Source organism: Maricaulis sp. CAU 1757, from assembly GCF_054482675.1.
Genome location: NZ_JBTLRI010000003.1, coordinates 168,521 through 279,117 on the forward strand (window position 1 = coordinate 168,521; position 110,597 = coordinate 279,117).

Consider the following 110,597-nt stretch of genomic DNA (forward strand, 5'->3'; position numbering starts at 1 on the left):
CGGTCATTGTCGGTAATGCCGCTGGAGCCGCGTCCCCGGCCGGGCGGATCGGCGTAACTGCCGGTGTCACTGTCGGTGTGGCCTCCACCGCGACCGCGCCCCACAGGGTCCGCATAGGCGCCGCTATCGGCATCGGTAACGCCTCCGCCGCGGCCATTCCCGGCGGGGTCGCTGTAGCGGCCACTGTCAGTGTCGGTATAGCCGGTGGTGCCACGTCCGGCACCGGCGGGATCGTAAGGGTCCGCATCGGAATAGCCGGTGGTCGCACAACCGGAGACGACGCCAGCCGCCCCGGTGGCCAGTGTGGCCCCGGCGACCCGGGTCAGGAATGAGCGCCGACTCAGTTTTCCACGTTTGGCCATCCGGCCCTCCCTGAATGATCCGGCTTCTAGCAGCGACGACCGCGGCCGCCGGGGTCTGCATAGCTGCCGGTATCGCTGTCACTGCAACTCCGCCCGCCGCGGCCATTGCCCACGGCGTCCGCATTGCCTCCCGTGTCGCTGTCGGTAATGCCGCTGGAGCCCCGGCCATTGCCGGCCTGATCGGCATAGGATCCGCTGTCGCTATCGGTAATGCCGCTGGTTCCGCGGCCATTACCCGCCTGGTCCGCATAGCTGCCGCTATCACTGTCGGTGAGGCCGGTTGCCCCGCGGCCATAACCGGCACGGTCGGCATTGGAGCCGCTGTCGCTGTCGGTTCTGCCGGTGCGGCCATAGCCGGCACTGTCGGCATAGGAGCCCGTGTCGCTGTCGGTTTGCCCGGTGTAATTCTGCGCCTGACTGGCTCCGGTCACGACGGAAGCGGCACCGGTTGCAACGGCGGCTCCGGCAACCCGGGTCAGGAATGAGCGACGGCTCAACTTGCCTTTTTTAGCCATGATATTGGTCTCTCCCCTTTATACGTGCCCGGCTCGTACGAGGGACAAGCACGCTATTTCAGAAGTTTAATCGTCGCGAGCGTCACTGGTCAAACAAATGCCGAAATAATAATTTCCCTTCTTTCCAGGACTTTGTAAGCGCAGTTGAGATCGTTTCTCATCAGTATTGAGACTGATTATCGTTCGTGGCCGCTATGCCGTGGCGCTGCAGTCCAGGCCGGGCGCCGCGTTCCCGTCTTGTTCCGGTGGGCCAACCAGTGCTAAGGCTTGTTCAAGGACAAGGGGGCGGCATGAGTGCAGCGGTCAGAATTCTCGGGATTGATCCCGGCCTGCGCAGAATGGGCTGGGGCGTGATCGAGGTTGAGGGAAGTCGGCTCAAGGCCGTGGCGCATGGCGTCGTATGTCCGCCGGTCCAGGCTCCCCTTTCGGACCGTTTGTCGCATATTTTCAGCGCAGTCAGCGAGTTGGTCGTCAGCCATCGCCCGCACGAGGCGGCAATCGAGGAGGCGTTCATGGCCGCCAATGCCTCTTCGGCCCTGAAGCTCGGTCATGCCCGCGCTGCCGCGTTGCTGGCCCCGGCCCAGATGGGCCTGCCGGTGGCAGAGTACGCGGCCCGGCTGGTCAAGAAGGCCGTGGTCGGGACCGGCGCTGCCGGCAAGGACCAGGTCGCCGCGATGATTGGTGTGTTGTTGCCAGGCACGGATGCCAGGGCGGACGCTGCCGACGCGCTCGCCATTGCCATTTGCCACGCTCACCATCGTACCCAGCGCCGACTCGGGAGCGCAGCATGATCGGACTGCTTTCCGGTGTGGTCGCGGCGCTCGGTGCTGATGAGCTGGTGCTTGACGTGAACGGGGTTGGCTATCTCGTGGGAGCCGGCTCGCGCACCCTGGCGCGACTTGAGGTCGGCCAGGGCGTGACACTGCACATCGAGACCCATGTCCGCGAGGATGCCTTCAAGCTGTACGGCTTCCTGGAGGATACCGAACGCGCCTGGTTCGTGCATCTGCAGGACGTCCAGGGCGTTGGCGCCAAGGCAGCTTTCGCCCTTCTGGATGCCGTGCCGGTGTCGGAAATTGCCAATGCGGCGGCATTGGGCGACAAGTCGACCTTTGCCCGCGCCAAGGGCGTTGGTCCGAAACTGGCAACGCGGATCGCCACCGAGCTGAAGGACAAAGCGCCGCCGACCGGCCGCAGCTTCTCCATCGGGCTGCCAGTGCACGACGCGCCAGAAACCGGTGCCGGCCCGCCGCCAGCAGCTTCGGCGGGCGAACCGCAAGTGCGGTCGCGCGAGGATGCCGTCTCGGCGCTGCTCAACCTCGGCTATCACGAGAGCCTTGCACGTCAGGCCGTGGCCGGCGTAATGCGGGCCCGGGGCGACGATGCCCCCCTCAATGAAGTGATCCGCCTGTCGCTCAAGGAGCTGGCACCATGAGTGCGACGCCACCGGAAGACGATGGCCGGCTGGTCGACCGCGATGCCCAGGCCGGAGACGGACGGGACCGGGCCCTTCGTCCGCTCAGCTTCTCCGATTTTGTCGGCCAGAAGGCGGCGATCGCCAACCTCAAGGTTTTCGTGGAGGCGGCGCGGCGGCGCGAGGAAGCGCTGGACCATGTGCTGCTCTCCGGTCCGCCCGGTCTTGGCAAGACCACGCTGGCGCAGATCGTCGCGCGCGAGATGGGTGTCGGCTTTCGCGCCACCTCCGGCCCGGTGATCGCCAAGGCCGGCGACCTCGCAGCCATCCTGACCAATCTGGAACCGCGTGACGTCCTGTTCATCGACGAGATCCACCGGCTGGCGCCGGCGGTTGAGGAGATCCTCTATCCGGCGATGGAGGATTTCTGTCTCGACCTGGTGATCGGCGAGGGGCCTTCGGCACGCACCGTGCGCATTGAGCTGCCGCCTTTCACCCTGGTCGGGGCGACCACAAGGGCCGGGCTGCTGGCGACGCCGCTCCGAGATCGTTTCGGAGTGCCGGTGCGGCTGGAATTCTATGACGAGGAGGAATTGGCCTTCATCGTCGGCCGGGCGGCGGCCAAGTTCGGAATCGAAGCCAGCCCGGACGGGGCGCACGAGATTGCCCGACGGGCCCGGGGCACGCCGCGTGTCGCCGGGCGGCTGCTTCGCCGGGTGCGGGATTTCGCAGAGGCGGAAGGCGCTGCGGCCATATCCCAGCCCGTAGCCGACAGGGCTCTCAAGCGACTCGAAGTCGACGCACTGGGGTTGGACAGTCTGGACCGTCGTTACCTGCGCGCATTGCTTGAGAGCTTTGCCGGCGGACCGGTGGGGGTCGAGACGCTGGCGGCAGCCCTGGCCGAGGCCCGCGATGCGCTGGAGGACGTGGTCGAACCTTTCCTCATCCAGCAGGGCTTCCTGCAGCGCACGCCGCGCGGGCGCCTCGCGACGGCCCGGGCCTGGGACCATCTTGGCCTGCCGGCGCCGCAATCCGGGACCACTCCGGCGACAGGCCAGACCCAGTTGTTCGGCAAATAGCTGTACCTAGGGCCTGACCAACCCGCTCCTGCCCACTCGACCCGGTTGGCCAAACTCGGATAGAGGGTAGGCATGACAGATGATCTCTTCCCAAATCCCGGTCGCTTCGGTGATGACAATGTGCACCGACTGCCGATCAGGATTTACTACGAGGACACGGACTTTTCGGGCATCGTCTATCACGCGCGATACCTGCATTTCTTCGAGCGCGGCCGGACGGAGAGCCTCAGAGCGCTGGATATCCACCACTCGGAGTTGGCGGAAGACGCGGCGCCACTGGCATTCGCCGTGCGTCGCATGAGCCTCGAATTCGATCGCGCGGCGCGCATTGATGATGTGCTTATTGTCGAGACCCGATATCGGCCGTCTCGCGGCGCCCGGTTGATGATCGACCAGCGCCTGATGCGGGAAGGCGAGTGCATCACGCGGGCCGATGTGGAGGCAGTTTGCATTGATGCGGTCGGAAGGGCCAAGCGTCCGCCGCGCTGGATGGTACAGCGCTGGGCCAGCCGGGTTATCGATCAGGCGATGTAAGGCGGTTGCGTAAGCAAACAAAGGTTGAGCATTGACCTGCAGTCGCTACCCTCTATTTCGGAACAAGCGATTCCGGCAGTGGGGCAGAAACCTTGGATGATCCAGTAGGCCGGAGCGCTCCGGTAACCGCAAATGGACCGGTTCCGGCCCCGCCACCCAATTTCGAGTTCGACGTGGTTCGGGTCCTCACGGATGGCTCGGCGACCTTCATTCACGCTATCCATGAACCGGAAAGTGAGGGCGATGTCTGGCTGACCATGAGTTTGGTGCGGGTCGGCAAGGGGGGGCGGATGCGCGTCCGCCGGCAGGTCACGTCGAGGTTTCGCACCGGTGATTGCCTGTGCCTGGCCCTGGCCGCGGCCAAACACCCGATGGGGGATCCGGCGGACAGCGAAGCCAACCGCGAAGTCATCCGAAATTTCGCCAGGGAAGTCGGCGTCGAGGGACGACTTGACCTGACCGACAAGTATGTGGACCTCGACGTATTCGTCTCGCACACCCCCGGCTCATGCTGTCGGCCGGAACGGCTCGACGACCTGATCGCCCGCCGCCGGCCGCGCGAGGGGCTTGTATATCATGGCATTGAGGACCTTGTCGCTCAGGGCAACTTCGTCGCGCTGTTCACCTGCTTCGACGAAAATGGCCAGACTTTCCGGGCCTGCGACTTGTTCCGCATGTATGGGGGGCGGGTGGTCGAGCACTGGGATGTCGTCGAGCAAGTCGAGTCCCACACGGTGGCGCACAATGATGACGACTGACCGACTTGCTGGGTTTTCACTTCCTGAAATTCGCCGCATTCGCTAGGCATGAGGCACGAGCCGTGGCAGTGAGGTGCCGGGGTGCGGCGGTCATGTCGCCGGACGGGGAAGATGTAATTCGGTGCCGGAGCCCGCATCCGGCCTGATGGCAAGGAATGTGTGTCATGGAATCAGGTGTGGTCGAAATCGCGCAGGCGGTCGAAGGGTTCAGTTTTTTTGCCCTGTTCATGCGTGCCGACTGGGTGGTCAAGGCGGTCATGGCGGTCCTCGCCTTCATGTCTGTCTGGTCCTGGGCCATTGCCATCGACAAGTCGCTGCAACTGCGCGGCCTGCACGCGAAGGGGCATGCCTTCGAGCGCGATTTCTGGGCCGGGCGCTCGCTTGATGCGTTGACCGAACAGTATGCGCGCAATCCGCGCGACCCGTTCAGCCGGGTATTCGCGGCCGGCTTGCGCGAATGGCAGGGTGAGCGCGCCGGCGGACGCGTGGCCAAGGCGGCCGGAGCCGAAGCCGGTCGGCAGATGACCAAGAGCGAAGGCGGTCTGGGTATCCTGGCCACCATCGCCTCGGCGGCGCCATTCGTGGGCCTGTTCGGAACGGTATGGGGGATCATGAACTCATTCCGGGCCATCGCCGCTTCCCAGGACACCAACCTGGCCGTGGTTGCGCCCGGGATCGCGGAGGCTCTGTTCGCCACCGCACTGGGCCTGCTTGCTGCCATCCCGGCGGTGATCTTCTTCAACGCCTTGTCGGCCAATCTGGCAAAGTACGGTTCGCGGCTTGACGGTTTCGTCGATGACCTGTCGGCCTTGGCGGAGCGGGAGTCGCGCTGACCATGGCTGTTTCACTCGATACGGGCGGCTCCGGTCGCGGACGGGCGCGCTGGAAGCCGAAGGCCGAGATCAACGTGACGCCATTCGTGGATGTCATGCTGGTGCTGCTGATCGTGTTCATGATCACCGCGCCCCTGCTGACCGTCGGCGTGCCCGTTGACCTGCCTGATACCGAGGCACGTAGTCTGCCGGCCGATGAGGAACCGCTGACCATAACCGTGACGTCGGACGGGCTGATCTATCTGCAGGAAACCGAGGTCGAGCTGCGCGAGCTGGCGCCCCGCCTTCGTGCGATTGCCGGAACCGGCTATGATTCCCGCATCTTCATTCGGGCCGATGGTGGCACCGCCTATGGCGACGTGGCGCAGGTCATGGCCAGCGTCAATGCTGCCGGTTTCAGGAATCTGGGCCTGGTGACGGACCCGATCGAGCCATAGCGGGATCACCGTGCGCGGCCTAGTTCTCTCCCTTCTGGTACATGTCGGCCTGCTGGCCGGCGGGCTGGTCTATCTGCCGCGGGCGGCGCGCATGGTGGAGCAGTCGCCGATTGTTCCGATCGAGCTGGTGACGCTTGCCGACACCACCAATATCCGTGCCGCGGCGCCCGAACCCGAGCCGGAACCTGAAGAAACGGTCGAGGATGAGATCATCGAGCCGGATCCGGCTCCTGAGCCCGAGCCCGAGCCAGAACCGGAGCCGGAGATCATCCCGGAGGCACCCGAACCGGAACCGGAGGTCGAGGAGACCCCGGCCGAGCCGGAGCCCGAACCTGAACCGGAGCCCGAAACGCCGCCGCAACGCCGGCCCGAAGCGCCACGCGAGCCGTCTCTCAACGACCTGCTCGGCAATCTGGAGCGCGAGGTCGCCGCGGCCCGTACCGAGACCGCGAGCGATGAGGGCCAGCGCGCCTCGGCAGGTGACGGGGCCCGGATGACGGCGACCATCCAGGACATCGTGCGCAGTCATCTGCGACGCTGCTGGCGCAATTCGCTTGACGCTCCCGATCCGGATGAGCTGGCCGTCGAAGTGACGCTGAGGCTCAACCGCGACGGTTCGCTCTCCGCACCGCCGCAACTGGCCGACCAATCGCGCATCCTCAACTCGTCCAATCGCTACTTGCGGGTAGCCGGCGAGCGGGCCTTGCGGGCGACCACGCAATGTGCGCCCTATCCCCTGCCGCCGGAACACTATTCCCAATGGCGTCAAATTACGGTCAATTTCGACCCGTCTCTTTATGATCGCTGATCCAGCAGTTCCGGAGTAGCCTCGCATGACCCGACTTCTCGCCGCACTCCAAGTCCTCGTTCTGGCCGTTCTCACGACCGGTCTGGCCCTCGCCCAGCAACCGCTGCGGGTCGATGTGACCCAGGGTAATCTCGATCCCCTGCCGATCGCCTTGCCAGACTTCATCGGCAACTCCGATGATGCCGCCGCGCGCGGGGCTGACATCACCCGGGTGGTGACGAATGACCTGGCCAGCTCCGGCCTGTTCGCGCCCATCGACCAGGGCGCCTACATCGAGGATATCGAGAACATCAATCTTCGCCCGCGCTTCGCCGACTGGCGGGTCATTGACGCCACGGCCCTGCTGGTGGGCAGTGTCGATGTCCAGGAAGATGGCCGCCTGGTGGTCGCCTTCCGGCTCTGGGACACGCGGCTGGAGGAACAGCTGCTTGGCCTGCAATACCGCACCGCCCCGGAAAATTGGCGCCGCGTGGCCCACAAGGTGGCCGATGCGGTGTATGAGCGCCTGACTGGCGAGACCGGCTATTTCAACACGCGCATCGTCTATGTCGCCGAGGGTCGGACCAGCGATGGCGAGCCGTTGCGTCAGCTGGCGCAAATGGACCAGGACGGTGCCAATCCGTCCTTCCTGACCGATCGCTCCTACATGGCCCTGTTGCCCAACTACTCGCCGACGACGCAGGAGATCACCTATGTCTCCTTCATTAACGGGCAGGCGACGAGCTATGTCTACAACCTCGAAACCGGGCGCCAGGAAGCCCTGTTCGGCGGCAGCCGGACGAGTCCCGAGGGCCAGAGCCTGTCGGCCCGGTTTTCGCCTGACGGGCGGGAATTGGCGGTGTCCGTTCTGGTCGAGGGCGGCCATGACATTCACATCTACAACCTGCAGACCCGCGCCCTGAGCCGGGTCACCACGCATCCGGCCGACGATGTGGAGCCGTCCTTCTCCCCTGACGGCGACCGTATCGCGTTTTCCTCGTCGCGGGGCGGTGGCTCGCAGATCTACACCATGAACCGCGACGGCACGGATGTGCAGCGCGTCACCTTTGGCGGGGGCCGTTACACCACGCCGGTCTGGTCGCCTCGCGGAGATTTGATCGCCTTCACCCGGCAGCAGGGCGGCATGTTCGCCCTTGGCGTGGTGCAGGCCGACGGGTCGGGTCGCGAGCGCATCCTTTACGAGGGCTATTTCGTGGATTCACCAGCCTGGTCGCCCAACGGACGCGTCCTTCTCTTCACGCGCGGGGAACCCCGGTCGGATGGCACGCGTTATGAGATTTGGAGTATAGATTTGGCTGGTTTCAACTTGAGACGACTGGCAACTGGAGGAATGGCCTCCGATCCTGCGTGGTCGCCCTTGATTGAGTAGAAAATATCTGCGTAACGTTTAAATCGGTGCTCCGCCGTCTAGGGGAGCACCCGGTCTCGCGTCACGGTCGACGCAGGGTTTTGCCAAGTGTGCCAAGGGCCTTGGCTGGGATGAGGTGTAAGAAGTCATGAACATCAAATTGCTTGCCATCGCCGGTATCGGCGCTTTCGCTACGGCCTGTGCATCGACGCCGGTAGAAGAAGAGCGCCCGGCTGAGCCGCCGCGTCCGATCGAGCGGCCCGAGCCCCGTCCGGCCGAGCCTGCGGGCCCGGTGGCAGGTTCGCCGGAGCACTTCGTCCAGACCGCGGGAGACCGCGTGTTCTACGCGCTGGACCGCAGTGACCTGAGCGACGAGGCCCGCGACACGCTGCGGCGCCAGGCCGCCTGGCTCGCCAGCTATCCGGACGCCCGCGTCCTGATCGCCGGCAATGCCGACGAGCGTGGTACCCGCGAGTACAACCTCGCCCTCGGTGCCCGCCGGGCCAATTCGGCGCGCGCCTATCTGGTCAGCCAGGGGGTCGATCCGTCGCGGATCTCCACCACCTCCTACGGCAAGGAGCGTCCGACCTGCATGGAATCGACCGAGCGGTGCTGGGCGATCAACCGGAATGCAACGACGTCGCTGGTCGGTGGTTACACGAACTAACCGGCTGCACTCCGTATCGGAAACGCCCGCGGCATTGTTGTCGCGGGCGTTTTCATGTTGTTCACCGGGCGATCCGGCCCGGCTTGGCCACGCCGCCGCGCTGCCGTAATTTCGCCGTCCTGCTTGCCGACATTGAGATCCATGATGCTGAAACACGTTCTGCCCACCCTGATCCTCACCTGTCTCGTTGCCTTTCCGGCCGAGGCCCAGTCGCGCCGGGAACTGGCGGAACGGATCGACGCCACGGAAGTGCGGATCGGCGAGCTGGAAGACCAGTTCCTCGCCGGTGACCCGGTGGCGGACACGTTGCTGCGGCGGTTGGACGACCTGGAGTATCAGGTCCGTGAACTGACCGGTCGCACCGAGCAGCTGGACTTCGAGAACCGCCAGTTGCGCGATCAAATCGAGCGTTTGGAGCGCGAGGCCCGGCAGCGCAATACGCCGCGTTTGCAGCCGGCGGACGGCAGTGTGGTCATCGATCCGCAGGTGCGCGAGGGCGTGACCATCCAGTCCGGTGACGACGAGGCTGTGGCGTGGATGCGCGAAGGACTGGACGAGTCGACCTCTGCGCCGGCCGGTAATCCCGACGACCGCTTCGCCGCCGACCGTGCCGCCGCGACCGGAGTGCTCGGCGCACCGGAATCCATCGGTCCCGCCCCGACTGCCACCAGCCGGCCCTCGCCGGACGCCCTCTACGACACCGCCCGGGCGCAATTGCTCGATGGCGATTTCAACGGTGCGCAGGATGGATTCGAGCAGTTTGTCGGCACCTATCCCGAGCATGAGCGGGCCGGAGAAGCGTGGTACTGGCTCGGCGAGACCTTCTTCGTACGCTCCGACCTGGCGGAAGCTGCGGACGCCTACATCGCGTCGCTGCGGGCCGACTCGGCCGGGGCCAAGGCGCCGGATGCGCTCGTGCGCCTCGCCGCTTCTCTAAACGGTCTGGGGCGCCGCGACGATGCCTGCGCGACGCTGGGCCGGTTCTCCAGCCAATTCCCCAATGCCGACCTGCCCTCCCGGCAGCGGGCCGAGCGAGAGGCCGCCCGGATCGGCTGCCGCTGATCATGCGGGGGGGGCTGGCCCGCCACGTCGCGGCCTGGCTGGACACCCATGTACCGGCCGACGAGCCGGTCGCCCTGGCCTATTCCGGCGGAGGGGACTCGCACGCCCTGCTGGGCCTGGCTGTGGACTGGGCCGACCGCACCGGCCGGCCGCTGCATGCCTTTATCGTCGACCACCAATTGCGTGCCGGCAGTCATCGGGATGCCGAACGTGCAGCCCTGATGGCCGCACGCCTGGGCGTTCGGGTCCACTGCCTGGAGTGGGCCGGTGCCAAGCCCTCGACCGGGATCCAGAGCGCGGCCCGGACAGCGCGGTACCGCATGATTGCGGCTGGCTGCCGGGCCATCGGTGCCTCGCTCCTGCTGACCGCCCACACCGCCGACGATCAGGCTGAAACCGTGTTGATGCGGCTGGCCAGCGGCTCGGGCTGGCGAGGTTTGGCCGGTATGCGCGAACGGGCGGCCTATCCGGTCTGGCCGGACGGCTATGGGCTGGAGCTCGGGCGCCCGCTCCTGGAGGTGACGCGTCGCCAGCTTCGCGAGGGGCTGGAAGCCTCCGGCGAAAGCTGGATCGAGGATCCGGCCAATGCCGACCGGCGGTTCCAGCGCGTGCGTCTGCGCCAACGCCTGACCGCGCTGCGACAACACGGCTGGCAGTCGGGTCGATTGATCCATCTGGCTGCAGAGCTCCGCAAGCTGGATGCGGCCGAGGCGCGAGCTGCGGGCCGCTTGGCGCGGCAAAGCCTCGTGATCCATGCGTGGGGCGGGATCGAACTTGATCCGGACCAACTGGGGGCGGCTGTCTCCGTGTTACGACGTCGTGTCCTGGGCGAGGCCATGCGCGCCGTGTCTGGCGCCGAAGCGCGCCCGACCGGACAGGCGCTCGAGTGTCTCGAGACGGCACTGCTGGCACGACGGGCCTCGGTGGCAGCCGGTGTGCGTCTCGTAACATGGCGAGGGGCATGGTGGTTGGTGCGCGATCCGGGAGCGGTCCTGGGACGGGTCGACCGCACGGCACAGCCGGTGGTCACCGATCTCGGAACTGGCAGCATCTGGGACGGCCGCTTCATTATGTCCCAGTTGCCCACCGGCATGTCGGTCTCGGCACTGGGCCGGGATTATGCCGGGCTAGATGACCGGGCGCGGCTCGATGCCGTGCCCGGGGCGGCGCGCTCAACGCTGCCAGCCTTGCGCCATATGGAGAAAGTCGTGGCCATTGGCGGGCTTGGCGCGAACGTCGAAGCTGCTCACCTGGCTCCGCGCAGCCTCGCCGAGCACAGGATTTGCAGGGAATTGCTCACCGAGAATTGAAACAGGGGGTGCCGTGAGGCATTCCGCGAACTAGGTTGAAACTGCGCCCTTGACTGGCAGAACACGCTGGCAATGCCCATATCAGGACCCGACGGCCCTGCGACAGGAACCGGCCACAGGAACGGAACACACACATGCAAATGAGAAATCTCGCTATTTGGGCCCTTGTCTTCGTACTGCTGCTGGCCCTGTTCCAGTTGATCGGCCGGTCGTCCAATGTGGCGGCGCCCGAGCGAGGACCGTCCTACTCGGAGTTTCTCGACCAAGTGGAGCGTGACGAGATTCGCTCGGCCACCATTCGCGGTGATGTGCTCAGTTTCGAGACCGAGACCGGCCGTAGCGCCGAAGTAACGCTGCCACCTCAGGACAATCAGACGGTGACCATCCTGCGCGAAGCGGGCGTTGACATCCGCGTCGAGGAGGAAGCGGCCGAAGGCAATTTCCTGGTGTCCATGCTGATCAACTGGTTCCCCTTCCTGCTGCTGATCGGAGTGTGGATCTTCTTCATGCGCCAGATGCAGGGCGGCGGACGAGGTGGCGCCATGGGCTTCGGCAAGTCCAAGGCCCGCCTGCTGACCGAGCATCACGGTCGAAAGACGTTTGACGATGTTGCCGGTGTCGACGAAGCCAAGGACGAGCTCCAGGAGGTCGTCGAGTACCTGAAAGACCCGTCCAAGTTCCAGCGCCTGGGTGGCAAGATCCCCAAGGGCGCGCTGCTCGTCGGCCCTCCGGGTACCGGTAAGACCCTGCTCGCGCGCGCCGTGGCAGGAGAGGCCAATGTGCCCTTCTTCACGATCTCCGGTTCCGATTTCGTTGAAATGTTCGTCGGCGTCGGTGCCAGCCGGGTGCGCGACATGTTCGAGCAGGCCAAGAAGAACGCGCCCTGCATCATCTTCATCGACGAGATCGATGCTGTCGGCCGTTCGCGCGGCGCCGGCCTGGGCGGTGGCAATGACGAGCGCGAGCAGACGCTCAACCAGCTGCTGGTCGAGATGGACGGGTTTGAGTCCAATGAAGGCATCATCCTGATCGCGGCCACCAACCGTCCCGACGTGCTCGACCCGGCGCTGCTGCGCCCGGGCCGCTTCGACCGCCAGGTCGTGGTGCCGAATCCGGACATCACCGGCCGCGAGAAGATCATCAAGGTCCACATGCGCGACGTGCCGCTGGGTCCCGATGTGGATCCCAAGGTCATCGCGCGCGGTACCCCCGGCTTTTCCGGCGCCGACCTGGCCAACCTGGTCAACGAGGCGGCCCTGCTGGCGGCGCGGCGCAACAAGCGCACCGTGTCGATGGCCGAGTTCGAGGACGCCAAGGACAAGGTCATGATGGGTCCGGAACGGCGCTCCATGGTGATGTCGGAGAAGGAAAAGCAGCTCACCGCCTATCACGAGGCGGGCCATGCCCTGGTGGCGCTGAACATGCCGGCCACCGATCCGGTCCACAAGGCGACGATCATTCCGCGCGGCCGTGCGCTGGGCATGGTCATGCAGCTGCCGGAAGGCGACAAGATGTCGATGACGCGCGAGGAAATGACCTCCCGTCTCGCTGTCATGATGGGTGGCCGCATCGCCGAGGAATTGAAGTTCGGTCGTGAGAAGGTGACCTCCGGTGCCTCGTCGGACATCCAGCAGGCGACCCGCCTGGCCCGCGCCATGGTGACCAGCTGGGGCCTCAGCGACGAGCTCGGCACGATCGACTATTCCGACGATCAGGGCGAGGTCTTCCTGGGCCAGCAACTGATGCAGTCGCGCTCGATCTCGCCGGAAACCGCGCGCAAGATCGAGAGTGAAGTCAAGAAGCTGGTCGATACCGGCCTGGCCGATGCACGCCGCATCCTGACCGACAAGCGCAAGGACTGGGAGACCCTGGCCGAGGGTCTGCTGGAATACGAAACGCTAACCGGACAGGAAATCACCGACCTCCTGAACGGCAAGCCGCCGGTCCGGCCTGAAGACACGCCAACCCCGCCGACCGACACGCCGTCCAGCGCCGTGCCAATCACGGACGAGGGCCCGGAAGGCGATCCTGAACCGCAGGGGGCCTAGCCTCCAAAGCGGAGAGTATGAGAAGGCCCGGCGCACTCCGCCGGGCCTTTTTTGTCAGGCTCTGCACCTGGCGCGCGGCGATGGCACTTGCCAGCTCTCCAGTGGCCATCTAGCAGGGAGTCATGAGCAAGTTTCGCCCTCGTCGCCAGTCCGACCTGCCCTTCGTGATGGGCGTTCTCAACGTCACGCCAGACAGCTTCTCCGACGGCGGCAGCTGGATCGACCAGGAAGCAGCGGTCAAGCGCGCGCTGGAAATGCTTCGCAACGGCGCGGACGTCATCGATATCGGTGGCGAGTCGACACGCCCGGGGGCCGAGCCGGTCGAGGAGGCGGAGGAGCTGCGCCGGGTTATCCCGGTCATCCGCACCCTGCGCGAGGAGACCGCGGCGCGCATTTCCATCGACACCTTCAAGCCCGGCGTGGCCCGCGCCGCGATCGAGGCGGGTGCCGATATCTGGAATGACGTCAACGCCCTGCGCTCGGATGGCGCGATCGAGACCGCGGCCGAGCTGGGCGTGCCGGTCATCCTCATGCACATGTCGGGCACGCCGGCGACGATGCAGGACAATCCGCAGTATGACGACGTGGTCGGCGAAGTCTGCGACTTCCTCACCGAGCGTGCCGACCTGGCCATGGCAGCCGGCGTGTCGGCCGATTGCATCTGGCTCGATCCGGGTATCGGTTTCGGCAAGTCGCTGGATCACAACCTGGCCCTGATGCATGACCTGCCCGAGATCATCGGTCTCGGCTATCCGGTGTTGTTCGGCGCTTCGCGCAAGCGCTTCATTGCCGCCATCGACGAGGGCGCGGCGGAAATGGAGAGGCTTGGCGGATCGCTGGCCGCGGCCCTGGCGGCGGCCAAGGCGGGGGCGGCCATGGTGCGGGTGCATGATGTGCGCATGACCGTGCAGGCACTCAAGGTCCAAGCCGCGATCGGTCGGGGCCGGCGATGAGCCGCTTCACGCTGTACGGCCAGGTCGGGTTTGGTTCGACCTGTGTCGAGGCGGCGCTGGAACTGCTGGGGCTGGACTATGACCGCGTCGACGCGGATCCGTTCGGGGACGATGCCAGCAGCGAGGCGCTGTCGGCGCTCAATCCGCTCGGCCAGGTGCCGACGCTGGTCCTGCCGGACGATGACGTGATGACAGAAAGCGCGGCGATCCTGATCTGGCTGGGCGACCGCGATGGCACTTACCGCTTTGCCCCGCCACCGGATAGCGATGAGCGCGCCGAATACCTGCGCTGGATGCTGTTTCTGGGAACCAACATCTATCCGACCTACACGATTTCCGACGCACCGGGCCGGTTCCATCCGGACCGCTCCACGCATGACATCCTGAAAACGCGCGCGAGGCAGCGCCGCAAAATGCTCTGGGAGGTCATGGAGGAGCATTTCGACGGTTTGCCGGGGCCGTACCTGCTGGGGCCCAATATGAGCCTGCTGGACGTTTACGTGGCGATGATGAGTTTCTGGTCGCCGCGCCGGGAATGGTTCTTCGACAATTGCCCGTCGCTGGCTAGCGCCGTGCGCGCCACCGAAAGCCATGGTGTGGTCGCGCGTGTCTGGAAGCGCAATTTCGAGCTCGAGGTGGATGCATGACGGTACTGTTCGGACCGTGGAGTTTGCTTGTCATCGGGGGGCTGCTGGAAATGGCCTGGGCGCTCGGGTTCAAATATGTCCGGGCCGAGCATCCCTGGTGGCTGCACGGTGCGGTCTACGGAGCACTGGCCGGATCGATGGCGGCGCTGTTCTTCGCCATGAAGCACCTGCCCGCCGGCACCGCCTATGCGGTGTGGACGGGCATTGGCGCGCTCGGCGTGGCGACTCTGGGCATCCTCGTGTTCAAGGAGCCGGCGACGCTGGCTCGCATCGGCTTCCTCACCCTGATCCTCATCGGCCTTGTGGGGCTCAAGGCGACCAGTGGCGAGAGCTAGCGGGCGCCGGTGGCGGCGTCGTCAAAGAAGTGGCTGATCAGATTGTAGCGGGTGCCGCGAGTTGTTTCCTCAACCTCGTGAAGCAGGCTGGAGGAAAACACGAAGGCCGTCCCGACGGCGCCCCGATAGCCCTTTCCGGCATATTCGCGGAACACCAGCTCGCCGCCCTCATAATCATCATTGAGACTGACGGAGAGCGCGAAGCGGCGGTACCGCGTCGAGGCGTGGGTGTTGTCGCGATGACCAATGGCGATGCCTTCGCGCGCGCCCTGGTAGCGGGCCACGTGGAAGGCCTCGCGGCGCGTGACCTGGAAGGCGAAGGCCTTGGCGATCTGGGGCAGGACGCGGGTATTGATGCGCTCGTCGATCAACTGGTTGAGCGTGGTGTCGCGGATGATCTGGTCAATCCGGTCCTGGCGGTTGTAGTCGGAGGCAGCGAACTTGTATTCGGCCGGGTCCCCGGCGCCCGGGCGGGCGACCCGAAAATCATCGCTCTTGCCATAATGGTCGATCAGCTTCACGCAGTCGTCCGGGTCGAGTGCGTTGGGGATGGCGAGGATCGGCGCATGGCCCGGTATCCACTTATCGGCCAGGCTGCGGCCCGCCGAGTTCAGGCCGTCCAGTTGCGCCGTGATGTGCTCGAAACGGCCGTCTTCGTAATCGGTCATGGTGAGGATCTGTCCATTGGCGGAGATCAGCAGGAGGCGGGTATTGGCGGTTTGGCCGGACGTGTCACCCCGCAGCAGGCCATAGCGGGCAAGGAGGGCGCCGGTGCCGTCGCCAAGCACTGGTGTTGCCAGTCCCGCCTCGCGGGCCAGGCGGGCGGTCAGCGCATTGTCCGTGCAGGCTGACACGACGACGAGCCGGGTCGCGTGGACGGCCAGCTGGCGCTCGAGCCCGGCCAGGCGGGGCAGGGCGATCGGTAGGGTGCTGGCATCGACCTCGTTGAGCAGGGCCAGCACGATGGGGCGGCCGGCGAAGGCATCGTCGAACAGGCGGATGGTCCGGCCGGTCGGATCGAGGCATTCGAAATCGGATGCGAAATCGCCAACCGTCGGCTGGTTGACGTAGGGACCGAGCAAGGCTGCGCAGCGGGCGCTGAGGTGCGAATACTCGGGAAACATCTGGATCAGCCTGTGGGATTTACGGGGCGAAGCTTAGGTCCTGCACTACCCGGATACCAGTAGTTTGTCTTTTGCGCAGTCCTGTCTGCGTTCAGCCGAACGGGTCTTCAATCGAAGGTGAGGGTTCGGTGAACCAGCGCGGGCCGGCTGAAGTCATGTAGAAATGGTCTTCGAGGCGGATCCCGAACTCGCCTGGTACACAGATCATCGGCTCGTTGGAAAAGCACATGCCGGGGGCCAGATGCGTTTCGTCGCCACCAACCAGATAGGGCGCTTCGTGGATCTCGAGGCCGATACCGTGACCGGTGCGGTGCGGGATGCCGGGCAGCCGGTAGTCCGGACCGAGGCCCCGGTTCACTGCTTCCCGACGCGCGGCCGCATCGACGCTGGCACATGTTGCGCCCACTTGAGCGGCCTCGAAGGCAGCGACCTGGCAGGCCTTTTCCGCCTCCCAGATCTCGCGCTGGCGCGCGCTCGGCGTGCCGAACACATAGGAGCGGGTGATGTCGGACTGGTAGCCGTGCCGGGCGCAGCCGGTGTCGATCAGCACCATGTCGCCCTCTTCAAGGGCTTTCGGCTCGGCCACACCGTGCGGGAAGGCGGTGTCCGGTCCGAACAGGACGATGCAGAAGGTCGAACCGCCCGGCGCTCCGATCGCCTTGTGGGCCGAGTGGATGAACTCGGTGACTTCGGCGGTGGTGATGCCGGGGCGCAGGATGCGGGCGGCAGCGCGGTGTACCTCCAGCGTCGCGGTCTTGGTGGCCTGCATGAGGGCGATCTCGGCCGGTGACTTGATCTGTCGGCCCGACAGGATGTCGTCTGCGGCGTCCTGGACCGGTCCCAGCCATGCGCGCTCGATCGAACGCGCAACACCCAGTGGGGTGGAAGGATCGATTCCCAGCGTGGCGCCGTTGTCCGCCAGTCCGGACAGAAGGGCGTAGGGATCCTCGTGTTCTTCCCAGCCGTACAGCACCGCCTGTACGCGCATATACCCCTCCAGCGTGCCATGTTCGAAGGCCGGGCCGACATAGCGCGGCTCGCCGGCGGCCGGGATGAGGGCACCCACCAGCCGTTCCGATGCAGACCAGCGCAGGCCGGTGTAATAGCCCAGGTTGACCCCGGCATTGAGCCAGACGAAGTCCAGCCCGGAAGCTTGCATCCGCGCCTGGAGGGCGCTCAGCCGGTTGCGGATCTCGGTCACTGCGATCGGCTGGCAGGCGTCCAGCATCGGTGTCAGGCGGGCCAGTTCGGTGGCCGCGTCCGACCCTCCTATGATGCGTGTCGTGTCCTGCGGCATGTGAAGTCCTTGCATGGCGGCGGTATGGCCTGAGCTAGAGGCGCTCGAGGAATTTTTCCAGTCTCTGCATGTCCTTGGGCAGATCGCTCTCGAAGCGCAAATGGTCGCCGCTGACCGGGTGCTGGAAGCCGAGGATGGCAGCGTGCAGCGCCTGGCGGCGGAACTCGCGCAGCTCGCGGCCCTCATCACCGGTCCCGAGTAGGCGGCCGCGCTTGCTGCCATAGACCGGGTCACCGAGCAGGCCGCAGCCGATATGGGCCATGTGGACGCGGATCTGGTGCGTGCGGCCAGTCTCCAGTCGGCACTCCACCTTGGCGGCAAGCCCGGTGCCGACCGCGGCATCGGGTTTCTGGCCATAGCGCTTCAGGGTCACGTAATTGGTGATCGCGTGCTTGCCGGCCTCGCTGTAGGGATTGTGCGGCACTTCGAACTTCTTGCGATCCCGCGAAGAGCGGGCGATCTGGGTCTCGATGCGGCCGGACTTGGGCGAGGGGGCGTTGCGGGTGAAGGCGATGTAGGCACGCTGGACCGAATGGGCGGCGAACTGTGCCGACAGCCCCTGATGGGCGCGGTCGGACTTGGCCACGACCATGACGCCCGACGTGTCCTTGTCGAGGCGGTGCACGATGCCAGGCCGCTCGACGCCACCAATGCCCGACAGCGAGCCGGCACAATGGTGCAGCAGACCATGCACCAGGGTCCCCGACCAGTTGCCGGCGGCCGGATGCACGGCGAGCCCGCTCGGCTTGTTGATGACAATGAGGTCGTCGTCCTCGTGCAGGATATCGAGGTCCATGGGTTCGGGCTCGGGATCGGCGGCACGCGGAGCCGGGACAGCCAGCCGGTAGGTGGCGCCGTCGGTGATCTTGGCCGATGGGTCAGTCAGGACCTGCCCGTCGACGGTCAGCTGGCCGGCTTCGATGAGGGCCTTGATGCGTGAACGTGAGAGAACGGCGATATTGTCGGCGAGCCAGCGGTCGAGGCGCGTCCCGGCGCTGTCGGCATCGGCCGTGAAAGCGGAAGTCGAGGCGGTGTCGGTCATGCGCCATACCTCCACCACGCGCCAACGGAATGCAATGCCGGAGGGGCGTACTGCAGTCCGGCGATGGAAGTGCATTGCCGGGTCAGGAGTGATTCACCTTTGGCCGCTAGGCAGCGCCTCCGAAAGCAGCGGCGAGCGCGCGCTGCAGACCGATTTCCAGGATTCATACCATGTATAATTCAGCCTGCCTCAGCACGGCTTCCGCCCTTGTTCTCGCCGTTGCCACAGCCACAGCCGGTGCTGCTGCCCAATCGGTCGAGGCGGAGGGGGGCGTCGAAGTCATCACCGTGACCACCCAGTTCCGCAGCCAGTCGGTCGCCGACGTGCCGATCAACCTGTCGGCGTTTGACGCCGGCCTGATCGAGAAGCTGGACATTGAGAGCTTCGAGGATCTGGCCGCCTTCACGCCAGGCCTCCTGGTTCACGAGCAGAGCGCCAGCAACACCTCCTACGCCATTCGCGGCATCACCACGGACAGTGGCGAGGCGACGTCGGAAACCCGGGTGGCGATCTTCCAGGACGGCGTCTCGATCAATCGCGCGCGCGGGTCCTCGGTGGCGCTGTTCGATATCGAGCGGTTCGAAGTGGCCAAGGGGCCACAGCCGACCCTGTTCGGGCGGGGCGCACTTATCGGCGGCATCAACATTATCCAGCGCAAGGCAGAGGACACGCTGTCGGCGTCGCTGGAGGCCGGTTTCGGCAATTTCGACCAACGCGAGGCAAGCGGCCACGTCAATCTGCCGCTGGCCGACAATTATGCCCTGCGCGTCGCCGGCGTGATCCGCCAACGCGCCGGCTATGTGAGCAATGCCGCAGGGGGCGAGGCACTGCAGAGCGAGGGCATGTCCGCCTACCGACTGGTGCTGTCCGGCGCGCCGACAGACCGCGTCGATATCGACCTGATTCTCAACTACCAGCACGACACGCCGTCGGGCACGGCCACCAAGTCCGGGGTGATCCCCGTTCCGGGTGGTGATGCAAGCCCGTTCACGTCTGCAGCCCTGCAGACGTTCGGGGATTTCATGGAGGGACGACCGCTGGGGTTGGACCGCCGGCTGCGCGGCGTAACGCTGCGCGCCGACGCCGCCCTCGACGATCAGTGGACCCTGACCGCGATCTCGGGGTGGCGCGACTTCGATGCGCTGGAAGTCCTCGATCCGGATGGCAGCATTCTGCCGTTCCTTGCCTTCGCCGAAGACGCTTCGGGCGAGCAGTCGAGCCAGGAATTGCGGCTAAGCTACGACGCCGGCCAGCGCTGGACGGGTTCGCTTGGGGCGCAGGTCTTCCACGAAACCACGGTCCAGCGGGTTCCCGTGGCTGTCGACGAGCGGGTCGCGCAGGCGGTTCTGCTGACGCCGATCGCGGCCGGTCTGGGCTTGAGTATCGGCCAGGTCGAAGCGTTGCTGGCCATGTCCGGCTTCCCCGGTGTCGATGCCGACAATCCGTTCAATCCCTTTGCCTACAGTATTCCGGCGCTTCTCGGGCAGGGCCAGTTGGTGCCGCTGCGGGGCTTCTACGAGGAGGTTGGCGAGAACGCGTCGGACGTGACGTCACTCGACCTGTTCGCGGATGCCACGGTCGAACTGACCTCGCGCCTGAGCCTGACGGGAGGTCTGCGCTGGACGCGGGAGGACAAGACGTCCTCGGGGTATGGACGCAATGTTTCCGGGCCCAATTTCATCACTTTCTCGCCGACCTTGGTCGTACCCTACACGCCCGGCGGGCAGCCGGTCTCCCAGTCCGGCGACTTCGATGACCTGACCTGGCGCGCGGCGCTGTCCTACCGGGTCAGTGACGACCTCAATGCCTGGGCCAGCTTGGGGCGCGGCCGTCGCCCGGACGTGATCTCGGTCGACACCCGCTCGCCGAGCTTCTTTTCCGAAGCCCCGGCCGAGATCGTCGATTCGCTGGAAGTCGGGGCGTTCTGGAACTGGCGTCACGGCCAGTTCTCGGGCTCGGTGTATTATTCCGAGTACGAGAATTTCCAGACCAGCCGCTTCGATCCCAACCAGGTCAGCTTCATCACCGACAATGCCGGCAATGCCACGCAGTACGGGGCCGAGCTGCAGGGCCGGGCCTACCTGGGTGAGCGCGCCGACCTGTACGTCAGCTATGCCTACAACTCGGCTACGCTGGATGATACGGACGGGCAGGGCCGGGTCATGGCGATGGCCGGCCAGACCTTCCGCTATGCACCGCGCCACGCGGCTTCGCTCGGACTGGACGTATTGCTGATTGACGCGGCCTGGGGCGAGCTGTCTTTCCGGCCGACCTGGAACTGGCAGTCCCGGGTCTATTTCGACAATGACAACAGCCTGTTTGGCGGTGCGCTCAGTCAGGGCGAGTACGGCGTGGTGGATGCCCGCCTGCGGTACGAGGACGCGCGCCGTCCGGTACATGTCGAACTGCATGGCAGCAATCTTCTGGACGAGGAATACCTGATCGACGCCGGCAATACCGGCGGCACGTTCGGACTGCCGACCTTCGTGCGCGGGGCGCCAAGGCTGTACGGCATCCGCATCGGTTACACCTACTAGCCTGTTGGCCCCGGCGCGCCAGGGGCGGCTTGCCGCGCCGGGTCAAAGCTTGGCATGCTGAGGCCGGGTGGACCGGGGAATTGCCATGACCGACATCAAACTGACGCGGCGCGCCGCCCTGCTGGGGGCAGCCGGAGCCGGCCTCACCGCCGGCGCCTGCACCCGTCGCCAGCCGGACGTGTTCGAGGCGCGCGGCGAAGGCGTTTTCCAGCATGGTGTCGCTTCGGGCGATCCCGACCAGACCAGCATCATGCTGTGGACCGCATTGAGCGGAGATGGCGGGGGCTATCGCGGTGTCGAGGTTGCACGTGATGCCGGGTTTTCCGACATCGTTTTCCAGCAGGGTGAAAGCCTGAGTTACGTGACGGTGCAGCCGCTGGGGACGCTGAAAGTCTTGGCCACCGGCCTGCAGCCCGGCCAGCGCTATTTCTACCGCTTCCGGCATAATGACACCTATTCGCCGGTCGGCGAGACCCGCACCCTGCCGGTGACGGGCACCGAGGCCTACCGGATCGGCGTGTTTTCCTGTTCCAATTTCCCGGCTGGCCATTTCAACGTCTATGGCGAAGCGGCCCGCAATGGCGAGCTCGACCTGGTTATCCATCTGGGTGATTACATCTACGAATACGGCATGGGCGGATATGCGACCGGCGATGCGGAGGCGCTCAACCGGGTGCCCGAACCGCGCCACGAGATCGTCAGTCATGCCGATTACGTGACCCGCCACGCCCAGTACAAGACCGATCCGGACTTGCAGGCGCTACACGCGGCAGCGCCGTGGATCATGAGCTGGGATGATCACGAGACCGCCAATGACAGCTGGCGCGACGGGGCGGAAAACCATGGCGAGGACGAGGGCGCCTGGGTGGCGCGCCGCGATGCGGCGCTGCGCGCCTGGTATGACTGGACGCCGAGCCGCGAGCCCGAAGACGGCGACTTGATCAACCGCCGCGGCGTGTACGAAATCGGTGACCTGGCGACGCTGTGTCTGCTGGAAAGTCGGCTTGCCGTGCGTGGCGAGCCGGTGAGCGAGGACAGTTTCCCGGTCGCGGCGGATGCGGACTATGACGATCCGGATGTGCAGGCGGCGGTAGCGTCCTGGAAGAGCGATGTGCTGGGCGACGAAAGCCGCGAGCTGCTCGGTGCGCAGCAGATCGCTGACATCGCAGCCGCGTGCGAAGCCTCTGTAGCCGCCGGCAAGCCGTGGCAGATCCTGGCCAACCAGGTGATTCTCGCGCGGGTCGATCTGCCGGATTTCTCGACGACGTTGCCGGGCTGGTTGCGCTGGTATGCCTCGCGCGACAATGATTATGCCCGGGACTTCATCCAGCGCACCCGGTTCGGGCTGCCGCTCAATACCGACATGTGGGACGGCTATGCGGCCGAGCGCGAGCGGCTTTACGCGGCGCTCAAGGGCTCGGGCGCGGATATCGTAACCCTGACGGGTGACGTGCATTCATTCTGGGTCAATGATCTGGTCGATGCTGACGGTGAGCGGCGCGGGACCGAATTGGTGGGCGCCTCGGTGACCAGCCCGGCCCCGTTCGCCAGCTATGCCGCACCCGGTGTCGATTACGGCCAGCTCATGGTCGAGGCCAATCGCGACGTGCGCTACTGCAACATGGAAGAGTTCGGCTACATCCGCCTGACGCTTGAAGCGGAGGAGGCGCGCGCCGATTACGTGTCGGTGTCGTCGATCCTGCAGCGCGATTATCGCGCCGGAGTGGCCGCCAGCTGGCGGCTCGAGCCCGGCCGTGATGGCCAGCCGGGATCCATTGAACGGCTTGCTTGAGGGACCGGTCTAGCGGGTCGCGGCCACCGGGCTCGTGCCCTGTGCAGTGGCGGCAGCGCGCTGTTCTGCGGCCTGCCCGTGTACGGAGGCGGCGATCAGTGCGGTCAGGGTCGACGCCAACAGGGCGGCGCGGGCAACTACTCGGGTATTCATGAACTCTCCGTCGGGCGGGGGCGGGCCTTGGCTATGAAAATACCCCCAAACCGTCGGGTTCGGGGGTATAAATCATGACCGGATCAGCCCGTGCGGCCGATCTTTGGATCAGGCGCGTTCAACCATCCGCATGAAGCGGTCCTTGAGGCCAGCATCGGTCTTGAACTCACCGGTGAAGGTGGTGGTGATCGTGGACACGTTCGGGTGATGCACACCGCGCGTGGTCATGCACTGGTGCTTCGCGTCGACGAGGACGGCGACACCGCGCGGCTGCATGGCATCCATCAGCGCATCGGCGATCTGGGCCGTCATGGTTTCCTGCGTTTGCATGCGCTTGGAGAAGATCTCGACCACGCGGGCAATCTTGGAAATGCCGACCACGGCCTTGGACGGAAGGTAGGCCACGTGGGCGACGCCGAGGATCGGGGCGAGATGGTGTTCGCAATGGCTCTCGACGTCGATATTGGTCAGCATGACCATGTCGTCATAGCCCTGCACGTCCTCGAAGGTTCGCCCCAGGGCCTTGGCCGGGTCTGCCTCATAACCGGAGAACCACTCTTCCCAGGCCTTGACCACGCGCTTGGGCGTGTCGATCAGGCCTTCACGGGCAGGGTCGTCGCCGGCCCAGGAAATCAGGGTGCGAACGGCCGCTTCGGCTTCTTCGCGGGAAGGGCGAGCAGATTTGCTGACCGCCTTGATTGCGGCTTCTGGTGTCATGGCGTCCATCCTCATGGATCCTTTCGTTGTCGGGTCGGCTCCGCTCGTATACGTCGCAACCGTAGTTCCGGTTTCCGGATCGAGGACGCAGCGCGCGACAATTTGCTGTCGAGGCCTGAAATCCTCTGTTTTCGCGCCGGGGCGCTAGGGGCTATGTAAGGTCTCGAGCCGCGCTTTCCAACTTCCACCGCGCAGACGGCGTAAATTATTATCAGTCCACTTTGGGCCAAATACTGGATAATATCATGCAATCGCTCACCCTTTACGACACGATGGCGCGCGCCAAGCGGGTCTTCGAACCGATCGATCCCGACCGGGTGACGATGTATGTGTGTGGTCCGACAGTGTATAATTACGCCCATATCGGCAATGCGCGGCCGCCGGTCGTGTTCGACGTGCTGCGCCGGGTTCTGACCCGCCTGTATGGCGCGGACGCGGTCGTACTCGCCGCCAATATCACCGATATCGACGACAAGATCATGGCGGCGGCCCGCGAGAACGGCGAGGGTATCGCCGACGTCGCTGAGCGCTTTGCCCGCATCTACCGCCAGGACCTTGACGGCCTGGGCGTGCAGGCGCCGACGCTGGAGCCGAGGGCCACCGAACACATCGACGAGATGATCGCGATGATGGCGACCCTGATCGAGCAGGGCCATGCCTATGCCGCGCAGGACCACGTCCTGTTCTCGGTCACCTCCTTCGACCAGTACGGCCGGCTGTCAAAGCGCTCGCTGGACGACATGCGCGCCGGCGCCCGCGTCGAGGTCGCGCCGTACAAGAAGGACCCGGGCGATTTCGTGTTGTGGAAGCCGTCGAGCGAAGACGAGCCGGGCTGGGACAGCCCCTGGGGGCGCGGCCGGCCAGGCTGGCATCTGGAATGCTCGGCCATGTGCGAGGCGCATTTGGGCGAAACCATCGACATCCACGGTGGCGGTGTCGACCTCGTCTTCCCGCACCACGAAAACGAGATCGCCCAGTCGGTGTGCGCCCATGGCGGCAAGGCCATGGCCAATTACTGGCTGCACAACGGCTTCCTGAACATGGGCTCGGACAAGATGTCCAAGTCGCTGGGCAATGTGGCGCTGATCCATGAGCTGTTGCAGGCGTGGCCGGGCGAGGTTCTGCGCAGCGCCCTGCTGACGGCGCACTATCGCGCGCCGCTGACCTGGAATGCCGACCTGCTCAGCAAGACGCGGCGTTCGCTCGACCGGATCTATGGCGTGCTGCGGCGCCTGAAGGACGTCGATGCTGCTGCCGCGGAGGTGCCGGATGCCTTCCTCGGGGCGCTGCTGGACGATCTCAACACCCCCAATGCGCTGGCCGAGCTGTTTGTGCTGACCGGCAATGCCAATCGGGCGGAAACCCCGACCGAGCAGCAGAAGGCCAAGGGCGAGCTCCTGGCGGCTGCCGATCTTCTGGGTCTGGGGCAGGGCGATCCGGACGAATGGTTCGGCCTGACCGGCCTGTCAGAGGACGAGCTGACGCATGTCGACACGCTGATCGAGCGTCGCCAGGCCGCCCGCGAGGCCAAGGACTGGGCCACCGCAGACCAGGTCCGGGACGAGCTCAACGCGCTCAAGGTGCAGGTCGATGACGGGCCGGAAGGCTCGACCTGGCGGAAGCTGGGCTAGGCCGATGGTACTCAAGGGTTTCAACGTGATGCTTCAGGTCGAGGACGCCGTCGGTGCGTGTTTCGTGACCTATGGCGTGGTCGCGGCCGACGAGGGCGCCGCGATCAAGCTGGCCGAAGGTGCGGCGCAGTCGGAAGGCTTCTGGTCGGTCGAGCTCGACGAGGCCTGGGAGCCGGAGCCGGACGGCGACGAGGATTTCGGCGACATCCCGGAAGTGCTCGGCCGCACCGAGCCCGTCTATCTCGACGAGGACGAGCTGGAGGATTGAGGCCCCGCTCGGAACATCTTACATAGACAGGTGATGACACAGGACCTCTATTCCAACGCCGTGTTGCGGCTGGCGGCGGACATTCCGCGCATCGGGCGGCTCGCCGAGCCGGATGCCAGCGTGCGCAAGGTGTCGCGCCTGTGCGGGTCCGAACTCGAGCTGGATCTCGACATGGTGGATGGCCGGGTCAGCGATCTGGCCCTGCGCGTCAAGGCCTGTGCCTTGGGCCAGGCCGCCGCAGCGGTCCTGGCACGCCATGGCGTGGGAGCGAGTATCGCGGATATTGTCGGCGCGCGGGACGCACTGAACGCGATGCTCAAGCAGGGCGAGGCGGCGCCGACCGGTCGCTTCGCGGATTTGGCCGCGCTGGAGGCCGCCCGCGACTACCCGGCCCGTCACCAGTCGATCCTGCTGGCGTTCGAGGCTGCCGCCGAGGCGGTCCGGATCGCCTCCGGAGATGGCACCACCACCACCCGGGCCACTGGATAGGGCCGCGCGGCCCCGCCATGCCGGCGGGGGAAACGCCCGGTCCGCAAGCGACGCTCCAACCCATCAACATTTACTGCGGTCCTCCCCGCCTGTCGCACGCAAGTGGTGGACAGCGCGCGGGGCGGCGTTAAAAGGCTTCTGATCTGCATGCGTTCAACCGAAGGCATGAAACCGAGTGAGGGCCCCATGGCCTGGCTGTCGATCGGCCTGCTGCGTGTCTACCAGTACACGCTGTCGCCGGTCTTTTATGCGCTGGGTGTGCGCTGTCGGCATGAGCCGACCTGCTCGCACTACGGCATCTGCGTCATCCGGGCGCAGGGCTTCTGGCGCGGGGGCTGGCTGACCCTGGGACGTTTGCTGCGTTGTCGTCCCGGCGGCACGTGGGGGTACGACCCAGCTCCGGTTGAACCGTCTTCGGCGCCTTGGTGGGCGGTCTGGAAGTTCAGGCCGCAACCCGGGGGCGCAGTAGCGCAGACAGTGTATCCGCCGGCTGACCGCGCCGACGACAAGGAATGAGACCGATGATCAATGTAACGCTTCCCGATGGCTCCGAACGCGAACTGCCTGAAGGTGCGACGCCGCTCGACCTGGCCGAAAGCATCTCGAAATCCCTCGCCAAGGCCGCCATCATCGCCGAGGTGGACGGCGAGGACTGGGACCTGACACGGCCGCTGGACGGTGATGCGCGCGTGGCCATCGTGACGCGCAAGGACGAGAAGGCCCAGGAAGTCATCCGTCACGATGCGGCGCACGTGCTGGCCCAGGCGGTCCAGGACCTGTTCCCCGGCACGCAGGTGACGATCGGCCCCGCCATCGAGGATGGGTTCTACTACGACTTTGCCCGCGACGAGCCGTTCTCGACCGAGGATTTCGAGGCCATCGAGAAGCGCATGGCCGAGATCGTCGATGCCGACCTTCCCTTCACGCGCGAGGTCTGGGACCGCAATGACGCCATCGCCAAGTTCGAGGAGATGGGCGAGACCTACAAGGCCGAGCTGATCCGCGACCTGCCGGAAAGCGAGACCATCACGATCTATCGCCAGGGCGACTGGTTCGACCTGTGCCGTGGGCCGCACCTGCCCTCGACGGGGCGGATCGGCAAGGCGTTCAAGCTGATGAAGGTGGCCGGCGCCTACTGGCGCGGTGATCACCGCAACGCCATGCTGCAGCGCATCTACGGCACAGCCTGGGCCGACGAGAAACAGCTCAAGGCGCACCTGCACCGCATCGAGGAAGCGGAGAAACGCGACCATCGCCGCCTCGGCAAGCAGATGGAGCTCTTCCATTTCCAGGAAGAGGCCCAGGGCCAGGTCTTCTGGCACCCCAATGGCTGGCGCCTCTATCGCACGGTGCAGAACTACATGCGTCGCCGCCTCGAAGCTTCCGGCTATGTCGAGATCCGGACGCCGCAGCTGATGGACCGCAAGTTCTGGGAAGCTTCCGGCCACTGGGACAAGTATCGCGAGAACATGTTCATCTCGACCATCGACCAGGAAGAAAAGACCCTGGCGGTCAAGCCGATGAACTGCCCGTGCCACGTCCAGGTCTTCAACCAGGGCCAGAAATCCTACCGCGACCTGCCGCTGCGCATGGCCGAGTTCGGTTCCTGTCATCGCTATGAGCCGTCCGGCTCGCTGCACGGGCTGATGCGGGTGCGCGGCTTCGTCCAGGACGACGCGCACATCTTCTGCACGGTCGAGCAGATCACCCAGGAGGTGAAGGATTTCTGCGAGCTTCTGAAGTCGGTCTATGCCGATTTCGGCTTCGACGATCTGCGCATCAAGTTCGCCGACCGGCCGGAGCAGCGCGTCGGTTCCGACGAGGTCTGGGACCAGGCCGAGGCGGCGCTGCGCGAAGCGGCCGAAGCCTCCGGGCTCGATTACGAGCACAATCCCGGGGACGGCGCCTTCTATGGCCCGAAGCTGGACTTCGTGCTCAAGGACGCGATCGGCCGCGAGTGGCAGACGGGGACCATCCAGTGTGACTTCAACCTGCCGGAACGCCTTGATGCGACCTTTGTCGGCGATGACAGCGAGAAGCACCGTCCGGTGATGTTGCACCGGGCCATCCTGGGCTCGCTGGAGCGCTTCCTGGGCGTGCTGATCGAAAGCTATGCCGGCAAGCTGCCGTTCTGGCTGGCACCGCGCCAGGTGGTCATCGCGACGATTACTTCAGATGCCGATTCCTATGCTCAGGAAGTGCTGTCAAAGATGAAGGCGGCGGGCCTGCATGCCGAGACCGACACGCGCAACGAGAAGATCAACTACAAGGTCCGCGAACACTCGGTCGGCAAGGTCCCGGTCATCGCCGTGGTTGGCCGCAAGGAAGCCGAGGAGGGCACGGTCGCCCTGCGCTTCCTTGGCGAGGACGGCAAGAAACAGGAAGTGCTGCCGCTTGATGCAGCCATCGAGCGTCTTGCCGGCGAAGCCCGCGCCCCCGATCTGAAACGGACCTGAAGGATACCGGTCCGATGAGCGTTCGTGGCGATACCCGGGCCGGCATTTGCGGGATCCTGGCGTTCTCGCTCGGAGCTGCCTTCGCGTCTATCGGCAGCTTGCTCATACCGCCCCTGGTGTCGCTTCTGGCACTGGTTTCGTTCACACCGGACCGGGCGTTCTGGCGCTTGCGTCCGGTGCCGTGGGCGCTCGTCGGGGCTGTGGGCTTCCTCGCCTGGATGGCCCTCAGCTTCACCTGGTCGCCGTATGAGAAGCCGGCTGTTCTGTATAAGGTCGGCCTCGGCGTCCCGCTCTACATCCTGTTCGTCATGCGCATGAACGCCTTGTCGCCGCGATGGCGGCACCGGGTCGAGGCGGTGATGATGTTCTTCGTCGTCGGCCTCGGTCTGTTTCTCCTCGCAGAAAGCCTACTGGATGGTCAGTTGACGCGCTCGGCCAAGCTTCTCGACAGTTATTTCGACGGGCGTCCGGAGCGTGTCCTGACCGAATTCACCAACCGCAATCTGGGCCATGCGGCCGTGCCGCTGATCCTGATGAGCCTGCCCTGTGCCTTGCTGGCCTGGCGCCAGGGCAGCAATGTGTTGCCCGTCATCATCATGGCGCTGGCCGGTCTGGCCGCCTTCAGTTTCAGCACCGAGACCAATGCCGTCGCATTCCTCGCCGCGACCGTGGCAGCCGGCCTGGTCTATGTGTGGCCTCGGGCAGTGATCGCCATTCTGTTCGGACTGCTCGCTGGCCTGGTCCTGGCCGTTCCGGTGATCATGGACGACCTGATTGCCATGTTTCCCGAAAGCTGGCGCGAGATGATCCCGGCGTCGTGGAAATACCGGCTGGAAATCTGGGAATTCGTGAGCACGCTGATCGAGCAGAGGCCGATAATCGGTTACGGCGTGGAAGCGTCGCGAGTGCTCAACTCGGAGTTGGCCTTGGTCATTGGCGACACGACCTTCAATGTCGAGGCCTTGCCGTTGCATCCGCATAATGCCACTCTGCAGGTGTGGCTGGAGACCGGAGCAATCGGGGCGATGCTTCTGGCGTTCACGCTGGTCACCCTGGGGGGGCGCATCGCATCCTCGCGGCGATTGTCGCGGTTACAGGCTGTTGGCGCCATCTGGGTGTTTGTGGTTTATGCGTCCCAGATCGTGTTCTCGTACGGGCTGTGGCAGGAATGGCACCAAGGGACATTGGCGTTGGCAGTGATACCGGTGCTCTTTCTCGGCGCGAGCAAGGGCAGCGCCTGACCATGCCTCGCCTCAGCGTTGTCACCGTTTCCTGGAAGACCGGGCCGCGCCTGCTTGAGGCCGTGGCATCAATCCTCAATGCGCCCGGCGTCGACGAGTTCGTGCTGGTCAATCACGGCAATCCGCCGGAGATGAACCAGGCGCTGCAGGAATATGCCGACGGCCACGACTGTTTCACGCTGATCAATACCGGACGCAATCTCGGCTTCGCCAAGGGCTGCAATCTCGGCGCCGAGGCCGCGACCGGCGATCTCGTCCTATTCCTCAATCCCGATGCCGTCCTGTCGCCGGGGGTCACCCGGCGCCTCAAGCAGTCCGCCGTGGACCTCGGTCCCGAGCCATGGGCGATTGGCGCCCGGATCCTCAATGCGGACGGTACGGAGCAGCGCGGCGGCCGGCGCGGAGAACTGACACCGAACTCGGCTCTCGTGGCTTTTCTCGGCCTTGATCGCCTCATCCCGGGCACTCAGAGTTTGCACCTCGAGCGCCAGCCGCTGGAACCGGACATCATGCCGGTCCCCGTGGTGTCCGGCGCTGCCTTGATGATGAGGCGGTCCTCATTTCTCGATCTCGGTGGTTTCGACGAACGCTATTTCCTGCACGTCGAGGATATCGACCTGTGCCGGCGCGTGCGCGAAGCTGGCGGCTCGGTCTGGTTCGAGCCACGAGCCAACATCCTGCACTACGGCGGCACCAGCCAGTCATCGCCCTTCTTCGTGGAAACCCAGAAGGCCAAAGGCTTCGTCAAGTACTTCTGGCGCTTCTACCCGGGCCTGTTGGAGCGGCTGACGACGCTGTGCCTGGTCGTACCGATCTTTGGTGCGATCTGGGGGCGCGTCCTCCTGCTGCGGCTGAAGGGGCAATGGAAGGGCTTGCGGCGGCGCCAGCGAGCGATGGGCCGGCTCAAGCGCATCCGCAATCTGCGTCTGGATCATCCACGCAATGATGTTGCGGAGTACGAAGCCCCGACGCCGGGTATCGAAGCCTAGGGCCTGACGGCCGCGGCGGACGGAAAACTGCCGGCCCTGGACAGTGCCGAGGCCACCGGGTGCTTGAGCCCCTCGGCTTCCAGCCAGTGCGCTGTTTCAATCATTCTCTCGAGGTCGATGCCGGTTTCGATACCGGCCCGGTCAAGCATGTAGACAACGTCTTCGGTGGCAACATTTCCGGTCGCGCGCGGGGCAAACGGACAGCCGCCAATGCCGCCGCATGAAGCGTCGATGACATCGACACCGGCCTCGACGGCAGCGAAAATGTTCGCCATCGCAGTATTGCGCGTGTTGTGGAAGTGCAGGCGCAGCCTCATGTCGCCGCTCTGCTGGCGCACCGCATCGATGACGCGTCGCACGGTCCACGGGTCGGCAACGCCGATGGTGTCGCCCAGGGCGAACTCGACGGCGCCGGCCTGACGGGCCCGCGCCGCCAGCATCGGCAGAATGGCAGGATCAACTTCGCCGTCGAAAGGATCGCCGAACGCCACCGAAACGGTGACCGAGACCGGCACGCCCTCATCATGTGCGAGCACGGCAATGCGGTCGAACAGGTCGGCGGTCTGTTCCGGCGTGGCGTTCTGGTTCTTGAGGCCGAAGCCGGGAGAGGCAACCATGACGTAATTGACCTCGTCGCAGCCGGCCTCGAGGGCGCGACGCATGCCGCGCTCATTGAGCGCGAGGCCAATGTACTTGACCCCGTCCCGGCGCGGCACGCGCCGCATGACATCGTCGCTGTCGGCCATGGCCGGGACCAGTTTCGGATGCACGAAGCTGGCCGCTTCCATGCGCCGTACGCCCGCACCGATCAGGCGTTCCACGAATTCGATCTTGGTGTCCGTCGACATCATGGCCGGGTCGTTCTGCAGCCCGTCACGCGGTCCAACTTCGACGATTTCGATTTTTCGGGTCATCGGTAATCCAGTTCTTCGATCGAAACATCTGTGCCGCAGCGCGTCAGGAAGGTGACCAGAAGTACCTCGTCTCCGCGAGAGTAATTGGTGCCGCTGGTGTAGGCGCGCCGGCATGCGCCGAGGGCCTCGAGGCGGGCGAAGAAGTCATACTCGGTCCAGTCCGTTTCGTCGGTTTCGGCTGTGCCAAGCCAGGCCGCGCGCAAGTCGTCGTCGCGCGATAGGTCGAGCACGACAAATGTAGGGACTTGCCGGCTTTCCGCAAAGGCCAGCACGTCTTGGGCACTGCCCAGGACGGTGTCGGTACCAAGTGAGAAGACGAGGCTTGGCTCGGTGAAGCTGGATGCCGAGACCAGGCGTTGCCCGTCCAGGTCGACCTGGTCAGAGGCTCGGTCATGTAGGCCCCTGACCTGGTCGGCGAGGCGCACTGCGCTGGCCGCCGGGGCGGCCACGCCGCGACCGAGAACCTGCCAGCCCAGTCCGCTCAGCACCGCCAGGACCAGCAGCGCGACGGTCGAGCGCCTGAGGCCTGCCACCGCGAGCGTGGCCCCGGCCAGGCCTGCGAAAACGGTGGCGGCCAGGAGAACGCGGGCGATGGCGGACGGATCCGGGCTCAAAGCGATGCTCGGCACCGCCATGGACCCGGCCAGTTGCACCGCATCCCAGCTCGCCCCGGTGGCATAGGCGAAGAAAATCGCGGGCAGGGCGACGGCGAAAAGCAGGGCGCCTACGGCGTAGAAGACCCAGCTTGTCCAGCGCTGCCAGGCGGCGGTTCTGGCCAGTTCAACGCCCCCCCATCCAGCTATCAGGGCCAGCGCCGGATAGGCCGGCAGGACATAATGCGGCAGCTTGGTCGGCAGGAGCTCGAAGACCAGCCAGGTCGGCACGGCCCAGGCCAGAAGGAAGCGTGCCGCGCGGGCTGTATCGCTGGCCCTGTCATCACGCAGGTGGGAGAGCAATCGGGCGCCGCCGGGTACCAGAAAAAGACTGGCCGGGAAGAACAGGAGCGGCAGCAGCAACAGGTGATACCCCGGCAAGCCCCCATGGCGTTCATGACCGGACACCAGCTTGGGCCCGAGGTCATCACCGAGTGCGTCGCGCAGGAACGCCCCGTCGGTGGCGATCTGGATGCCGATCAGCCAGGGCAGAACCAGGACGATGGCGAGTAAGGGGCCCGGCCAGAACAGCAGGGGTTTGAGCCAGGCGGCCTTGCGCTCCCAGACCACCAGGACGATTGCGGCGAGACCGGCCACCATGGGCGTGACCGGCCCCTTGATCAGCACACCCAGGCCGACCGCCAGCCAGAACAGCATGGCACTGCGCCGTGCGCCACCCGAGCGCAGATTGGCCAGTGCCGCCATGGCTAGGGTGGTGCAGCCGGCCAGCATGGCATCGGTCTTGGCAATACCGCCCTCGATGCCAAGCAGCACACAGCTGGCAAACAGCAGCGAGCCGGCAAATGCGGCCTCGCGACCGACGAGGCGGACGCCACCCCAGAAACAGGCCAGGGCTGCGAGGACGACGCCAAGCAGGGAGGGCAGGCGGTAAGCCCAGATTTCGCGGGCAGCGGCATCGGAGAAAACCGATACGCTTGCGGCCTGCAGCCAGTGGATGCCGACGGGCTTCTTGTTGCGGGATTCATCAAGGAAGTTGATTGAGACGAAATCGCCGGTTTCGATCATCTGTGCCGTGGCCTGGGCGAAGCGGCTCTCATCGCGGTCGAGCGGCGGCATGGTAAATATGCCGGCCAGCGCCGAGACTGCGGCCACGAGGCCGATGATCCAGTAGGCCCTGAGACCGGTGGCGAGTGAGGCCATGAACAGCTCCTGCTGACGCGATCATGAGAAATCCCTCGCGTCATGACGAGAACCCGGTATGTAACGGGCCACCCGTTCTTCGCAAGCTCAAGCAGACACATATGAGCCAGTCTTCTCCCGTTTCCCCCGATATTTCTGTCGTTGTTCCCGCTTATAACGAGGCCGGCAATGTCGTGCCCCTCGCGCGCGAGATCGCGACGGCACTCGCCGGCCGCAATTTCGAAATCGTCTTTGTGGACGACCGCTCAACCGACGAGACCCGCCACGAACTGGTGGCTGCCAAGGGCGAATTGCCCATGCTGCGAGTGGTCACTCATCGTCAGAATGCCGGCCAGTCGCGCTCGGTGCGGACCGGGGTGCAGCATGCCCGTGGGCGCATCATTGCGACGCTCGATGGTGACGGCCAGAATCCGCCAGCCGATCTGCCCGTTGTCATCGATGCCCTGACCCGCGATGACGCCCCTGAGGATCTCGCCCTGGTCGGGGGTGATCGCTCGCAAAACCGCCAGGATTCAGGCTGGAAGAAGTTTGCTTCGCGCTTCGGCAACGGCATTCGCAAGCGCATGCTGGGCGACAATTGCGACGATACCGGCTGTGGCCTGAAGGCCTTTCGCCGCGACGCCTACTTGCAGCTTCCCTTCTTCGACCATCAGCACCGCTTTCTTCCGGCCCTGATGAATCGCGAGGGGTATCGTTGCGAGTTTCGTCCGGTGAGCCATCGTCACCGCACAATCGGCTCGTCGAAATATACGAATTTCGGTCGTCTTTTCGCCTCTTTGACAGACATACTCGGCGTCATGTGGTTAAATTCACGCGCGCGGAACCCGAAAGGGTCGGACGAGTTGTAGTCTGTATACAGTAAGCGGCCCCGCGCACCGCCAAAGGGGGAGTGCGATATGCCTACTGCCAGTGATGACGGTGTATTGTTGGGGATGACGGCGGCCAATCAGGCCAAGCGTCGCAATGCGTCGAACGGGGGACTTAGCATGTTCAATATCATTCCGCTGATGATCATTCCGGTGATCGCCTATGCGGCCATGTCATTCTTCGGTGGCGGCGACCCGACGGCCGCGGCCAGCGTCATGGACAACACGGTGTTTGTCATTCCGCTGGTCTCTGGGCCATGGGCCATGACGGCCGGCGACATCATTGTCATTCTCGGCTTGCTGATGTTGTTCGTCGAGCTGGTGAAGTCGGCCGGCTCCGGCACGGCCACGATCATCAATCACGGCCTGTCCATGCTGGTTTTTGTCGCCGCCATGGCGCTGTTTCTGCTGGTCGGACGGTTCGGCACCTCGACCTTCTTTCTCATCATGATGATGACGCTGATGGATGTGGTGGCCGGATTCGTGGTGACCATCGTCGCAGCCCGCCGCGATCTGGCGGTTGGCGGCGAATAGCGGATCAGACCAGGAGAAAGGTCAGGCCGGCGCCAAGGGCGACTTCTAGCCAGTAGCCGACCGGCCGGGTCCTGAGCACAGCCAGGCTCATGCGCGCCGCTCCCACTGAGGGGGCGGCGCTTTCTGTTCCGACGCCTGCTCATAGGTGCGCCGATACCGTGCCTGCTCGCTGGCATCGGCCTTGAGGCCGCGGCGTTGCGGGCCGGCAATGATCTGGACGATGACTTCCGCCGTCGCAGGACGGGCCCGCGCATAGCCCTGCTCACGGGAGCGATCGGCGGGCTTGCGGGTCGGGACGGACGGACGGGCCCGGTCCTGCTGCGGTTCGCGGTCGTTTGATCCATGCGCGCCGACGGTCGGCGCAATGCGCCGGCTGGTCGGGGTCGGGACGATGTATGCGCGCTGGATCACGGTCATGTCCGGGTCTTCGCAAGGCCGATGCCAAGTCTTAAGACCTAGTTAACCCCGATTCGACCGGGATCGTTCCTGAATTAACTGTGATTCTGACCGGGATGGCCTTGTCTGGCACGCAAAGCCGGATCAAACCGGCACAAAAGTCTTAACGGGACAGTCAGGCCTTTTTGTCCAGAAGCTTGTCGAGCGTGTCGCGCATTGCGTTGAGTTCGGCCCGCATGGCGGCAAGGTCTTCCTCGTCGCCTCCGGTCGCGGAGTCGCCCGGCTTGCCAGCGCTTTCGGCAGGGGGGCGAGGCGCGGCGAACGGCGCGAACATGCGCATGGCCTCACCGAACATGTCCATGTTGCGCCGCGTCTGCTCTTCCAGCAGGGCCATGCCGGCCTGCGGCGAGGTCAGGGCTTCGGAGAATTTTTCCCGCAACTCTTCCTGCTGCTGGGCAAAGCTGTCCATCGACATCTGGAGGTAGCCGGGCACGACGCTTTGCAGGCTGTCGCCGTAAAAGCTGATCAGCTGGCGCAGGAATGCCACCGGCAGGAGATTGGCACCGCGCGCCTCCTCCTCGAAGATGATCTGGGCCAGCACGCCGCGTGTCAGGTCCTCGCCGGTCTTGGCATCGACGACCTGGAAGTCGACATTGCGCTTCACCAGGTCGCGCAGATGGTCGAGCGTCACATACTGGCTTGTCGACGTGTCGTAGAGGCGACGGTTCGCGTATTTCTTGATGACGACGCTGGTCGTCTGGCCATTGCTCTTGCTCAAGGGTCTGCCCTCTCCTGGCATCGGGCTCCGGCCGAGATACGCTAATTCGCTCGACATGGGCGCAATGCTATTTCATGTAGGGTGTACGCGCTCGGGGCGGTCGGCGGCAAGCGTCAAGCCGCACCGGGCGAAGCAACAGAACCGGGCGGGACACACAGGTGGCAGATACAATGACACGCAGGGCAATGGTAACGGGCGGTACACGCGGCATCGGCGCAGCAATCAGTGTCGCGCTGAAAGATGCGGGACATGTTGTGGTCGCAAACTATGCCGGCAATTCGGATGCGGCCAATGCCTTCTCGGAACGTCACGGAATTGCCGTCGCCAAGTTTGATGTCGGGGATTACGACGCATGCCAGAAGGGCATGGCTGCGGCCGAGGAGGCCGCAGGCGGGCCTTTCGACATTCTGGTCAACAATGCCGGCATTACCCGCGACGGCATGTTCCACAAGATGACGCGGGACCAATGGTCCGACGTGATGCGGGTGGACCTGGACTCCCTGTTCAACACGACACGCCCGGTGATCGAGGGCATGCGTGAGCGCGGCTGGGGCCGCATCGTCAACATATCCTCGATCAACGGTCAGAAGGGGCAGATGGGCCAGGTCAACTACTCGGCCGCCAAGGCCGGGGTGATCGGTTTCACCAAGGCGCTGGCCCAGGAGAACGCTCGCAAGGGCATAACCGTCAATTGCGTGGCCCCCGGCTATGTGAACACTGAAATGGTGGCAGCGATGCCTGAAGTGGCGCTGCAGGGCGTGATTGCCGGCATCCCCGTCAATCGCCTGGGCGAGGCCGACGAGATCGGCAGTATGGTCAGTTACCTGTGCAGCGATGGCTGCGGCTTCGTCACTGGCGCCGTGCTCAGCATCAATGGTGGGCAGTACATGGCGTGACCGGTGGCAGGTCCTGCCGCAAATTCGCCGTCTTGCCGTTTGATAAACCTCGCATAATGATGCGTTTCCTGATCCTGATACTGGCCACGGTTCTGTTGGCCCCGACGGTTGACGCGCAGTCCAATCCGCTGCGTGACCGTTTGCTGCGCAATGAGCGTCCGACCGAAACGAGCGGCTGGTACCAGCGGGCCGACACGGGCGAGTTCTTCGTATTCGACCGGTCCGGCGAAATGGCCCTGTTGCGCGAGCGGGACGGCCAGACCGGAGAAGTCCTGGTGCTCTATGCGAACCGGGCGCCGGGTGGTGGGACCGCCTTCATCACCGATACCGAGCGCGAAGTCCTGCGGCTGACCCCACTGGGCGGCATGACCTATTTCCCGATCGACTCGCCGGATGGTGTGATCGTCGACTTTGCCAGTCCGGCCGGAATGCTGACGCCGGCGCCGCGGTCGCCGGACGAGGTTCGCCTGCAGGCCGAAAGGCTGGCCAGCATGCTCGCTCAGCGGCTCGATCGGAATGTTTCTGTGGAATACGCCCCGGCTCCCCGGGCGGGCCTGGGCCTGCAGTACGACACCCTGCGCATGGCTGCCCTGGCGCTCGACCAATTGCCCGCCGACCGGCGCCGGCTCGGCGAGCTGGGGTCGGTGCACTTGCTCACTGGCGAGCGGCCGACCGTGTATCGCGACGGGCCAGCTCTTGTGATTGTCATAGCGCCGCAGTTCGGCTTTGCCGGACGACCGTCATCCGCCTTCATAGCCGAAGTCCTGATGGCTGACCCCGGCTAGATCGACGCGGACCGGCCCCTAGACGATGGGGGTCCAGTTCTTCGGTGCCATCTTGAAATGGGCGAAATCGAAACCCGGTGCGACCAGGCAGCTGACCAGCACCCAGTCGCCACAGGGGCGGGCGCTCTGCCAGGCACCTTCAGGCACAATCCCCTGGGGGCGTTCGCCGCCGACGATATCCGCGCCCAGCTTCTCGGTCCGCACCGGTTCGCCTTCGACGGCAATGCTCAATTCCAGCGGCGACCCGGCATGCCAGAGCCACACTTCCACTGCATCGACGCTGTGCCAGTGGGAGGCTTGGCCTTGTTCCAGCAGATAATAGATTGCGGTCGATCGAGACCGGCCGTCGGGACCCTCGACATCACGGAAAGTCTCAACATACCAGCCCCCTTCCGGATGCGGTTTCATGCCCAGCGTTTCCATGAGCTGCCGGGCTGTCTCGTTGTGCGGGATCTTGTCAGCCATCAGAATTGATCTTTGCGTTTGCGGATCTCGGCGAAGACGTCGACCGGATCGGCGTTGGGCATGTCCAGTCTTTCAGCGATAGCCGGACATGTGGCCCTGAGGAAGGGGTTGGCTGTTGTTTCAACCGCGACGGTGGTGGGGACGGTCGGCAACCCGCGGCTGCGCTTGTCGATGACCGATGCGGCGTAGGATTCCAGCGCAGGATTGTCCGGGTCGATGGTGCGGGCAAATCTGGCATTGGCCTCGGTGTATTCATGGGCGCAGTAGAGGCGCGTATCATCCGGCAGGGCCGCCAGCCGCTGGAGACTGTCCCACATCTGTGCCGGCGTGCCTTCGAACAGGCGACCGCATCCGAGAGCGAACAGCGTGTCACCGACGAAGGCGACCTTGTCGTCGGCAAAATGGTAGCAGACGTGGCCGCGGGTATGGCCCGGGGTGAAAAGCACGCGTGCCGCGTGCTCGCCGAGTCTGACGACATCGCCGTCGCCGACCCCGTCATCGAGGCCGGGAAGCCGCTCACGATCCAGCTCGGGTCCAATGATGCGCGCGCCTGTCCGCGTTTTCAGGGCGAGGTTGCCGCCGGCATGGTCGTGGTGGTGGTGGGTGTTCCAGATCTGGGTGATACGCCAACCGGCCTGATCGGCCTGGCGCAGGATTTCATCCGGATCGGGTGTATCGATACTGGCCGTCTCGCCGCTCTGGGGGTCGTGGACGAGAAAGCCGTAATTGTCGTCAAGGCAGGCAAACTGCCGGATCTGGAGCTCGCTCATTGTCGAATTCCCGGGTTTCGTTAGGGTGGGGTGAGGCCGGTCGGGCCGGGTTACCGGAGTAGCGCGCGTGCGCCGTGATGCTGTCGAACTTGAGCGTTTCTATCGCACCCGGCAAGGGGCGGCGGCGCAGCGCATGATCACGCGGCGCCTCGACGCGATCTGGCCGGATACCGGTGGCCTCGACGTGCTGGGGATTGGCTATGCCTCACCCTACCTTGTGCGTTTCAAGGAATCGGCTCGTCGGGCGGTGTCCTTCATGCCGGCCCAACAGGGCGCCATCATTCCCGGCCGCGGCGCGGTACCCGCCGCGCTCGGCGACGAGATGCGCCTGCCGTTCGCCGAGGCCTTGTTCGACCGCGTGCTGCTCGTGCACGCCCTGGAAGAGGCGGAAAGCCTTCAGCCGCTGCTGCGTGAAGTCTGGCGGGTCATGGCACCGGAAGGCCGCCTGGCCATCGTCACGGCCGCGCGGGCAGGCATCTGGGCGTGGCTCGACTCCACGCCGTTTGGTCATGGGCGCCCATTCTCCAAGGGGCAGCTCGTGCGCCTGCTTGAAGACGCCATGCTGGAGCCGACCGCCTGGTCGCGAGCCCTTTACGCGCCACCCTGGGGCTGGAGTACGGGTCCGCGCCTGTCCCAGGGATGGGAAAGCGTCGGTGAAACCCTGTGGCCCGGCCTCGGCGGCCTGATCCTGGTCGAAGCAGTCAAGCATACCGGCGCCATCCATCCGCGCCCGGCGCCTGCAGGTTTACGGGCGCGCGCACTTGATGCCCGGGGACAGCCCGCGCTATCTCCCCACCCAGCGGGCTCCGCGAGCAATCAGGATTGAGGACAACTTCATGGCTATCGAACCACGTGCCGGCATTCTCGACATTCGTCCCTACAAGCCGGGCGCGGCGGAAGCCCCAGGGGTGGCCAACCCCGTCAAGCTGTCCTCCAACGAGAACGCGCTCGGTTGTTCCGAAAAGGCCGCGCAGGCCTTCCGCGATACCGCCGACAAGTTGCATGTCTATCCCGATGGCGGCGCCACGCGGCTGCGTGAAGCGATTGCCGAGATGGAAGGTCTGGAGGCGGAGAACATCGTCTGCGGCGCCGGCTCGGACGAGCTTCTGCAACTGCTCGGCCGGGCCTATCTCGATGCTGGCGACAAGGTGGTCCAGTCGCAGTACGGCTTCCTGGTCTACCGGCTGGTCGCCATGCAGTGTGGTGCCGAGCTGGTGTCCGGCCCGGAGACAGGCTACCGCACCGATGTCGATGCGGTGATCGAGGCCGCCGGCGACGACGCCAAGATCGTCTTCATCGCCAATCCGAACAACCCGACCGGCACGTACATTTCCGACGCCGAGATCCGCCGCCTGCGTGACGGCCTGCCTGACACCACCCTGCTGGTGATCGACAGCGCCTATGCCGAGTTCGTGCGCCAGCCCGATTACGATGCCGGGCTGCAGCTCGCCCGCGAGCGCGACGATGTCGTGGTCACCCGCACGTTCTCGAAAATCCACGGACTGGCGGGGCTGCGCCTGGGCTGGGCGTACGGCCACCGCTCGATCATTGACGTGCTGCACCGGGTGCGCGGCCCGTTCAACGTCTCGCTGCCGGCGATTGCGGCGGGCAGTGTGGCGATCCGCGATCGCGACTTCATGCGGCGCTCGGTCGAGCACAATGAGGAATGGGTCAATTACCTGCGCCAGCAGATTGGCGGGCTCGGCCTGGAAGTGACCCCCAGCGTGTGCAATTTCGTGCTGGTGCATTTCCCGGACGAGGCTGGCAAGACGGCTGCCGACGCGGATGCCTTCCTGACCGCCAAGGGCCTGATCGTGCGCCCGGTCCTGCCGTACGGCCTGCCCGACGCTCTGCGGATCACCGTGGGCACGGCGGAGGAAAACCGTCGCCTCGTCGAGGCCATGCAGGCTTTCATGGCAGCCTGATCAGCGCAGGCCCGGGGGCTGCTCGACATCTCCCAGCCGCACCGGACCGAGATACAACCCACCCTGCTGGATCCGGAACGGCAATGACACGCCTTCCGGTCCGCGCGGCGCCAGCATGGCTGCGAGACGCAGGGCCTGCTCGTTCTCGTGCGGAACGATACTGCTTTCCACCAGGGCGCTGGCGAGGGCGTCGGGATCATTGACGTGCAGGGACAGGCGGCCGTCGGGCCGGGCCATGCGGTCCAGGGTGAGCTCTCCGGTGCCGGTGATCTGGGCCGGACCCCAGCGGAGTTCGGCGCCGGCCACGTCGAGGCGGCCGCCGGCCTCGCTCCAGGCGCGCATGTCACCGCCGCGGGCCAGGCTGGCCCACTCGGTCACTCCGATATCGATCTGGACCAGCGTCGCGGTCTGGCCGAAGGCACCCACCACGTCAGCCGACAGCGTGTCCGCCGAGAAGGTGGCGCCGCGCATGGCGCTGCGCAGGTGGAGGCGATTGTCCTCTTCAACCACGCTGTTGAACAGCCACTGCTCCACCGCACTCAGGGTGGGCTGCGGTCCTGCAAGGGTGACGATGGAGAGGTCGCGGACGTCGGCGCCAATGCGCTCGGTCTCGCCAAAGCTGTTCTGGACCAGTGAAAAGCGTGCATCGCTGGCCTCGAGGCGCAACCGGCTGCCGTTCTCCAGGTAATTGTCGAGGTCCAGCGGACCCTGGAGGCTGACCAGCCAGTGCTTGAGATCATAGGGCATGGCATTGGCGCGCAGCCGGGCCAGGCGGGCGGTCCAGCCGCCTTCGGTTGCCGGGGCGGTGATCGCGGCATCGCTTACGTCGAGCTGGAACCGGTAGGGGTATCCGGATACGCGCAGGCGACCATGGTCGATCTCGTAGCCGGCACTGCGCTGGCTGCTGATCCAGTCATTGGCTGACGCCTCGATACGGCCACTGACATAGACCCAGTAGGCCGAGTACAGCGCCAGGACGAAAACAATGGCGCCGATCGGCCAGATAAAACGCGACTGAGTACTCACAAGAACTTCCTTCCCGGGTCAGTGACCCGGCGGCAGCAAGGCGTCGGACGCCTCATTGATACGCGTGTGCAGAGTGTCGAGGAATGCCCGCTTGTCCAGCCCCGGCGGGATCGGTTCGAGGAACTCGACGATCACCCGGCCCGGACGCTTCAGCCCGCAATAGGACTTCAGGAAGACGCCGGAATTGAGCGCTACCGGTACACAGGGCACATTCATTGCGCCGTACAGACCCGCAATGCCCGGCTTGAATTCGGGGTGCTCGCGGGGTGCGACGCGGGTCCCCTCCGGGAAAATCAGGACCTGGCGGCCTTCGCCGGCCCGCTTGCGGGCATCGCGCAGCATCTGCTTGAGCGCCTTCGAGCCGCCGGCACGGTCAATGCTGATATTGCCGAGGCGCACCGCATACCAGCCGAAAATCGGAAAATAGACCAGGGATTTCTTGAGGATGATGGCCGGGTCCGGAAGAATGTCCCAGAACGCCAGGGTCTCCCACATGCTCATGTGCTTGGAGGCGATCAATGCCCCGCCGGTCGGCAGGTTTTCCCGGCCGCGCACCTCGAAGGTGACACCGTAAATGACCCGCATGCCAAGCCAGAGCAGTTTCAGGTAGATCCGCATGAAGCCGATCATCCAGCGGCGCGGGGCGAGCAACAGGGGCAGGCCTAGCCCGCCCATGACCACCATCAGTCCGAACATCCAGACGTACAGAACAAACGATTGCAGCACCCGCATCAGGCGCCACTCGTCTTGCTGGTGCCTGATCCGCCAAGCCAGACGGTGGCGTACTTGGCATATTCCTGCAGCCACAACCGGGCTACGCCGGCGTCGCGCCAGGGTGGCTGGGTGCGCACCGGATAGGGGATGAGCGTGACCTCCGGCATGGTGCGTTTCATCTCCAGCAAGCTGCGCGGCAGGTGGTAGTCGGATGTGACGATGATGAGGCTTTCATAGGCGTTCTCCGACACCAGTGCACCGGCTTCCCGGGCATTGCCGACCGTATCGGCGGCTTCGCGGCCCAACCGGACGCAACAGGAGAATTCGCTCTCCGACAGGCCGGCATGGGTGCGGATGTCATTGCGTGTGACCGAGGGGTGCACGCCGGAAACCAGCAGGGTGCCGGCGCGCCCTTCGCGCAGCAGGCGCCCGCCCGTTGCCAGTCGCCCCGTGTCGCCCGTCAGGACCACGATGGCGTCGGCCTCCTGCGCGGTAGAGGGCGTCCTGTAGCCGGTCACCTGCCCGGCATAGACCAGAAACCCACCGGCCACGAGGACCAGTGCGCCGAGGGCAAGAAAGCCCAACCAGTTCAAGCCGCGGCTCATGCCATCCTCCGGGTCATCACAAGGGGCGGTAGTGCCAGCGCATCGGCACCGGAACAAGCTAGCATGGAAAATCGATCCTGATATCGGCGGAAATGTGTCGCATCACCAGCGGCCCCTGAGGTCGGCCACGACCGCGAGCCGGGCGGAGACCGCGGCTGTGAGACCGGCCAGCAACGGGGCCAGCGCCAGCAGTAGAAGCTCAAACGGGGCCATGCGCCATTGCGGCAGGAAGAATGCCATGTCGACGGGCGACTGACCGAGACTGACCAATAGCGATACGAGGCCGGCCATGATCGCTCCGGCAAGTCCGGACTTGACCCCGAGCATGAAGAACCGACGCTCGAACAGGCCCGCGATGTAGCGGTCCTCGGCGCCGCACAAATGCAGCGCATCGATGACGTCGACGCGGGCCGCAAGGCTGGCGCGGGCGGCGAAGGCGACGACCGCGGCGGCCGCCCCGGCGAGCAGGGCGAGCAGGGCCAGGCCGAGCGTCTGGGCCGTGCCGGCGGCGCGGCGCACGGCACCTGCCCACCGCGAATGATCGTCGATGCGGGCGGTTAGACCGGCCTCATCAAGCGCCGCCTGCAGCGTCGCGGCATCAAAGTCCGCGGAATTGTCCAGTTCGACCTCGACCATAAGGGGCAAGGGTAAGTCCTCGGGCAGATTGCCTTCGCCGAGCCATGGCGTCAGCAGGTCGAGCGCGTCTTCGCGAGACCGCGCCTCGGCCGCGGCCACACCGGGCTGTTCGCCTGCCAGCCGGGTCGCCTCGGCGGCGTCAGCGGCGATGTCGCGACCTTCGACCGGTCTCACTTGGATGGTCAGGCTGGTCTCCAGGTCGCTGGTCCAGCGCTGGGCCTGGACGAAAGCACCGCGGGCGCCGAGTGCGGCGATGCATGCCAGGAAGACCAGGATGGCGGCGACGATGAAGAGCGGACGGTCACGACCGGCATCCGGGGGAAGAAGGGGGCCGCTGGGCCCGCGTGGCGCGGTGACGGTTTCAGTCATGTCCGGCCTCGTCGCGTCCGGCGTCCTCGGCGGCTCGCGCGGCGGCTTCAGCGGCTGCGGCCTCGCGCTCGCGCTGTTGTCTGGACGGACGGATGTGCAGGCGTCCGTTCGACAGGCTCATCACCGGGGCATCAAGCATGCGCACAAGCTGCAGGTCGTGCGTGGCAATGACAATGGTGGTGCCCAGCTTGTTGAGTTCGGCGAACAGCCGCAGCAGGCGCATGCCCATTTCCGGGTCGACATTGCCGGTGGGTTCGTCAGCGATCAGGATCTCGGGCTGGCCGACCACGGCGCGGGCAATCGCGACGCGCTGCTGCTCGCCACCCGACAAGGTCGCGGGACGATCATTCATCTTGTCGCCCAGCCCGACCCAGGACAGGAGTTCGGCGACATCTTCGGCGTATTCGCTGCGCTTTCTGCCGGACACTCGCAAGGGCAGGGCGACATTGTCGAAGACACTGAGATGATTGAGCAAACGGAATTCCTGGAAGACCACGCCGACGCGCCTGCGCAAGGCCGGGAGTTCACCGCGCGGCAGCGCCGCGGCATCGCGTCCGAAATACTCTATGCGACCGCGCGAGGGCTTGGCGGCGAGATAGATGAGTTTCAGCAGTGTTGTCTTGCCCGCGCCGGACGGTCCGGTGAGGAATTGGAAAGAACCGCGTGGTAAATCAAAAGACAAGTCGCGGAGTATTTCCGGACCCTGGCCATAGCGCATGCCAACTTCGGCAAAGCGGATCACGGGTTCCGGCTGGCTGCGCGGGGTATGTGTGAAACTCGGGTTGATGGAATGCCTCCAGAGACTCGGGCGAGCCGATCAGGATGAAACCGACTCACAATGAGCATAGTACTCAGCTGTCCGTCCTGTACCACGAAGTACCGTGCCGATCCGCAGGCGATTGGCATGAATGGCCGTCGCGTGCGTTGTGCCTCGTGCGGCCATGTCTGGGCGGCCGAAGTGGAAGACCCGTCCGACCTGCCGGCGCTGCAGCCGGCGCCACCGGAAACCGTGGTGGAAGAGGTCGAGAAGAAGCCGCACACCGTGTTTCGCGAGCGCCAGGCGCGCAAGCGTCGCACCATGTCCGCCGCGGTGGCCGGCAGTGCCTGGGGCGGGCTGATTGCGGCCTGCACCCTGCTGGCCCTGGCCTCCTGGATGTTCCGCGTCGACATCGTCAGCGCCTGGCCGCGCGCCAGCTCGGCCTATGCCGCCGTCGGGGCCGAGGTCAATCCGTACGGTTTCAGCGTCGGCCAGCTGGATATCTCGCGCGATATTGATCACGGCGTGCCGCTCCTGATTGTCGAGGGCAGCCTGCGCAATTTCGACCGGCGGTCCCGCCAGACACCTGGCCTGCGGGCCATCCTGCGTGACGAGGCCGGTGACAGCGTCCTGGAATGGACCGTGAACCTGCCAGCCGGCCAGGTCGGGTCCGGCAAACGCCAGGAGTTTCGCACCGTGGTGTCCGACCCGCCGCCGGAAGCGGTCGAGGTCGAGGTCGTGCTGGTGGCCGCAGCTCCGAGAGCGGCCGCCCAACCGGCGTCGTTGCATGGCGGTGGCACTGAAGCGTCCGACCAGAGCGGCAGCGCCGGAACGGAAGACGAGTCCGTGACGGTAGCCGAGCATGGCGAAGCGGCGGCTGCCGACCCCCACCACTAGACCCGCCTGTCAGAACCGGTCGAGCAGGCGTTCGATGTAATCGAGCTCTTCCTGCGGCCGGCCGGCTTCAGCGGCGCGGCGGCGCAATTCCTCGAGGATCTCGCGCGCGCGCTCCCGGCTCATCTCTTCGGGGACTTCCACCCCGGCGCCTTCCGCGAACGAGCCTTCCGAGGGGCGACCGAGCGGGTCGCGCTGGCCCTCGCCCTGATTCTGGGCATTCTCCGAGCGCTCCATCAATTGCTGGGCCAGCTGTTCGGCACCGTCGCGCAACTGGGCGAGGGCGCGTTCCTGGGCGTCCAGGGCGTCGCCTGTCTGGCCCTGGCGCAGGGCCTCCTCGGCCTCGCGCATGGCCTGGCCGGCTTCGCCCAGCGTATCGCCGCTACCGTCTGGCAGCTGGTTCTGGGCCTCGCCGAAGCGTTCGGCGAGCTGACCCTGGCCGTCAGCCAGCGATTGCGTGCTCTGTCCGGCACCCGACTGGTTTTCCGCGAGCCCCTGGGGCTGGTTGCCCGAGCCGGGCTGTGACTGGCCTTCGCCCGATTGGGGCTGCTCCCCGCCCTGTTGCTGCTGGTCAAGGCCGAAGGTCTGGTCCTGCAGATTGCGCTGTTCGCCGATGATCTCGCCCAGCTCCTCCAGCGCTTCCGCCATGGCTTCGGACACCGGGTCGCTTTCTCCGCCCTCGCCGCCGCCCTGGGTCAGCTGGATCTGCATGTTGCGCAGCATCTCGCTGAGCGCCTGCAGGGCCATGCGGGCGTTGGCGGTATTGCCCAGCTCGGCTTCCTCGCGCAGGGCTTCAAGCATTTCCTGCAGGCCTTCCGAATTGAGGTCGGCACCGCCGCCGCCGCCCTCGGCAAACCGGCCTTCCTCCGCCGCTTCGCGTGCCATCGCGGCCATGTAATTGTCCATGGCTTCCTGGAACGCCTCGAACAGGGCTGCCAGCTCGGTTTCGTCGGCGCCGCGGGCGAGGGCTTCCATCAGGGCACGTTCGGCTGCCCGCAAGGCGGCTTCGGCATCAGCCAGTGAACCGAGTTCGGCGCGCAGGGCGATGTCCCACAAGTCGGCATCGAGGCCACCGAGTGCAGTGCGTTCGCGCGCCCGTTGCAGCCGGTGCAGGGCTTCGCGCAGGCCCAGATAGACGGCGGCATCGTCAAAGAAGTATTCCGGGGCGTCGGTCACCGCCACGAGGGCTCGTGCGACCTGTTGCAGCCCTTCCGGTGCCCGCTCGATGCGGCGCGCCGGGTCGGCGGTGAAATAGGGCTCGCCCGGCGGGATGTCCTCCGCATGAAGCACGGGCCGCTCCGGCAGCGGAGCATAGTCCTCGTCCCAGGACGACATGACGGCACGGCGCTGCTCGGCCACGGCACGGGCCAGGGCATCGAGGAAAACGCGCTCGGGCAGGGTAATGGCGAGCTCGGGTGACAGGCCGGTATTGCCGGCGGCGTCGTGAGCGACCAGGCGGATGACGACGCGCGATCCGGCCAGTTGGTGCTGGGCGGTCTCGATCAGCGTGCTCAGCCCGCCGATCTGGTCCGGGTCCTGGTCGGCCGAAACGGGGAGGGCGGCTTCGATCGGCAACTCGTCCCAGTCCGCGTCAGGTTGGTCTTCCGGTCGCAGCTGAAGCGCGTAGCCCGTAGCGCCGTAATCGTCCTCGGCGGTGAAGCGAATGTGCAGATTGCCGCTCGACGTGCCGTCCGGAACGCCTAGCAGGCGCACCCGCGGCGGCATGTCGGGAATGACATTCAGCTGCCAGTTGCGGCGACCACCGGCGGAGGCCAGGTGCAGCGTGCCGTCGTGGCGGATCTCCTGGCGCAATTCCCAGACGCTGTCGCCGATCTCCGTGGCCTCGGCCCGCTCGGTCTCGCCGCCATCGCGCAACGTCAGGCTGGGCGCGCGGCGGGTGCCGGCAACGCGAACCACGAACAACGAGCCTTCCGGCAAGCGGGCCTCGTCGTCAGTTTCTGCCAGGAAGACCGGTGCGCGTCCGGTATAGGCAGGCGGGTCGATCCAGGCATCGATGCTGAGCGGTGCGCCGCCAGCCAGGATCGGGGCCGGGCTGAAGGCCTCGGCCAGCCGGTTGCGTGCGGCCGGACCGGCCAGCAGGAACGCGGTCACCAGCAGCACTGCCACTCCGCCGCGTATGGCCCAGGCATCATGCCGCGCCCAGGCGGCATGCGGCCGCCGCGTGCGGGCCCGTTCGAGACGTTCCGCCATGCGCCGGCGGTGCTCCTGCCACAGGCGCAGGCTCCCCGCATCGCTGGCCGAGGGCTGGTCTTCAAGGGCTTCGTGGGGACGGGCGCCTATACCGGAGTCGATTTCGACACGGCGCGTCGCTTCCTCGCGGGTCGGCCAGGCGATGCGCCGGGCATTGCGCCAGGTCATCCAGGCGGCAGCGATGGCGATGGCGATGACGAAGATCGTCCGCCACGGGTCGCCAAACCGTTCCCAGACGCCCAGGAGGGCCAGCAACGCATGCGCGGACAGGGCGGCCAGTCCCGGCCAGAGAACCGGCACAGCGCGTTCCCAGACGAGGGCGAGCCAGGCAGCAGGGACGGTCAGGCGACGCATGGGATAAATCCTAGCACGCGATCAGGGCTCGACGAGCCCCGACAGCATTACGAATTGGACAATCAGTCAGGAAGGCGGCGCTGTCCGGATCCGGTCAGCCCGGAGTGAAGACCGGGCGCCCGTCCTCGTTGTCATCGCCGTTCTCATCAGGGCGCTCCTCGACGTCCACCCGGGGCTCGCCCCACAGTGGTTCAGGGCGCTCAAGGTCGCCTCGCAACCCGCATGCCGAAACGGCGAGGCCGGTCAGCACCAGCAGCAGGGCGCGTGTCGCCAGAGTCTTCTTGGTGTCACTCAACCCGTGGTCTCCTTGCGTTCGGTCAGCCTGGCCTTCCAGGCATCTACCTGTTCCTGCACGCGCACCGGCGCCGTGCCGCCGAAACTGGTTCGGCTGTTCATGGATGCGCGCGCACTCAACACCGAAAACACGCGCTCGTCGATAGCCGGCTCGACCGCCTGCATGGCAGCGAGGGGGAGCCGGGCCAGCGGGACGCGCTCGGCTTCGGCCGCCTTGACCAGCGCACCGGCCACATGATGGGCGTCCCGGAACGGCTTGCCGAGCACACGGACCAGCCAGTCGGCGAGATCGGTGGCATCGGAATAGGCTTCGCCGGCTGCCGCTTCGAGCGCTTCCGGGTGGAAGCTGAGATCGCCAGCCATGCCGGTCATCGCCAGCAGGGCCAGCTCCAGGTCGTCGAGCGCCTGGAAAACGGGCGCCTTGTCTTCCTGAAGGTCCTTGGAATAGGCCAGCGGCAGGCCCTTGACGACGGTCAGCAGGCCGATCAGGGAACCGATGATGCGACCGGGCTTGGCGCGTACCAGTTCGGCGGCGTCCGGATTGCGCTTCTGCGGCATGATCGATGAACCTGTCGACCAGGCGTCCGACAGGCTGGCGAATCCGAAGCGCCGACTGCTCCAGAGCACGATTTCCTCGGCCAGGCGCGACAGGTTGACGGCGCAGATGGCAGCGGCCGAAAGCACTTCGAGGGCAAAATCCCGCGCCGCGACGGCGTCCAGTGAATTGGCCATCGGTCGGTCGAAGCCAAGCGCCTTGGCGGTCATCTCGCGGTCGATGGGGAAGGCGGTGCCGGCCAGGGCCGCGCTGCCGAGCGGGCTCTCATTGAGGCGCCGGCGGGCATCGGCGAAGCGGCCCCGGTCGCGTTCCGCTGCCTCGACATAGCTCATCAGGTGATGCGCCAGCGAGATCGGCTGGGCGGTCTGCAGGTGGGTAAATCCCGGCATCACCTGATCGACATGGCGGCTGGCTTGCTGGACTAGGGCCGCCTGATAGGCCGTGAGCAGGGTGTCCATGTGGTCGCAGGCGGTGCGCAGCCAGAGGCGGAAATCGGTCGCCACCTGGTCATTGCGCGAGCGCCCCGTATGCAGCCGGCCGGCCGGCTCGCCGATCAGGGTCTTGAGCCGGGCCTCGACATTCATGTGCACGTCTTCAAGCTCGGCCGACCAGATGAAGTCGCCGGACCGGATTTCCGCGCGCACTTTTTCAAGTCCCTGGCAGATGGCGGCAGCATCCGCGCTTGAAATCACCCCGGTTTCGCCCAACATCCGGGCATGGGCGAGGGAGCCGTCGATATCCTGTTCGGCCAGGCGCTGGTCAATATCGACAGAGGCATTGATCGCCTGCATGACGGCCGAGGGACCGGCCGAGAACCGGCCGCCCCACATGGCGCTCGAACTGGAAGTGCGGGTCTCGTCAGCCATGGCAGCCTGCGGGTTTGGAGAAAACGATGAATAAATCGGCGCTTGGATGGGCGATCGGGGCGATGGTCGCGGTCGGTATCGGCTTCTTCCTATACGTGTTTTTCGCAGGCATGGACAAGGGCAATACAGGCTCTCTGGACACCTTCGCGCGCGGCGAGATGCGGGCTTTCACGACCGTGTCCGACGCCCCGCCACAGCCCAATCTGGCCTATTATGACGGCAATGGCGACGAGGTTCGCCTGACCGATTATCGCGGCCAGGTGATCCTGGTGAATTACTGGGCCACCTGGTGTGGTCCGTGTGTCGAAGAGATGCCGGCCCTCAGCGCCCTTCAGGCCGAGCTCGGTGGGGAGGATTTCCAGGTCGTGACGGTGACGCTTGACCGGTCGATCGAAGATGCCCGCGCATTTCTCGAACGCATGGAGCTGGAAAACCTGCCCCTGATCCACGACTCCAGCTTCTCCAGCCCCTCCCAGGTGCGTGCCATCGGACTGCCGATGTCGATCCTCTATGACCGGTTGGGCCGCGAGATGGGTCGGGTTCCCGCTCCCGCCGAATGGGACAGCGAGGAGGCCATTGCGCTGGTCGAGGCCGCCATCGCCCGCTCTCCGCGCTAAACGCGCGGAGCCATCCTCCCCGCGCGGTAGCCGGGTACTGGCCGCGGCTTGAAAAGCGGATTATGGAGACGTCATGGCCCTGCTTGCCCTGATTGCCATCTGCGCCATCCTGCTCGCCCTGACCTGGGGAAAGCAGAGCCGCGACAGCCAGTTGCGCCGTGTGCTCGGCGATATCGAGGCGGAACTGGACGACAACCTGGCCGACCTCGATGCCGGGCGCCCCGGCGGTCGCGACGAAACCTATCAGGCAATACGCTCCGAAGCCTTGCTCCGCGAGGCGCCGCACTATCTCCTGCAGGACATAGAGGAGGCCTACGCGGCGTCCCGTCGCCCCGCCGCGACATCGCCAGCGCGCGTTCGCCGGGCCATTGACGCCATCGCCGAATTTCGCGAGCTCCGCAAGCAGCGGTAGGCCATTCCGCAAAGATTACGTCCCGATCGCTGGCGCGGCGGCACCCGTCGGAGCCTTTGTCGACCGGCATTGACTTCCCTCCGCAAGTGTTGAATTGGGGACCGGGGACGGAATGGGGCTGGCACACGGAGTTTGTCGTGGAGAGTAGCTGTATCCCGGTCCAGGCGGCCAAGGAGCGATACGGATTTCTGGCCGGCGGAGGCGAACTGGCAGACCGGATCGCTGCCTTCGACTGGGCCGCCACCCCGATCGGCCCGCTCTCTGACTGGCCGCCGACCCTGCGCACCGCGACCGGCATGGTCCTGCGTTCTGCCATACCCATGCTGATCCTGTGGGGTGAAGCCGGCATCATCATCTACAACAGCGCCTATGTGAGCATTGCCGGAGACCGCCATCCCGACTTGCTCGGTTCCCCGATCCGGGATGCCCGGCCCGACCTTGCAGATTTCACGGACCGGGTCATGCGGACTTGCCTGGCCGGCGAGACGCTCAGCTTCAAGGACCACGAATTCACCCAGAAGCGAAATGGGCAGACTGTCGAGATCTCGATGAATCTGGATTATTCGCCGATCCTCGATGATGACGGAGTGCCGGCAGGGGTTCTCGTGGTCGCGGCGGAAACCACCAAGCGTGTGGCAGCCCGCCGCCGGGCCCGTGACGAGCGCCGACGGCTCGAGCAGATGTTCCAGCAGGCCCCCGGCGTGATGGCGCTACTGAGCGGCCCCGATCATGTCTTCACTCTCACCAACGAGGCCTATGACCGGTTCACCGGTCATCGTGATCTGCTCGGCAAGTCGGTGCGAGAGGCCATGCCGGACCTGGCCGGCCAGGGTTTTTACGAGCTGCTCGACGAGGTCTATGCCTCGGGGCAGCCCTATGTCGGCAACGCGGCCAAAGTCGTCATGCAGCAGCACCCCGACAGTCCGCTGGAAGACCGGTATGTCGACTTCGTCTATCAGCCGATAACCGAATCCGACGGGACTGTGACGGGGATCTTCGTTGAAGGCATCGACGTCACGGACCGCGTGCGCATGGAAACCATTCACGCAGCCCAGCGCCGGGCGCTCGAACTGACCGTGGCCGATGCCCCCCTGGGCGAAGTTCTGGCCATGCTGGTGGAAACCGCCGAAGCGCAGTCGAGTTCCGGCATGATCGGGTCCATCCTGTTGCTGGACACGGACGGACAGCATTTGCGCCATGGTGCCGGACCGAGCCTGCCGACGGCCTACACGGAGGCCATCGACGGCGTCGCCATCGGCCCCAATGTCGGATCCTGTGGCACTGCCGCGTTTACCAAGGCACCCGTCATGGTGAGCGATATCGCGAGCGATCCGCTGTGGGAGGACTTCCGGGACCTGGCCCTGGCGCACGGGCTGCGTGCGTGCTGGTCGATCCCCATACTGGCCCGCAAGGGGCAGGTCCTCGGCACGTTTGCCCTGTATTATCCGCAGCCCGGCGAGCCGAGCCCGGCGGACCGGCAGATGGTCGATCTGATCACCCGCACGGCCTCACTGGTGATCGAGCGATCGCACATTGTCTCGCAGCGCAAGATGCTGATCGATGAGCTCAATCACCGGGTCAAGAATACGCTCGCCGTGGTCCAGGCGATCTCGTCCCAGACCTTTCGGGACAATGGCTCCGATCCGGTGCTGGCCCGGTCGACTTTCGATGCCCGGTTGCGTGCCCTGTCAGGCACGCACGACCTGTTGACCCAGGAAAGCTGGGAACATGTCGGGCTCGGCGATCTGGCGCATCAGGTGATGCAGCCATTCGCGGCCAGCGCGAAGGAGCAAAACCGCTTCACGGCATCCGGGCCGGACATCAAGCTGTCGCCGAACATCGCCCTGTCGCTGAGCATGGCCTTCCACGAACTGGCCAGCAATGCCTCGAAATACGGGGCTCTGGCGGTCGATGCCGACGGGCAGGTCGAGTTGAGCTGGAACATTGACGCGGCGGCGGGCACGCTGCGCATCCGTTGGCAGGAAAGCGGTGGGCCGAAGGTCAGCCCGCCATCGCGGCAGGGATTCGGGACCCGCCTGATCGAGCGTGGGCTGGCGCGCGAGCTCGGCGGCGCGGTCAAGCTCGACTTCGACCCGGCCGGCCTCGTCTGCACGATCGAGATGCCATTATCGCGCGCCCGCTAGCTGGTCAGGGCCTCGGCCCGAGCATCGCCGTCGGCTGTATGGAAACAAGAAACGCCCGGTCGCAATCACGACCGGGCGTTTCCGTTTTCGATAGGGCTGGGCCCGACTAGCCGAGGGCTGCGTCGAGCTCCGGCAGGGCGTTGAACAGGTCGGCGACGAGGCCGTAATCGGCGACCTGGAAGATCGGCGCTTCCTCGTCCTTGTTGATGGCCACGATGACCTTGGAGTCCTTCATCCCGGCGAGGTGCTGGATGGCACCGGAAATGCCCACCGCGATGTAGAGTTCCGGGGCAACCACCTTGCCGGTCTGGCCGACCTGGTAGTCGTTCGGCACATAGCCGGCATCGACGGCGGCGCGCGAAGCCCCGACGGCGGCACCGAGCTTGTCGGCGATTTTGTCGAGCAGGTGGAAGTTTTCGCCCGACTGCATGCCGCGGCCGCCGGAGATGACGATCTTCGCGGCAGTCAGTTCGGGGCGGTCCGACTTGGACAATTCCTCGGACACGAAGGCCGACTTGAACGGGCCGGACGAGGCGCCGATGTCTTCCTGCGAGGCAGAACCGCCATCGCCCGCCTTCTCGAACGTTGTCGGGCGCACGGTGATGACTTTCTTGGCGTCGTTCGACTTGACCGTCATCATGGCGTTGCCGGCATAGACCGGGCGCACGAAAGTGTCCGGGCTTTCCACGGCGCTGATCTCGGAGATCTGCATGACGTCGAGCTTGGCAGCGATCCGCGGCATGAAGTTCTTGCCGGTCGTGGTCGCGGCAGCGAGCACGGCATCGTAATCATCCATCATCGGCGTGATCAGCGCGTCCATGGCTTCCGCCGTCGGTTTGGCGAAGACGTCGGCTTCCGCATGCAGCACCTTGGCCACGCCATCGATCTTGGCCGCGGCATCGGCCACGGCCTGGGCACCGGAGCCGGCGACGAGGACGTGGATGTCACCGCCGAGGGCCTTGGCCGCAGTGACCACGGCGCGGGTGGCGTCGTTCAGCTCGGCATTGTCGTGTTCGGCAATTACGAGAACCGTCATCTCAGAGCACTCCCGCTTCGTTCTTCAGCTTGTCGACCAGTTCGGCGACGCTCTCGACCTTGACGCCACCGGCGCGCTTGGGCGGTTCGGTGACCTTCACGACCTCGAGGCGCGGCGTCAGGTCGATCCCGAAATCGGCCGGAGCCTTGGTGTCGATCGGCTTGCGCTTGGCCTTCATGATGTTGGGCAGGGAGGCGTAGCGCGGCTCGTTGAGGCGCAAATCGGTGGTGATGATGGCCGGGAGTTCGAGGGCGACGGTCTGCAGGCCGCCATCGATCTCGCGCGTCACATTGACCTTGCCGTCAGCCATCTCGACCTTGGAGGCGAAGGTGCCCTGCGGCCAGTCGAGGAGGGCAGCGAGCATCTGGCCGGTCTGGTTGGCGTCATTGTCGATCGCCTGCTTGCCGAGAATGACCAGGTCCGGCTTCTCCTCGTCGACGATCGACTTCAGGAGCTTGGCCACGCCGAGCGTTTCGACGCGCTCGTCGGTCTCGACCAGGATGCCGCGATCGGCACCCATGGCGAGGGCCGTGCGGATCGTCTCCTGGGCCTGTGACGGTCCGATCGAGACCACGACGATCTCTTCGGCGATGCCCTTCTCCTTGAGACGGATCGCTTCTTCGACCGCGATCTCGCAGAACGGGTTCATGGACATCTTGACGTTGGCGAGGTCGACACCCGACTGGTCGGGCTTCACGCGGACCTTCACGTTGTAATCGACGACCCGTTTGACGGGGACGAGAATCTTCATGCTGGGGCTCCGGTTGGCCGCGCGCTGGATAGTCTGCGCACCTAAAAGAATAGGCCGCGAAACTGCAATCGCCAGCCGGGTAAGTCAATGTGACGGACTGACTGACGCGTGCGTCAATTCGCAGCCGGGGGCGGCGTCCGGTTCATCCAGCGCCGGGCCGGGCCGTCGGCAGAGACGGCCAGGCGCCGCAGGCTTTCCAGTGCACCGGCCAGTCCTGCGGCCGCGATCAGGGCGAGCGGTGTGAACCATGGCCCCAACACATCGACCGCGCCGTCCTGGGCTTCGAAGGACAGGCTGAACGCTCCGTCGGGATAGACCCAGAGGCCGGCATGGTGTGGCGGCACCAGGTCCCACAGCGCGGCGATGACCAGGAGGGCCACCAGCAGGCCGCCGAGGCCGAGCACGGGCAGGGAGCCGTAGTGCAGCAGGGTGCCGGCCTGGGCCTGCCATGCGGGCGCGGGGGCGGGCGGCACGCCGAACTGGTCGATGGCCCTTTGCAGCCGCTCCGCTTCGCTGCCCTCGGCATCGCGGGCCATGGCATCAGCGATATGGGCGGTGGCGTCGTCGCGCAGCTCGTCGCGTTGTGTCGCGTCCAGGTCCGCGTGGTTGTGGTCGAGATGGTTCAGGAAGCGGGCCCACAGGCGACGGGCGGCGCGGCTGTCGAGATGGAGCTGGGGGCGGGTCTGCACGGTCATTGGGACTCCAGAACCTCCGTCATGCGCCGCCAGGTGTCGCGCATGCGCGTCAGGACCTGCCGGCCGGATTGGGTGATGGTGTAGTATTTGCGCGGTGGCCCGGTCTCCTCGGCCACCCATTCGGCGGTCACCAGGCCGTCCTTCTTCATGCGGGCCAGGACTGGATAGACCGTGCCTTCCGCCAGCTGGCCGAAGCCGGGCGCCTGCTTGAGCGCGGCCACGATTTCATACCCGTACGCTCGACCGGCATTGATGCGGGCCAGCAGAAGCAGCTCGAAATATCCCTTGCGGGCCTGGCTGATCCAGCGTTCCAGCACGGTTTCGGCCGGGTCATCCTCCATTGGCTCCATTCTCCCAGTATCCGGCGACCAGCGACGTGCCCCTAGTCCTATAGCTTGTGTATAGGCATAACAAGCTATATAGCAATGCTATGTATTGGCCTATGCGAGGATCTGACGGTGTTGAACAAGCGATTTTTGACGGGGCTGGGAGTGGCGATTGCGGCCGGCCTGGTGTGGTGGGCCGTGGTGCTCGGCGATGCGCGCCGCTTTCACAGCATCCCGGCCGGCGCCGACGCGGCGGAGATGGCAGCCTCCCTGGATGCCGAGATGGATCGTTCCATGCGTGACTACGGAATTGCCGGAGCGGTGGCCGGTGTCATGCACGAGGGTCGCTGGGTATGGTCGGCGCGCCGCGGTATCCGCTCGGCGCAGGGTGAGCCGGTGACCGGAGCGACCGCGTTCAACCTGGGCTCGGTGTCCAAGCCGCTGGCCTCGTGGGCTGTCCTGGCGCTGGCCGGGGAGGGCCGCATCGATCTGGACGCCCCGGTTTCAACCTATCTGACGCGCTGGCAGTTTCCCGATACGCCCTATGACACCAACGCGATCACGGTGCGCCGTCTGCTCGAGCATGCCGGTGGGCTGAACATTCATGGCTATGGCGGCTATGAGGGCTATGAGACGCCGCCGGCCGACGCCGTCGAACAGGCCCGCACCGATTACCCGGTCACCCCGGTGGCCGGAGCGGGCATCAGCCGTCTCTATTCCGGCGGTGGCTACACATTGTTGCAGCTGATGATCGAGGATGTCACCGGCCGTTCCTATGCCGACTGGCTGACCGACCAGGTCCTCCTGCCGCTTGGCATGACGGCGTCCGGCGCGGATCGCGCTAACCTGCCGCAGCCATCAACCGCCTTTGCATTCGGTGGACGGCCGATCGAGACCCTGCGCTTCCTGGCGCTGGCGGCGACCGGCAGCTGGGCCAGTGGTGACGATATCGAGCGCTTCATTGCCGCCCACGCAGACGGCGGCGGCGTCGTGGAGCCGGGCCGGCTGGCCCAGGCGCTGGCGCCGTCTTCGGTCAGTGACCGCCACGCCATGAGCTACACCCGGGAGGCGACGGATTTCGGCCCCCTGTTCGGCCATGGTGGCAATAATTCCACCTGGCATGCCCAGATCTATGTGCGACCCCGGACCGGAGACGGCTTCTACTTCCTGACCAATACCACGACGGGAGCCCAGCTCGGACTGGAATTGACCTGCGCCTGGCGGGGCTGGGCCCACGGCCTGGAAGCGTCCGAGATTTGCCGGGGCGAAGCCGGGCTGGTTCGCAATCTCACCGTCGCCGCTGGGTTGGTGGGCAGCGCGGCGATTGTCCTGGCCGCACGGCTGGGCCTGGCCATCGCTTCCGGGCGCCGGATGTTGAGCCTGATCCCTCGCAGTATCGGCACCTGGCGGCTGGTCGGACGCCTGCTGGTCGCCGTGCTCGTCGCGCTCCTGTTCGCCGCGTGTTGGGTGATGTTCTACACCGAGACCATCTACTGGCGGGACGGTGTGACGTTCATCGACGAGATCCCGCTCGACGAAGTGCGCTGGCTGATGCCGGCCGTGCTCGCCGTGCTGGGCGTTCTCTTCCTGGGCCGCTGGGCCAGTCCGGTGGCGCGTCCCGAGGGACGCGCCTGACCGGCAGGATTATTGCCCGGCTTCTTCCTCACCATTGTCTTCGACAATCTCGACCAGTTCGGTGGAAATGAAGATGTCGATCTCGTCCGACACGAAGGGGGTGGCAAAGCCCATGTCCCACTCCGAGCGCATCAATGTGCCGGTCGCCGTGAAGCCCAGCTTGCTGCGACCGTCCTGGGTCTCGTCAGACCTGTTGAGGACCACGCTCAGCGTCACCGGATGGGTCTGGCCATTCATCGTCAGATCGCCCGTCATGGTGCCGATCTGGCCGTCCTCGGTCTCGAACCCGGTGCCGACAAAGCGAGCGGTCGGATTGACCTCAGTTTCGAAGAAGTCGGCGGAGTTCAGGTGGTTGATGAAGCGCTGGTGATGCGCGCCCGGCCAGATGCCGTCGATCAGGTTGAAGGTGATATCCACCGTCGAGTCCGACGGGGTATCGAGATCGAGCGCCAGCGAGCCGTCATAATCGGTGAAGTGGAGCTCCTGGGTGGAATAGTCCTGGTGGTTCCAGGAGGCCCGGATCAGGGTGTGTGTCTTGTCGAATTCATAGGCCACCGGATCGGCCTGGGCGGCGGTCGTGGCAGTCAGGGCGAAAACGGCGGCGGCCAGCAAGGTACGGGTCATGGGGGCAAGTCTCCTGGAACGTGAAACGGGGCTGCGACAAATTGTCTTCAGCCACAGCACTTAGTCGTTCCGGGCGCGGTGTCGAGGCCGCTCGCGTCAAGTTGATGTTTCCGTCCGGGAAACAATCTACTCGCCGCGGTCGCCGCCGGGCACCCACAGCACATCGGCGCGGCCCTCGTCATTGGCCAGCCGGGCCATCACGAAGAGCAGGTCCGACAGCCGGTTGAGATAGCGCAGAACCGCCCCGTTGAGTGGCACCCCGGACGCCATCAGGGCGGAGACCTTGCGTTCGGCGCGACGGCAGATTGTGCGGCTCATGTGCAGGCGGGCGGCCGCTTCACTGCCGCCGGGCAGGATGAAGGAGTTGAGCGGTTCGAGCCGTTCGTTGAAGCGGTCGATCACGCCCTCCAGCCGCTGCACTTGCGCATCCGTCACGCGCAGGGGTTCGAATTCGGGCGGTTCGTCGCTTTCCGGCACGCAGAGATCGGCGCCCAGATCGAACAGGTCATTCTGGACCCGCTTCAGTTCGACATCGATTTCGTCGCCCGGCGCCAGCGCGGCCCGCGCCACGCCCAGGGAGGAATTGGTTTCGTCGACATCGCCATAGGCCTCGACCCGGGGGTCGTGCTTGACTGTTTGCGACATGTCGCCAAGGCGTGTGGACCCGGCATCGCCGGTGCGGGTGTAGATTTTCGTCAGTCGAACCATGGGGATGTCCTAGCCCTCGGGTGACCGGATAGGGAAGGGGATTGCCTCCGCATCCGCGGTCGTGGACTTCGACTAGCCGCCGAAATTCTCGCGGAAGGCAAAGATCGCGACGATGATCAGGATGGCCACGAATTGCAGCACCACGCGCAGGCGCATCAGCTTGTTGGAGCGCGAGCGGGCCTTGTCGCCGGTGCGGTAGAGATTGAAAATGCCCAGCGCCAGCACGACGACGACGGCGAGCATGGCGACGTAAAGCAGTCCGTCCAGAAGGGTCATGATCAGCTTCTCCAGCGCAGGGTGGCGGGTTTGACAGGGTTCTTGAAGGGCTCGCCCGTGGCCTGGTGTTTTTCCCAGGCCCGCTTGAGGGCGAAATACCACTTGGCCTGGATGTCGGCGTCATGGATCAGCATCAGCTTGGGATCATAGGCCAGCCCGACCTGCTGGGCATTCACCGCATCGCGGTCCTGCCCGAGGAATGTGGTGCCGGCCAGGCGCAGCAGAGGTTTGGGAATCCAGCTGAGCAGCGGGTGATCCCAGTAGATCGCCACGGTGATTGCGGTCTTGTCCTCGCGGGTGGGGGTGACCGCGGTGAAAATGGTGATCAGCTTGCCGTCGGCGCGGATGTACTCGTAGCGCAGACCCGGCAGGCGCACCTGGATTTCGGTCGTGCGGTCCTCACCGAGCAGGTTGTAGACGAAGGAATTCTTCGACGGCGTATGCGGCAGCATCGAGAAACCGCGCTCGATCGGGCCGAAGGCCTTCTCCTTGTCACGCACCGAGGCCTTGGTGCGGTACCACCACTGGCGGTGGATATAAGCGATGTGGGCCGGGTCCATCAGGCCGATCACCGCGTGGTCGACATGGCAGTTGAACACGTCGGTGATGATCATTCGCGGCGTGTGACCTGCAGGCACGTCCGGCATGGGCGGCAATTCGTCCGGCATCAGCTCGGCGTGCTCGCCGTCGGCGTACCAGATCCAGATCAGGCCCTGTTCCTCGTGCACGGGGAAGCGCCGCACCCGGATCTTTGACAGGTCCATCTGCTCGGCCTGGTCGGCAGTCAGTGAGGGAATCGCAGCACACGAACCGTCGGTGCGGAAACGCCAGCCGTGATACGGGCACTCGACATGCGTTTCGCCGCCATGGCACTGGGTCTCGCCGCCGGACAGCAGGATACCGCGGTGCGGGCAGATGTCGCGCAGCGCATAGGCTTTGCCGTCATGGTCGCGGCCGAACAGGATCGGCTGTCCGAGCAATTCGCGGTGCAGCGTCTCGCCGGGCTTCAACTCGCTCGACAGCGCCCCGAAATACCAAAGGTCGGTCAAAAACATGACTGCCAGATAGCGCGCTTGCCGCCGCTTGCCTAGCGGCACGCCGTCGCATGATGCGGCGGGCTGTCTGGGTCTTGCTTGTTGGCCGGCACCGCCGGGGCTATCCTGGACTGGCGCTGGGGCGCGCATGACGGAGTGCTGCAGATCATGGGACCGCCCCGTTCGCTTGCCATTGCCTCATTGACAGCCCTGCTGATAGCGGCGTGCTCTGCACCCGATCCGCCCGACACCGTCGCGGCCGGTGAGCTGCCGCAGTCGGCGGTCGATGCGTTCCTTGTCCACACGCGCCAGATCAGCGCCGGTGCGCTGCAATGCCGCGCCGCGGATATCCACGCCCTGCCTCGGGCCACCGGCCTGATCAATGAGGACGCGATCCCCGACCACGCGCTCGATACCCAGCGCCTGAGCTGCCGCACGCGCGGCCGGGATGCCACGCCGGCCTGGTTCTGCAGTGCCTCGGCCTGTGCCTTTCCGGCGCTGGTCTCGGGGCCGGATGGCTGGCAGGTCGTGGTCCTCATGGGCGGCAATGAGATTGCCGTGGTCGAGCATTATCGTGAACAACGCTTCCAGGTACGCCAGTCCGTGAGCACCGGGGTGGAGGTGAGGGAATATGCCTGGCGCGACGGGGCCCTGACCCGGGTCAGCGAGCATGAGGAAAGTGCCGTCCCCCGCCCCGAGACGCGCTAAACGGCGGCTCCGCCGAACTGCGCCCGCACCGCATCGCCACTCATTCCGGCCTCGCGCATGGCCTTGAGCGTCGCCGCCTTGTCGCGCTTGGCAAAACGCTTGCCGCTGGCATCGGTGAGCAGGCGATGGTGCCGGTAAACGGGCGTCGGCAGGCCGAGCAGGGTCTGCAGCAGGACGTGCAGCGGGGTCATGTCGAAAAGGTCGACACCCCGGATGACATGGGTGATGCCCTGCAGCGCGTCATCATGCACCACGGCGACATGGTAGCTGGTGCCGACATCCTTGCGCCCCAGGATCACATCGCCGAGCGGTGCGGGATCGGCCTGCACCTCGCGCGGTCCGTCCGGACCGCCTTCCTCGACAAAGCCCATTGCGGCGAAACGGTCGCCCAGCACCTCATGGCAACGCGCCTGGGACAGTCGCCAGGCAAAGCTCTCGCCGGCCGCCATGCGCGCCTGCGCCTCGTCCTCCGACATCGGTTCGGCCGGCCCGCGATAGATCGCACCCTCGGGCCCTTCGCCGGTCCCGTGCGGCGCCCGGGCAATGTCCTCCAGGATCTCGCGACGCGTCTTGAAGCAGCGATACACCACGCCCAGCTCGCGCAGCCGCTCCAGCACCCCGGCATAGTCATCGAAATGCTCCGACTGCCGCCGCACCGGCTCTTCCCAGTCCAGGCCCAGCCAGATCAGGTCGTCCAGGATCACCGGCTCGAATTCCGGCTTGCAGCGCACCGTGTCGATGTCCTCGATGCGCAGCAGGAAACGCCCGTCCGCCTCGCAGGCCGCCCGGAACGCCGTCCACGCCGAGAAGGCATGGCCGAGATGCAGATGTCCGGTGGGGGAGGGTGCGAAGCGGGTGGTGAAGGTCATTCCCCTACATCGCCATTTCCGGGGCCGCTGCCAAGCCGCCGGATGTACGGCCCGGCTTGGCGCTGGGCGGCAGACCCGCTATGGCCAAGTCAGCTTCCAGCTTCGGAGTTTTGCCCATGTCCCGCCCCATAGACGGCCCCCGCCTGGCCCCGCGTGACGGCCAAGCGCCGCGCAAGCTGGTGATTTTCCTGCATGGCTATGGCTCCAACGGACAGGACCTGATCGGGCTGGGCCAGCACTGGGCGCCTGATCTGCCACACGTGCAATGGGTCTCCCCGGACGCGCCGGACCCGGTGCCGGGCGCGCCGAACGGTTTCCAGTGGTTCCCGATCTCCCAGCTCGACCCGGAGCGCATCCGCGCCGGCGCGGCGATGGCCGGGCCCATCGTCGATGCCTTCATTGACCAGGAGCTGGCCCGCTACCGCCTGACCGAGAGCGACCTGGTGCTGTGCGGTTTCTCGCAGGGCACCATGCTCGCCCTGCAGGCCGGCCTGCGCCGCGAGCGGCCGGTGGCCGGCATTCTCGGTTTCTCCGGCGCCTTGCCGGGCGGTGACGTGCTGAAGACGGAGATGCGCTCGCGCCCGCCGATCCAGCTCATCCATGGCGACCAGGACCAGGTTCTGCCGCTCGGCTTCATGTTCGACGCGCTGGAGAACCTCGCCGCCGCCGGGCACGGCGCCCAGTGGCATATCTCGCAAGGCCTGCCGCACTCGATCGGAGAGGACGGGCTGCGGATCGGTGGTCGCTTCATTGGTGAGGCCCTGGCAGGGCGTTTGCGCTAGCGACGAATTCGCGCCTTCACCAAACTTTCTTGGGCACGACGCGCGAAGCGCTGTATCGTTCTTTCATGCCCGCGATTCGACGCGTGACACTGTGTTGAGTGCGTCGCCCCGGGTGTGATGGGAGGTGCGCTTTCAGGACTCGTGTCCGACAGTCACACTTCCTCCCGAACCGGCCGGTCCCGACTGGTCCGGCCCCGGCTCGGAAGGGAGGCTGCCATGCAGGTGCTCGCTAAGGCACCGCAGGGATGGCCCTGCCTCGTGCTGAACGCCGACTTCCAGCCCTTGAGCTACTGGCCGCTGTCCACCTGGCCGTGGCAGGAAGCCATCAAGAACGTGTTCCTCGAGCGCGTCGCCGTGATTTCCCATTACGATGAGGTCGTGCACTCGCCGAGCTTCGAGATGCACGTGCCCTCCGTCGTCGCCCTGCGAGACTATATCGCCCAGGACAGGGCGCCAGCCTTTACCCGCTACAATGTCTGGCTGCGCGACGGGTTTCGCTGCGCCTACTGCAATGCCGACGGCGTCGACCGGCTGACCTTTGATCACGTCATCCCGCGGCGCGCTGGCGGGCGCACGTCCTGGGAAAACATCGTCGCCGCCTGCGGGCCGTGCAATCTGAAGAAGGGCGGACGTACGCCGCGCGAAGCCGGCATGCCGCTGCGCCGCCCGCCCCAGCGCCCGTCCATGCATGAATTGCAGGCCCAGGGGCGCCGCTTCCCGCCCAAATTCCTGCACGAGAGCTGGCTCGACTACCTCTATTGGGACATCGAGCTGGAACGATAGTCAGCCCGGTCCGTTTGCCCTGTAGACACACAGCAATCGGAGGTTTGCCATGACCGCGAGGTTCGAGATCATCAAGGGCCAGGACGACCAGTTCTACTGGCATCTCAAGGCTCCGAATGGCGAAATCATCTGCCAGTCGGAAGGCTACACCACCAAGGAGAGCGCCAAGACCGGTATCCGGAGTGTCAAGGACAACGCCTCAAAAGCCGCCATCGTCGAGGCCGTCTAGACGGCCACCGCCTGCCGACACGCAAGGGGCCCTGTTACAGGGCCCCTTTTGCATTCCGGGTGCGGCCTCTGATAAGTCCGCCCTGACCTGGCCGTCAGGGCCGCTGTTCCGGGACTTGTTCATGACTTTTGCGACTTTCATTCGATCCGCCATTCTGCTCGGCGCCACGGCATTGGCGGGCAGCTGGGCTGCCTCTGCGCACGCCCAGCTGTCTGAGCCCTATACCCTCCTCCTGATCGAGGCCGACCAGCGCCAGGACGCTGCCGGTTTCGCTGAAACCGCTGACATGGTCGCGGCCGTGGCCGCGGGCGGGCGGGCCGATGTGCGAATGGCCGTCGAGACGCATCTGCCGCATCGCCTCGAGGCCGTGGCGGGCTGGCCGGTGCCGCAGGTGCCTGGCGCTGCGGACACGGCTCCGGGCATGATGGCAGAAGCGGCAAGCGCTGATGTGGCTCCGCAACAGGCACCGGACCAGCCCGGCTGGTTCGGCCAGTCGCTGGACGTGCTGCAAACCGATGCCTGGGACGGCCAGGTACGTTTCGGTGTCCAGCTGGAACGTGGCAGTACCAACCTCTCCGACTATGCCTTCGCGCTCGAGCTCGATCGCGAGTTCGACCGCGGCTGGAGCCTCGATAGCCAGGTCGAGTACTTCTACACCGACAGCGATGACGTTGTGACGCGGGACAGCTGGCTGACCGATCTGCGCCTGTCGCGCCAGCTGGTCAGCGGTATCGGCTATTACGCCGGAGGCAGTTACGAGCGTGACAATGTCGCCTTCTATCAATCGACCGCCTCGCTGACGGGCGGCGGGTTGTGGCAGGTGCTCGATGGTGAGGCGCTCAGCTGGTCGCTGCGCTCCGGTGTCGGCCAACGTTACCGGGATCCGGCGGACGGCAGTGCGACGGAAACCGACTGGGTGGTCGAGGCCGGATCGGAGTTCTCCTGGCAGCTGTCGGAGACGACGCGCTTCGCTTCGGAGACCGTCGCCCTGCTCGGTGGCGGGTCGAGCCTGGACCAGCGCTTCTCCCTGACCACCAGCATCGCCGGCAACTGGGCGGTGCAGACGGATCTGCGTTTGGAGCACGAATTCGAGACGCCGGCAGGCGTGGAAGCCACCGATACCCGGCTTGGCCTGTCGCTGCTGCGCGCATTCTGATCAGGGCCGTACTGGGCCCGCCGTGCGTCGGCGGGCCCGGTAAAATTGGCTACTCGGCCGCTTCCAGGAGCGGATAGTCGGTATACCCCTCGCGTCCGCCCCCATAGAAGGTCTCCGGCCGCGGCGTGTTGAGCGGGGCGCCACGGGCCAGCCGGTCGGCCAGGTCCGGATTGGCGAGGTAGGCCCGCCCGAAGGCAATGGCATTGGCATGGCCGCCGCGGACCGCATTGGCCGCCCGGTCGGCCTCATAGCCACCATTGCCGATATAAACCCCGTCCCAGGCCCGGCTGACGGCCTCGAGGACGGCCTTCGGGTCATCACCATCGGCGGCCGGACCGAAATCCTCGACCACGTGCAGATAGGCGAGGCCCCGGTCAGACAGCGTCTTGGCAATGTAGGTGAACAGCGCCTTGGGGTCGCTGTCGTGCATGTCGTTGAACGCCCCGGTCGGTGACAGGCGCAAACCGACCCGGTCCGCGCCGACGGCATCCGACACCGCGTCCACGATCTCGATCAGGAAGCGGCTGCGATTCTCGATCGAGCCGCCGTACGCATCGTCTCGTTTGTTCGATCCGTCACGCAGGAACTGGTCGATCAGATAGCCATTGGCGCCGTGAATCTCGACTAGGTCGAAACCCGCCGCCCGGGCCCGCCGGGCCCCGTCGGCAAAATCCTGCACCGTCTGGCGGATCTGCTTCGTTGTCATCGCCTCCGGTTCGGAGACGTCGATCATGCCCTCGCTGGTGACGGTCTGGGCCTTGGCCCGGATCGCCGACGGGGCCAGCGGCTTGTCGCCGTCGGGCAGCAGATCGACATGGCTGATCCGGCCGACATGCCAGAGCTGCAGGGCGATCTTGCCGCCGCGCTCGTGCACGCCGCCGACGATGCGCGACCAGGCCGCCTGCTGGGCGTCGCTGTGGATGCCGGGCGTGTTGATATAGCCCTTGGCCCGGGGCGAGACCTGGGTGGCTTCCGAAATGATCAGTCCGGCCCCCGCCCGCTGGGCATAGTATTCCGCCGCCAGCTCGCCGGGTACACCATCCGGCCGGGCCCGGTTGCGCGTCAGCGGCGCCATGAAGACGCGGTTGCGGGTCTGGATGGCGCCCACGGTCAGGGGCTTGAAAAGCGCTTCGTTCGGCATGGGAGGGTCCTCGCTCGAATGGATGTTCGGGCTAAGAAGTAGGGGCGCGGCAGATTGGCAAAAGGGCTTGAAACCGGTTGGGTCAGCCCTATGGCCGGGCTGAAATCCCGTGCGATCTCACGGCAGTGTGATAAAGCAACAGATCCATGATCTGCAGGCCGCGCGTGCAAATCCCGCCGGGGTCACCAGGTTTCGCTGCGGCATGGGCCGCGACCGGGGAGGGGCGAATGGAACATGAAGGCGTTTTGATCGGCATCGCCCAGCTGGGGGCGGTATTCGCCGGGTTTCTGGCCCTTGTCGTGGTGTTCGTCAGTGGCGGTGACCGGGCAGACCCGGTCAGCGGTCTGCATGGCCGGTCGGTCCTCTACTCCAGCTTTCTCACGATATTCGGTGCGCTGTTCCCCCTCGCCTTGTTCGCGGCCGGGGTCCGGGAGGACCTGGCCTGGCGCCTTCCGGCCGGCGCGGTTCTGCCCGTTGCCCTGGCCATGCTGGCTGAGAGTCTGCGCTTCTATCTGAAAATGGACGCGGACCAGCGGCGCGCTTTCGGCTACCTCGTCCCGTTTGCGTCATGGGGCCTGTCCGGCGTCGGCATGACGCTGGCAGTCCTGGTCGCGGCGGCTGTGCTGGACGGGCCGGTCTTTATCCTCGCAATGGTGCTCGCCCTGGCTGCCGTGACGGTGAATTTCATGGCTCTGGCGCTGCAACGCTGGCTGTAGCGAAGCGGGGCGTGGAGACCGGACCGCTCGGACACACACCCATTGTCCTGGCGGCCACCGCCACACCGATGATCGCCGCCGGCGCGGGTCAGGTTGCCTGCCTGGTGGCCTCCGCAGAGGTGAAGCCGGTCTAGAGATCGATGCCCAGCGTCGCCCACATCTCGTCCACCCGCGCCTTCGTCTTGTCGTCCATGTCGAGTTTCTCGCCCCATTCGCGGCTGGTCTCATTGCCGGTCTTGTTGGTCGCGTCGAGCCCGATCTTGGAGCCGAGGCCGGAGACCGGCGAGGCGAAGTCGAGATAGTCGATCGGCGTGTTCTCGACGGTGACGATGTCGCGGGCCGGGTCCATGCGGGTCGACACGGCCCACATCACGTCCTTCCAGTCGCGCGCGTCGATGTCGTCGTCCACCACGATGATCCACTTGGTGTACATGAACTGACGCAGGTACGACCACGCCCCCATCATCACCCGCTTGGCATGGCCGGCATAAGCCTTCTTCATCGAGATCACGGCGATGCGGTAGGAACAGCCCTCCGGCGGCAGCCAGAAATCGGTGATCTCGGGGAATTGCTGCTGGATCAGCGGGATGAACACCTCGTTGAGCGCCTCGCCCAGCACGGACGGCTCGTCCGGCGGCCGTCCGGTATAGGTCGACAGATAGATCGGGTCCTTGCGCATGGTGATCGCGGACACCTGGAAGACCGGGAATTTCTCGACCGAATTGTAATAGCCCGTGTGGTCGCCATAGGGCCCTTCATCGCCGTACTCGTCCAATAGGACATGCCCCTCGATGACGATTTCCGCCTCCGCCGGCACCTTGAGCGGCACCGTCTTGCAGTCGACCAGTTCGGCCTTCTGGCCGCGCAATATGCCGGCAAACTGGTATTCCGACAGCGTATCCGGCACCGGCGTCACCGCCGCCAGGATGGTGCCCGGATCGGCGCCCAGCACCGCCGCCGCCGGCAGCGGATCGGGCTTCAAGTCCTTCCAGCGCTGGTAATGCTGCGCCCCGCCGCGATGCTTGAGCCAGCGCATCAGCGTGCGGTCCCGGCCCAGCTTCTGCATGCGGTAGATACCGAGATTGAAATCATCGGTGCGGCCGTCGCCCGGGCCCTTGGTGACCACGAGCGGCCAGGTGATCAGCGGGGCCGGCTCGCCCGGCCAGCAAGTCTGGATCGGCAGCCGGTCCAGATCGATATCGTCACCGGTAAGCACCACCTCCTGGCACGGCGCCCGCGACACGTTCTTCGGACGCATCGACATCACGGTCTTGGCCAGCGGCAGCATGTCGAAGGCGTCCTTGATGCCGCGCGGCGGTTCGGGCTGGCGCAGGAAGGCGAGGAGTTCACCGACTTCGCGCAGCTCGCCCGCGGTCGAGCGCGGCTCGCCGCCCAGCGTCACCGCCTGGGCGACCCGGCGCACGGTCCCGAACAGATTGACGAGCACCGGCATCTCGCTGCGCCGGCCATCCTCCTGGATCACGTGCTCGAACAGGATGGCCGGTCCGCCGGCCTCCAGCGTGCGACGATGGATCTCGGTCATTTCCAGCGCGCTGGACACCGGCTCCGTGACCCGCACGAGATCGCCGTCCCGTTCCAGCTGGTCGATGAATTCACGCAGGGATTTGTAGGCCATGGCGTTGTCCCGAATGATGCCCGGCCAACCTATGGCGCGTCCGGCGCACGGCCAAGACCGTGCGGCAGGTCAAATCGAAGCAGGCCCGCCAGCCGTTCAGCAGGCCGGGTGGGCCTGCGCCTTCTCGCCCTGGCTGACCGCCTTGAGCTGGTCGAGGAACCAGATCCAGCCGAACGGGTAGTCGGAGACATCGACCGTGCGGGTAAATCCGTCATGCACCAGCGTCACCCGGGTGCCTTGACCGTCCTCTTCCAGCAGCCAGGCGACGCGCTGGTGCGGCACGTCCGGGTCGCCGCGCCAGTCACGCCATTCCATGACCAGACGTTCCGGTTCGACGATTTCCAGCAACCGCATCGGCGGTACCACCACCTTCTCGCCGTCCACCTCATAGCTCCAGCCGAAATCCAGCGTCCCGGCCTCCAGGTCCACCGTGGCCGACTTGGTCATCCACTTGTCGAGCTGCTCCGGCTCGGTCAGCGCCCGCCACACCTCCGACCAGGGGGCGTCGACATGGATGTCGAGCTGCACCTTGGGGTGGGGGTCGGCGAAATCGGGCAGATTGACGTCGTGGCCCATCAGATGGGACATCAGCGCGCCCATGTGCAGGCGCCACAGATCATCGATCAGCTCCTTGACCCGGGGCCGGTCCGGCGCCGCATCGAAATGGTGCCGCACCTCGACCGCGCAGCCATCCCCGGTCGGTGCCAGGGTCAGTTCGACCTGGCTGTCGTGGCCCTCGATCGGCCAGGCGAAGCTGATGCCTTCGCCCGGCGTGCAGCGGGTCAGTTCGGTGACGATGCCGGGATGGGCTGGAGCGCCATAGGTGTGCTTGCCCCAGAACTGGAAGCGGCCACCGGTCTCGGCCTCAATGCTGACATTCTCGGCAAACCACACTTCAAGGTCGGCCTTGTCGGTCAGCGCCTTGAACACGCGCTCGGAATCTTGCTGCAGCGGCTGGGTGAAGCTGTGGGTCAAAGCGGTCATGGGCCGGTCTCCTCGTCCGGGCGGGTTTCAACGACCCGCTTGAGGTCCGCGAGCCGCGCCCCCCAGAACAGGCGATAGGGGGCAATCCAGCGATCAATTGAAGTCAGGCCACCGGGATTGAGGGCATAGAAGCGTTGTCGGGCCTGCCGGCGCTCGGTCACCAGGCCGGCGCGTTTGAGCACGCCGACATGTCGGGCAATGGCTGGCCGGCTGACCGGAAAGTGCCGGGCGATCTCGCCGGCCGGCTTCTCGCCATCACGCAACAGATCAAGAATGGCCCGGCGGGTCGGGTCGGCGATCGCATGGAATTCCGGGCGATCCTCGAGGGCGCTATTCGTAACCATGTTGTTACGAATAGCGCCGGCACTGATATATTGCAAGCCGTTGTAGAGGTTTATTCGAGACGCGCGTCGAGGATGGCGTTGACCACGGCGGTCATGCCGTCGCTGACACCATTGGTCGCCCCGAAGCGCACGATCACCATGTCCGCTTCCGGCAGGATGTAGGCGCTCTGCATCTGGAAGCCGTTCATGAAGAAGGTGCCTTCGGGCAGGCCGTCGCGCCGCGGCGGCAGCCAGAATCCCATGCCATAGGCCCCGTTCGAGCCTTCGGTCGGCGTGGATACCAGCTCGTCCCAGTGGTCCGGCAGCATGCGCTCGCCGCCCGCCATCCCGTCATCGAGGTAGAGCTGGGCCAGCCGGGCCCAGTCATGCGCCGTGGCATACATGTAGGACGAGCCCTGGAAGGTGCCGCTCTCGTCGACTTCGAGGATCGCCGAATAGATGCCCAGTGGCTCGAACAGGCGCTCGCGCAGCCCGGTGACTTGCTCCGGCAGGGTCTCTCCAAGCTCCTGCTGCATGGCATGGGTGGCCAGAATGGTATTGCCGCTCATGTACTCCCAGTGCTCGCCCGGCCCGTGCAGCCGCTCGCGCGTCGCCGCGAAGCGCGGCATGTCGGCCTGGGTGAACAGCATCTGCGAATTCGGATCGCTGCCATTGTTGAGCTCGGCGATGGCAAAGCCGCCGCTCATGCGCAGCAGGTGCTCGATCGTCACATCGGCGTAATCCGCGTCAACCGCGGTGAGGGCGGGGACCTGCCCGGGCGCCTCGATGTCGATCACGCCGTCCTGCTCCAGCACACCGGCCAGCGTGGCCATCGCGCTCTTGGTCATCGACCAGCCGTGAAAGCGTGTCTCGCGGCTGGCCCCGCGTGCATAGGCTTCAGTCACCAGGCGACCCTCGTGCAACACAGCGACCGCCAGCGTGTTGCGCCGATTATTCTCCGGCCCATCGAAAGCCTGGGTGATCGCAGCGTGGAGCTCGGCGGTGTCGAAATGACGCTCGCGATGCTCGGTGTCGAGCTCCAGCGGCTGGAACTCCCGCGCCGGCGGCAGGGCGAGATTCCGATCGAACGGGAACTCTCCGTGCAGCAGCGTGCAGCCGAGACCGTCGCGGTAGACCGCCCGCTGGCGCCAGAACAGGCCGAGCACGGCGGCGCTGACCTCGCGGGCGTCCTCATTGATGTCGAGGCTGATCAGGGGGGCGGCGCCACCCAGCAATGGGTCGAGATAGATGGACTTCGCGTAGTCCGGGTCGAGGCGTGACACCCAGCCCAGCGAACACACCTGCTTGGCCACGATACCGGTGCCCGAGGGCAGGTAGATACGTCCGATCGGTGACAGGTTGACGGCGACGAGGCCGATGGCGACGACGGCGGCGAGGCCGCCCGCGATGATCCGTTTCAAGATGTCTCTCCCCCGCGAAGCCCGGTTCAGTCGAACTGGTCGAAGTCCGGCTTGCGCTTTTCCATGAAGGCCCCCGCCGCCTCGGCGAATTCCGGTGATTTCAGCATTCGCGCAAAGGCGTCGCCCTCGAAGGCGATGCGGTCATCGAGCGGCTCCGGCGCTCGTCGCATCAGCGCCTTGGCCGTGCGCACCGCGGTCGGTGACTTGGCGGCCAGTGCCAGTGCCGCCTGGCGCGCGGCCGTGTCGAGCTCGCCGGCCGGCAAAACAGCATTCACCAGACCGGTCTCCCTGGCCCGCGCCCCGTCCCAGCTGGCGCCGAGCATCAGCAATTCGGCCGCCACGACATGCCCGAAGGCCCGCGGCATCAGCTGGCTGGACCCGAATTCCGGGGCCAGCGCGAGGTCGACGAAAGGCGTCTTGAACACGGCGCGGTCGGAACAATAGGCCAGGTCGCAGTGCAGCAGCAGGGTGACGCCGATCCCGATGGCGAGGCCGTCGACGGCCGCGATGACCGGTTTTTCGCAATTGTGCAGCGCCTGCATGAAGCGGCCGACCGGGCTGTCATCGCTGCCCACATGCGGCGGACGTTCCATGAAGTCGACAAGGTCATTGCCGGCTGTGAACACGCCGTCCGCACCGGTCAGAATGATCACACGCACTGCGGGATCGGAATTGCCGGTTTCCAGAGCTTCCGCGGCGGCGGTGTACATGGCCTGGGTGAGGGCGTTCTTCTTCTCCGGGCGGTTGAACCGGATGGTGCGGATCTTCTCCGACGTCTCGATCAGGACCAGCTCGCTCATGCACATCTCCCTGTTGGCAGCGTGCACAGCCTAACCCGGAAAACGGCGCCGGGGATACCGCATATCAGTTTACGTAAGGGTCAATCGCCTCCGCGAATCCTTGCGCCTGCCAAGTAGACGGAGTCGATTTGCGTGAGCGCACCGATATCCACCAAGGGGTTGGCATCGAGTAAAACGATGTCTGCCCGCTTGCCGGGGGCTATCACACCGGAGTCAGGGTCATTCAAGGCCAGGGCGGGATTGATTGTGGCCGCCTGCAGCACAGCCAGCGGGGGCAGTCCGGCCGCCTCCAGCGCAAGCAATTCTGCCTGTAGCCCCTGTCCTGGCCAAACAAACGGATTACCGGCATCGCTGCCCGCTAGGATCAGGCCGCCGGATGCTCGGTAGTGACGGGTATGGAATTGAAGGTCATTGAGGGAAGCGAACCTGGCTTCCAGCCACTCGCCGTCCGCCATTGATGCCGTAGCTTCACGCTGCTGCTGCCAGTAGGCTCGAACCACATCGGGCAGGACCTGCAGGTCACCTTCCGGTGAAAAGCTCTCCAGCGCCATTTTCGTGCTGGTGATCCGGACGACCAAGGTCGGCGTCATGGCAACACCAGCATCAGATAAACGTGTCATGGCCCGGCTGCACCGGGACGATTCCAGCCCGTCGCACAGCCCGCCGCGTTCGATCGCCATGTGCTCGATGGATTGGAACTGAGCTGCGAGCGGCGACGCAAGCGTGACCCCCGCTGGAAGGTGTCCGGCAACCGGCAGACCCAGAGCGTTGGCTTCGTCCAGAACCGCGGCCAGCACGTCCACCGAAAGCAGCGTGTAGACCTTCACCAGATCTACCCCCTCTCGATGGAGGAGGCGGACAGACGCCACCGCATCGGCTGGCGTAGCCAAGGCCAACGATAGCGAGGGGTCGACTGGGTCAGGGCCGTCGAGGAAGGGACCGGTGGCTAGTATCCGCGGGCCTTCAAGATCGCATTCGAGCACCCGCCGCCGCGTCGTCGCCACGATGTTCAAGTCCCCGCCCATATCGCGGATCCTCGTGACGCCGGCGTCCAGAAACGCAGGGAGAAAAGCATCCGGGACACCGGGTGCCCACAAGGCATGCACATGCATGTCTGTCAGAGCGGGAATGGCATAGCGACCCCTTCCATCATGCTGAAGCGAGTCTGATGGGGGAGAGGTATTGGCTGCGAATTCGCCAGCAATCACACCGTCGCGCAATAGCAGCGCCCGGTCGGATCTGACCTCCCCGCTGGTGACGTCCACCACGTGTACAGGTGATAGGAATACCGGCGGCGCGGCGGGACATTCGCCAAATGCATGACCAGCCAACATGGCTGAGGTCAGAAGGCAAAGCACGGCGGCCCTGAGCAGCCCGGCTCTGACCTCCCGGATGCAAGCGGGCATCAGCCCTCCTCCACTGCCAGGCCGGTCAGCACACGGTGCAGCGTGTCGCTGTCTTCGTCTCCGAGGCGGGTCTCAAGCTCTGTGTTGAGTTCGCGCAGCACCTGGTCGGCGGCATCGCTGCGGGCCCGGCCCTTCTCGGTCAGCGACACGCTGGCGGCGCGCCGGTCGGTGGTCGAGGCGGATTTCTCGACCAGGCCCAGCTCGCACATCCGGTTGACCAGGCCGGTCACCGCCGGCGGGTTGAGCGACAGCATCTCGCCGATATCGCGCAGCCGCCGTTCGCCGCGCCGGGCCAGCAGGAACATCACGGCCGCCTGCGCCGAGGTCACTCCGGCCCCGGATTTGAGGCGCGCATCGGCTTCCCGGTTGAGCCGCCGGGCTGCAATTTCGATCAGGAGGAAGAGCCGCCGGTCGACGGCACGTGCACGAGCCATGAGGGTAAAGCTGACGCGATTCTGTGGCGCGCGGGAGAGCGCTTGGCGTCAGCCGCCCGGCAGCGTGCCCACGGTCAGGGTGAGCACCAGCAGCAGGCCGGTCAGCCGGTTCGACTTGAACAGGGCAAGACAGCCCCGGGAGTCCTCAATGTCCAGCCGCCGGACCTGGTTGAACAGGTGGAAGGTATAGACCGCATAGGGCAGGACGACGAAGGGCGAAGCCCCCGCCAGCCAGATCGCCACGCCGACCAGGATCGCGTTCAGGCCGTAAAAGCCGGCGACCCAGTATTGCGCGTTTTCGCCGAACAGCCGCGCGGTCGACTTCACCCCGACCAGCGCGTCGTCCTCGGTGTCCTGGTGGGCGTAGATGGTGTCATAGCCCAGGGTCCAGAACACAGCGGCCAGGTAGAGCGCCAGCATGGCCGGGTCGAACTGCCCGGTTGCGGCGACATAGGCGACCGGGATGCCCCAGTTGAAGGTCAGCCCCAGCCAGGCCTGCGGCCACCAGGTCAGGCGTTTCATGAAGGGATAGGCGGCAACAAGGGCGAGCGAGGCGAGGGCGACGAGGATGGCCTGCCAGGGCAGGAAGACGAGCACCAGTGCGCCCGCCAGCAACTGCCCGGCCAGGAACAGCCAGGCCTGTTTCAGGGTCACGCTGCCGGCCGGGATGGGCCGGTCAGCGGTGCGCGCCACCTGGGCGTCGAGGTCGCGATCGACAATGTCGTTATAGGTGCAGCCCGCTCCGCGCATGGCGATGGCGCCGACGGCGAACAGCACGGCCAGGCCGAGATCGACCAGGCCGATGCCCTGTCCCGTACGCGCCAGCATCAGGCCCTGCCAGCAGGGAATCGCCAGCAGCCAGAAGCCGATCGGCCTGTCATAGCGGGCCAGTCGCAGATAGGGCCGCAGCGCCAGCGGCGCGCGGTCAACCCAGGTCTTGGTGTCGGAATCGGCGACTCGCCGGTCGAAATTCGAGTACATCGCAGCGGTGTGGCAAAGGTGATGGGCCAATTCAAGGCAGGCTTGACGTTGACCCACAGCGCCGTCAAAGCGGTGTCATGTCAACTGACCCCCGCCTTTTTGTCGACGCGCCGCTGGTGGCTGCCAGCTCCATCCCGCTGCCGCGCGAGGATGCGCACTACCTTGTCAACGTCATGCGGCGCGGCGAGGGCGACACGGTGCGCCTGTTCAACGGGCGCGACGGGGAATGGTCGGGGCGCCTGGCGGCGGTCAGCAAGAAAGCCGTCCTGGTCGAGCCGGTCGAGCAGACCCGGCCGCAGGCCGGTGTCCCCGATCTCTGGCTGTTGTTTGCGCCGATCAAGCGCCAGAAAACCGACCTCATCGTCGAGAAGGCAACCGAGCTCGGCGTGGCCCGCCTGTGTCCGGTGACGACGCGCCGCACCCAGAGCGAGCGCATCCGGCCGGACCGCTGGCAGAGCATCGCCAAGGAGGCCGCCGAACAGACCGAGCGGCTAGACCTGCCGGCCATCGACGATCTGGCAAAGCTCGACGCCGTGCTGGATGGCTGGCCGACCGAGCGGGTCCTCATCTATTGCGACGAGGCTGGCGATGAACCGGACGCGCCGTGGGGCGGTGCGCGGGGCCGCGGGCGACCGATGGCGGAGGTGCTGCAAGACCTTGCCGACCGCCCGGCGGCCATCCTGATCGGCCCGGAAGGCGGCTTCACCGACGAGGAGCGCGCGCGGCTGCGCGATCACGATTGTGTCAGGGCGGTGACGCTGGGGCCGAGGATCCTGCGGGCGGAAACCGCTGTGATTGCGGCGCTGACGCTGTGGCAGTCGGCGTGTGGCGACTGGGCCGGGCGGGGCTGAAGCGGGCGCGCGACGCAGGCCTCCCCTTGTGAAGCCGGAAACGCCCCCATATCTGTTGCGGACATTTTGCGATTACGGGGGCGCCGGCGATGAGCGGCACATACAATCAGGGCGGCGAAGGCGCTCCCATCGAGAACCTGGACCAGCTGACGGCCTATTTCGCCGCCGGCAACAAGCCGCGCGAGCAATTCCGCATCGGCACCGAGCACGAGAAGTTCGGCTTTTCCCTCAATAGCCACGAGCCGCTGCCCTATGACAGCGACGGCCCGTCCGTGCACAAGATGCTCGACGGCATGACCCGGTTCGGCTGGCAGCGCGTGGTCGAGGACGGCAAGCTGGTCGCCCTGAAGCGCGATGGCGGCTCGGTGACACTGGAGCCCGGCGGCCAGTTCGAACTGTCCGGCGCGCCGCTGGAAACCATCCACCAGACCTGCGCCGAGGTGAACCTGCACCTGCGCGAAGTGCGCGAAGTGGCCGACGAGATGGGCGCCGGCTTCCTCGGCCTCGGCTTCTCGCCGAAATGGTCGCTGGCCGAGACGCCGATGATGCCCAAGGCCCGCTACGGCCTGATGAAGGCCTACATGCCCAAGGTCGGCACGCTGGGCCACCAGATGATGTTCCGTTCCTGCACCGTGCAGACCAATCTCGATTTCTCGAGCGAGGCGGACATGGTGAAGAAGTTCCGCGTCTCTCTGGCCCTGCAGCCCATCGCCACGGCGCTGTTCGCCAACTCCCCCTTCGCCGATGGCGGCCTCAACGGCTATCTGTCCTATCGCTCGCACGTCTGGACGGACACCGACAACAATCGCACCGGGACCTTGCCCTTCGTGTTCGAGGACGGCATGGGCTTCGAGCGCTACCGCGACTACGCCCTCGACGTGCCGATGTACTTCGTCAAGCGCGGCGGCCGCTATCTCGACGCCACCGGCAAGAGCTTCCGCGATTTCCTGGCCGGCAAGCTGGACGTCCTGCCCGGCGAGAAGCCGGTGCTCAGCGATTGGGAAGACCATCTCTCGACGATCTTCCCGGAAGTCCGGCTCAAGACCTTCCTGGAAATGCGTGGTGCCGACAGCGGGCCGTGGAACACGTTGTGTTCGCTGCCCGCCTTCTGGGTCGGCCTGCTCTACGATGATGCCTCGCTCGACGCGGCCTGGGACCTGGTCAGGGACTGGACGCCGGAGGAGCGCGAGAACATGCGCCGTGGCGCCGCCGTCACGGCCCTGCACACGCCGTTCCGCGGAGGCACTCTGCAGGATCTCGCCAAGCAGGTGCTCGAGCTGTCCCGCCAGGGCTTGCGCGCCCGCCAGCGCATGAACGGGCACGGCGAAAGCGAGACACTATTCCTCGACGATCTCGATGCCATTGCCGAATCGGGCCGGACCCGGGCGGAAGACCTGATTGCCCGTTTCAAGGGCGAGTGGAACGGCTCGATTGAGCCGGTGTTTACCGAGTGCGCCTACTGATTTTCATGTCCAAAGCCTGAAATCCGAGCGTGAGAACGCCTGCAGCGGCGCATCGGGCTTGAGCCTTCCCTTTCCGCATGGTCAATTGCGGCGCAGTTATGACCCCCACTTCACGTGGGCATGGGGAGGTCTTAGTGACAGATTCAACCGCAACACCGGCCGGTGCGCAGGACGACACGTCCTTCTTCGGGCACCCGAAAGGGCTGGCCATTCTCTTCCTGACGGAAATGTGGGAACGCTTCTCGTACTACGGGATGCGGGCCCTGCTGATTTTCTATCTGACGCAGCATTTCCTGTTCTCCGACCAGCGTTCGGCGTTGATCTATGGCGCCTATACGGCGCTGGTCTACGTGATGCCGGTGATTGGCGGCATGCTGGCCGACCGTTATCTCGGCTCGCGCAAGGCGGTCACCTTCGGTGCCATCCTGCTTGTGCTTGGCCACTTCGGCATGGCGTTCGAGGGCAGCCAGTCGGCCCAGAACGTCCAGTTCGGCGAGACCAGCTACGAGCTGATCACCGAAGGCCGCGGCGACAGCATCGAGCGCTTCATCGTCACCGATGACGGCCGCGCGCCGGTTGAATTCACCAGCGAAGGCCTGAGCCTGATTGATACGGTGCCGGTCGGCCTGCCGTCGGTCCTGCCGACGGGCGAGTTCGAGATCGTGGTCACGCAGAACCAGACCTATCTGATGATCTTCTATCTCTCGCTGGCCCTGATCATCTCCGGCGTCGGCTTCCTGAAAGCCAATATCTCGACCATCGTCGGGGCGCTCTACGCGCCGGGCGACCCGCGTCGCGATGCCGGTTTCACGATCTTCTACATGGGCATCAACCTGGGCTCCTTCATCGCCGTGCTGGCCTGTGGCTATCTCGGCCAGGTCTATGGCTGGGCCTACGGCTTCGGTCTTGCCGGTATCGGCATGCTGGTCGGCCTGGTGATCTTCCTGTGGGGCCAGTCCTGGCTGCAGGGCAAGGCAGAGCCGCCAAACCCGGCCAAGCTGAAGGAGAGCGCCTTCGGTCCGGTCAACAAGGAAATGGCGGTCTATCTGGGCGGTGTCCTGATGGTCCTCGTGTCCTGGCTGCTGATCATGAACGAGGCCTTCGTCGGCGATCTGCTGAATATGTTCGGCCTGCTCATGATGGCCGTCATCATCGGCATGTCGCTGTTCGTCTTCGGCCGCCCGGCCGATGGCAAGAACCCGGCCATGGAACGCCTGGTCTTCATGGTTGCCGTGGGCATCATGGCCATCCCGGTCCTGTTCCAGGCCGCCTCGACGCTGGGTGTGGACATCACCACCATGCCGGGCTTCCTGACCGGCTGGGTCCTGTTGGCCGCCGGCGGTGCCGGCGTCATCGCCGTTGTGGTTCTGGACGTGCTCAAGATCCCGTCCGTAGATCGCGACCGCATGCTGCTGGCCCTGTTCCTGATCCTGCTGCAGCTGCCCTTCTGGGCCCTGTTCGAGCAGGCGGGTTCGTCGCTCAACCTGTTCACCGATCGCGCGGTTGACCGCACGCTCGGCGGGTTCGAGATCCCGGCCTCCTGGTTCCAGTCGCTCAATGCCGGCTTCATCTTCATCCTGGCGCCTGTCTTCGCCTGGCTGTGGATCGCGCTGGCCAAGCGCAACATGGAGCCCAACACGATCGTCAAGTTCGGCCTCGGCATCCTGCAGGTCGGCCTCGGCTTCATCGTGCTGGTCCAGGGCATCAACATGACCGGCACCGACGGCCTGACGCCGATGATCTGGGTGGTGGCGATCTACCTGCTGCACACCACCGGCGAGCTCTGCCTGTCGCCGGTCGGCCTGTCGATGGTGACCAAGCTGTCGCCGGCCCGCGTCGTCGGCATGATGATGGGTGCCTGGTTCCTGGCCTCCGGCTTCGGCAACTACGTGGCCGGCGTTATCGCCGCCTCGACCGGTGCCGAGACCGTTGGCGGCGAGATCGTCGATCTCGAGGCTGCCCGCGCCAACTACGCCGAGGTGTACTGGAATGTCGGCCTCGTCGCCGTCGGTATCGCGGTCGTCGTCTTCATCCTGTCGCCCTTCCTCAAGAAGCTGGGCCACGGGCGTGTCGGCGGTGTCTCGCACCCGACCGAGACGGAAGCGGGCGGACCGTCCATGGACCGCACGTCCGGCGCCCCGTAGGCGCTCGGCACCTGCTGCAATGAAGAGGCCGCGGAGCTTTACGCTCCGCGGCCTTTTTCATGGCGCTTCGGCCAGATGGCCTAGCGGCAATTGGTCCGGTCGCTGCGCGAAAAGATGGCGAAGCGGCCGGTCTCGCGGTCGACCTCGATCCGGGTGAATTGCAGGATGTCCATGCCGATCACCATGGCGGGCACGTCGCTCCAGCCCATGGCGTGGAAGATGTCGAGATCCGCCTCCAGCGCGCCGATCGCCGGCATGCACACATCGCCTATCCGGAAATGCCTCAGAACGACCGGCCGGGCCTGTTCCGCCTCGCCGCCGTCAATGCCGTTCACGCCGACGCGGAATGACACGCCCGGATTGACCACGCGTTGCTCCAGATACGGATTGACCAGGGTGCGTGCACTGCCGCTGTCGAGCAGGACGCGGACACCCCGCAGACGGTCGAAATCCAGCGTCGCCACGAGCAGGCCGATCCCGGTCACCTCGCCATCGCCGGGCCATACCCGGTCAGTGTCCAGCCACAGGGTCTCGCCGGGAAAGTCGAGCGTATAGCGCTGCGCGGTGATGGCGTCGGCACCCAATAGTCCGTCAATGGCGATCGGCCGGCCGTCCTGGACCGGGATCACGACGCTGCGCAGGGTCACCGGGGGCAGATCGGGAGCCAGGCTCACCCTATCCAGGGTGAAGCGCTCGGCGGCAAAGCGGGTGGTCAGCGCCTGGACATCGGCCAGCGGATCGATGCGGGTGCGAAAGCCGAGCTGCATGGCGACCGGCTGGGCAATCGCCGAATGGCTGGCCCCGGTATCGACCAGGAAGCGGTAGGGGCCGGTCTCGTTGATCATGACCGGCAGAACCAGATGGCCGCTGGTGGCACGCTCGAGCGTCAGTTCGTAGGGCTGGGCAGGGGGTTGCGATCCCGCGGCAGGGACGCCAGCCAGGCCGAGCACCAGGGCGGTGGCGGCCAGTCCCATGGACTGCCGGCACGCCTTGAAGCTCGACTTGGTAGCGGTCCGCATGTGCGGTTCTCCCGAAATAAACCCTTGTTGTAGTTCAGCTTACAGGCGGAATAGGGCCCGACAAGGGCACCCCCGGATCACATCCGCGTGCGTGCGGACAGCGGTCAGAACGTGCCGAACAGCCGTACGAAGACGGTCTTGCCCCTGCTTTCATTCATGAATTCGACCTGCTCGACGACGCCGAGGGCGCGCGAACCGTCGTAGAAGACGCGCTGCCGGTCATCGCCATTGTTGAACAGGCCGTCGACGCCGACCCGCAAGGTCGCATTCAGCCAGCGCGTGGTCTCGACATAGACGTCCAGGTCACCGTCATCACCATCGAACACCCGGTATTCCTGCGCCCGGAACACCTCGCCATTGCTGCGCCAGTTGTAGTCCCAGCCCCAGGCCATCTGCAGCGCCGGGAAATTCTGCACGAAATCCAGCCCGAGCTCCCATTCGCGCGGCCCCGACCAGACCCGGTCCTCGCCGGTCAGCGGGTCTTCGACATTGGTATCATACCATTCCACGAAGATATCCAGGACGGCATTGGACAGCCCGACGCTGTCGAGCGGCGTGGTGATGTTGGTGGTCACCCGCGTGCGGGTCGCGTCGCCAATATTGCCGGGCGCGTCGAACACCCCGTTCGGGGTCACGATGGGCACGAAATCGTCGAGGTCCTGGACCCAGTCCCGGCCGACCACGATCGACATCGAGCACTCGTCGCAGAATCGCCGCTCCCACTCCGCCTCCAGCGTCCACATGCGCTGCGGCACGTAATCCGGATTGCCGAGCGTGGCGTTGTTGTCGGAAATGTCGATCGAGCTGGCGAACTTGCCGAACTGCAGCTGGTCGACATCGCGCCGGCCGGTGAAGCGCAGCCGGTCGGTCTCGCTGACCCGCCAGTTCAGCGTCACGCTGGGCTTGGCATAGCTGAACTCGCGCGCCTGGTCGGCGTCCCCGGTCTGCACGATTTCGGAGTATTCGTAACGCAGCCCGCTTTCCAGGTTCAGCGTATCGCTGATCGCCCAGACGTGGTTGGCAAACAGCTCGCCACGGGTTTCCTCGACCCGCGTATTGGCCACCGGCAGGTCGATCGGCGTCCGGGTGACACCATCGTCGAAGACCAGGTCCAGATTGCCGTCGCGGGCATTGATCGCCGCCTCGGCCCCGAATTCCAGCGAGTGGTGTGCATTGGGGTCCCAGGCCAGCGTCTGGCGCAGCGCGGTTTCCTCGTAACGCCCTGAACTGGTGACGATGACCGCGTCGATGAAGCCGCTCACCGGGTCGTAATTCTCGTACGCTTCCGGCCCGTCATTCCAGCGCTCCCGGCTGGCCAGGCCGATGGTCTCGAGGCTGACCGTGTCGGAGACGTCGAGCGAATAGGTCGCCGATACCGACCAGGACGACCCATGGTTCTCCGTCGCATTCTGCTCGAAGCGCAGGGGCGCGCCCGAGGGCGCGTCCACGAAACCGACATTGCGGCGCCGCCACGCCCAGGCCTGGCCCTGGGCGTCGACACGCAATTGCTGGCGCGCGCTGATCGGCCAGTTCACGGATATGGACGGGCGCACCTCCTCATAGTGGCGCTGGTCATTGTCGAACTTGGTCTCGATGAGCTGTTCGCTACCGTCGAAGCGGGCATAATTCCGGCGCACCCGGTTGCCCGAGAAGCCGGTGTCCAGGCCAAGCGTCACCTCAGCCGGTCCGACCGGGCTGGTGTAGGAAAATTCGCCGCGCGGCCCGACCCGACCGGAATCCGACAGCTGCACCCTCACGTCCCAACTGCCCGACCGCGTGGCGCCTTCGCGCAGCACCACGTTCACCAGCCGCGAATGCCCGCGCATGTCGTATTGCGGCAGGGCCTCCTGGATGAGTTCGATGCGCACGATGTCGGCGACAGCGATGCGCTGCAGCACGGTCTGCAATTCGAGCGACTTGTTGGAGGGCCGCTGACCGTTGATCAGCAGATTGCCGAAACTGTCGCCAAGACCGCGCCGGTTGGTATTGCCGTTGGAAAGGCTGAAGCCGGGCACGCGTTGCACCACGTCAAGTGCCGTGACCGGCGCGTACGCCTCAAAGAAGCCCGGCTGATAGACGGCAATGCCGGCCGCCGGCGCCGCTGTCGCCGGTTGCTGGCCCATGGCCGATGCCGTCAGAATGGCTGCTGCCAAGGCTGCGCCGCCGGTCGTGTTGTGAAGAGTCCCTCGCATGGTCCCCGCCTGTCTTGTTGTTATCGGCGCCCCCCGAGGTGCCCGGGGCAATGGGTAAGGGTTACGCACTCCCTGACCTACGTAAGGATCGGTAAGTCGGTTCACTTTGGTGTGAGAGACGTGACAGAACGTCCAGCTTTTCAGCCGGATGGGGGTCAGGCCCCGGCGCCGCCCACGGTCAGCCCGGAGATTTTCAGGCTGGGTTGTCCGACCCCGACGGGCACGCCCTGGCCGGCCTTGCCGCAGACCCCGACGCCCGGATCCATCTCGAAATCATCGCCGATCATGGTGATTTTGGTGAGCGCTGTCGGACCGTCGCCGATCAGGGTCGCGCCCTTGACCGGGGCCTCGATCTTGCCATCGCGAACCCGATAGGCCTCGGTGCACTGGAAGACGAACTTGCCGGAGGTGATGTCGACCTGGCCGCCCCCGAAATTGACGGCGTAGATGCCGTCCTTGAGGCTTTCCACCATCTCTTCGCGCTTGTGCTCTCCACCGGGCATGTAGGTATTGGTCATGCGCGGCAGGGGCGGGTGGGCGAAGGATTGGCGACGGGCATTGCCGGTCGGCTGGTGGCCCATCAGCCGGGCATTCATGCGGTCCTGCATGTAGCCGACCAGGCGGCCGTCCTCGATCAGCACGGTGCGTTCGGTCGGGGTGCCTTCGTCATCGATGGTCAAGGAGCCGCGGCGTTCCGCCAGCGTGCCGTCATCGACCACGGTGACGCCCGGAGCCGCCACCATTTCGCCCATGCGGCCGGCAAAGGCGGACGAACCCTTGCGGTTGAAATCGCCTTCGAGCCCGTGGCCGACCGCCTCGTGCAGCAGCACGGCTGGCCAGCCGGCCCCCAGCACCACGTCGAAAACGCCCGCCGGCGCGTCGACCGCGTCCAGATTGACCTTGGCGATGCGCAGGGCCTCGTCCGCCATCGGTTTCCAATTGTCCGGCGAAATCCAGCGATCAAACTCCGCCCGGCCGCCAGCCCCGGCCGAACCGGTTTCGCGGCGGGCGCCCTTTTCGACCGTGACCGAGACATTCAGGCGCACCAGCGGGCGAACGTCGATGCGCGTGCTGCCATCGGCGCGGATCACCGACACCGATTGCTTGGAACCGGCGATCGACACAGACACCTGGACCACGGACGGGTCCAGGGTGCGGCAGTAGGCATCGATCTCCTGCAGCAGGGCCGACTTGGCCTCGAAGCCGGGGCGCGCCACCGGGTCGATCGGCTCGTAGAGCTTGCGATTGGTGCCGGCCGGACCATCGGCGAGCACGCCGGCATGGCCGCGCTTGACCGCGGCCGCGGCTTCGGCTGCACGCTTGACCGCGTCCAGGGTGGGGTCGGAGGAGTGGGCGTAGCCAAAGGCGTCGCCGGCCACACAGCGCAGGCCAAAACCCCGGCTGGAGTCGAAATTGGCGGCTTTCAGGCGTCCATCATCGAAAACCAGGGATTCCGAGACCGCGGTCTCCAGGAACAGCTCACCGTCATCGGCACCGGCGAGCGCATCGCCCAGAACCGGCCGCGCATCCTCGACATCGAATTCGAACTGTTCAATCGGATCGTCGATCATGGCGCGTTGCTCTCCCGTGAATGCTCACCCATCCACATAAGGGACAGCACCGCGGCTGGAAATACGCCGGCCCAAACGGAAAGCAGGCCCGGCAGTCATGTTTTACCGTTCAGCTGCCCGGGCGGACCTGGAAACGCCGGAGTTCACGGGCCGGCAGCGGCCAGTCAGGGCGCACCGCCTGGGCCTGGCTATAGGCGTCATAGGCACCAGCCAGATCGCCGAGGGCTTCCAGCGTGACCGCCCGGTTGAACCAGGCTTCGGCCAGATTGTCCTGGTTGGCCGCGATCGCCGCATCCGCCGCTGCCAGTGCCTCCTGATATCGAGCCAGCCGGTAATAGGCGCTCGACCGGTTCACTGCCAGCGCCGCCGGTTCCTGCAGGCCCTGGCGTTCGGCAAAGTCGAAATCCTCCAGCGCGGCCTCGGCCTGGTTGCGGTAAAGCCGAACGATGCCGCGATTGGCATAGGTGGCGGCGCGGTCGCGACGGTTGAGATCCGGATAGGCAAGAGCGGTATCGCAGTCGCGGATCGCACGGTTGTCCGAACGCTGGGTCAAGGCGTGCTGGTAACAGCTCGACGCCGAGGATTCTCCGAACACGATGATCTGCCCCGAAGCGCTTCCGCCGGTCGCGATGGCGGCGAACAGGGCAAGTGAGGCGATAGGACGCATGACGGTCTCCTTCCCTAGCAATGTTGGGGGCTTATTGTACCACGGCGAGGCCAAAGACTCGTCTCACGCCTGCGTGTGTGATTATACGGGTCGACAAATCAAAGGCTTGGAACTAGGCCAACGCTGAGGTGCCGTGAGCACTACAAAAAGATGTCTTTGATGACCTGACAGGGCGGGAGTGGGTCTCTATATTCCGCCGCCATCGGTGGGGGTGTCCCGCCTTAATGACTGACTTGTATGGGGAAGCCATGCGATTCCTGACCGCACTTGCGATCTTCTGGACTGCCGCCGCCGCTACTGCTCTTGCCGCCACGCCGGGAATACCGGTCGATGGAGGCTTGGGTCTGCAACCCGCCGTAACGCCGATTGCCGAACGGATCGGCGATTTCCATACCTTCGTGATGTGGTTCATCGTCCCGATCACCCTGTTTGTCATGGGGCTGCTGATCTGGGTCATGATCCGATATAATCGCAAGGCCAATCCGGTGCCGAGCAAGAACAGCCACAACACCGTCCTCGAAGTGGTGTGGACGGCGTTGCCGGTGCTGATCCTGATCGCCATCTCGATCTTCTCCTTCCCGCTCCTGTATTTCCAGGACGAGATTCCGGAGTCCGAGTTCACCATCAAGGCGACCGGCTACCAGTGGTATTGGGGCTATGAGTATCCCGATCAGGAAGTTGGTGAATTCATCTCCAGCATGGTGCCTGACGAAGACATCGGCGAAGGCCAGCTGCGCAATCTGTCGGTCGACTATCCGCTGGTAGTGCCGGTGGATACCACGGTCCGCCTCCAGGTGACGGCTGCCGACGTGATCCACAACTGGGCGATGCCGGCCTTCGGTTCCAAGATGGACGCCATTCCGGGTCGCATCAACGAGACCTGGTTCCATGTCCAGGAAGAGGGCGTGTTCTACGGCCAGTGTTCCGAACTGTGCGGTATCCGCCACTCCTTCATGCCGATCGAGGTCCATGCCGTGTCGCAGGACGTATTCGATCGCTGGGTCGCGGCTGGTCCGGGTTCGGACGAGGCCAACGCCGTCATCGCTGAAAATACCGCCGCGCGTCAAACGCGCCTGGCGCAACTCGATTAGGGATGGGTTCAACCATGTCTGCTGACGCCGCAACGCACGACGATCACACTCCGAGCATGTGGGACTGGCGCCGCTGGGTGCTGTCGACCAACCACAAGGACATCGGCACCATGTATCTGGTCTTCGCGATCTTCGCGGGGATCATCGGCGGGGCCCTGTCGGGCCTGATCCGCTGGGAACTCATGGAGCCGGGCCTGCAGGTCTTCACCGGCGAGGATACCGGCTGGGGCGCCATCTTCGGCAACCCGCACAACTACAATGTCGCCGTCACCATGCACGGCCTGATCATGATCTTCTTCATGGTCATGCCGGCGATGATCGGCGGGTTTGGCAACTGGTTCGTACCGCTGATGATCGGCGCGCCGGACATGGCCTTCCCGCGCATGAACAACATTTCCTTCTGGCTCCTGCCCTTCGCCTTCATCCTGGCGGCCATGTCGATGTTCGTGCCCGGCGCGGGCGGTGACATGGGCTTCGGTGGTGGCTGGGTGCTCTATCCACCCTTGTCGACCATGGGGCATAACGGCCCGGCCATGGATCTGCTGATCCTGTCGCTGCACATCGCCGGTGTGTCCTCGATCCTGGGTGCCATCAACTTCATCACCACGATCTTCAACATGCGCGCTCCGGGCATGACGCTGCACAAGATGCCGCTCTTCGTCTGGTCCGTGCTGGTGACGGTCTTCCTGCTGCTCCTGTCGCTGCCGGTTCTGGCGGGCGCCCTGACCATGCTGCTGACCGACCGCAATTTCGGCACCACCTTCTTTGATCCGGCCGGTGGCGGTGACCCGGTGATGTACCAGCACCTGTTCTGGTTCTTCGGTCACCCGGAAGTCTACATCCTGATCCTGCCGGGCTTCGGCATCATCTCCCACATCGTGTCGACCTTCTCGCGCAAGCCGATCTTCGGTTATCTCGGGATGGCCTACGCCATGGTGGCGATCGGCGTGATCGGCTTCATCGTGTGGGCGCACCACATGTACACGGTCGGCATGCCGGTGGATCTGAAGGCCTACTTCGTTGCCGCGACGATGATCATCGCGGTGCCGACGGGCATCAAGATCTTCTCCTGGATTGCCACCATGTGGGGCGGCTCGATCGAGTTCCGCACGCCCATGATGTGGGCCATCGGCTTCATCTTCCTGTTCACCGTGGGTGGTGTGACGGGCGTGATGCTGGCCAATGCCGGCGTCGACCAGGCCTTCCACGACACCTATTACGTCGTGGCCCACTTCCACTACGTGCTGTCGCTTGGCGCCGTGTTCGCGATCTTCGCCGGCTTCTACTACTGGTTCGAGAAGATCTGGGGCGTGAAGTACAACTCGCTGCTGGCCCGCCTGCAGTTCCTGTTCTTCTTCGTCGGCGCCAATGTGATCTTCTTCCCGCAGCACTTCCTCGGGGCCCAGGGCATGCCGCGTCGCTATGTCGACTATGCCGACGGCTTCGCGCTGTGGAACGAGGTCTCGACCTGGGGCTACGTGATCATGCTGGTCGGCATGGTGCTGTTCTTCATGGTGCTCATTGACGCCATGATCCGGCGCCGCAAGGCGGAAGCCAATCCGTGGGGCGAGGGTGCCACCACCCTGGAGTGGACCCTGTCCTCCCCGCCGCCCTTCCACCAGTTCAGCGAACTGCCGCGGATCAAATAGGCAAAGGGGTTTGGACATCGTGACCGACCCCCGCGTCCAGCGCTCTGAGGGCGAGGCTGTTTCGACAGCCTCGCCCCGCGACTTTTTCGACCTGATGAAGCCGCGGGTGATGACGCTTGTCGTCTTCACCGCCTTTGCCGGGCTGATTGCCGCACCGGTGGACGCCAACTGGTTCCTCGCCACCATGTCGATCATCTGCGTCGCCATCGGCGCGGGTGCGGCCGGGGCCCTGAACATGGCCTATGACGCCGATATCGACGCCACCATGCAGCGCACCAAGAAGCGGCCGGTGCCGCGCGGCGCGGTGTCGGTGACCAATGCCTACGGTTTCGGCGTGGTCATGGCGGTGCTCGCCGTACTGCTGATGGCCCTGACCAGCAATTACCTGGCCGCCGGCTTGCTGGCCTTCTCGATCTTCTTCTACGCTGTCATCTACACCATGGTGCTCAAGCGCCGGACGCCTCAGAACATCGTCATCGGTGGTGCGGCCGGAGCCTTCCCGCCGATGATCGGCTGGGCCGCCGTGACCGGCGAGATCACCCTGGATTCGATCATCCTGTTCATGATCATCTTCCTGTGGACGCCGCCCCATTCCTGGGCCCTGGCTCTGTACAAGTCCGGCGATTATGCCGCGGCCAACGTGCCGATGATGCCGGTCGCCAGAGGCGCCAAATCGACGCGGCTGCAGATCCTGCTCTACTCGATCGTCATGGTGGTGTTTGCCGGGGCTCCGGTTCTCACCGGGCTGGGCGGCGCCATCTATGCGCTGACCTCGCTTGGCGGTGGCGCCCTGTTCATGTTGTTGGCGCTGCGGGTTTTCCGCTCTCGAGCCGGGGAGGCCGGCTCGGCCGAGGAGGGCGCCCTGTACGCCGTCCGGGCCGGTGACAAGGCGGCGCGCGACCTGTTCGCCTACTCGATTGCCTACCTGGCTGCGCTTTTTGCCGCATTGATTGTCGAGCACGCATTTGCTGCTTTCATCGCGATCCCAGGAGTAGGCGCATGAATGACAAGCGAACCCACGGCGATGACGACATGACCCCGGAGGAAATCCGGGACAATTTCGGCATGCGCCACCGCGAAGGCCGGGCCACCGGCGAGCATCTCAAGCTCACGCCCGAACAGGAGCGTGCCCGCAAGCGCCGCAATGTCTACATTGCGCTGGGTCTGCTCGGTTTCATGGTCGTGGTGTTCCTCGTCACGGTCGTGCGCCTGACCCAGAACATCGCTGCGGGGGGTGCCGCATGATCCGCTTGCCCCGGAATCGCAATGCGCGCGTCGCCAGTCTCGCTGCGCTCGCTGCGGCCACCATGGTCGGCGCCGCCTATGCCGCCGTGCCACTTTACAACCTGTTCTGCAATGTCACCGGCTATGGCGGCACCACACGGGTCGCCACCGCCGAGGCTGGCACGATCCTCGACCGCGAAGTCACCGTGCGCTTCGACGCCAATGTCGGCCGGGGTCTGGCCTGGGAGTTCGCCCCGGTCCAGCGGGAGATGACGGTGCAGGTGGGCGAAACGGCGCTGGCCTATTACTCCGCCACCAACCTGTCGTCGCGCCCGCTCACGGGTGTTGCCACCTTCAATGTCGCCCCGTTCAAGGCGGCCAGCTATTTCTCCAAGCTGGAGTGCTTCTGCTTTACCGAGCAGACCTTGCAGCCGGGTGAAAGCATAGAAATGCCAGTGCTTTTCTTCGTCGATCCGCTGATCGCCGAAGAGGCACGGCTCGACGACGTCACCACGATGACGCTGTCCTACACCTTCTTTGAAACCGAACCTGGCTCAGCTCCGACCACCGGCGCCGCGCCTTAGCATTGAACCTTTCCTGTTCGGCGAGTATCACACGCGCCACAGGCAGATTTGAGATCGCAGGAGATTCGCGATGGCTGGGCACGCCGCCAAACACGATTACCACCTCGTTGACCCGAGCCCGTGGCCGTTTGTCGGTTCGCTGGGCGCCTTCCTTCTGGCCGTTGGCGCGGTCGGCAACATGGCGGGGCTGGTCGATGCGGACCATGCGCTGAACTTCATGTATGGCGATGGTCAGTGGGGCGGCCTCCTGCTCGGCTTTGCCGTCATCATCTACACGATGATCGGCTGGTGGGGCGACGTGATCAAGGAATCGCGCGCCGGCGACCACACGCCGGTCGTCGACCTGCACCTGCGCTACGGCATGATGATGTTCATCGCTTCGGAAGTGATGTTCTTCGTAGCCTGGTTCTGGATCTTCTTCGAGTACGCCATCTTCCCGGACGTGCGTATCGACCCCGCCCTCGCGACCTTCCCGCCGGCTGGCGTCGAGACCTTCAATCCGTGGCACATCCCGCTGATGAACACGCTGGTCCTGCTGCTGTCGGGCACCACCGTGACCTGGGCCCACCACGCCCTGCAGCATGGTGACCGCAACGGCGCCAAGTGGGGTCTGATCGTGACTGTCGCGCTCGGTGTCTGCTTCACCGCACTTCAGGTGTACGAATACGCCCACGCCAAGTTTGCGTTCTCGATCGCGGATGGCGGCAACCTGTATGGTTCGGCCTTCTTCATGGCCACCGGCTTCCACGGTGCCCACGTGATCATCGGAACCATCTTCCTGGCCGTCTGCCTGTTCCGGGTGCTGGCCGGCCAGATGTCGGCCGAGAAGCATTTCGGTCTCGAGGCTGCCGCCTGGTACTGGCACTTCGTCGACGTGGTGTGGCTCTTCCTCTTCACCTTCGTCTACGTCGTCTACGGCTAGGCCAGTTGACATGACATCGCCCTCTCCGTTCGCGGCCGGTCTCCAGGGACGTTGCCCGCGCTGCGGGGAGGGCGCCATGTTTGCCGGACTGCTGCAGCTGGCGCCGCGCTGTGACGCCTGCGGCGCGGATTTCGAACATGCCGATGTCGGTGACGGGGCCAGCGTCTTTGCCCTGTTCATCGTCGGCTTTCTGGCCCTCGTGCTCTACCTGTTGGTCGAGGTGGCCTTCCGCCCACCCTGGTGGGTGCACCTGATCTTCCAGGTCCCGTTTGTACCGCTGATCTCGATTGCCCTGCTGCGCCCGCTCAAGGGCCTGCTGTTCGCCCTGCAATACCGGCATGATGCCCAGGAAGCGCGGCTCGACGACTAGGCCGCGCCCGCCATCCTTCCCGCCAGATGATCGGACTGCCAAGTCATGCTGTCCTTCCGCCCCCTGCCTGTCCTCTCCGTGTTGAGCCTCGCCGCCCTGGCCCTCCTGCTCACCCTGGGCAGCTGGCAATTGCAGCGCATGGCCTGGAAGTCGCACCTCGTTGAAGGCTTCGAACAACGCGGCCGGGTCGACACCCTGGCAGCCGCACTGTGCGACCAGGCCGACGCCGACTACAGCCCTGCCATCGACACTATCGATGTGAGCGATGGCGCGACGCTGCGCTATTACGGGCTGCGCGATGGACCGGGCTGGATCCGTCTCGGGCAGGTCGAGGCCCCGGCCTGCTTCACCGACGGCGCCCCGGTCTACCTGCTGGCCGAAACCGGTTTTGAGCGGCTGGACGCCGGCAGCAGCCCCGCACCCGTGGCCTGGCGCCTCGAACGCTGGGCACCTGCGGGCACTTTCAGTGGCCGCAATGATCCGGATACCAATCAATGGTACAGCTTCGACCGGTCGGCGATGGCCGCGGCGCTGGGCCTTGATACCGCCCAGCTGTCAGATCTCTGGTTGCGTGCCGATGACGGCCTGCCAGCGAGCTTGACGCAGACCCCGCCGGCTCGTCATCTGGGCTATGCGCTGACCTGGTTCGGTCTCGCGGCAGCCCTGGTCGGAGTCTATCTGGCGTTCCACCGGGCCCGCGGTCGCCTGGCTTGGAAGGGCAGGGGTGAAGCGGGCGACAAACAAGAGTGAGGACGGAAGCTCAATCCGTCCCGGCAGGAGATACGCATTGGCAGTCTGGCGTGAAACACCTTGGGATGAACCGCTGATCGGACAGGGCATACGCCTGCGTCCCCCGCATGAAGACGATTACGAGGCCTGGGCACGCCTGCGCGGCGCCAGCCGGGCCCACACCGAGCCGTGGGAACCGGCCTGGACCCAGGATGAACTCAGCAAGACGGCCTTTCGCCGCCGCATCGAGCGCTATGACGCGGACCGGCGGGCCGGCACCGGATATCCCTTCTTCGTCATGCGCTCGCGCGACGATGTTCTGCTCGGCGCCTGCAATCTCAACAATGTCCGGCGCGGTGTGCTGCAGAGCGCCGATATCGGCTACTGGATTGGCAGCCCCTATGTCCGGCAGGGCCATACCCGCGCTGCCGTGCGCCGGGTGCTCGCCTTTGCCTTCGATGCCCTGCGCTTGCACCGGGTCGAGGCGGCCTGCCAACCCGACAATACCGCATCGCGCACCTTGCTGGAGGCGGTCGGCTTTCAGCACGAAGGCCTCGCGCGGGCCTACCTGAAGATCGCCGGTGAGTGGCGCGATCATGACCGCTTCGCCATCCTGAGAACGGACCCGCGCCCATGACCGCTGCAGACATCCACAAGGGGCTCGCCGCTGCCGGGGCCGTAGCCTTCGCCTATGAAAGCGCTGCCGACACGCTGCACCTGACGGGCGATGCCAGCGGCCTCGGCCTCAAGCCGGAAGCCCAGGACTGGCCCGGCTTTGTGGCCCGGCTCGGCCCGGCGGACCAGATCCGGCTGGCCGCTGCGCTCAGGGGCGACCATCTCGACTTGCGCGTGCGTCTGGTCGGGGATGCCGGCCGCCTCGCCTGGGTGCGCCTGCTCGGGCGCCGGGTCGACGCCGACCGCTTCGAGGGCCTGATCACCCCGGCCGGACCCAGCGCCGACGCCGCCGTGCGCATCCGTGAGGAACACGCCCTGGCGAACGCCGTCGAGGCCGGTGAAGTCCTCGCCTGGTACCAGCCGATCATCGACCTGGAGAACGGTCGCCTGGCCGGGTTCGAGGCGCTGGCCCGCTGGGAGCGTCCCGACCTCGGCGTCCTGACGCCGGATGATTTCCTCGACATGGCCGACGACATCGACCTGCTCGAGCAGATATCCACGCATGTCCGGAGCCGCGCCATCGCCGACCTCGCGACGTGGCGCGCCGCGTTCCCGCACGCCCGTGAGCTCTTCGTTTCAGCCAATGCCACGGTCAGTGAACTGGTGGACGAGGAGTTTTGCGAGGCGCTGATCGCCGAAATCCAGGCTGCCGGCCTGCCGCGCGGGGCGTTCAAGCTGGAGATCGCCGAAACCGAGATCATGGAGGATCCGGACCGGGCGCTGGCCGCGATGACCCGCCTCGCCGAAGCCGGCATCGCCCTGGCGCTCGACGATTTCGGTACCGGTTATTCCTCGCTGGCGCGCCTCGACATGCTGCCCTTCAACATCGTCAAGGTGGACCGCTATTTCGTCCGTGCCATGGCGGGCAATGAGAGCGCCGGCACCGTGGTGCAGTCGGTGGTCCAGCTCGCGGCACACTTCGGAATGCGCGTGGTCGCCGAGGGCGTGGAAGGCAGTGCCGTTGCCAGTCAGCTGACGGAGATGGGCTGCCATTTCGCCCAGGGCTATCGCTATGCCGGTGCCCTGGCCCCGGATGCCGCAGAGGCGGCCGTTGAGCGGGGCCTTGAGGGGCGTTTCAATCCGCCCGGCTGATCGTCTTTGCGCAAGCTCAGGCGTGGCCGCCGAGCGCCGACAGGTGCTCCGGCGTGACCCCGATCAGGTCGAGTGCGCCCTGCCACATGTGGGTATTGTCTGTATCGAAGATCAGACCCTGGTCCGGGTCGCAGACCAGCCAGGCATTGGCGGCCAGCTCGGCTTCCAGCTGTCCGGCGCCCCAGCCGGCATAGCCCAGCGCCAGAAGGCTGCGCCTCGGCGGATGCGGTGAGGCGATGGCCTCCAGCACCTCCTTGGTCGCGGTCAGTGACACGCCCTCGCAGACCGGCAGTGTGGCGTCGCTGACAGCGAAGTCCGGCGTATGCAAAACGAAGCCGCGATCCCGGTCGACCGGTCCGCCGAGCAGCACGGCACGGTCGGGCGGTTCGGCCGTCAGGTTGATTCCAAGCTGTTCAAACAGGTCGGGCAGGCGAAGTCCCTCGACGGGCTTGTTCAGGACAATCCCCATGGCGGCGTCCGCGGAGTGGTCGCACATCAGGATCACGCTGCGGTCAAAGCGCGGATCGCCGATGCTCGGCGTTGCAATCAAAAGCTTGCCGCCAAGGAAGCTGTCGTTCACACCTGTCAACTCGTCATGGGCCATGTCGGCATGTTCCTCCCAAAGCAGGGACGCGTCCAGCCATGTTCCCGCTATCTTGGCGTTTGCAGACACGCTTTACTGAATTCAGGAGATCGAAGAATGACCATTTCCGTCGGAGACCGCCTTCCGGACGCCAGCTTCATGACCATGACCGCTGAAGGTCCCGAGAAGCTGTCCGCCAGCGATGTGTTTGCGGGCAAGACCGTGGCCTTGTTCGCTGTGCCGGGCGCCTTCACGCCGACCTGTTCGGCCAAGCATTTGCCGGGCTTCATCGACAAGGCGTCGCAGATCAAGCAGCAGGGCGTCGACACGATTGCCTGCCTGTCGGTGAACGACGTGTTCGTTATGAATGCCTGGGCCAAGGACCAGAATGTCGGTGACGACATCCTGATGCTGGCTGACGGCAATGGCGAGTTTGCCAAGGCGGTCGGCCTCAACTTCGACGGCTCCGGCTTCGGCATGGGCCAGCGCGCCCAGCGCTTCTCGATGATTGTCCGCGACGGTGTCGTCTCGGAGCTCAATGTCGAGGAGCCGGGCGAGTTCAAGATCTCGTCCGCCGACCACATTCTCGGTCAGCTCGACAAGGCCTGACCGGCGGGCCGCGGCCCGCTTCCCACACAAACCCGGGGGGGGGGTTCGCATGGACTTCGGCTTGATTGGTATTGGGGTTTTTCTGCTCCTGGCGCTTCTGATCATCGTCTCGGTGATCAAGACGGTGCCGCAGAGCATGGAATACACCGTTGAAAGATTCGGCCGGTTCACGCGAACCCTGAAGCCCGGGCTCCACTTCATCGTGCCGTTCATCGACACGGTGGGCTACAAGATGAACATGCGCGAGCGCGTCATCGACGTGCCGAACCAGGATGTCATCACCAAGGACAATGCCACGGTCTCGGTCGACGCCGTGGTCTTCATCCAGGTGCTCGATGCGCCGCGCGCGGCCTATGAGGTCGACAATCTCGAATTTGCCATCATCAACCTGTCGATGACCAATGTGCGAACGGTGATCGGCGCCATGGACCTTGACGAAACCCTGTCCAAGCGCGACGAGATCAATGCCCGCCTGCTCGGCGTCATCGATTCCGCGACCAATCCCTGGGGCATCAAGGTCACCCGGATCGAGATCCGCGACCTGTCGCCGCCGGTCGACATCACCGAGGCGATGGCCCGGCAGATGAAGGCGGAACGTCTCAAGCGCGCCGAGATCCTCGAGGCCGAAGGCGCCAAGCAGTCCGCCATCCTGCGCGCCGAGGGCGAGAAGGAAGCCGCCATCCGCGAGGCCGAGGGCCGACGCCAGAGTGCCTTCCTCGACGCCGAAGCCCGCGAGCGCGAAGCCGAGGCCGAAGCCAAGGCGACGGAAATGGTGTCCAACGCCATCGCCCAGGGCGACGTGTCCGCGATCAACTACTTCCTCGGCCAGAAATATGTCGAGGCGTTTGGCAAGCTGGCCACCAGCGACCAGCAACGCACCGTCATCATTCCGGCCGAGTTCTCCAATATCATCGGGACCATCACCGGGGTCGGCGAGCTGGGCAAGGCCGCCCATGACGCGGTCAGTGTCGCCACCCGCAAGGGTCAGGGCACCACGGACGGCCGGCCCGGCGCTGGCGATTGATTGACGCGAAACCCGAGGGAGGATGGGCATGGACCTGATACTGTCAGTATTCGACCGGATGAACATGTGGGCCTGGTGGGCGATTGCCGGCCTGGTCCTGATCGCCGAGCTGCTGACCGGCACCACCTATCTCCTCTGGCCGGCGGCAGCCGCCTTCCTGACCGGCATCGTCGCCCTGGAATCGCTGGGCCTGGCCTGGCCGGTTCAGGTCGGCGTGTTCGCGCTCCTGTCACTGGTGCTGCTGTGGGCCGGCGATCGCTGGGTCAAGCCGCGCCTCGGGCCGTCCAATGATGCCGGCCTGAATGACCGGGCCAGCCGCATGCTCGGCGAGACCGTCACCCTGGTTTCCGAACCGGTGGGCAAGCGTGTCCGGGTCCGCTTCGGCGACAGTGAATGGTCGGCCAAGCTTGTCCCCGGCCTCAGCGCCAGCCCGGGTGACATGTTGCAGGTCGAGGGCATCGACGGCGTGACCCTGATTGTCGGTGCGCCGGCGGCCGATCAGGGCGTGGTGAACCCGACAGCAGGGGCGACTGCAGAAAATTCCTGACTGGCTCAAATTTTACCCAATCGGGCAAACCGGCAGAAACGAGTCTGGCGTAGACAACGCTCGCGAAACGCACCCAATTCAACGCTTGAGTGAGCCAATGAACAAGAAAATCCTCTCCGCCCTCGTCGCCCTGTCCGCTCTGGCCACCCCGATGGCCCTGACCGCTCCTGCGGCCGCCCTGACGACTGACCGCGAAGCGGTTGAGCTGGTGGCTCCGGAATACCCGCGTGGCGCTGAGCGCCGCGGTATCGAAGGCACGGTCCGCATCGAGTATTCCGTCGACGCCGATGGCCAGGTCGTCAACGCCCAGATCGTCGAGGCCACCCCGGCCGGCGTGTTCGACCGCGCCGCCCTGTCGGCCATCGAATCCTGGCGCTATGCGCCGGCTGCCGCGCAGACCGACGGTCACACCCGCGAGCTGGAATTCCGCCTCGGCGGCTGATCCGCTAGCCGGACTGACATTGTGAAGGGGCGCGGCTTGCCGCGCCCCTTTTTCGTGCCTGTCACGGGCCGCAGGAGAGTTCATGAATTCGCCGCCGCATTTAGTTTCCCCTAACGACCTGTCGGGCAAGGTCATGGTTTACGGGATCTGAGTCGGATCCCAGCCGAGCGAGCCGGTCGATGTTGAAGCAGAATGAGGAAGCGCGACTGGCCGCCTTGCGGTCGCTTGATCTTCTGGACAGCGATCCGGAAGAGGGCTTCGATTCCGTCACCGACCTGGCCGTCGCGCTGACCGGCGCCAAAATGGCGGCCGTGTCGCTCGTCGACCATGACCGGCAATGGTTCAAGTCCAACATCAACATCCCGGCGCCGGAAACCCCGCGTGAATATGCCTTTTGCGATCACGCCATCCGCCAGGACGAGATCTTCCACATTCCCGACGCGCTGGAGGACCCCCGCTTCCGGGATAATCCGCTGGTAACCGGATCGCCCAATATCCGCACCTATGCCGGGGTTCCGCTGCACGAGCCGGGCGGCCACCGGATCGGCACGCTGTGCGTCCTCCACGACGAACCGCTGACCCTCGATGACGGCCAGAAGCACCAGCTCGCCGCCCTGACCCGGGTCATCGAGGAGCGTCTGGTCTCGCGCCAGCGCACGCGCGAACTGGAAGAACTCAATGTCCGCCTGCGCGAGTCGGAGGGCCGTCTTGATCTCGCCATGTCGGGCCTGACCGCCGGCGTCTGGGAGCTCGATGTCCAGACTGGCATGGTATTTGCCTCCAACCGCTATCTGGAAATCATTGGCTATCCGCCGGCCCCGGGGGATGCTCGCGGCGTGCGCAATAGCGGCGGCGAGGACCGTCTGTTCCACTGGGTCCACCCGGATGACATGGAGCGCGTGCGCACCGCCGTGCAGCGCACCCTGCGTCTCGGCGAGCCCTTCGAGGTCGAATACCGTCACCGCCATGCCGCCGGCGGCTATGTCCATCTGCGCGGCCGCGGCCAGGCCCAGACCGGACCCGACGGCCGGGCCCGGCGCATCGCCGGCTCGGCGGAGGACATCACCGAGGCGGTCGGCCTGCGCGAGGACCGCAGCCGGGCCCATGAACGTCTGCAGACGGTGGCCGAGCTCGGCGGTATCGGGTGCTGGGAAACCGACCTGGAGACCGGCGAGCGGGTGTGGGACGAGATGACCTGCCGCATCTTGGAAACCGAACCCGGCTATGAGCATCGCGCCGGTCGTTTTGACCGCTTCTATCCGGACTCCCACCGCGACGAACTCAAGGCCTTCATGGAGCAGATCGTGCGGTCGGGGGAATCCTGGGATTTCGAGGCTCCCCTGGTGACCGCCAGCGGGCGGCGCATCTGGTGCCGCTCGGTCGGACGCTGCGAAATGCGCGACGGCCGGACGGTCCGCCTGATCGGCAGTTTCCAGGATATCACCGAGCGCAAGCAGAAGGCCGACGAGCTGGAAACCCTGGCCAGCCGCCTGTCGCTGGCCCTGCGAACCTCGGGCATCGGGGTCTGGGAGCTCAATCTGGAGACCGGGGCCCATTGGTGGGATCCGGGCTCCAAGGAATTGTTCGGCCTGCCGCTCGACGAGGACGCGCCCTCGATGGAGGTCTGGCGCTCGCGCATCCATCCTGACGATGTCGACTGGCTCCTCGGCAGGGTCGACCAGGCGGTTGCCGCACGCGCGCCCTATGATGCCCAATACCGTGTCGTGCGCCCGGACGGCAGCATGCGCCATGTCCGTTCGCTCGGCGTGTTCCGCACCGATTTCGAAGGCCAGACCATCTTTTCGGGGGTCAATGTCGACATCAGTGAAAGTGTCGAGTCCGCGGCCGAGATGGAGCGTCAACGCGCCGAGGCGGAAGCGGCCAACCAGGCCAAGTCGCAATTCCTCGCCAATATGAGCCACGAGATCCGCACCCCGCTCAACGGTGTCATCGGCATGACCCAGGTCCTGCGCCGGACCAGCCTGGATGACGAGCAACTGGCCCATGTGGCGACACTGGAAGCGTCCGGCCGGGCCCTCATGGACCTGATCGAGGATGTCCTCGACATCTCCAAGATCGAGTCCGGCATGCTCAAATTCTCCGCCTCGGACGCGGAACTGGCGGCCGTCATTGATGATGCGGTGGCGGTCATTCAGCCGCTTGCCGAGGCCAAGGAGATCGGGCTGGAGGCGCGCATCGACCCGGAGCTGCGGTGCTGCGCCCACACCGACCACAAGCGCCTGCGCCAGGTGCTGATCAACATCCTCGGCAATGCGGTGAAATTCACCGCCGAGGGCCGGGTGGTGCTCGAAGCCGGCCTGTCGGGACCGGGTCGGGCCCGCTTTGTTGTCACCGATACCGGCCCCGGCATTCCTGCCGAACGCCAGGCCGACGTGTTTCAGCGCTTTGCCCAGATCGACAACAGCACCACCCGCCAGCACAGTGGCAGTGGTCTCGGCCTCGCCATCTGCCGCGAGCTGGTCGCCATGGCCGGCGGCGAGATCGGTGTCGAAAGCACGGTCGGGGAGGGCAGCCGGTTCTGGTTCGAGTGGCCGTTTGCAGCGCCCGAACGCCGGCACGACCATGAGGCCGGCCAGGCCTTGCTGGCGCCATCGCGGGCTATGGCGGCGGGCCGGCGTCTGCTGGTGGTCGATGATGTTTCGACCAATCTGGTAGTGGCGCGCGCGCTCTTGGGTGGCGCAGGCTACCAGGTCGAGGTGGCCTCTGGCGGGCCGGAAGCCCTGGCCGCGCTCGAAGCCGAGGTGTTCGACGCCGTGCTGATGGATATCCAGATGCCGGTCATGTCCGGCGATGAGGCGATCGGCCTGATCCGCCAGTCGACCGGACCCAATCGCGACATCCCGATCTTCGCTGTCACGGCCGACGCCACCAGTGGCGCGGCCGAGCGTTATCGTGCGGTGGGAGCGACCGGCTATCTGCCCAAACCGCTCGACTTGCCTGCCGTGACCGCTGCCCTGCAGGCCGTGTTCGACGTGCCGAAGAGTGCCTAGCGCGCCTCGGCCAGGCCTTCGCGGGCCAGCTCGTCGGCGCGTTCATTGCCGGGATCGCCGGCATGCCCCTTCACCCAGCGCCACTCGATCGAGTGCTTGGCCACCAGCTCGTCGAGCCGACGCCACAGGTCCTCGTTCTTGACCGGCTTCTTGGCGGCGGTTTTCCAGCCGCGCTTCTTCCAGCCGTGGATCCATTTGGTGATGCCGTCGCGCAGATAGACACTGTCAGTGATCAGGATCACCGAGCGGCCGTCCTTGCGCAGGGCTTCCAGGGCCTTGATGGCGGCCAGCATCTCCATGCGGTTATTAGTGGTGCCCGGCTCGCCGCCCTTGAGCTCCTTGCGGTGGCCATTCCATTCCAGAATGGCGCCCCACCCGCCCGGGCCCGGATTGCCCGAACAGGCCCCATCGGTGTGAATGGTAATCTGGTTCATTGCGGGTATTTTTCATCCATGTCGGCAAGCCCGGCGCGGATCAGCTCTTCCAGGACTCCCAGGTCCACATCCGCCAGCTTGTTGATGTAGAGACAGGATTTTCCGATCTTGTATTTGCCCAGCCGGTCCAGGATGGCGCCGTGATCGGTGTATCCCGGCATGATGTAAACGACGAGATTGGCCTTGCGCGGCGAGAATCCGGTGCGCATGAAGTCGCCTTCGCGGCCGCTCTCATAGCGGTAGTGATACTCCCCGAAGCCGATGATGGAGGGGCCCCACATGCGACCCTCCTCGCCGGTAATGCTCTGGAACATGGCCAGAAGCACTTCGGCATCGGCGCGTCGCACCGGGTGCTCGACGCAGGCAATGAAGTCTTCCGGCGACTGTCCGGTCGGCTTGGTCTTGTTGTCGCTCATGATGTCCCCCAGGCTCGGCCCGCAGCTGTCAGGCGACAGCGCGGGGCAGCTTGAATACCACATCCTCTCGGGTCACCTGGACATCTTCCACCTCGACATCGAAGCGCGAGCGGAAGGCGTCGACGACCCCTTGGACAAGGTCTTCCGGTGCTGAGGCCCCGGCGGTCAGGCCGACACTGGCCGGAGTGCCGACCCTGTCCCAGTCGAGATCGGCGGCGCTGGAGATCAGGTAGGCTTCCCGCGCCCCAGCGGTGCGTGCGACTTCGACCAGGCGCACCGAGTTCGAGGAATTGGGGGCCCCGATGACAAAGACGATATCGCTTTGGGCTGCCAGCGCTTTCACCGCTGCCTGGCGATTGGTCGTGGCGTAGCAGATGTCTTCCTTGTGAGGTGCCTGCATGTTCGGGAAGCGCGCCTGGAGCGCTGCCACGATCGCCGAGGTGTCGTCGACCGAAAGTGTGGTCTGGGTGACGAAGGCCAGGCGTTGCGGATCCCGCGGCTCGAACCGGGCGACATCGTCGACCGTTTCGATCAGGCTGATGGCCCCGTCGGGCAGCTGGCCCATCGTGCCGATGACCTCCGGGTGGCCGGCATGGCCGATCAGAACGATCTCGTCGCCATTGGCAAAGTGGCGCTGGGCCTCGACATGCACCTTGGACACCAGCGGACAGGTGGCGTCGACAAAGATCATCTCGCGACGCCTGGCTTCCGCCGGCACGGTTTTCGGCACGCCATGGGCCGAGAAGATCACCGGGCGGTCATCCGGGCACTGGTCGAGCTCCTCGACGAAGACCGCGCCCAGGGCTTCCAGCCGCTCCACCACATGGCGGTTGTGGACGATCTCGTGGCGCACATAGACCGGCGCTCCGAAACGCTCGATCGCACGTTCGACGATCTGGATGGCGCGGTCGACTCCGGCGCAGAAACCGCGCGGTGCAGCGAGCCGGATTACCAGGGAGGGGCGGGATGTGCTCATGACCTCAAGGGTCTCCTTCAGCGCTGACATTGCGGAACCGGCATCCACATCGTATGACCGTCCTAACAAAGTGCTCGGTGGCGATCCAGTCGCCGGCTCTGCTTCCAGGACAGGTAGTGCATAATGCGTAATCTTGCCGTCGTCGCCGCCCTCGCGGGCTTGCTCTCGGGCTGCCAGACCGTTTCAGATGTTGTTTCCCGTCCGGAAGCCAATATCGGTCCCTGTCCCTCGGCCCTGTCGCTCTATGATGCGCACCGCATTGTCGAGATGCACGGCGAAGAAGTGGCCTACGAGAATGTCGGCTTCACCGGCGAAATCCTGGCAGTGCGCTCCCTGTGCAGCTATTACGGCGAACGCCCGATCATTGCCAATCTGGAGCTCGACATGGGCTTCGGGCGCGGCCCGGCGGCGCGCGGCAGCGAGCACACCTATGAGTTCTTTGTGGCGGTTACACGGCGCGATATCGGCGTCATCGAAAAGCAGACCTTTCCGGTCACCGTGCGCTTCCCGGCCGGCCAGGACCGGGTCTACCGGACCGAGACGATCGACGCCATCTCCATCCCGCGCGCCAATCCCGACACGTCGGGTGTCAATTTCGAGATCCTCGCCGGTTTCGAGCTGACGCCGGAACAGATTGCCTTCAATCGCAGCGGCCAACGGTTCCGCGTGGCGGCCGGCCAGGACTAGACTCATGCCTTCTATTGCCGATCAGCTCAGCCAGGTGCTGGGCGACGCGTTTGCTTCCCTCGAGCTTCCGCGCGAACTGGGCCGTGTCAGCCCGTCCAAGCAGAACCGCGAGCTGTTTCCCTTCCAGTGCAATGGCGCCATGCCGGCGGCCAAGCAGGCGAAGAAGGCTCCCCGCGACATCGCCCAGGCCGTGCTCGACGCGGTGGGTGACCATGAGCTGATCGCGTCCGCCGAGGTCGCTGGCCCCGGCTTCATCAATCTCGCCCCGGCCACCGAGGCCTATGAGAGCCGCGCCGCCGAGATCGTCGCCGACGACCGCGCCGGCGCCCCCGTGGCCGACGACAAGCAGACCGTGATGATCGATTTCGGCGGCCCCAACGTGGCCAAGCCAATGCATGTCGGTCACCTGCGCTCCTCCGTGCTCGGCGACAGCCTGCAGCGCATCCTGCGTTTCCGCGGCCACGACGTGGTGTCCGACATCCATCTCGGCGACTGGGGCCTGCAGATGGGCCACCTGATCACCGAGCTCGAGGACGAGCAGCCCGACCTGCCGTATTTCGATCCCGAGATCACTGACGGTTTTCCCGACACGCCACCGGTCGACATCGAGGACCTGGCCCGGCTCTACCCGCAGGCCTCGAAGCGGGCCAAGGAAGACCCGGAGCGTCTGGCCCGCTCGCGCAAGGCCACCGCCGAGCTGCAGGCCGGCCGTGCGGGTTATCGCCGTCTCCTGCGCCACTTCATCGACGTGTCCGTTGCTGCCCTGAAACGGGATTTCGGCGCTCTCGGCGTGCATTTCGACCTGTGGAAGGGCGAAAGCGACGTACACGACCTGATCGCCGGCATGGTCGAGGACTTCAAGGCGCGCGGCGTCGCCGAGCAGAGCGACGGCGCCTGGGTCGTCCGCGTGGCGCGCGAGGACGACAAGAAGGAGCTGGCCCCGCTCATCCTGGTCACCTCCGAGGGCTCCTCGCTCTACGGCACCACCGATCTGGCCACCATCCTCGACCGCAAGCAGAGCGTCGGTCCCGACCTGACGCTCTACGTCGTCGACCTGGCCCAGTCGGACCATTTCGAGCAGGTCTTCCGGGCCGCCGAGAAGGCCGGCCTGGCCCAGCCTAACAGCCTCGAACACGTCAAGTTCGGCACCGTCAACGGACCGGACGGCAAGCGCCTGCGCACCCGTGATGGCGGCACCTTCCGCCTCGCCGACCTCATCGCCAGCGCCATCGAGCGCGCCGATGAGCGCCTCAAGGAGGCAGGCCTCGCCAAGGATGTCAGCGCCGAGGAGCATGACCGCGTCGCCCGCATGGTCGGCCTCGCCGCCATCAAGTTCGCCGATCTGCAGAACTACCGCACCACCAATTACGTCTTCGACCTCGACCGCTTCACCAGTTTCGAGGGCAAGACCGGCCCCTACCTCCTCTACGCCGCCGTGCGCGTGAAATCCCTCATGCGCCGCGCCGAAGAGGCCGGCGTCTCGGCCGGTCCGGTCCGCATAGAGGCCCAGGAAGAACGCGATCTCGTCCTCGCCCTGGACGCGTTCGGCAGCGCCCTCGAACAGGCCGTCGACAACCGCGCCCCCAACGCCCTGTGCGACCACGCCTTCACGCTCGCCCAGGCCTTCTCCAAATTCTACGCCGCCTGTCCCGTCCTCGCCGCCGGAGACGACGCCGTGAAAGCCTCCCGCCTGGCCCTCGCCCAAGCGACGCTCAAACAGCTCGAAATCGTGCTGGACCTGCTGGGACTGGAAGCGCCGGAACGGATGTAGGGCGGGCCAGGTCGGGCCACGCTTGGACATTTTGGTAGTGACAGGCGCCCGTTTGCCGGCGCGCTGTGCGCCCCTCCTTTTCACCAAAACAAACCGGTGTCATCCCGGCCGCATGGCCCGCGCAGGCGGGCCGGAGGGCCGGGACCTATACGCTCGCTATCCAACGAGCTCGCACAATCAGCAGACACCGGGGCGATGGGTCCCGGACTTCCGCCCCGCAGTCGCGGGGCATCCATCCGGGATGACACCGATTAGCATCTAATCTCAGGCGTCATCCCACGGGGCCGCGCAGCGGCATCCGGGGGACCTCAGCTATCCGGTCTGACTTGAACAGCGAGGCCGGAGCCGCCGACCTGTTAGCTGAGGTCCCCCGGATCCCGGCTAACGCCGGGACCGTGGGATGACGACGGAGCAGGTGTGGGAACATCGCGCCGGGGCGCGCAATGCGCCATTGATCTCTTGTCAGCCAGCGGGCCTCAGAGGGTTCATTGTGTCAAGGGCGCGGAGCGCCGCTACGCGGTTGAAACCCTTGACACAATGTACCCTCTGAGGCGGACTCCCGGCAAGAGATGAATGGACGGGTGCGGGCGCCTGGAGCGCCCGTTTATTTCAACCCCCCACCCGTTTCCCCCGCCTTCATGGCGGGGCCTCGAACCGGTCCCGCGTAACAACTGCCCGGCATTGCGCGCGAGGCGAACAATGCAGCCCCCGCCCGCCAGCCGGGGAAAACAGCCTCGCCGCATTGACTCGCGTCCCCGGAGTCCTAAAAGTCCGCCCCAATCGCACTGCGCCCCTTAAGGGGCGGGGGCGGGACCAATCTCCCCGCGGGAGAGACCGGCGAAAATGCCGGCGCCGAAGGCGCAACCGCCCCGGAAACGCTCAGGCCAAGGGACCGCGGACGAGACAAACGCTGGAAAGTGGAGGGCCTGGCCCTCCCACCGACGGAGCAAGTGCGACCGGTCCTGTTCTTGGAACTGCGGGACGCACGGAATCTCTCAGGTTCTCGGGACAGCGGGGGCGACCGGCTTGCAGACCTTTTCGGGTCTGCGGGATCGCCACCGCCCACGTGCTTTAACGCCCCAGGACCCGAAATGTCTGAGACCCTGAACAAGACCCCCCTTCACGCCCTGCACGTCGAGCTCGGCGGCAAGATGGTGCCGTTTGCCGGCTATGACATGCCGGTGCAATACCCGCTCGGTATCATGGGCGAGCACAAGCATTGCCGCGACAAGGCCGGGCTTTTCGATGTCTCGCACATGGGCCAGGCCCGCTATGAGGGCGACGAGACGGCGCTGGAAGCGCTGATCACCGCCGACCTGTCGACGCTTGGCGCCGGCGAGCAGAAATACACCCTGCTGCTGAGTGAACAGGCCGGCATCCTCGACGACCTCATGGTGTCGCGCCCGGACGGGCAGGGCCTCTTCCTCGTCGTCAATGCTGCCATGAAGCAGCAGGACTTCGCCCGCATCGAGGAGAAGACCGCCGGCAAGGGCACGCTGACCCGTCTCGAGGACCGCGCTCTGCTCGCCCTGCAGGGCCCGGCGGCGAAGACCGTGATGCAGCGCCTGTGTCCGGCCGCCTGCAAGATGGTGTTCATGCAGTGCGGCGAATTCGAGCTGGACGGCACAAAGGTGCTGATCTCGCGCTCCGGCTATACCGGCGAGGACGGTTTCGAGATTTCCATCCCCGAGGCCGACGCCGACCGTATCGCCCGCCTCCTGCTGGACCAGGACGAAGTCGAGGCGATCGGCCTGGGCGCCCGTGACAGCCTGCGCCTGGAGGCCGGGCTGTGCCTCTACGGTCACGACATGGATGCCAACCGCACCCCGGTCGAGGCGTCATTGATCTGGGCCCTGGCCAAGACCCGCCGCGAGCGCGGCGACATTCCCGGCCAGGAGGTGATCGACCGCCAGCTCGCCGAGAAGACCTGCCAGAAGCGCATCGGCCTGACCGTCACAGGCGCGCCGGCCCGCGAAGGCGCCGAGATTGCCACCAAGGACGGCACAATCATCGGCATCGTGACCTCCGGCGGCTTCGGCCCGACCGTCGAGGGCCCGGTCGCCATGGGCTATATCGACCGCGACTATGTCCAGCCGGGCACGGAAGTGGACCTCATCGTGCGCGGCAAGCCGCGCCCCGCCACCGTCACGAAACTGCCTTTCGTGCCGGCCAATTTCTACCGGGGCTAGACCCCTTCAGGGACAGGAGAGACCTGATGACCACGCGCTATACCGAAGACCATGAATGGATCACCGTCGACGGCGACATCGCCACTGTCGGCATCACCGCCTTCGCCGCCGGCCAGCTCGGCGACGTGGTGTTCGTCGAACTGCCGGACGTCGGCAAGACGCTCAGCAAGGGCGACGAATTCGCTGTTGTTGAATCGGTGAAAGCCGCATCGGAAGTCTATGCCCCGGTTGACGGCGAGATCACCGAGGTTAATTCCGGCCTCGAGGACGAGCCGGCCAAGGTCAATGAGGACGCCGCCGGCGAAGGCTGGTTCGTCAAGATCAAGCTTGCCGATGCGTCCCAGCTCGACGGCCTGATGGACGAAGCCGCCTACAAGGCCCACACCGCGTAAACCCGCATAAGACAGGAATTCCTGATGCGTTACCTTCCCCACACAGAGACCGACCGCAAGGCGATGCTCGAGGCGATCGGCGTTGCGTCGATCGACGAGCTGTTCACCGACGTGCCGCGGGCAGCCCAGCTCGACGGTCTCGTCGACCTGCCGACCAAGCAGGGCGAGCTGCAGGTCGAGCGCGCCATGTCGGCCATGGCCAACCGCAATGTCGCGGCCAGCCAGGCACCGTTCTTCGTGGGGGCAGGGGCCTACAAGCACCACATCCCGGCCACCGTGGATCACCTGATCCAGCGCTCGGAATTCCTCACCGCCTACACGCCCTACCAGCCGGAAATCTCCCAGGGCACGCTGCAGACCCTGTTCGAATTTCAGACCCAGGTGGCGCTCCTGACCGGCATGGATGTGGCTAACGCCTCCATGTATGACGGCTCCACGGCGTGCGCCGAAGCCGTCATGATGGCCGCCCGGGTGACCCGGCGCTCCAAGGCCGTGATGGCCGGCAGCGTGCACCCGCACTACGTCGAGGCCTCCAGAACCCTGGCCAAGTACTCCTCGGTCGAAATCGCGGTCACCGAGCCGGGCCTGAAAAATCTCGACGACGTCATCGCTTCGATCACGGACGAGACCGCCTGCGTGGTCGTCCAGACACCGGACATTTTCGGCCAGCTGCACGATCTGCGCGCCATCTCCGAGGCCGCCCACGACAAGGGCGCGCTGGTCATTGCCGTGTTCACCGAAGCGGTGTCGATGGGCCTGGTCGAGGCGCCCGGCGCCATGGGCGCCGACATCGCCGTCGGCGAGGGCCAGTCGATCGGTGTCGGTCTCAATTTCGGCGGGCCCTATGTCGGCCTGTTCGCCTGCAAGGACGACCGCCGCTTCATCCGCCAGATGCCGGGCCGCCTGGCCGGCGAGACCGTCGATGCCGACGGCCGCCGCGGCTATGTCCTGACCCTGTCGACGCGCGAGCAGCACATCCGCCGCGACAAGGCGACGTCCAACATCTGCACCAATTCCGGCCTGTGTTCGCTGGCCTGGACCATCCACATGACGCTGCTCGGCGAGGTCGGCATCAAGCGCCTCGCCCGGCTCAACCACGAGACGGCCTGCGAGCTGGCCGACCGGCTCGACGCCATTGACGGCGTCGAGGTGCTCAACGAGGCCTTCTTCAACGAGTTCACCGCGCGCCTGCCCAAGCCGGCCGCCGAGGTGGTTGACCGCCTCGCCGACATGGGCGTGCTCGGCGGCGTCCCCGCCAGCCGGCTCTTCCCCGGCCAGTTCGAGGACCTGCTGATCGTTGCTGCCACCGAAACCAATACCGAAGAAGACCTCGGTGCCTTCCAGAAGGCCCTGACGGAGGTGCTGTCATGAGCATGAACACGCAAGGACGCCCGACCCGCATGGCGGAGAACGTCGCCACCGGCGGCTATGCCGACACCATCTCCGGCAGCCGCGGCCTGGAACAGGCCGAGCCGCTGATCTTCGAGCGTGGCAATCTGGAGCATTGCGGCGTCGACCTGCCCAGGCCGAAGGGCACCAGGACCCGCCTCGGCGGCCTCGAGCGCACCGGGACCATCGGCCTGTCCGGTCTCGCAGAGCCGGAGACCATGCGTCACTATGTGCGCCTGAGCCGGAAGAATTACGCCATCGATCTGGGCCTCTACCCGCTCGGCTCGTGCACCATGAAGCACAATCCGCGCCTCAACGAGAAGATGGCCCGCCTGCCGGGCTTCGCCGACGTGCACCCGCTGCAGCCGGCCTCGACGGTGCAGGGCGCCTACCAGGTCATGGGCGAGCTGGCCCACTGGCTGATGACGCTGACCAACATGCCCGCCGTGGCCCTGTCGCCGAAAGCCGGCGCGCATGGCGAATTCTGCGGCATGATGGCCATCCGCGCCCGCCTCGACGCTGACGGCGAAACCAAGCGACGCCGCGTGCTGGTGCCGGAATCGGCCCACGGCACCAATCCGGCGACCGCCGTGCAGTGCGGTTTCACGGTCGACGAGATCCCCGCCGATGCGGGCGGCCGCGTCGACATGGAGGCCTTCAAGGCCAAGCTCGGCGATGACGTCGCCGGCATCATGCTGACCAATCCGAACACGTGCGGCCTGTTCGAGCGGGACATCCGAGAGATCGCCGACCTGATCCACGAGGCGGGCGGCTATTTCTACTGCGACGGCGCCAACTTCAACGCCATTGTCGGCCGCGTCCGCCCGGGCGATCTCGGCATCGACGCCATGCACATCAATTTGCACAAGACCTTCTCCACCCCGCATGGCGGCGGCGGTCCCGGCTCCGGCCCGACCGTCCTCTCCGACGCCCTGGCGGCCTATGCGCCGGTGCCCTACGTGGTGCAGGACGGCAAGACCTGGAAACTGGTCGAGCACGCCGAGGAGGCCGAGGGCGAGCCGTTCGGCCGCATGGCCGCCTTCCACGGCCAGATGGGCATGTTCACCCGCGCCCTGACCTACATGATGAGCCACGGCTCCGACGGGCTGCGCCAGGTGGCCGAGGACGCCGTCCTCAACGCCAACTACATCCTGGCCCGCCTCAAGCACGTCATGACCCCGGCCTTCGAGGGCTATTGCATGCACGAGGCGCTGTTCGACGACCGCTTCCTCAAGAATACGGGGGTGACTACGCTCGACTTCGCCAAGGCGATGATCGACGAGGGCTATCACCCGATGACCATGTACTTCCCCCTGGTCGTGCACGGCGCCATGCTGATCGAGCCGACCGAGACGGAAAGCCTGACCGGCCTGGACCGCTTCGTCGAAGTGCTCGAGGCCTTGGCCCTGGCCGCCCAGGCCGGCGAAAGCTCGCGCTTCACCGCCGCGCCCGTGCACGCCCCGACCAAGCGCCTCGACGAGACCCGCGCCGCCCGCCAGCCGGTGCTGCGCTGGACCCCACCGGCGGACACGGAGGAAGCGGCCGAGTAGGCCTGTCTCTCTCGGCGACATGAAGAGGCGGACCCCGCAGGGTCCGCCTCTTTTTTTAATGCATGATGCGGGCTGTATGGCCACAAGGCCCTGAGAGCGCCGCATGTGCGCCCTATTGCCGCGCCAGGTTGGAGCCATGCCCTCCTTCTTCACCGCCTCCCGCCTGAATCTTCGCAAACGCCGCCGCAAGCCCTTGCGGGCCGTCTTTATCCTCGCGGTCAGCGCCGCCATCGGTCTTGGCGCCGCGGCACTTGTCCTGTGGAATCAAGGGGTCATCTGAGGGGCGCTGTCCGGGCATCCCCGGACCTGCCGGGGGCACCGGAGCGCCGCTGCTGAAACCTGTTCGTGTCAGGCCTCAGGGCGCACCCGGTCGGACCGGGTGGCCACATTGCAACACGGTAACGCCGACTGCGGCTCGCTGCCTGAATTTCGGCTTTTTTGCCTCGCATACGGGGCTTGTTTACAGGTTTAGTGTTGTCTGTCCGGCAATCCGCCCCACATGAGTGGGGCACCCCGTCCGGGGACATGTTGGAATTGGTGGGTTAAATGTACGAAGCCCTTAACGGATTGGCGGAGCGAAACGCGCTGGGCGCGTTTTTCGTGCTCATTATCCGTGCTGTTGCCGTGGCGCTGGGCCTGCTCCTGATTGCGCTTTCGGTTCCGGTCGCCATTCTGACGCCGTTTCCCTTCGTGCCGATCGGTGCCTTCGTCGGCCTGCTTGGCCTGATCCTGGTGGCCGGCGCGTCCAAGACCCTGCACCGCAAGATCACCAACGGTCTGCGCCGCTTCCCCTGGATCTGGAAGCGCGTCCGCTTCGCCTTCGGAGAGAAGGAAGGCGAGCCGGCCGAATAGCCCGGCGCTCGCCAGCTCCCAGACCCGGCCATGAAAAAGGCCCGCAGCAAACGCTGCGGGCCTTTCATCATTCCAGCGGTCGGTGCCGCTAGTTGAGCTTTTCGGCCACCATCTTGATGTCGGCATCGACGAGACGGTTGAGGTCGGTCTTCTTCAGCTGCGACTTGAGGATCTCCTCGGCCGCGGCAGCAGCCACCTCGGCGGCTTTCGCCTTCACCTCTGCAGCAGCCTGGCTTTCGGCCTGGGCGATACGCTGCTCGGCCAGGGCGGCCCGGCGCTCGAGACGCTCGGAGAGCTCCTCGCGGGCCTCCTTGCGCAGCGCTTTCGCCTCCGACTTGGCCTGGGCCACGATGGCTTCGGCTTCCGCTTCCGCTTCGCGCTGGCGACGCTGGTAGGAGGCCAGCATTTCCTGGGCTTCCTCGCGCAGTCGCTTGGCTTCGGCCAGTTCATTGCGGATGGCGTCGGCGCGATCGTCCAGCACCTTGGCGATCGTCTTGTGCACGCCCATGTAGGCCAGGACGGCAAAAAAGGCGATCAGGGCCAGGAAGGCCCAGAAGGACGGATCGCCCGGCTGGGCAGCCAGC

At 65.6% G+C, this 110,597-nt stretch carries 116 protein-coding genes and 2 riboswitches (2 of these 118 running past the window's edge); of the genes, 68 read left to right on the forward strand and 48 right to left on the reverse strand.

All coding sequences use genetic code 11. The features are described 5' to 3' along the window. Both ACXYMR_RS09795 and ACXYMR_RS09800 read right to left on the reverse strand, forming a co-directional pair. On the reverse strand, positions 1-362 hold the 5' portion of the coding sequence (locus ACXYMR_RS09795) for a hypothetical protein (RefSeq protein ID WP_458942678.1). 301 nt of this gene lie to the left of the window's left edge; only the first 362 of its 663 coding nucleotides appear in the window; the start codon lies at positions 360-362; its stop codon lies beyond the left edge, outside the window. 26 nt (positions 363-388) lie between these two features. Continuing rightward, positions 389-877: a hypothetical protein gene (locus ACXYMR_RS09800; RefSeq protein ID WP_458942679.1), complete on the reverse strand. Its 489-nt coding sequence runs from the start codon at positions 875-877 to the stop codon at positions 389-391. Between the two features lie 290 nt (positions 878-1,167). Between ACXYMR_RS09800 and ruvC the strand changes: the two genes are divergently transcribed. The 16 genes from ruvC to ACXYMR_RS09880 all read left to right on the forward strand — a co-directional run bounded on the left by ruvC (position 1,168) and on the right by ACXYMR_RS09880 (position 15,110). Next, positions 1,168-1,668, forward strand: a complete 501-nt coding sequence (ruvC, locus tag ACXYMR_RS09805) for a crossover junction endodeoxyribonuclease RuvC (RefSeq protein WP_458942680.1) — start codon at positions 1,168-1,170, stop codon at positions 1,666-1,668. Beyond that, a complete protein-coding gene (gene ruvA / locus ACXYMR_RS09810) occupies positions 1,665-2,312 on the forward strand; it encodes a Holliday junction branch migration protein RuvA (protein ID WP_458942681.1) in 648 nt (215 codons plus the stop codon). Before ruvC ends, ruvA begins: the two co-directional genes overlap by 4 nt. Next, positions 2,309-3,370, forward strand: coding sequence for a Holliday junction branch migration DNA helicase RuvB (gene ruvB, locus ACXYMR_RS09815; RefSeq protein WP_458942682.1), 1,062 nt, complete (start codon positions 2,309-2,311; stop codon positions 3,368-3,370). Before ruvA ends, ruvB begins: the two co-directional genes overlap by 4 nt. Before the next feature lie 72 nt (positions 3,371-3,442). Then, on the forward strand, positions 3,443-3,904 hold the full coding sequence (gene ybgC / locus ACXYMR_RS09820; RefSeq protein ID WP_458942683.1) for a tol-pal system-associated acyl-CoA thioesterase: 462 nt from the start codon (positions 3,443-3,445) through the stop codon (positions 3,902-3,904). A 92-nt stretch (positions 3,905-3,996) separates the two neighbouring features. Then, a complete protein-coding gene (locus tag ACXYMR_RS09825; protein WP_458942684.1) occupies positions 3,997-4,662 on the forward strand; it encodes a nuclear transport factor 2 family protein in 666 nt (221 codons plus the stop codon). A gap of 164 nt (positions 4,663-4,826) precedes the next feature. Beyond that, positions 4,827-5,495 carry a protein TolQ gene (gene tolQ, locus ACXYMR_RS09830; RefSeq protein ID WP_458942685.1) on the forward strand — a complete coding sequence of 223 codons (669 nt, stop codon included), beginning with the start codon at positions 4,827-4,829 and terminating at the stop codon, positions 5,493-5,495. A gap of 2 nt (positions 5,496-5,497) precedes the next feature. After that, positions 5,498-5,932, forward strand: coding sequence for an ExbD/TolR family protein (locus ACXYMR_RS09835; protein ID WP_458942686.1), 435 nt, complete (start codon positions 5,498-5,500; stop codon positions 5,930-5,932). Positions 5,933-5,942: 10 nt separating this feature from the next. Then, entirely contained in the window at positions 5,943-6,740 is a 798-nt protein-coding gene (locus tag ACXYMR_RS09840; RefSeq protein ID WP_458942687.1) for a cell envelope integrity protein TolA, read from the forward strand. 25 nt (positions 6,741-6,765) lie between these two features. After that, positions 6,766-8,109 carry a Tol-Pal system beta propeller repeat protein TolB gene (gene tolB / locus ACXYMR_RS09845; RefSeq protein ID WP_458942688.1) on the forward strand — a complete coding sequence of 448 codons (1,344 nt, stop codon included), beginning with the start codon at positions 6,766-6,768 and terminating at the stop codon, positions 8,107-8,109. A 127-nt stretch (positions 8,110-8,236) separates the two neighbouring features. After that, on the forward strand, positions 8,237-8,755 hold the full coding sequence (gene pal, locus ACXYMR_RS09850; protein ID WP_458942689.1) for a peptidoglycan-associated lipoprotein Pal: 519 nt from the start codon (positions 8,237-8,239) through the stop codon (positions 8,753-8,755). Between the two features lie 144 nt (positions 8,756-8,899). Continuing rightward, positions 8,900-9,817: a tol-pal system protein YbgF gene (gene ybgF / locus ACXYMR_RS09855; RefSeq protein ID WP_458942690.1), complete on the forward strand. Its 918-nt coding sequence runs from the start codon at positions 8,900-8,902 to the stop codon at positions 9,815-9,817. A 2-nt stretch (positions 9,818-9,819) separates the two neighbouring features. After that, entirely contained in the window at positions 9,820-11,127 is a 1,308-nt protein-coding gene (tilS, locus tag ACXYMR_RS09860; protein WP_458942691.1) for a tRNA lysidine(34) synthetase TilS, read from the forward strand. A 134-nt stretch (positions 11,128-11,261) separates the two neighbouring features. Beyond that, complete coding sequence (gene ftsH / locus ACXYMR_RS09865) at positions 11,262-13,175, forward strand: ATP-dependent zinc metalloprotease FtsH (RefSeq protein WP_458942692.1); 1,914 nt, start codon at positions 11,262-11,264, stop codon at positions 13,173-13,175. 122 nt (positions 13,176-13,297) lie between these two features. Continuing rightward, positions 13,298-14,128, forward strand: a complete 831-nt coding sequence (folP, locus tag ACXYMR_RS09870; RefSeq protein WP_458942693.1) for a dihydropteroate synthase — start codon at positions 13,298-13,300, stop codon at positions 14,126-14,128. Then, the gene (locus ACXYMR_RS09875; protein WP_458942694.1) at positions 14,125-14,775 is read left to right on the forward strand and encodes a glutathione S-transferase family protein; all 651 of its coding nucleotides are present in this window, start codon (positions 14,125-14,127) and stop codon (positions 14,773-14,775) included. Before folP ends, ACXYMR_RS09875 begins: the two co-directional genes overlap by 4 nt. Next, on the forward strand, positions 14,772-15,110 hold the full coding sequence (locus ACXYMR_RS09880; protein WP_458942695.1) for a DMT family transporter: 339 nt from the start codon (positions 14,772-14,774) through the stop codon (positions 15,108-15,110). The genes ACXYMR_RS09875 and ACXYMR_RS09880 overlap by 4 nt, the downstream gene beginning before the upstream one ends. On the opposite strand, the gene ACXYMR_RS09885 is transcribed toward ACXYMR_RS09880, so the two are convergent. The 3 genes from ACXYMR_RS09885 to ACXYMR_RS09895 all read right to left on the reverse strand — a co-directional run bounded on the left by ACXYMR_RS09885 (position 15,107) and on the right by ACXYMR_RS09895 (position 18,573). Next, positions 15,107-16,234, reverse strand: coding sequence for a 2OG-Fe(II) oxygenase (locus ACXYMR_RS09885; protein ID WP_458942696.1), 1,128 nt, complete (start codon positions 16,232-16,234; stop codon positions 15,107-15,109). The genes ACXYMR_RS09880 and ACXYMR_RS09885 overlap by 4 nt on opposite strands. Positions 16,235-16,325: 91 nt before the next feature. Beyond that, positions 16,326-17,531, reverse strand: coding sequence for a M24 family metallopeptidase (locus tag ACXYMR_RS09890; protein ID WP_458942697.1), 1,206 nt, complete (start codon positions 17,529-17,531; stop codon positions 16,326-16,328). Between the two features lie 34 nt (positions 17,532-17,565). Then, complete coding sequence (locus ACXYMR_RS09895; protein WP_458942698.1) at positions 17,566-18,573, reverse strand: RluA family pseudouridine synthase; 1,008 nt, start codon at positions 18,571-18,573, stop codon at positions 17,566-17,568. 170 nt (positions 18,574-18,743) lie between these two features. Between ACXYMR_RS09895 and ACXYMR_RS09900 the strand changes: the two genes are divergently transcribed. Further along, complete coding sequence (locus tag ACXYMR_RS09900; protein ID WP_458942699.1) at positions 18,744-21,110, forward strand: TonB-dependent receptor; 2,367 nt, start codon at positions 18,744-18,746, stop codon at positions 21,108-21,110. Positions 21,111-21,195: 85 nt separating this feature from the next. Then, the gene (locus ACXYMR_RS09905) at positions 21,196-22,902 is read left to right on the forward strand and encodes an alkaline phosphatase D family protein (protein WP_458942700.1); all 1,707 of its coding nucleotides are present in this window, start codon (positions 21,196-21,198) and stop codon (positions 22,900-22,902) included. A 9-nt stretch (positions 22,903-22,911) separates the two neighbouring features. Here the strand turns inward: ACXYMR_RS09905 and ACXYMR_RS09910 are convergent, their stop codons facing one another. Together ACXYMR_RS09910 and folE are read right to left on the reverse strand one after the other, a co-directional pair. Further along, positions 22,912-23,055, reverse strand: coding sequence for a hypothetical protein (locus ACXYMR_RS09910; protein WP_458942701.1), 144 nt, complete (start codon positions 23,053-23,055; stop codon positions 22,912-22,914). Positions 23,056-23,163: 108 nt separating this feature from the next. Continuing rightward, positions 23,164-23,781: a GTP cyclohydrolase I FolE gene (gene folE, locus ACXYMR_RS09915; RefSeq protein ID WP_458942907.1), complete on the reverse strand. Its 618-nt coding sequence runs from the start codon at positions 23,779-23,781 to the stop codon at positions 23,164-23,166. Positions 23,782-24,017: 236 nt separating this feature from the next. Here folE and cysS point away from each other — a divergent pair, with 236 nt between their 5' ends. The 7 genes from cysS to ACXYMR_RS09950 all read left to right on the forward strand — a co-directional run bounded on the left by cysS (position 24,018) and on the right by ACXYMR_RS09950 (position 30,846). Beyond that, positions 24,018-25,403, forward strand: coding sequence for a cysteine--tRNA ligase (gene cysS / locus ACXYMR_RS09920; protein ID WP_458942702.1), 1,386 nt, complete (start codon positions 24,018-24,020; stop codon positions 25,401-25,403). Positions 25,404-25,407: 4 nt separating this feature from the next. After that, complete coding sequence (locus ACXYMR_RS09925; protein ID WP_458942703.1) at positions 25,408-25,671, forward strand: hypothetical protein; 264 nt, start codon at positions 25,408-25,410, stop codon at positions 25,669-25,671. A 33-nt stretch (positions 25,672-25,704) separates the two neighbouring features. Beyond that, a complete protein-coding gene (locus ACXYMR_RS09930; RefSeq protein ID WP_458942704.1) occupies positions 25,705-26,160 on the forward strand; it encodes an iron-sulfur cluster assembly scaffold protein in 456 nt (151 codons plus the stop codon). A gap of 147 nt (positions 26,161-26,307) precedes the next feature. Then, positions 26,308-26,676, forward strand: a complete 369-nt coding sequence (yidD, locus tag ACXYMR_RS09935) for a membrane protein insertion efficiency factor YidD (protein ID WP_458942705.1) — start codon at positions 26,308-26,310, stop codon at positions 26,674-26,676. 5 nt (positions 26,677-26,681) lie between these two features. Next, entirely contained in the window at positions 26,682-28,616 is a 1,935-nt protein-coding gene (gene thrS / locus ACXYMR_RS09940; protein WP_458942706.1) for a threonine--tRNA ligase, read from the forward strand. A gap of 14 nt (positions 28,617-28,630) precedes the next feature. Continuing rightward, a complete protein-coding gene (locus tag ACXYMR_RS09945) occupies positions 28,631-29,857 on the forward strand; it encodes an O-antigen ligase family protein (RefSeq protein ID WP_458942707.1) in 1,227 nt (408 codons plus the stop codon). Between the two features lie 2 nt (positions 29,858-29,859). Continuing rightward, entirely contained in the window at positions 29,860-30,846 is a 987-nt protein-coding gene (locus tag ACXYMR_RS09950) for a glycosyltransferase family 2 protein (protein WP_458942708.1), read from the forward strand. On the opposite strand, the gene ACXYMR_RS09955 is transcribed toward ACXYMR_RS09950, so the two are convergent. Further along, positions 30,843-31,760: a hydroxymethylglutaryl-CoA lyase gene (locus ACXYMR_RS09955; protein ID WP_458942709.1), complete on the reverse strand. Its 918-nt coding sequence runs from the start codon at positions 31,758-31,760 to the stop codon at positions 30,843-30,845. The genes ACXYMR_RS09950 and ACXYMR_RS09955 overlap by 4 nt on opposite strands. Then, positions 31,757-33,574 carry an ArnT family glycosyltransferase gene (locus ACXYMR_RS09960; RefSeq protein WP_458942710.1) on the reverse strand — a complete coding sequence of 606 codons (1,818 nt, stop codon included), beginning with the start codon at positions 33,572-33,574 and terminating at the stop codon, positions 31,757-31,759. The genes ACXYMR_RS09955 and ACXYMR_RS09960 overlap by 4 nt, the downstream gene beginning before the upstream one ends. Positions 33,575-33,675: 101 nt before the next feature. Between ACXYMR_RS09960 and ACXYMR_RS09965 the strand changes: the two genes are divergently transcribed. Continuing rightward, positions 33,676-34,422, forward strand: coding sequence for a glycosyltransferase family 2 protein (locus tag ACXYMR_RS09965; RefSeq protein ID WP_458942711.1), 747 nt, complete (start codon positions 33,676-33,678; stop codon positions 34,420-34,422). 48 nt (positions 34,423-34,470) lie between these two features. After that, entirely contained in the window at positions 34,471-34,974 is a 504-nt protein-coding gene (locus tag ACXYMR_RS09970; protein WP_458942712.1) for a hypothetical protein, read from the forward strand. A gap of 87 nt (positions 34,975-35,061) precedes the next feature. Here ACXYMR_RS09970 and ACXYMR_RS09975 read toward each other — a convergent pair whose 3' ends face one another. Both ACXYMR_RS09975 and phaR read right to left on the reverse strand, forming a co-directional pair. After that, the gene (locus ACXYMR_RS09975; protein WP_458942713.1) at positions 35,062-35,391 is read right to left on the reverse strand and encodes a hypothetical protein; all 330 of its coding nucleotides are present in this window, start codon (positions 35,389-35,391) and stop codon (positions 35,062-35,064) included. 154 nt (positions 35,392-35,545) lie between these two features. Beyond that, a complete protein-coding gene (gene phaR / locus ACXYMR_RS09980; RefSeq protein ID WP_458942714.1) occupies positions 35,546-36,148 on the reverse strand; it encodes a polyhydroxyalkanoate synthesis repressor PhaR in 603 nt (200 codons plus the stop codon). Positions 36,149-36,318: 170 nt separating this feature from the next. Here phaR and phbB point away from each other — a divergent pair, with 170 nt between their 5' ends. Continuing rightward, complete coding sequence (gene phbB, locus ACXYMR_RS09985; RefSeq protein ID WP_458942715.1) at positions 36,319-37,044, forward strand: acetoacetyl-CoA reductase; 726 nt, start codon at positions 36,319-36,321, stop codon at positions 37,042-37,044. A gap of 56 nt (positions 37,045-37,100) precedes the next feature. Beyond that, the gene (locus tag ACXYMR_RS09990) at positions 37,101-37,829 is read left to right on the forward strand and encodes a DUF4908 domain-containing protein (protein WP_458942716.1); all 729 of its coding nucleotides are present in this window, start codon (positions 37,101-37,103) and stop codon (positions 37,827-37,829) included. 18 nt (positions 37,830-37,847) lie between these two features. On the opposite strand, the gene ACXYMR_RS09995 is transcribed toward ACXYMR_RS09990, so the two are convergent. Both ACXYMR_RS09995 and gloB read right to left on the reverse strand, forming a co-directional pair. Continuing rightward, on the reverse strand, positions 37,848-38,294 hold the full coding sequence (locus ACXYMR_RS09995; protein WP_458942717.1) for a cupin domain-containing protein: 447 nt from the start codon (positions 38,292-38,294) through the stop codon (positions 37,848-37,850). After that, complete coding sequence (gene gloB / locus ACXYMR_RS10000; protein WP_458942718.1) at positions 38,294-39,064, reverse strand: hydroxyacylglutathione hydrolase; 771 nt, start codon at positions 39,062-39,064, stop codon at positions 38,294-38,296. The genes ACXYMR_RS09995 and gloB overlap by 1 nt, the downstream gene beginning before the upstream one ends. A gap of 67 nt (positions 39,065-39,131) precedes the next feature. Between gloB and ACXYMR_RS10005 the strand changes: the two genes are divergently transcribed. Together ACXYMR_RS10005 and hisC are read left to right on the forward strand one after the other, a co-directional pair. Continuing rightward, positions 39,132-39,890 carry a class I SAM-dependent methyltransferase gene (locus tag ACXYMR_RS10005; protein ID WP_458942719.1) on the forward strand — a complete coding sequence of 253 codons (759 nt, stop codon included), beginning with the start codon at positions 39,132-39,134 and terminating at the stop codon, positions 39,888-39,890. A gap of 10 nt (positions 39,891-39,900) precedes the next feature. Further along, a complete protein-coding gene (hisC, locus tag ACXYMR_RS10010; RefSeq protein ID WP_458942720.1) occupies positions 39,901-40,989 on the forward strand; it encodes a histidinol-phosphate transaminase in 1,089 nt (362 codons plus the stop codon). On the opposite strand, the gene ACXYMR_RS10015 is transcribed toward hisC, so the two are convergent. The 5 genes from ACXYMR_RS10015 to ftsE all read right to left on the reverse strand — a co-directional run bounded on the left by ACXYMR_RS10015 (position 40,990) and on the right by ftsE (position 45,081). Then, positions 40,990-42,015 carry a DUF2125 domain-containing protein gene (locus ACXYMR_RS10015; RefSeq protein ID WP_458942721.1) on the reverse strand — a complete coding sequence of 342 codons (1,026 nt, stop codon included), beginning with the start codon at positions 42,013-42,015 and terminating at the stop codon, positions 40,990-40,992. Between the two features lie 18 nt (positions 42,016-42,033). Next, positions 42,034-42,747, reverse strand: coding sequence for a lysophospholipid acyltransferase family protein (locus tag ACXYMR_RS10020; RefSeq protein WP_458942722.1), 714 nt, complete (start codon positions 42,745-42,747; stop codon positions 42,034-42,036). Next, a complete protein-coding gene (locus ACXYMR_RS10025) occupies positions 42,747-43,334 on the reverse strand; it encodes a YdcF family protein (protein ID WP_458942723.1) in 588 nt (195 codons plus the stop codon). The genes ACXYMR_RS10020 and ACXYMR_RS10025 overlap by 1 nt, the downstream gene beginning before the upstream one ends. A 102-nt stretch (positions 43,335-43,436) precedes the next feature. Then, complete coding sequence (locus tag ACXYMR_RS10030) at positions 43,437-44,339, reverse strand: cell division protein FtsX (RefSeq protein WP_458942724.1); 903 nt, start codon at positions 44,337-44,339, stop codon at positions 43,437-43,439. Beyond that, positions 44,332-45,081 carry a cell division ATP-binding protein FtsE gene (ftsE, locus tag ACXYMR_RS10035; protein WP_458942725.1) on the reverse strand — a complete coding sequence of 250 codons (750 nt, stop codon included), beginning with the start codon at positions 45,079-45,081 and terminating at the stop codon, positions 44,332-44,334. The genes ACXYMR_RS10030 and ftsE overlap by 8 nt, the downstream gene beginning before the upstream one ends. 96 nt (positions 45,082-45,177) lie before the next feature. Here ftsE and ACXYMR_RS10040 point away from each other — a divergent pair, with 96 nt between their 5' ends. Beyond that, positions 45,178-45,993 carry an MJ0042-type zinc finger domain-containing protein gene (locus ACXYMR_RS10040; RefSeq protein WP_458942726.1) on the forward strand — a complete coding sequence of 272 codons (816 nt, stop codon included), beginning with the start codon at positions 45,178-45,180 and terminating at the stop codon, positions 45,991-45,993. 9 nt (positions 45,994-46,002) lie between these two features. Here ACXYMR_RS10040 and ACXYMR_RS10045 read toward each other — a convergent pair whose 3' ends face one another. The 3 genes from ACXYMR_RS10045 to argH all read right to left on the reverse strand — a co-directional run bounded on the left by ACXYMR_RS10045 (position 46,003) and on the right by argH (position 50,271). After that, a complete protein-coding gene (locus tag ACXYMR_RS10045; RefSeq protein WP_458942727.1) occupies positions 46,003-48,555 on the reverse strand; it encodes a DUF4175 domain-containing protein in 2,553 nt (850 codons plus the stop codon). A gap of 94 nt (positions 48,556-48,649) precedes the next feature. Next, on the reverse strand, positions 48,650-48,850 hold the full coding sequence (lptM, locus tag ACXYMR_RS10050; RefSeq protein WP_458942728.1) for an LPS translocon maturation chaperone LptM: 201 nt from the start codon (positions 48,848-48,850) through the stop codon (positions 48,650-48,652). Continuing rightward, a complete protein-coding gene (gene argH / locus ACXYMR_RS10055; RefSeq protein ID WP_458942729.1) occupies positions 48,847-50,271 on the reverse strand; it encodes an argininosuccinate lyase in 1,425 nt (474 codons plus the stop codon). Before argH ends, lptM begins: the two co-directional genes overlap by 4 nt. A gap of 26 nt (positions 50,272-50,297) precedes the next feature. Between argH and ACXYMR_RS10060 the strand changes: the two genes are divergently transcribed. The 3 genes from ACXYMR_RS10060 to ACXYMR_RS10070 all read left to right on the forward strand — a co-directional run bounded on the left by ACXYMR_RS10060 (position 50,298) and on the right by ACXYMR_RS10070 (position 53,444). Then, positions 50,298-50,888, forward strand: a complete 591-nt coding sequence (locus tag ACXYMR_RS10060) for a TlpA family protein disulfide reductase (protein ID WP_458942730.1) — start codon at positions 50,298-50,300, stop codon at positions 50,886-50,888. Positions 50,889-50,961: 73 nt separating this feature from the next. Beyond that, positions 50,962-51,300 (forward strand): hypothetical protein, encoded by a 339-nt coding sequence (locus ACXYMR_RS10065; RefSeq protein WP_458942731.1) that lies wholly within the window; start codon positions 50,962-50,964, stop codon positions 51,298-51,300. Between the two features lie 137 nt (positions 51,301-51,437). Further along, the gene (locus tag ACXYMR_RS10070) at positions 51,438-53,444 is read left to right on the forward strand and encodes a PAS domain-containing sensor histidine kinase (protein ID WP_458942732.1); all 2,007 of its coding nucleotides are present in this window, start codon (positions 51,438-51,440) and stop codon (positions 53,442-53,444) included. A gap of 106 nt (positions 53,445-53,550) precedes the next feature. Here ACXYMR_RS10070 and ACXYMR_RS10075 read toward each other — a convergent pair whose 3' ends face one another. From ACXYMR_RS10075 to ACXYMR_RS10090, 4 genes are all read right to left on the reverse strand, one after another. Further along, a complete protein-coding gene (locus tag ACXYMR_RS10075) occupies positions 53,551-54,480 on the reverse strand; it encodes an electron transfer flavoprotein subunit alpha/FixB family protein (protein WP_458942733.1) in 930 nt (309 codons plus the stop codon). Between the two features lies 1 nt (position 54,481). Next, positions 54,482-55,231: an electron transfer flavoprotein subunit beta/FixA family protein gene (locus tag ACXYMR_RS10080; RefSeq protein WP_458942734.1), complete on the reverse strand. Its 750-nt coding sequence runs from the start codon at positions 55,229-55,231 to the stop codon at positions 54,482-54,484. 113 nt (positions 55,232-55,344) lie between these two features. Next, entirely contained in the window at positions 55,345-55,926 is a 582-nt protein-coding gene (locus ACXYMR_RS10085; protein ID WP_458942735.1) for a hypothetical protein, read from the reverse strand. Next, on the reverse strand, positions 55,923-56,267 hold the full coding sequence (locus tag ACXYMR_RS10090) for a PadR family transcriptional regulator (protein ID WP_458942736.1): 345 nt from the start codon (positions 56,265-56,267) through the stop codon (positions 55,923-55,925). The genes ACXYMR_RS10085 and ACXYMR_RS10090 overlap by 4 nt, the downstream gene beginning before the upstream one ends. A 120-nt stretch (positions 56,268-56,387) precedes the next feature. On the opposite strand from ACXYMR_RS10090, the gene ACXYMR_RS10095 reads away from it, so the two are divergent. Beyond that, on the forward strand, positions 56,388-57,887 hold the full coding sequence (locus ACXYMR_RS10095) for a serine hydrolase domain-containing protein (protein WP_458942737.1): 1,500 nt from the start codon (positions 56,388-56,390) through the stop codon (positions 57,885-57,887). Positions 57,888-57,896: 9 nt separating this feature from the next. On the opposite strand, the gene ACXYMR_RS10100 is transcribed toward ACXYMR_RS10095, so the two are convergent. From ACXYMR_RS10100 to ACXYMR_RS10115, 4 genes are all read right to left on the reverse strand, one after another. After that, positions 57,897-58,511: a YceI family protein gene (locus ACXYMR_RS10100; RefSeq protein ID WP_458942738.1), complete on the reverse strand. Its 615-nt coding sequence runs from the start codon at positions 58,509-58,511 to the stop codon at positions 57,897-57,899. A 126-nt stretch (positions 58,512-58,637) separates the two neighbouring features. Continuing rightward, positions 58,638-59,219 carry a cob(I)yrinic acid a,c-diamide adenosyltransferase gene (locus ACXYMR_RS10105; RefSeq protein WP_458942739.1) on the reverse strand — a complete coding sequence of 194 codons (582 nt, stop codon included), beginning with the start codon at positions 59,217-59,219 and terminating at the stop codon, positions 58,638-58,640. Positions 59,220-59,291: 72 nt separating this feature from the next. Beyond that, positions 59,292-59,495 carry a twin transmembrane helix small protein gene (locus ACXYMR_RS10110; protein WP_458942740.1) on the reverse strand — a complete coding sequence of 68 codons (204 nt, stop codon included), beginning with the start codon at positions 59,493-59,495 and terminating at the stop codon, positions 59,292-59,294. Positions 59,496-59,497: 2 nt separating this feature from the next. Then, positions 59,498-60,550, reverse strand: coding sequence for a Rieske 2Fe-2S domain-containing protein (locus ACXYMR_RS10115; protein WP_458942741.1), 1,053 nt, complete (start codon positions 60,548-60,550; stop codon positions 59,498-59,500). A gap of 81 nt (positions 60,551-60,631) precedes the next feature. On the opposite strand from ACXYMR_RS10115, the gene ACXYMR_RS10120 reads away from it, so the two are divergent. Then, positions 60,632-61,237 carry a hypothetical protein gene (locus tag ACXYMR_RS10120; RefSeq protein WP_458942742.1) on the forward strand — a complete coding sequence of 202 codons (606 nt, stop codon included), beginning with the start codon at positions 60,632-60,634 and terminating at the stop codon, positions 61,235-61,237. Here the strand turns inward: ACXYMR_RS10120 and gluQRS are convergent. Next, a complete protein-coding gene (gene gluQRS / locus ACXYMR_RS10125) occupies positions 61,234-62,106 on the reverse strand; it encodes a tRNA glutamyl-Q(34) synthetase GluQRS (protein ID WP_458942743.1) in 873 nt (290 codons plus the stop codon). The two genes, ACXYMR_RS10120 and gluQRS, sit on opposite strands and share 4 nt — an antisense overlap. A gap of 116 nt (positions 62,107-62,222) precedes the next feature. On the opposite strand from gluQRS, the gene ACXYMR_RS10130 reads away from it, so the two are divergent. The 4 genes from ACXYMR_RS10130 (at position 62,223) to ACXYMR_RS10145 (ending at position 65,056) form a co-directional block, all read left to right on the forward strand. Then, positions 62,223-62,888, forward strand: coding sequence for an alpha/beta hydrolase (locus ACXYMR_RS10130; protein ID WP_458942744.1), 666 nt, complete (start codon positions 62,223-62,225; stop codon positions 62,886-62,888). A gap of 216 nt (positions 62,889-63,104) precedes the next feature. Continuing rightward, on the forward strand, positions 63,105-63,671 hold the full coding sequence (locus tag ACXYMR_RS10135) for an HNH endonuclease (RefSeq protein WP_458942745.1): 567 nt from the start codon (positions 63,105-63,107) through the stop codon (positions 63,669-63,671). Positions 63,672-63,720: 49 nt separating this feature from the next. After that, entirely contained in the window at positions 63,721-63,900 is a 180-nt protein-coding gene (locus tag ACXYMR_RS10140; protein WP_458942746.1) for a YegP family protein, read from the forward strand. A gap of 121 nt (positions 63,901-64,021) precedes the next feature. Then, positions 64,022-65,056, forward strand: a complete 1,035-nt coding sequence (locus ACXYMR_RS10145; protein ID WP_458942747.1) for a DUF481 domain-containing protein — start codon at positions 64,022-64,024, stop codon at positions 65,054-65,056. Positions 65,057-65,105: 49 nt separating this feature from the next. Here the strand turns inward: ACXYMR_RS10145 and ACXYMR_RS10150 are convergent, their stop codons facing one another. Continuing rightward, a complete protein-coding gene (locus ACXYMR_RS10150; protein ID WP_458942748.1) occupies positions 65,106-66,197 on the reverse strand; it encodes an alkene reductase in 1,092 nt (363 codons plus the stop codon). A gap of 227 nt (positions 66,198-66,424) precedes the next feature. On the opposite strand from ACXYMR_RS10150, the gene ACXYMR_RS10155 reads away from it, so the two are divergent. Beyond that, a complete protein-coding gene (locus tag ACXYMR_RS10155) occupies positions 66,425-66,913 on the forward strand; it encodes a hypothetical protein (RefSeq protein ID WP_458942749.1) in 489 nt (162 codons plus the stop codon). A gap of 130 nt (positions 66,914-67,043) precedes the next feature. Here the strand turns inward: ACXYMR_RS10155 and ACXYMR_RS10160 are convergent, their stop codons facing one another. The 8 genes from ACXYMR_RS10160 to ubiA form a co-directional block, all read right to left on the reverse strand. After that, positions 67,044-68,549 carry a UbiD family decarboxylase gene (locus tag ACXYMR_RS10160; RefSeq protein ID WP_458942750.1) on the reverse strand — a complete coding sequence of 502 codons (1,506 nt, stop codon included), beginning with the start codon at positions 68,547-68,549 and terminating at the stop codon, positions 67,044-67,046. A 96-nt stretch (positions 68,550-68,645) separates the two neighbouring features. Further along, positions 68,646-69,533 carry an SRPBCC family protein gene (locus tag ACXYMR_RS10165; RefSeq protein ID WP_458942751.1) on the reverse strand — a complete coding sequence of 296 codons (888 nt, stop codon included), beginning with the start codon at positions 69,531-69,533 and terminating at the stop codon, positions 68,646-68,648. Next, entirely contained in the window at positions 69,530-69,877 is a 348-nt protein-coding gene (locus ACXYMR_RS10170) for a metalloregulator ArsR/SmtB family transcription factor (RefSeq protein ID WP_458942752.1), read from the reverse strand. The genes ACXYMR_RS10165 and ACXYMR_RS10170 overlap by 4 nt, the downstream gene beginning before the upstream one ends. 50 nt (positions 69,878-69,927) lie before the next feature. Beyond that, positions 69,928-71,277 carry a serine hydrolase domain-containing protein gene (locus ACXYMR_RS10175; RefSeq protein WP_458942753.1) on the reverse strand — a complete coding sequence of 450 codons (1,350 nt, stop codon included), beginning with the start codon at positions 71,275-71,277 and terminating at the stop codon, positions 69,928-69,930. A 26-nt stretch (positions 71,278-71,303) separates the two neighbouring features. Continuing rightward, entirely contained in the window at positions 71,304-72,077 is a 774-nt protein-coding gene (locus ACXYMR_RS10180) for an enoyl-CoA hydratase (protein WP_458942754.1), read from the reverse strand. A gap of 80 nt (positions 72,078-72,157) precedes the next feature. After that, the gene (locus ACXYMR_RS10185; RefSeq protein WP_458942755.1) at positions 72,158-73,483 is read right to left on the reverse strand and encodes an amidohydrolase family protein; all 1,326 of its coding nucleotides are present in this window, start codon (positions 73,481-73,483) and stop codon (positions 72,158-72,160) included. Next, positions 73,483-73,917 (reverse strand): MarR family winged helix-turn-helix transcriptional regulator, encoded by a 435-nt coding sequence (locus ACXYMR_RS10190; protein WP_458942756.1) that lies wholly within the window; start codon positions 73,915-73,917, stop codon positions 73,483-73,485. The genes ACXYMR_RS10185 and ACXYMR_RS10190 overlap by 1 nt, the downstream gene beginning before the upstream one ends. Before the next feature lie 48 nt (positions 73,918-73,965). After that, the gene (ubiA, locus tag ACXYMR_RS10195; RefSeq protein ID WP_458942908.1) at positions 73,966-74,898 is read right to left on the reverse strand and encodes a 4-hydroxybenzoate octaprenyltransferase; all 933 of its coding nucleotides are present in this window, start codon (positions 74,896-74,898) and stop codon (positions 73,966-73,968) included. Positions 74,899-74,975: 77 nt separating this feature from the next. Here ubiA and ACXYMR_RS10200 point away from each other — a divergent pair, with 77 nt between their 5' ends. The 3 genes from ACXYMR_RS10200 to ACXYMR_RS10210 all read left to right on the forward strand — a co-directional run bounded on the left by ACXYMR_RS10200 (position 74,976) and on the right by ACXYMR_RS10210 (position 79,356). Further along, a complete protein-coding gene (locus ACXYMR_RS10200; RefSeq protein WP_458942757.1) occupies positions 74,976-75,749 on the forward strand; it encodes a 16S rRNA (uracil(1498)-N(3))-methyltransferase in 774 nt (257 codons plus the stop codon). Between the two features lie 89 nt (positions 75,750-75,838). Beyond that, a complete protein-coding gene (locus ACXYMR_RS10205; protein ID WP_458942758.1) occupies positions 75,839-77,212 on the forward strand; it encodes a glutamate--cysteine ligase in 1,374 nt (457 codons plus the stop codon). A 134-nt stretch (positions 77,213-77,346) separates the two neighbouring features. Further along, entirely contained in the window at positions 77,347-79,356 is a 2,010-nt protein-coding gene (locus tag ACXYMR_RS10210; protein WP_458942759.1) for a peptide MFS transporter, read from the forward strand. 80 nt (positions 79,357-79,436) lie between these two features. Here the strand turns inward: ACXYMR_RS10210 and ACXYMR_RS10215 are convergent, their stop codons facing one another. The 4 genes from ACXYMR_RS10215 to ACXYMR_RS10230 form a co-directional block, all read right to left on the reverse strand. Further along, entirely contained in the window at positions 79,437-80,375 is a 939-nt protein-coding gene (locus ACXYMR_RS10215; protein ID WP_458942760.1) for a retropepsin-like aspartic protease, read from the reverse strand. Between the two features lie 104 nt (positions 80,376-80,479). Further along, positions 80,480-82,567 carry a TonB-dependent receptor plug domain-containing protein gene (locus tag ACXYMR_RS10220; RefSeq protein WP_458942761.1) on the reverse strand — a complete coding sequence of 696 codons (2,088 nt, stop codon included), beginning with the start codon at positions 82,565-82,567 and terminating at the stop codon, positions 80,480-80,482. Positions 82,568-82,722: 155 nt separating this feature from the next. Then, positions 82,723-84,138, reverse strand: a complete 1,416-nt coding sequence (tldD, locus tag ACXYMR_RS10225) for a metalloprotease TldD (RefSeq protein ID WP_458942762.1) — start codon at positions 84,136-84,138, stop codon at positions 82,723-82,725. A gap of 109 nt (positions 84,139-84,247) precedes the next feature. Then, positions 84,248-84,805 carry a tetratricopeptide repeat protein gene (locus ACXYMR_RS10230; RefSeq protein ID WP_458942763.1) on the reverse strand — a complete coding sequence of 186 codons (558 nt, stop codon included), beginning with the start codon at positions 84,803-84,805 and terminating at the stop codon, positions 84,248-84,250. Positions 84,806-85,053: 248 nt separating this feature from the next. On the opposite strand from ACXYMR_RS10230, the gene coxB reads away from it, so the two are divergent. The 10 genes from coxB (at position 85,054) to ACXYMR_RS10280 (ending at position 93,141) form a co-directional block, all read left to right on the forward strand. Next, complete coding sequence (gene coxB / locus ACXYMR_RS10235) at positions 85,054-85,896, forward strand: cytochrome c oxidase subunit II (RefSeq protein WP_458942764.1); 843 nt, start codon at positions 85,054-85,056, stop codon at positions 85,894-85,896. Positions 85,897-85,898: 2 nt separating this feature from the next. Further along, on the forward strand, positions 85,899-87,545 hold the full coding sequence (ctaD, locus tag ACXYMR_RS10240; protein WP_458942765.1) for a cytochrome c oxidase subunit I: 1,647 nt from the start codon (positions 85,899-85,901) through the stop codon (positions 87,543-87,545). Between the two features lie 16 nt (positions 87,546-87,561). Continuing rightward, positions 87,562-88,548: a heme o synthase gene (gene cyoE / locus ACXYMR_RS10245; protein WP_458942909.1), complete on the forward strand. Its 987-nt coding sequence runs from the start codon at positions 87,562-87,564 to the stop codon at positions 88,546-88,548. Beyond that, positions 88,545-88,790, forward strand: coding sequence for a protoheme IX farnesyltransferase (locus ACXYMR_RS10250; protein ID WP_458942766.1), 246 nt, complete (start codon positions 88,545-88,547; stop codon positions 88,788-88,790). The genes cyoE and ACXYMR_RS10250 overlap by 4 nt, the downstream gene beginning before the upstream one ends. Further along, positions 88,787-89,353: a cytochrome c oxidase assembly protein gene (locus ACXYMR_RS10255; RefSeq protein ID WP_458942767.1), complete on the forward strand. Its 567-nt coding sequence runs from the start codon at positions 88,787-88,789 to the stop codon at positions 89,351-89,353. Before ACXYMR_RS10250 ends, ACXYMR_RS10255 begins: the two co-directional genes overlap by 4 nt. Before the next feature lie 70 nt (positions 89,354-89,423). Beyond that, positions 89,424-90,275: a cytochrome c oxidase subunit 3 gene (locus ACXYMR_RS10260; protein WP_458942768.1), complete on the forward strand. Its 852-nt coding sequence runs from the start codon at positions 89,424-89,426 to the stop codon at positions 90,273-90,275. A 76-nt stretch (positions 90,276-90,351) separates the two neighbouring features. After that, positions 90,352-90,645, forward strand: a complete 294-nt coding sequence (locus ACXYMR_RS10265) for a DUF983 domain-containing protein (protein WP_458942769.1) — start codon at positions 90,352-90,354, stop codon at positions 90,643-90,645. A 45-nt stretch (positions 90,646-90,690) separates the two neighbouring features. Next, the gene (locus ACXYMR_RS10270) at positions 90,691-91,395 is read left to right on the forward strand and encodes an SURF1 family protein (protein WP_458942770.1); all 705 of its coding nucleotides are present in this window, start codon (positions 90,691-90,693) and stop codon (positions 91,393-91,395) included. A 37-nt stretch (positions 91,396-91,432) separates the two neighbouring features. Continuing rightward, positions 91,433-92,011 (forward strand): GNAT family N-acetyltransferase, encoded by a 579-nt coding sequence (locus tag ACXYMR_RS10275; RefSeq protein ID WP_458942771.1) that lies wholly within the window; start codon positions 91,433-91,435, stop codon positions 92,009-92,011. Beyond that, entirely contained in the window at positions 92,008-93,141 is a 1,134-nt protein-coding gene (locus ACXYMR_RS10280; protein ID WP_458942772.1) for an EAL domain-containing protein, read from the forward strand. The genes ACXYMR_RS10275 and ACXYMR_RS10280 overlap by 4 nt, the downstream gene beginning before the upstream one ends. A gap of 16 nt (positions 93,142-93,157) precedes the next feature. Here ACXYMR_RS10280 and ACXYMR_RS10285 read toward each other — a convergent pair whose 3' ends face one another. Next, the gene (locus tag ACXYMR_RS10285) at positions 93,158-93,745 is read right to left on the reverse strand and encodes a YqgE/AlgH family protein (RefSeq protein WP_458942773.1); all 588 of its coding nucleotides are present in this window, start codon (positions 93,743-93,745) and stop codon (positions 93,158-93,160) included. Positions 93,746-93,841: 96 nt separating this feature from the next. On the opposite strand from ACXYMR_RS10285, the gene ACXYMR_RS10290 reads away from it, so the two are divergent. From ACXYMR_RS10290 to ACXYMR_RS10310, 5 genes are all read left to right on the forward strand, one after another. Then, complete coding sequence (locus tag ACXYMR_RS10290) at positions 93,842-94,333, forward strand: redoxin family protein (protein WP_458942774.1); 492 nt, start codon at positions 93,842-93,844, stop codon at positions 94,331-94,333. Between the two features lie 49 nt (positions 94,334-94,382). Next, entirely contained in the window at positions 94,383-95,357 is a 975-nt protein-coding gene (locus ACXYMR_RS10295; protein WP_458942775.1) for an SPFH domain-containing protein, read from the forward strand. Between the two features lie 28 nt (positions 95,358-95,385). Beyond that, complete coding sequence (locus ACXYMR_RS10300; RefSeq protein WP_458942776.1) at positions 95,386-95,904, forward strand: NfeD family protein; 519 nt, start codon at positions 95,386-95,388, stop codon at positions 95,902-95,904. A 97-nt stretch (positions 95,905-96,001) separates the two neighbouring features. Further along, positions 96,002-96,346: an energy transducer TonB gene (locus tag ACXYMR_RS10305; RefSeq protein ID WP_458942777.1), complete on the forward strand. Its 345-nt coding sequence runs from the start codon at positions 96,002-96,004 to the stop codon at positions 96,344-96,346. A gap of 179 nt (positions 96,347-96,525) precedes the next feature. Further along, positions 96,526-99,357: a PAS domain-containing protein gene (locus ACXYMR_RS10310; RefSeq protein WP_458942778.1), complete on the forward strand. Its 2,832-nt coding sequence runs from the start codon at positions 96,526-96,528 to the stop codon at positions 99,355-99,357. Here ACXYMR_RS10310 and rnhA read toward each other — a convergent pair. From rnhA to ispH, 3 genes are read right to left on the reverse strand one after another with little or no spacing between them, the layout of a single operon-like run. After that, positions 99,354-99,791: a ribonuclease HI gene (gene rnhA / locus ACXYMR_RS10315; RefSeq protein WP_458942779.1), complete on the reverse strand. Its 438-nt coding sequence runs from the start codon at positions 99,789-99,791 to the stop codon at positions 99,354-99,356. The genes ACXYMR_RS10310 and rnhA overlap by 4 nt on opposite strands. Beyond that, positions 99,788-100,207 carry a DUF1801 domain-containing protein gene (locus ACXYMR_RS10320; RefSeq protein ID WP_458942780.1) on the reverse strand — a complete coding sequence of 140 codons (420 nt, stop codon included), beginning with the start codon at positions 100,205-100,207 and terminating at the stop codon, positions 99,788-99,790. The genes rnhA and ACXYMR_RS10320 overlap by 4 nt, the downstream gene beginning before the upstream one ends. A 28-nt stretch (positions 100,208-100,235) precedes the next feature. Then, positions 100,236-101,183, reverse strand: coding sequence for a 4-hydroxy-3-methylbut-2-enyl diphosphate reductase (gene ispH, locus ACXYMR_RS10325; protein ID WP_458942781.1), 948 nt, complete (start codon positions 101,181-101,183; stop codon positions 100,236-100,238). Between the two features lie 123 nt (positions 101,184-101,306). On the opposite strand from ispH, the gene ACXYMR_RS10330 reads away from it, so the two are divergent. The 8 genes from ACXYMR_RS10330 to ACXYMR_RS10365 all read left to right on the forward strand — a co-directional run bounded on the left by ACXYMR_RS10330 (position 101,307) and on the right by ACXYMR_RS10365 (position 110,013). Beyond that, positions 101,307-101,870, forward strand: coding sequence for a hypothetical protein (locus ACXYMR_RS10330; RefSeq protein ID WP_458942782.1), 564 nt, complete (start codon positions 101,307-101,309; stop codon positions 101,868-101,870). A 4-nt stretch (positions 101,871-101,874) separates the two neighbouring features. After that, a complete protein-coding gene (gene argS, locus ACXYMR_RS10335; protein ID WP_458942783.1) occupies positions 101,875-103,641 on the forward strand; it encodes an arginine--tRNA ligase in 1,767 nt (588 codons plus the stop codon). A gap of 815 nt (positions 103,642-104,456) precedes the next feature. Beyond that, positions 104,457-104,546: riboswitch (glycine riboswitch) on the forward strand. Between the two features lie 3 nt (positions 104,547-104,549). After that, a riboswitch (glycine riboswitch) is annotated at positions 104,550-104,655 on the forward strand. Positions 104,656-104,732: 77 nt separating this feature from the next. Further along, the gene (gcvT, locus tag ACXYMR_RS10340) at positions 104,733-105,830 is read left to right on the forward strand and encodes a glycine cleavage system aminomethyltransferase GcvT (protein WP_458942784.1); all 1,098 of its coding nucleotides are present in this window, start codon (positions 104,733-104,735) and stop codon (positions 105,828-105,830) included. Positions 105,831-105,856: 26 nt separating this feature from the next. Next, positions 105,857-106,222 carry a glycine cleavage system protein GcvH gene (gcvH, locus tag ACXYMR_RS10345; protein WP_458942785.1) on the forward strand — a complete coding sequence of 122 codons (366 nt, stop codon included), beginning with the start codon at positions 105,857-105,859 and terminating at the stop codon, positions 106,220-106,222. Positions 106,223-106,246: 24 nt separating this feature from the next. Next, the gene (gene gcvPA / locus ACXYMR_RS10350) at positions 106,247-107,593 is read left to right on the forward strand and encodes an aminomethyl-transferring glycine dehydrogenase subunit GcvPA (protein WP_458942786.1); all 1,347 of its coding nucleotides are present in this window, start codon (positions 106,247-106,249) and stop codon (positions 107,591-107,593) included. Further along, complete coding sequence (gene gcvPB, locus ACXYMR_RS10355; protein WP_458942787.1) at positions 107,590-109,161, forward strand: aminomethyl-transferring glycine dehydrogenase subunit GcvPB; 1,572 nt, start codon at positions 107,590-107,592, stop codon at positions 109,159-109,161. The genes gcvPA and gcvPB overlap by 4 nt, the downstream gene beginning before the upstream one ends. A gap of 136 nt (positions 109,162-109,297) precedes the next feature. Then, complete coding sequence (locus ACXYMR_RS10360; RefSeq protein ID WP_458942788.1) at positions 109,298-109,441, forward strand: hypothetical protein; 144 nt, start codon at positions 109,298-109,300, stop codon at positions 109,439-109,441. Positions 109,442-109,707: 266 nt separating this feature from the next. Then, positions 109,708-110,013, forward strand: a complete 306-nt coding sequence (locus ACXYMR_RS10365; protein ID WP_458942789.1) for a hypothetical protein — start codon at positions 109,708-109,710, stop codon at positions 110,011-110,013. Positions 110,014-110,101: 88 nt separating this feature from the next. On the opposite strand, the gene ACXYMR_RS10370 is transcribed toward ACXYMR_RS10365, so the two are convergent. Next, a protein-coding gene (locus tag ACXYMR_RS10370) for a F0F1 ATP synthase subunit B family protein (protein ID WP_458942790.1) crosses the window boundary here: on the reverse strand, positions 110,102-110,597 show its 3' portion. 59 nt of this gene lie beyond the right edge of the window; the window shows 496 of its 555 coding nt (coding positions 60-555); the start codon falls outside the window, past its right edge — the gene reads right to left on this strand; it ends in the stop codon at positions 110,102-110,104.

Bases quoted from the DNA above. Each gene is read 5' to 3' on its own strand.
- ACXYMR_RS09800 (WP_458942679.1), bottom strand. From the start codon at position 877: ATGGCTAAAAAAGGCAAGTTGAGCCGTCGCTCATTCCTGACCCGGGTT.
- ruvC (WP_458942680.1), top strand. From the start codon at position 1,168: ATGAGTGCAGCGGTCAGAATTCTCGGGATTGATCCCGGCCTGCGCAGA.
- ruvA (WP_458942681.1), top strand. From the start codon at position 1,665: ATGATCGGACTGCTTTCCGGTGTGGTCGCGGCGCTCGGTGCTGATGAG.
- ruvB (WP_458942682.1), top strand. From the start codon at position 2,309: ATGAGTGCGACGCCACCGGAAGACGATGGCCGGCTGGTCGACCGCGAT.
- ybgC (WP_458942683.1), top strand. From the start codon at position 3,443: ATGACAGATGATCTCTTCCCAAATCCCGGTCGCTTCGGTGATGACAAT.
- tolQ (WP_458942685.1), top strand. From the start codon at position 4,827: ATGGAATCAGGTGTGGTCGAAATCGCGCAGGCGGTCGAAGGGTTCAGT.
- ACXYMR_RS09835 (WP_458942686.1), top strand. From the start codon at position 5,498: ATGGCTGTTTCACTCGATACGGGCGGCTCCGGTCGCGGACGGGCGCGC.
- tolB (WP_458942688.1), top strand. From the start codon at position 6,766: ATGACCCGACTTCTCGCCGCACTCCAAGTCCTCGTTCTGGCCGTTCTC.
- pal (WP_458942689.1), top strand. From the start codon at position 8,237: ATGAACATCAAATTGCTTGCCATCGCCGGTATCGGCGCTTTCGCTACG.
- ybgF (WP_458942690.1), top strand. From the start codon at position 8,900: ATGCTGAAACACGTTCTGCCCACCCTGATCCTCACCTGTCTCGTTGCC.
- tilS (WP_458942691.1), top strand. From the start codon at position 9,820: ATGCGGGGGGGGCTGGCCCGCCACGTCGCGGCCTGGCTGGACACCCAT.
- ftsH (WP_458942692.1), top strand. From the start codon at position 11,262: ATGCAAATGAGAAATCTCGCTATTTGGGCCCTTGTCTTCGTACTGCTG.
- folP (WP_458942693.1), top strand. From the start codon at position 13,298: ATGAGCAAGTTTCGCCCTCGTCGCCAGTCCGACCTGCCCTTCGTGATG.
- ACXYMR_RS09875 (WP_458942694.1), top strand. From the start codon at position 14,125: ATGAGCCGCTTCACGCTGTACGGCCAGGTCGGGTTTGGTTCGACCTGT.
- ACXYMR_RS09880 (WP_458942695.1), top strand. From the start codon at position 14,772: ATGACGGTACTGTTCGGACCGTGGAGTTTGCTTGTCATCGGGGGGCTG.
- ACXYMR_RS09885 (WP_458942696.1), bottom strand. From the start codon at position 16,234: ATGTTTCCCGAGTATTCGCACCTCAGCGCCCGCTGCGCAGCCTTGCTC.
- ACXYMR_RS09890 (WP_458942697.1), bottom strand. From the start codon at position 17,531: ATGCCGCAGGACACGACACGCATCATAGGAGGGTCGGACGCGGCCACC.
- ACXYMR_RS09895 (WP_458942698.1), bottom strand. From the start codon at position 18,573: ATGACCGACACCGCCTCGACTTCCGCTTTCACGGCCGATGCCGACAGC.
- ACXYMR_RS09900 (WP_458942699.1), top strand. From the start codon at position 18,744: ATGTATAATTCAGCCTGCCTCAGCACGGCTTCCGCCCTTGTTCTCGCC.
- ACXYMR_RS09905 (WP_458942700.1), top strand. From the start codon at position 21,196: ATGACCGACATCAAACTGACGCGGCGCGCCGCCCTGCTGGGGGCAGCC.
- ACXYMR_RS09910 (WP_458942701.1), bottom strand. From the start codon at position 23,055: ATGAATACCCGAGTAGTTGCCCGCGCCGCCCTGTTGGCGTCGACCCTG.
- folE (WP_458942907.1), bottom strand. From the start codon at position 23,781: ATGGACGCCATGACACCAGAAGCCGCAATCAAGGCGGTCAGCAAATCT.
- cysS (WP_458942702.1), top strand. From the start codon at position 24,018: ATGCAATCGCTCACCCTTTACGACACGATGGCGCGCGCCAAGCGGGTC.
- ACXYMR_RS09925 (WP_458942703.1), top strand. From the start codon at position 25,408: ATGGTACTCAAGGGTTTCAACGTGATGCTTCAGGTCGAGGACGCCGTC.
- ACXYMR_RS09930 (WP_458942704.1), top strand. From the start codon at position 25,705: ATGACACAGGACCTCTATTCCAACGCCGTGTTGCGGCTGGCGGCGGAC.
- yidD (WP_458942705.1), top strand. From the start codon at position 26,308: ATGCGTTCAACCGAAGGCATGAAACCGAGTGAGGGCCCCATGGCCTGG.
- thrS (WP_458942706.1), top strand. From the start codon at position 26,682: ATGATCAATGTAACGCTTCCCGATGGCTCCGAACGCGAACTGCCTGAA.
- ACXYMR_RS09945 (WP_458942707.1), top strand. From the start codon at position 28,631: ATGAGCGTTCGTGGCGATACCCGGGCCGGCATTTGCGGGATCCTGGCG.
- ACXYMR_RS09950 (WP_458942708.1), top strand. From the start codon at position 29,860: ATGCCTCGCCTCAGCGTTGTCACCGTTTCCTGGAAGACCGGGCCGCGC.
- ACXYMR_RS09955 (WP_458942709.1), bottom strand. From the start codon at position 31,760: ATGACCCGAAAAATCGAAATCGTCGAAGTTGGACCGCGTGACGGGCTG.
- ACXYMR_RS09960 (WP_458942710.1), bottom strand. From the start codon at position 33,574: ATGGCCTCACTCGCCACCGGTCTCAGGGCCTACTGGATCATCGGCCTC.
- ACXYMR_RS09965 (WP_458942711.1), top strand. From the start codon at position 33,676: ATGAGCCAGTCTTCTCCCGTTTCCCCCGATATTTCTGTCGTTGTTCCC.
- ACXYMR_RS09970 (WP_458942712.1), top strand. From the start codon at position 34,471: ATGCCTACTGCCAGTGATGACGGTGTATTGTTGGGGATGACGGCGGCC.
- ACXYMR_RS09975 (WP_458942713.1), bottom strand. From the start codon at position 35,391: ATGACCGTGATCCAGCGCGCATACATCGTCCCGACCCCGACCAGCCGG.
- phbB (WP_458942715.1), top strand. From the start codon at position 36,319: ATGACACGCAGGGCAATGGTAACGGGCGGTACACGCGGCATCGGCGCA.
- ACXYMR_RS09990 (WP_458942716.1), top strand. From the start codon at position 37,101: ATGATGCGTTTCCTGATCCTGATACTGGCCACGGTTCTGTTGGCCCCG.
- ACXYMR_RS09995 (WP_458942717.1), bottom strand. From the start codon at position 38,294: ATGGCTGACAAGATCCCGCACAACGAGACAGCCCGGCAGCTCATGGAA.
- gloB (WP_458942718.1), bottom strand. From the start codon at position 39,064: ATGAGCGAGCTCCAGATCCGGCAGTTTGCCTGCCTTGACGACAATTAC.
- hisC (WP_458942720.1), top strand. From the start codon at position 39,901: ATGGCTATCGAACCACGTGCCGGCATTCTCGACATTCGTCCCTACAAG.
- ACXYMR_RS10020 (WP_458942722.1), bottom strand. From the start codon at position 42,747: ATGCGGGTGCTGCAATCGTTTGTTCTGTACGTCTGGATGTTCGGACTG.
- ACXYMR_RS10025 (WP_458942723.1), bottom strand. From the start codon at position 43,334: ATGAGCCGCGGCTTGAACTGGTTGGGCTTTCTTGCCCTCGGCGCACTG.
- ACXYMR_RS10030 (WP_458942724.1), bottom strand. From the start codon at position 44,339: ATGACTGAAACCGTCACCGCGCCACGCGGGCCCAGCGGCCCCCTTCTT.
- ACXYMR_RS10040 (WP_458942726.1), top strand. From the start codon at position 45,178: ATGAGCATAGTACTCAGCTGTCCGTCCTGTACCACGAAGTACCGTGCC.
- ACXYMR_RS10045 (WP_458942727.1), bottom strand. From the start codon at position 48,555: ATGCGTCGCCTGACCGTCCCTGCTGCCTGGCTCGCCCTCGTCTGGGAA.
- argH (WP_458942729.1), bottom strand. From the start codon at position 50,271: ATGGCTGACGAGACCCGCACTTCCAGTTCGAGCGCCATGTGGGGCGGC.
- ACXYMR_RS10060 (WP_458942730.1), top strand. From the start codon at position 50,298: ATGAATAAATCGGCGCTTGGATGGGCGATCGGGGCGATGGTCGCGGTC.
- ACXYMR_RS10065 (WP_458942731.1), top strand. From the start codon at position 50,962: ATGGCCCTGCTTGCCCTGATTGCCATCTGCGCCATCCTGCTCGCCCTG.
- ACXYMR_RS10075 (WP_458942733.1), bottom strand. From the start codon at position 54,480: ATGACGGTTCTCGTAATTGCCGAACACGACAATGCCGAGCTGAACGAC.
- ACXYMR_RS10080 (WP_458942734.1), bottom strand. From the start codon at position 55,231: ATGAAGATTCTCGTCCCCGTCAAACGGGTCGTCGATTACAACGTGAAG.
- ACXYMR_RS10085 (WP_458942735.1), bottom strand. From the start codon at position 55,926: ATGACCGTGCAGACCCGCCCCCAGCTCCATCTCGACAGCCGCGCCGCC.
- ACXYMR_RS10090 (WP_458942736.1), bottom strand. From the start codon at position 56,267: ATGGAGGATGACCCGGCCGAAACCGTGCTGGAACGCTGGATCAGCCAG.
- ACXYMR_RS10100 (WP_458942738.1), bottom strand. From the start codon at position 58,511: ATGACCCGTACCTTGCTGGCCGCCGCCGTTTTCGCCCTGACTGCCACG.
- ACXYMR_RS10105 (WP_458942739.1), bottom strand. From the start codon at position 59,219: ATGGTTCGACTGACGAAAATCTACACCCGCACCGGCGATGCCGGGTCC.
- ACXYMR_RS10110 (WP_458942740.1), bottom strand. From the start codon at position 59,495: ATGACCCTTCTGGACGGACTGCTTTACGTCGCCATGCTCGCCGTCGTC.
- ACXYMR_RS10115 (WP_458942741.1), bottom strand. From the start codon at position 60,550: ATGTTTTTGACCGACCTTTGGTATTTCGGGGCGCTGTCGAGCGAGTTG.
- gluQRS (WP_458942743.1), bottom strand. From the start codon at position 62,106: ATGACCTTCACCACCCGCTTCGCACCCTCCCCCACCGGACATCTGCAT.
- ACXYMR_RS10130 (WP_458942744.1), top strand. From the start codon at position 62,223: ATGTCCCGCCCCATAGACGGCCCCCGCCTGGCCCCGCGTGACGGCCAA.
- ACXYMR_RS10135 (WP_458942745.1), top strand. From the start codon at position 63,105: ATGCAGGTGCTCGCTAAGGCACCGCAGGGATGGCCCTGCCTCGTGCTG.
- ACXYMR_RS10140 (WP_458942746.1), top strand. From the start codon at position 63,721: ATGACCGCGAGGTTCGAGATCATCAAGGGCCAGGACGACCAGTTCTAC.
- ACXYMR_RS10145 (WP_458942747.1), top strand. From the start codon at position 64,022: ATGACTTTTGCGACTTTCATTCGATCCGCCATTCTGCTCGGCGCCACG.
- ACXYMR_RS10150 (WP_458942748.1), bottom strand. From the start codon at position 66,197: ATGCCGAACGAAGCGCTTTTCAAGCCCCTGACCGTGGGCGCCATCCAG.
- ACXYMR_RS10155 (WP_458942749.1), top strand. From the start codon at position 66,425: ATGGAACATGAAGGCGTTTTGATCGGCATCGCCCAGCTGGGGGCGGTA.
- ACXYMR_RS10160 (WP_458942750.1), bottom strand. From the start codon at position 68,549: ATGGCCTACAAATCCCTGCGTGAATTCATCGACCAGCTGGAACGGGAC.
- ACXYMR_RS10165 (WP_458942751.1), bottom strand. From the start codon at position 69,533: ATGACCGCTTTGACCCACAGCTTCACCCAGCCGCTGCAGCAAGATTCC.
- ACXYMR_RS10170 (WP_458942752.1), bottom strand. From the start codon at position 69,877: ATGGTTACGAATAGCGCCCTCGAGGATCGCCCGGAATTCCATGCGATC.
- ACXYMR_RS10180 (WP_458942754.1), bottom strand. From the start codon at position 72,077: ATGAGCGAGCTGGTCCTGATCGAGACGTCGGAGAAGATCCGCACCATC.
- ACXYMR_RS10185 (WP_458942755.1), bottom strand. From the start codon at position 73,483: ATGCCCGCTTGCATCCGGGAGGTCAGAGCCGGGCTGCTCAGGGCCGCC.
- ACXYMR_RS10190 (WP_458942756.1), bottom strand. From the start codon at position 73,917: ATGGCTCGTGCACGTGCCGTCGACCGGCGGCTCTTCCTCCTGATCGAA.
- ubiA (WP_458942908.1), bottom strand. From the start codon at position 74,898: ATGTACTCGAATTTCGACCGGCGAGTCGCCGATTCCGACACCAAGACC.
- ACXYMR_RS10200 (WP_458942757.1), top strand. From the start codon at position 74,976: ATGTCAACTGACCCCCGCCTTTTTGTCGACGCGCCGCTGGTGGCTGCC.
- ACXYMR_RS10205 (WP_458942758.1), top strand. From the start codon at position 75,839: ATGAGCGGCACATACAATCAGGGCGGCGAAGGCGCTCCCATCGAGAAC.
- ACXYMR_RS10215 (WP_458942760.1), bottom strand. From the start codon at position 80,375: ATGCGGACCGCTACCAAGTCGAGCTTCAAGGCGTGCCGGCAGTCCATG.
- ACXYMR_RS10220 (WP_458942761.1), bottom strand. From the start codon at position 82,567: ATGCGAGGGACTCTTCACAACACGACCGGCGGCGCAGCCTTGGCAGCA.
- tldD (WP_458942762.1), bottom strand. From the start codon at position 84,138: ATGATCGACGATCCGATTGAACAGTTCGAATTCGATGTCGAGGATGCG.
- ACXYMR_RS10230 (WP_458942763.1), bottom strand. From the start codon at position 84,805: ATGCGTCCTATCGCCTCACTTGCCCTGTTCGCCGCCATCGCGACCGGC.
- coxB (WP_458942764.1), top strand. From the start codon at position 85,054: ATGCGATTCCTGACCGCACTTGCGATCTTCTGGACTGCCGCCGCCGCT.
- ctaD (WP_458942765.1), top strand. From the start codon at position 85,899: ATGGGTTCAACCATGTCTGCTGACGCCGCAACGCACGACGATCACACT.
- ACXYMR_RS10250 (WP_458942766.1), top strand. From the start codon at position 88,545: ATGAATGACAAGCGAACCCACGGCGATGACGACATGACCCCGGAGGAA.
- ACXYMR_RS10255 (WP_458942767.1), top strand. From the start codon at position 88,787: ATGATCCGCTTGCCCCGGAATCGCAATGCGCGCGTCGCCAGTCTCGCT.
- ACXYMR_RS10260 (WP_458942768.1), top strand. From the start codon at position 89,424: ATGGCTGGGCACGCCGCCAAACACGATTACCACCTCGTTGACCCGAGC.
- ACXYMR_RS10265 (WP_458942769.1), top strand. From the start codon at position 90,352: ATGTTTGCCGGACTGCTGCAGCTGGCGCCGCGCTGTGACGCCTGCGGC.
- ACXYMR_RS10270 (WP_458942770.1), top strand. From the start codon at position 90,691: ATGCTGTCCTTCCGCCCCCTGCCTGTCCTCTCCGTGTTGAGCCTCGCC.
- ACXYMR_RS10280 (WP_458942772.1), top strand. From the start codon at position 92,008: ATGACCGCTGCAGACATCCACAAGGGGCTCGCCGCTGCCGGGGCCGTA.
- ACXYMR_RS10285 (WP_458942773.1), bottom strand. From the start codon at position 93,745: ATGGCCCATGACGAGTTGACAGGTGTGAACGACAGCTTCCTTGGCGGC.
- ACXYMR_RS10290 (WP_458942774.1), top strand. From the start codon at position 93,842: ATGACCATTTCCGTCGGAGACCGCCTTCCGGACGCCAGCTTCATGACC.
- ACXYMR_RS10295 (WP_458942775.1), top strand. From the start codon at position 94,383: ATGGACTTCGGCTTGATTGGTATTGGGGTTTTTCTGCTCCTGGCGCTT.
- ACXYMR_RS10300 (WP_458942776.1), top strand. From the start codon at position 95,386: ATGGACCTGATACTGTCAGTATTCGACCGGATGAACATGTGGGCCTGG.
- ACXYMR_RS10305 (WP_458942777.1), top strand. From the start codon at position 96,002: ATGAACAAGAAAATCCTCTCCGCCCTCGTCGCCCTGTCCGCTCTGGCC.
- ACXYMR_RS10310 (WP_458942778.1), top strand. From the start codon at position 96,526: ATGTTGAAGCAGAATGAGGAAGCGCGACTGGCCGCCTTGCGGTCGCTT.
- rnhA (WP_458942779.1), bottom strand. From the start codon at position 99,791: ATGAACCAGATTACCATTCACACCGATGGGGCCTGTTCGGGCAATCCG.
- ACXYMR_RS10320 (WP_458942780.1), bottom strand. From the start codon at position 100,207: ATGAGCGACAACAAGACCAAGCCGACCGGACAGTCGCCGGAAGACTTC.
- ispH (WP_458942781.1), bottom strand. From the start codon at position 101,183: ATGAGCACATCCCGCCCCTCCCTGGTAATCCGGCTCGCTGCACCGCGC.
- ACXYMR_RS10330 (WP_458942782.1), top strand. From the start codon at position 101,307: ATGCGTAATCTTGCCGTCGTCGCCGCCCTCGCGGGCTTGCTCTCGGGC.
- argS (WP_458942783.1), top strand. From the start codon at position 101,875: ATGCCTTCTATTGCCGATCAGCTCAGCCAGGTGCTGGGCGACGCGTTT.
- gcvT (WP_458942784.1), top strand. From the start codon at position 104,733: ATGTCTGAGACCCTGAACAAGACCCCCCTTCACGCCCTGCACGTCGAG.
- gcvH (WP_458942785.1), top strand. From the start codon at position 105,857: ATGACCACGCGCTATACCGAAGACCATGAATGGATCACCGTCGACGGC.
- gcvPA (WP_458942786.1), top strand. From the start codon at position 106,247: ATGCGTTACCTTCCCCACACAGAGACCGACCGCAAGGCGATGCTCGAG.
- gcvPB (WP_458942787.1), top strand. From the start codon at position 107,590: ATGAGCATGAACACGCAAGGACGCCCGACCCGCATGGCGGAGAACGTC.
- ACXYMR_RS10360 (WP_458942788.1), top strand. From the start codon at position 109,298: ATGCCCTCCTTCTTCACCGCCTCCCGCCTGAATCTTCGCAAACGCCGC.
- ACXYMR_RS10365 (WP_458942789.1), top strand. From the start codon at position 109,708: ATGTACGAAGCCCTTAACGGATTGGCGGAGCGAAACGCGCTGGGCGCG.